The 110,000-nt window shown below is 59.7% G+C and carries 107 protein-coding genes and 2 pseudogenes (1 of these 109 running past the window's edge); 60 read left to right on the top strand and 49 right to left on the bottom strand.

Going from position 1 to position 110,000, the window contains the following annotated elements; all coding sequences use genetic code 11:
* Positions 1–612: the 5' portion of an acyl-CoA dehydrogenase gene (locus ACA058_RS00545; RefSeq protein WP_497637370.1), read on the bottom strand. It extends 570 nt beyond the left edge of the window; 612 of the gene's 1,182 nt are visible here — the first part of the coding sequence; it begins with the start codon at positions 610–612; its stop codon lies beyond the left edge, outside the window.
* A gap of 157 nt (positions 613–769) precedes the next feature.
* Between ACA058_RS00545 and ACA058_RS00540 the strand changes: the two genes are divergently transcribed.
* From ACA058_RS00540 to ACA058_RS00495, 10 genes are all read left to right on the top strand, one after another.
* Positions 770–1,669 (top strand): LysR family transcriptional regulator, encoded by a 900-nt coding sequence (locus ACA058_RS00540; protein ID WP_497637369.1) that lies wholly within the window; start codon positions 770–772, stop codon positions 1,667–1,669.
* Between the two features lie 435 nt (positions 1,670–2,104).
* Positions 2,105–3,226 carry a Re/Si-specific NAD(P)(+) transhydrogenase subunit alpha gene (locus ACA058_RS00535; RefSeq protein WP_497637368.1) on the top strand — a complete coding sequence of 374 codons (1,122 nt, stop codon included), beginning with the start codon at positions 2,105–2,107 and terminating at the stop codon, positions 3,224–3,226.
* Positions 3,227–3,236: 10 nt separating this feature from the next.
* Positions 3,237–3,593 (top strand): NAD(P) transhydrogenase subunit alpha part 2, encoded by a 357-nt coding sequence (locus ACA058_RS00530; protein WP_008064823.1) that lies wholly within the window; start codon positions 3,237–3,239, stop codon positions 3,591–3,593.
* Positions 3,590–5,023 (top strand): NAD(P)(+) transhydrogenase (Re/Si-specific) subunit beta, encoded by a 1,434-nt coding sequence (locus ACA058_RS00525; protein WP_497637367.1) that lies wholly within the window; start codon positions 3,590–3,592, stop codon positions 5,021–5,023. Before ACA058_RS00530 ends, ACA058_RS00525 begins: the two co-directional genes overlap by 4 nt.
* A gap of 215 nt (positions 5,024–5,238) precedes the next feature.
* A complete protein-coding gene (scpC, locus tag ACA058_RS00520; RefSeq protein WP_497637366.1) occupies positions 5,239–6,732 on the top strand; it encodes a succinyl-CoA:acetate CoA-transferase ScpC in 1,494 nt (497 codons plus the stop codon).
* Positions 6,733–7,051: 319 nt separating this feature from the next.
* Positions 7,052–7,267: a DUF1127 domain-containing protein gene (locus ACA058_RS00515; protein WP_007902752.1), complete on the top strand. Its 216-nt coding sequence runs from the start codon at positions 7,052–7,054 to the stop codon at positions 7,265–7,267.
* Between the two features lie 337 nt (positions 7,268–7,604).
* Positions 7,605–7,922 (top strand): DUF2388 domain-containing protein, encoded by a 318-nt coding sequence (locus ACA058_RS00510; RefSeq protein WP_497637365.1) that lies wholly within the window; start codon positions 7,605–7,607, stop codon positions 7,920–7,922.
* 108 nt (positions 7,923–8,030) lie between these two features.
* Complete coding sequence (locus ACA058_RS00505; RefSeq protein WP_497637364.1) at positions 8,031–8,348, top strand: DUF2388 domain-containing protein; 318 nt, start codon at positions 8,031–8,033, stop codon at positions 8,346–8,348.
* A gap of 28 nt (positions 8,349–8,376) precedes the next feature.
* Positions 8,377–8,697 carry a DUF2388 domain-containing protein gene (locus ACA058_RS00500; RefSeq protein WP_020798084.1) on the top strand — a complete coding sequence of 107 codons (321 nt, stop codon included), beginning with the start codon at positions 8,377–8,379 and terminating at the stop codon, positions 8,695–8,697.
* Complete coding sequence (locus tag ACA058_RS00495) at positions 8,694–10,655, top strand: DUF7844 domain-containing protein (RefSeq protein ID WP_497637363.1); 1,962 nt, start codon at positions 8,694–8,696, stop codon at positions 10,653–10,655. The genes ACA058_RS00500 and ACA058_RS00495 overlap by 4 nt, the downstream gene beginning before the upstream one ends.
* 133 nt (positions 10,656–10,788) lie before the next feature.
* Here ACA058_RS00495 and trpA read toward each other — a convergent pair whose 3' ends face one another.
* Together trpA and trpB are read right to left on the bottom strand one after the other, a co-directional pair.
* Positions 10,789–11,601: a tryptophan synthase subunit alpha gene (gene trpA / locus ACA058_RS00490; RefSeq protein WP_497637362.1), complete on the bottom strand. Its 813-nt coding sequence runs from the start codon at positions 11,599–11,601 to the stop codon at positions 10,789–10,791.
* A complete protein-coding gene (gene trpB / locus ACA058_RS00485) occupies positions 11,601–12,836 on the bottom strand; it encodes a tryptophan synthase subunit beta (protein WP_497637361.1) in 1,236 nt (411 codons plus the stop codon). The genes trpA and trpB overlap by 1 nt, the downstream gene beginning before the upstream one ends.
* Positions 12,837–12,960: 124 nt before the next feature.
* Here trpB and ACA058_RS00480 point away from each other — a divergent pair, with 124 nt between their 5' ends.
* Positions 12,961–13,878, top strand: coding sequence for a LysR family transcriptional regulator (locus ACA058_RS00480; RefSeq protein ID WP_497637360.1), 918 nt, complete (start codon positions 12,961–12,963; stop codon positions 13,876–13,878).
* Here the strand turns inward: ACA058_RS00480 and ACA058_RS00475 are convergent.
* Positions 13,851–14,177 carry an ElaB/YgaM/YqjD family protein gene (locus ACA058_RS00475; RefSeq protein WP_497637359.1) on the bottom strand — a complete coding sequence of 109 codons (327 nt, stop codon included), beginning with the start codon at positions 14,175–14,177 and terminating at the stop codon, positions 13,851–13,853. The two genes, ACA058_RS00480 and ACA058_RS00475, sit on opposite strands and share 28 nt — an antisense overlap.
* 155 nt (positions 14,178–14,332) lie before the next feature.
* On the opposite strand from ACA058_RS00475, the gene ACA058_RS00470 reads away from it, so the two are divergent.
* Together ACA058_RS00470 and ACA058_RS00465 are read left to right on the top strand one after the other, a co-directional pair.
* A complete protein-coding gene (locus ACA058_RS00470) occupies positions 14,333–14,548 on the top strand; it encodes a dodecin (RefSeq protein WP_497637358.1) in 216 nt (71 codons plus the stop codon).
* A 122-nt stretch (positions 14,549–14,670) separates the two neighbouring features.
* Positions 14,671–14,895, top strand: coding sequence for a DUF1161 domain-containing protein (locus ACA058_RS00465; RefSeq protein ID WP_459730113.1), 225 nt, complete (start codon positions 14,671–14,673; stop codon positions 14,893–14,895).
* Positions 14,896–14,970: 75 nt separating this feature from the next.
* Here ACA058_RS00465 and ACA058_RS00460 read toward each other — a convergent pair whose 3' ends face one another.
* The gene (locus ACA058_RS00460) at positions 14,971–15,972 is read right to left on the bottom strand and encodes an LLM class flavin-dependent oxidoreductase (RefSeq protein WP_497637357.1); all 1,002 of its coding nucleotides are present in this window, start codon (positions 15,970–15,972) and stop codon (positions 14,971–14,973) included.
* Positions 15,973–16,212: 240 nt separating this feature from the next.
* Between ACA058_RS00460 and ACA058_RS00455 the strand changes: the two genes are divergently transcribed.
* Both ACA058_RS00455 and ACA058_RS00450 read left to right on the top strand, forming a co-directional pair.
* Complete coding sequence (locus ACA058_RS00455) at positions 16,213–16,644, top strand: OsmC family protein (RefSeq protein WP_497637356.1); 432 nt, start codon at positions 16,213–16,215, stop codon at positions 16,642–16,644.
* A 188-nt stretch (positions 16,645–16,832) separates the two neighbouring features.
* The gene (locus ACA058_RS00450; protein ID WP_150704204.1) at positions 16,833–17,066 is read left to right on the top strand and encodes a DUF1161 domain-containing protein; all 234 of its coding nucleotides are present in this window, start codon (positions 16,833–16,835) and stop codon (positions 17,064–17,066) included.
* Between the two features lie 6 nt (positions 17,067–17,072).
* Here ACA058_RS00450 and ACA058_RS00445 read toward each other — a convergent pair whose 3' ends face one another.
* Entirely contained in the window at positions 17,073–17,492 is a 420-nt protein-coding gene (locus ACA058_RS00445; protein WP_497637355.1) for a PA0061/PA0062 family lipoprotein, read from the bottom strand.
* Positions 17,493–17,532: 40 nt separating this feature from the next.
* On the bottom strand, positions 17,533–17,955 hold the full coding sequence (locus ACA058_RS00440) for a PA0061/PA0062 family lipoprotein (protein ID WP_497637354.1): 423 nt from the start codon (positions 17,953–17,955) through the stop codon (positions 17,533–17,535).
* Between the two features lie 59 nt (positions 17,956–18,014).
* Here ACA058_RS00440 and ACA058_RS00435 point away from each other — a divergent pair, with 59 nt between their 5' ends.
* A complete protein-coding gene (locus ACA058_RS00435; protein WP_497637353.1) occupies positions 18,015–19,091 on the top strand; it encodes an aminopeptidase in 1,077 nt (358 codons plus the stop codon).
* Between the two features lie 45 nt (positions 19,092–19,136).
* Here the strand turns inward: ACA058_RS00435 and ACA058_RS00430 are convergent, their stop codons facing one another.
* Both ACA058_RS00430 and ACA058_RS00425 read right to left on the bottom strand, forming a co-directional pair.
* On the bottom strand, positions 19,137–19,787 hold the full coding sequence (locus ACA058_RS00430) for an HAD family hydrolase (RefSeq protein ID WP_497637352.1): 651 nt from the start codon (positions 19,785–19,787) through the stop codon (positions 19,137–19,139).
* A gap of 28 nt (positions 19,788–19,815) precedes the next feature.
* Positions 19,816–20,361 (bottom strand): gamma carbonic anhydrase family protein, encoded by a 546-nt coding sequence (locus ACA058_RS00425; RefSeq protein ID WP_497637351.1) that lies wholly within the window; start codon positions 20,359–20,361, stop codon positions 19,816–19,818.
* 89 nt (positions 20,362–20,450) lie between these two features.
* On the opposite strand from ACA058_RS00425, the gene prlC reads away from it, so the two are divergent.
* Entirely contained in the window at positions 20,451–22,502 is a 2,052-nt protein-coding gene (gene prlC, locus ACA058_RS00420; protein ID WP_497637350.1) for an oligopeptidase A, read from the top strand.
* Positions 22,499–22,786, top strand: coding sequence for a YheV family putative zinc ribbon protein (locus tag ACA058_RS00415; RefSeq protein WP_497637349.1), 288 nt, complete (start codon positions 22,499–22,501; stop codon positions 22,784–22,786). Before prlC ends, ACA058_RS00415 begins: the two co-directional genes overlap by 4 nt.
* Before the next feature lie 61 nt (positions 22,787–22,847).
* Here the strand turns inward: ACA058_RS00415 and ACA058_RS00410 are convergent, their stop codons facing one another.
* On the bottom strand, positions 22,848–23,153 hold the full coding sequence (locus ACA058_RS00410) for a hypothetical protein (protein WP_497637348.1): 306 nt from the start codon (positions 23,151–23,153) through the stop codon (positions 22,848–22,850).
* 195 nt (positions 23,154–23,348) lie between these two features.
* On the opposite strand from ACA058_RS00410, the gene ACA058_RS00405 reads away from it, so the two are divergent.
* The 3 genes from ACA058_RS00405 (at position 23,349) to ACA058_RS00395 (ending at position 27,000) form a co-directional block, all read left to right on the top strand.
* Positions 23,349–24,407 (top strand): PA0069 family radical SAM protein, encoded by a 1,059-nt coding sequence (locus tag ACA058_RS00405; RefSeq protein WP_497637347.1) that lies wholly within the window; start codon positions 23,349–23,351, stop codon positions 24,405–24,407.
* Positions 24,408–24,648: 241 nt separating this feature from the next.
* Complete coding sequence (locus tag ACA058_RS00400) at positions 24,649–25,380, top strand: carbonic anhydrase (RefSeq protein ID WP_046818688.1); 732 nt, start codon at positions 24,649–24,651, stop codon at positions 25,378–25,380.
* 90 nt (positions 25,381–25,470) lie between these two features.
* On the top strand, positions 25,471–27,000 hold the full coding sequence (locus ACA058_RS00395; RefSeq protein ID WP_497637346.1) for a SulP family inorganic anion transporter: 1,530 nt from the start codon (positions 25,471–25,473) through the stop codon (positions 26,998–27,000).
* A 125-nt stretch (positions 27,001–27,125) separates the two neighbouring features.
* Here the strand turns inward: ACA058_RS00395 and ACA058_RS00390 are convergent, their stop codons facing one another.
* On the bottom strand, positions 27,126–27,776 hold the full coding sequence (locus ACA058_RS00390) for a hypothetical protein (RefSeq protein WP_497637345.1): 651 nt from the start codon (positions 27,774–27,776) through the stop codon (positions 27,126–27,128).
* Positions 27,777–28,145: 369 nt separating this feature from the next.
* On the opposite strand from ACA058_RS00390, the gene coxB reads away from it, so the two are divergent.
* From coxB to ACA058_RS00370, 4 genes are all read left to right on the top strand, one after another.
* Positions 28,146–29,273 (top strand): cytochrome c oxidase subunit II, encoded by a 1,128-nt coding sequence (coxB, locus tag ACA058_RS00385; protein WP_497637344.1) that lies wholly within the window; start codon positions 28,146–28,148, stop codon positions 29,271–29,273.
* Positions 29,274–29,355: 82 nt separating this feature from the next.
* The gene (gene ctaD, locus ACA058_RS00380; RefSeq protein WP_497637343.1) at positions 29,356–30,954 is read left to right on the top strand and encodes a cytochrome c oxidase subunit I; all 1,599 of its coding nucleotides are present in this window, start codon (positions 29,356–29,358) and stop codon (positions 30,952–30,954) included.
* 189 nt (positions 30,955–31,143) lie between these two features.
* Positions 31,144–31,695 (top strand): cytochrome c oxidase assembly protein, encoded by a 552-nt coding sequence (locus ACA058_RS00375; protein ID WP_033038877.1) that lies wholly within the window; start codon positions 31,144–31,146, stop codon positions 31,693–31,695.
* Positions 31,696–31,720: 25 nt separating this feature from the next.
* On the top strand, positions 31,721–32,608 hold the full coding sequence (locus ACA058_RS00370) for a cytochrome c oxidase subunit 3 (protein WP_497637342.1): 888 nt from the start codon (positions 31,721–31,723) through the stop codon (positions 32,606–32,608).
* 96 nt (positions 32,609–32,704) lie between these two features.
* On the opposite strand, the gene ACA058_RS00365 is transcribed toward ACA058_RS00370, so the two are convergent.
* A complete protein-coding gene (locus tag ACA058_RS00365; RefSeq protein ID WP_266016262.1) occupies positions 32,705–32,908 on the bottom strand; it encodes a twin transmembrane helix small protein in 204 nt (67 codons plus the stop codon).
* 71 nt (positions 32,909–32,979) lie between these two features.
* Here ACA058_RS00365 and ACA058_RS00360 point away from each other — a divergent pair, with 71 nt between their 5' ends.
* From ACA058_RS00360 to ACA058_RS00340, 5 genes are read left to right on the top strand one after another with little or no spacing between them, the layout of a single operon-like run.
* Positions 32,980–33,720, top strand: a complete 741-nt coding sequence (locus ACA058_RS00360; RefSeq protein WP_497637341.1) for an SURF1 family protein — start codon at positions 32,980–32,982, stop codon at positions 33,718–33,720.
* Positions 33,686–34,279, top strand: a complete 594-nt coding sequence (locus ACA058_RS00355) for a PA_0111/PP_0108 family redox-active disulfide protein (RefSeq protein WP_497637340.1) — start codon at positions 33,686–33,688, stop codon at positions 34,277–34,279. Before ACA058_RS00360 ends, ACA058_RS00355 begins: the two co-directional genes overlap by 35 nt.
* A 10-nt stretch (positions 34,280–34,289) precedes the next feature.
* Positions 34,290–35,363 (top strand): COX15/CtaA family protein, encoded by a 1,074-nt coding sequence (locus ACA058_RS00350; RefSeq protein ID WP_008064734.1) that lies wholly within the window; start codon positions 34,290–34,292, stop codon positions 35,361–35,363.
* Positions 35,351–36,250 carry a heme o synthase gene (gene cyoE, locus ACA058_RS00345; protein WP_497637339.1) on the top strand — a complete coding sequence of 300 codons (900 nt, stop codon included), beginning with the start codon at positions 35,351–35,353 and terminating at the stop codon, positions 36,248–36,250. The genes ACA058_RS00350 and cyoE overlap by 13 nt, the downstream gene beginning before the upstream one ends.
* Positions 36,247–36,882, top strand: a complete 636-nt coding sequence (locus ACA058_RS00340) for an SCO family protein (RefSeq protein WP_497637338.1) — start codon at positions 36,247–36,249, stop codon at positions 36,880–36,882. Before cyoE ends, ACA058_RS00340 begins: the two co-directional genes overlap by 4 nt.
* Before the next feature lie 144 nt (positions 36,883–37,026).
* On the opposite strand, the gene ACA058_RS00335 is transcribed toward ACA058_RS00340, so the two are convergent.
* From ACA058_RS00335 to ACA058_RS00325, 3 genes are all read right to left on the bottom strand, one after another.
* Positions 37,027–37,800 carry a MetQ/NlpA family ABC transporter substrate-binding protein gene (locus ACA058_RS00335; RefSeq protein WP_497637337.1) on the bottom strand — a complete coding sequence of 258 codons (774 nt, stop codon included), beginning with the start codon at positions 37,798–37,800 and terminating at the stop codon, positions 37,027–37,029.
* Between the two features lie 72 nt (positions 37,801–37,872).
* Complete coding sequence (locus tag ACA058_RS00330) at positions 37,873–38,547, bottom strand: methionine ABC transporter permease (protein WP_008002212.1); 675 nt, start codon at positions 38,545–38,547, stop codon at positions 37,873–37,875.
* Entirely contained in the window at positions 38,547–39,554 is a 1,008-nt protein-coding gene (locus ACA058_RS00325) for a methionine ABC transporter ATP-binding protein (RefSeq protein WP_497637336.1), read from the bottom strand. The genes ACA058_RS00330 and ACA058_RS00325 overlap by 1 nt, the downstream gene beginning before the upstream one ends.
* 189 nt (positions 39,555–39,743) lie before the next feature.
* Between ACA058_RS00325 and katE the strand changes: the two genes are divergently transcribed.
* A complete protein-coding gene (gene katE, locus ACA058_RS00320; protein WP_497640031.1) occupies positions 39,744–41,903 on the top strand; it encodes a catalase HPII in 2,160 nt (719 codons plus the stop codon).
* A gap of 76 nt (positions 41,904–41,979) precedes the next feature.
* On the opposite strand, the gene ACA058_RS00315 is transcribed toward katE, so the two are convergent.
* Genes ACA058_RS00315 through zur form a run of 4 tightly spaced genes read right to left on the bottom strand, consistent with a single transcriptional unit; the run spans position 41,980 to position 44,785 of the window.
* Positions 41,980–42,699, bottom strand: coding sequence for a PA5502 family lipoprotein (locus tag ACA058_RS00315; protein WP_497637335.1), 720 nt, complete (start codon positions 42,697–42,699; stop codon positions 41,980–41,982).
* Positions 42,700–42,736: 37 nt separating this feature from the next.
* Entirely contained in the window at positions 42,737–43,525 is a 789-nt protein-coding gene (znuB, locus tag ACA058_RS00310; RefSeq protein ID WP_497637334.1) for a zinc ABC transporter permease subunit ZnuB, read from the bottom strand.
* Positions 43,518–44,303, bottom strand: coding sequence for a zinc ABC transporter ATP-binding protein ZnuC (gene znuC, locus ACA058_RS00305; RefSeq protein WP_497637333.1), 786 nt, complete (start codon positions 44,301–44,303; stop codon positions 43,518–43,520). Before znuC ends, znuB begins: the two co-directional genes overlap by 8 nt.
* The gene (zur, locus tag ACA058_RS00300) at positions 44,303–44,785 is read right to left on the bottom strand and encodes a zinc uptake transcriptional repressor Zur (RefSeq protein WP_046818670.1); all 483 of its coding nucleotides are present in this window, start codon (positions 44,783–44,785) and stop codon (positions 44,303–44,305) included. The genes znuC and zur overlap by 1 nt, the downstream gene beginning before the upstream one ends.
* A gap of 66 nt (positions 44,786–44,851) precedes the next feature.
* On the opposite strand from zur, the gene ACA058_RS00295 reads away from it, so the two are divergent.
* A complete protein-coding gene (locus ACA058_RS00295) occupies positions 44,852–45,772 on the top strand; it encodes a zinc ABC transporter substrate-binding protein (protein WP_497637332.1) in 921 nt (306 codons plus the stop codon).
* Positions 45,773–45,881: 109 nt separating this feature from the next.
* Here the strand turns inward: ACA058_RS00295 and ACA058_RS00290 are convergent, their stop codons facing one another.
* Both ACA058_RS00290 and ACA058_RS00285 read right to left on the bottom strand, forming a co-directional pair.
* Positions 45,882–46,832: a homoserine kinase gene (locus ACA058_RS00290; RefSeq protein WP_497637331.1), complete on the bottom strand. Its 951-nt coding sequence runs from the start codon at positions 46,830–46,832 to the stop codon at positions 45,882–45,884.
* 59 nt (positions 46,833–46,891) lie between these two features.
* The gene (locus ACA058_RS00285) at positions 46,892–47,182 is read right to left on the bottom strand and encodes a DUF2782 domain-containing protein (protein WP_046818667.1); all 291 of its coding nucleotides are present in this window, start codon (positions 47,180–47,182) and stop codon (positions 46,892–46,894) included.
* 74 nt (positions 47,183–47,256) lie between these two features.
* Here ACA058_RS00285 and polA point away from each other — a divergent pair, with 74 nt between their 5' ends.
* Positions 47,257–50,064: a DNA polymerase I gene (polA, locus tag ACA058_RS00280; protein ID WP_497637330.1), complete on the top strand. Its 2,808-nt coding sequence runs from the start codon at positions 47,257–47,259 to the stop codon at positions 50,062–50,064.
* Positions 50,065–50,400: 336 nt separating this feature from the next.
* On the opposite strand, the gene yihA is transcribed toward polA, so the two are convergent.
* Positions 50,401–51,045, bottom strand: a complete 645-nt coding sequence (gene yihA / locus ACA058_RS00275; protein WP_046818665.1) for a ribosome biogenesis GTP-binding protein YihA/YsxC — start codon at positions 51,043–51,045, stop codon at positions 50,401–50,403.
* 191 nt (positions 51,046–51,236) lie between these two features.
* Between yihA and ACA058_RS00270 the strand changes: the two genes are divergently transcribed.
* The 7 genes from ACA058_RS00270 to ACA058_RS00240 all read left to right on the top strand — a co-directional run bounded on the left by ACA058_RS00270 (position 51,237) and on the right by ACA058_RS00240 (position 58,498).
* Positions 51,237–51,527: a c-type cytochrome gene (locus ACA058_RS00270; protein ID WP_034149449.1), complete on the top strand. Its 291-nt coding sequence runs from the start codon at positions 51,237–51,239 to the stop codon at positions 51,525–51,527.
* Positions 51,528–51,570: 43 nt separating this feature from the next.
* Complete coding sequence (locus tag ACA058_RS00265) at positions 51,571–52,200, top strand: c-type cytochrome (RefSeq protein WP_497637329.1); 630 nt, start codon at positions 51,571–51,573, stop codon at positions 52,198–52,200.
* A gap of 200 nt (positions 52,201–52,400) precedes the next feature.
* On the top strand, positions 52,401–53,042 hold the full coding sequence (locus tag ACA058_RS00260) for a thiol:disulfide interchange protein DsbA/DsbL (protein WP_497637328.1): 642 nt from the start codon (positions 52,401–52,403) through the stop codon (positions 53,040–53,042).
* A 12-nt stretch (positions 53,043–53,054) separates the two neighbouring features.
* Positions 53,055–53,933, top strand: coding sequence for an endonuclease/exonuclease/phosphatase family protein (locus ACA058_RS00255; protein WP_497637327.1), 879 nt, complete (start codon positions 53,055–53,057; stop codon positions 53,931–53,933).
* Positions 53,930–55,927, top strand: coding sequence for a GGDEF domain-containing protein (locus ACA058_RS00250; RefSeq protein WP_497637326.1), 1,998 nt, complete (start codon positions 53,930–53,932; stop codon positions 55,925–55,927). Before ACA058_RS00255 ends, ACA058_RS00250 begins: the two co-directional genes overlap by 4 nt.
* 102 nt (positions 55,928–56,029) lie before the next feature.
* On the top strand, positions 56,030–56,809 hold the full coding sequence (locus ACA058_RS00245; protein WP_497637325.1) for an N-acetylmuramoyl-L-alanine amidase: 780 nt from the start codon (positions 56,030–56,032) through the stop codon (positions 56,807–56,809).
* Positions 56,810–56,884: 75 nt separating this feature from the next.
* Positions 56,885–58,498 carry an EAL domain-containing protein gene (locus tag ACA058_RS00240; protein ID WP_497637324.1) on the top strand — a complete coding sequence of 538 codons (1,614 nt, stop codon included), beginning with the start codon at positions 56,885–56,887 and terminating at the stop codon, positions 58,496–58,498.
* Between the two features lie 6 nt (positions 58,499–58,504).
* Here ACA058_RS00240 and ACA058_RS00235 read toward each other — a convergent pair whose 3' ends face one another.
* Both ACA058_RS00235 and algB read right to left on the bottom strand, forming a co-directional pair.
* Positions 58,505–60,289: a KinB sensor domain-containing domain gene (locus tag ACA058_RS00235; protein ID WP_497637323.1), complete on the bottom strand. Its 1,785-nt coding sequence runs from the start codon at positions 60,287–60,289 to the stop codon at positions 58,505–58,507.
* A 10-nt stretch (positions 60,290–60,299) separates the two neighbouring features.
* Positions 60,300–61,646, bottom strand: coding sequence for a sigma-54-dependent response regulator transcription factor AlgB (gene algB / locus ACA058_RS00230; protein WP_497637322.1), 1,347 nt, complete (start codon positions 61,644–61,646; stop codon positions 60,300–60,302).
* Positions 61,647–62,078: 432 nt separating this feature from the next.
* Here algB and ACA058_RS00225 point away from each other — a divergent pair, with 432 nt between their 5' ends.
* The 5 genes from ACA058_RS00225 to ACA058_RS00205 all read left to right on the top strand — a co-directional run bounded on the left by ACA058_RS00225 (position 62,079) and on the right by ACA058_RS00205 (position 66,492).
* On the top strand, positions 62,079–62,366 hold the full coding sequence (locus ACA058_RS00225) for a hypothetical protein (protein WP_497637321.1): 288 nt from the start codon (positions 62,079–62,081) through the stop codon (positions 62,364–62,366).
* Between the two features lie 71 nt (positions 62,367–62,437).
* Positions 62,438–62,602, top strand: coding sequence for a DUF1328 domain-containing protein (locus ACA058_RS00220; RefSeq protein WP_020798027.1), 165 nt, complete (start codon positions 62,438–62,440; stop codon positions 62,600–62,602).
* A gap of 2 nt (positions 62,603–62,604) precedes the next feature.
* Complete coding sequence (locus tag ACA058_RS00215) at positions 62,605–63,069, top strand: inhibitor of vertebrate lysozyme family protein (RefSeq protein ID WP_497637320.1); 465 nt, start codon at positions 62,605–62,607, stop codon at positions 63,067–63,069.
* A 658-nt stretch (positions 63,070–63,727) separates the two neighbouring features.
* Entirely contained in the window at positions 63,728–65,059 is a 1,332-nt protein-coding gene (gene gltP, locus ACA058_RS00210) for a glutamate/aspartate:proton symporter GltP (RefSeq protein WP_497637319.1), read from the top strand.
* Positions 65,060–65,262: 203 nt separating this feature from the next.
* Entirely contained in the window at positions 65,263–66,492 is a 1,230-nt protein-coding gene (locus ACA058_RS00205) for a nucleoside recognition domain-containing protein (RefSeq protein WP_497637318.1), read from the top strand.
* 128 nt (positions 66,493–66,620) lie between these two features.
* Here ACA058_RS00205 and ACA058_RS00200 read toward each other — a convergent pair whose 3' ends face one another.
* The 9 genes from ACA058_RS00200 to ACA058_RS00160 all read right to left on the bottom strand — a co-directional run bounded on the left by ACA058_RS00200 (position 66,621) and on the right by ACA058_RS00160 (position 76,879).
* Positions 66,621–67,247 (bottom strand): ABC-type transport auxiliary lipoprotein family protein, encoded by a 627-nt coding sequence (locus ACA058_RS00200; protein WP_497637317.1) that lies wholly within the window; start codon positions 67,245–67,247, stop codon positions 66,621–66,623.
* On the bottom strand, positions 67,244–68,182 hold the full coding sequence (locus tag ACA058_RS00195) for an MlaD family protein (RefSeq protein ID WP_497637316.1): 939 nt from the start codon (positions 68,180–68,182) through the stop codon (positions 67,244–67,246). The genes ACA058_RS00200 and ACA058_RS00195 overlap by 4 nt, the downstream gene beginning before the upstream one ends.
* 1 nt (position 68,183) lies before the next feature.
* Positions 68,184–68,987, bottom strand: a complete 804-nt coding sequence (locus ACA058_RS00190) for an ABC transporter ATP-binding protein (RefSeq protein WP_497637315.1) — start codon at positions 68,985–68,987, stop codon at positions 68,184–68,186.
* Positions 68,984–70,132, bottom strand: a complete 1,149-nt coding sequence (locus tag ACA058_RS00185) for an ABC transporter permease (RefSeq protein WP_497637314.1) — start codon at positions 70,130–70,132, stop codon at positions 68,984–68,986. The genes ACA058_RS00190 and ACA058_RS00185 overlap by 4 nt, the downstream gene beginning before the upstream one ends.
* Before the next feature lie 54 nt (positions 70,133–70,186).
* Positions 70,187–71,215 (bottom strand): DUF5924 family protein, encoded by a 1,029-nt coding sequence (locus ACA058_RS00180; RefSeq protein ID WP_497637313.1) that lies wholly within the window; start codon positions 71,213–71,215, stop codon positions 70,187–70,189.
* Positions 71,216–71,279: 64 nt separating this feature from the next.
* The gene (locus tag ACA058_RS00175) at positions 71,280–72,656 is read right to left on the bottom strand and encodes a M16 family metallopeptidase (protein ID WP_497637312.1); all 1,377 of its coding nucleotides are present in this window, start codon (positions 72,654–72,656) and stop codon (positions 71,280–71,282) included.
* A 192-nt stretch (positions 72,657–72,848) separates the two neighbouring features.
* Complete coding sequence (locus tag ACA058_RS00170; RefSeq protein WP_497637311.1) at positions 72,849–74,507, bottom strand: Na/Pi cotransporter family protein; 1,659 nt, start codon at positions 74,505–74,507, stop codon at positions 72,849–72,851.
* A gap of 211 nt (positions 74,508–74,718) precedes the next feature.
* Positions 74,719–75,486 carry a TerC family protein gene (locus ACA058_RS00165; protein WP_497637310.1) on the bottom strand — a complete coding sequence of 256 codons (768 nt, stop codon included), beginning with the start codon at positions 75,484–75,486 and terminating at the stop codon, positions 74,719–74,721.
* Positions 75,487–75,571: 85 nt separating this feature from the next.
* Positions 75,572–76,879 carry a CitMHS family transporter gene (locus ACA058_RS00160; RefSeq protein ID WP_497637309.1) on the bottom strand — a complete coding sequence of 436 codons (1,308 nt, stop codon included), beginning with the start codon at positions 76,877–76,879 and terminating at the stop codon, positions 75,572–75,574.
* Positions 76,880–77,298: 419 nt separating this feature from the next.
* Between ACA058_RS00160 and ACA058_RS00155 the strand changes: the two genes are divergently transcribed.
* Entirely contained in the window at positions 77,299–77,700 is a 402-nt protein-coding gene (locus ACA058_RS00155; RefSeq protein WP_497637308.1) for a GFA family protein, read from the top strand.
* Here ACA058_RS00155 and ACA058_RS00150 read toward each other — a convergent pair whose 3' ends face one another.
* On the bottom strand, positions 77,701–78,027 hold the full coding sequence (locus ACA058_RS00150; RefSeq protein ID WP_497637307.1) for a DOPA 4,5-dioxygenase family protein: 327 nt from the start codon (positions 78,025–78,027) through the stop codon (positions 77,701–77,703).
* A gap of 84 nt (positions 78,028–78,111) precedes the next feature.
* On the opposite strand from ACA058_RS00150, the gene ACA058_RS00145 reads away from it, so the two are divergent.
* The gene (locus ACA058_RS00145) at positions 78,112–78,774 is read left to right on the top strand and encodes an NAD(P)-dependent oxidoreductase (protein WP_497637306.1); all 663 of its coding nucleotides are present in this window, start codon (positions 78,112–78,114) and stop codon (positions 78,772–78,774) included.
* Here the strand turns inward: ACA058_RS00145 and ACA058_RS00140 are convergent.
* On the bottom strand, positions 78,771–79,733 hold the full coding sequence (locus ACA058_RS00140) for a choline sulfate utilization transcriptional regulator (protein WP_497637305.1): 963 nt from the start codon (positions 79,731–79,733) through the stop codon (positions 78,771–78,773). The two genes, ACA058_RS00145 and ACA058_RS00140, sit on opposite strands and share 4 nt — an antisense overlap.
* A 114-nt stretch (positions 79,734–79,847) precedes the next feature.
* Here ACA058_RS00140 and betC point away from each other — a divergent pair, with 114 nt between their 5' ends.
* From betC to ACA058_RS00125, 3 genes are all read left to right on the top strand, one after another.
* Entirely contained in the window at positions 79,848–81,362 is a 1,515-nt protein-coding gene (betC, locus tag ACA058_RS00135; protein ID WP_497637304.1) for a choline-sulfatase, read from the top strand.
* Between the two features lie 16 nt (positions 81,363–81,378).
* Positions 81,379–82,299, top strand: a complete 921-nt coding sequence (locus ACA058_RS00130; protein WP_497637303.1) for a choline ABC transporter substrate-binding protein — start codon at positions 81,379–81,381, stop codon at positions 82,297–82,299.
* A gap of 182 nt (positions 82,300–82,481) precedes the next feature.
* The gene (locus ACA058_RS00125) at positions 82,482–84,050 is read left to right on the top strand and encodes a SulP family inorganic anion transporter (protein WP_497637302.1); all 1,569 of its coding nucleotides are present in this window, start codon (positions 82,482–82,484) and stop codon (positions 84,048–84,050) included.
* A gap of 7 nt (positions 84,051–84,057) precedes the next feature.
* Here the strand turns inward: ACA058_RS00125 and aroE are convergent, their stop codons facing one another.
* Positions 84,058–84,879: a shikimate dehydrogenase gene (gene aroE, locus ACA058_RS00120; RefSeq protein WP_497637301.1), complete on the bottom strand. Its 822-nt coding sequence runs from the start codon at positions 84,877–84,879 to the stop codon at positions 84,058–84,060.
* A gap of 13 nt (positions 84,880–84,892) precedes the next feature.
* Positions 84,893–85,807 carry an oxygen-dependent coproporphyrinogen oxidase gene (gene hemF, locus ACA058_RS00115; RefSeq protein WP_497637300.1) on the bottom strand — a complete coding sequence of 305 codons (915 nt, stop codon included), beginning with the start codon at positions 85,805–85,807 and terminating at the stop codon, positions 84,893–84,895.
* Between the two features lie 163 nt (positions 85,808–85,970).
* Between hemF and ACA058_RS00110 the strand changes: the two genes are divergently transcribed.
* Entirely contained in the window at positions 85,971–86,948 is a 978-nt protein-coding gene (locus ACA058_RS00110) for an NADPH:quinone reductase (protein WP_497637299.1), read from the top strand.
* Between the two features lie 98 nt (positions 86,949–87,046).
* Here ACA058_RS00110 and tsaC read toward each other — a convergent pair whose 3' ends face one another.
* The 3 genes from tsaC to ACA058_RS00095 form a co-directional block, all read right to left on the bottom strand.
* Positions 87,047–87,604: an L-threonylcarbamoyladenylate synthase type 1 TsaC gene (gene tsaC, locus ACA058_RS00105; RefSeq protein WP_497637298.1), complete on the bottom strand. Its 558-nt coding sequence runs from the start codon at positions 87,602–87,604 to the stop codon at positions 87,047–87,049.
* Between the two features lie 54 nt (positions 87,605–87,658).
* Positions 87,659–88,765: a DNA-processing protein DprA gene (gene dprA / locus ACA058_RS00100; RefSeq protein ID WP_497637297.1), complete on the bottom strand. Its 1,107-nt coding sequence runs from the start codon at positions 88,763–88,765 to the stop codon at positions 87,659–87,661.
* An 80-nt stretch (positions 88,766–88,845) separates the two neighbouring features.
* On the bottom strand, positions 88,846–89,871 hold the full coding sequence (locus tag ACA058_RS00095) for a LysM peptidoglycan-binding domain-containing protein (RefSeq protein ID WP_497637296.1): 1,026 nt from the start codon (positions 89,869–89,871) through the stop codon (positions 88,846–88,848).
* Positions 89,872–90,043: 172 nt separating this feature from the next.
* On the opposite strand from ACA058_RS00095, the gene def reads away from it, so the two are divergent.
* The 5 genes from def (at position 90,044) to ACA058_RS00070 (ending at position 94,724) form a co-directional block, all read left to right on the top strand.
* Positions 90,044–90,550, top strand: a complete 507-nt coding sequence (gene def, locus ACA058_RS00090; protein WP_008064647.1) for a peptide deformylase — start codon at positions 90,044–90,046, stop codon at positions 90,548–90,550.
* A 69-nt stretch (positions 90,551–90,619) separates the two neighbouring features.
* The gene (fmt, locus tag ACA058_RS00085; RefSeq protein ID WP_497637295.1) at positions 90,620–91,579 is read left to right on the top strand and encodes a methionyl-tRNA formyltransferase; all 960 of its coding nucleotides are present in this window, start codon (positions 90,620–90,622) and stop codon (positions 91,577–91,579) included.
* Positions 91,576–92,886 (top strand): 16S rRNA (cytosine(967)-C(5))-methyltransferase RsmB, encoded by a 1,311-nt coding sequence (gene rsmB, locus ACA058_RS00080; protein ID WP_497637294.1) that lies wholly within the window; start codon positions 91,576–91,578, stop codon positions 92,884–92,886. The genes fmt and rsmB overlap by 4 nt, the downstream gene beginning before the upstream one ends.
* A gap of 22 nt (positions 92,887–92,908) precedes the next feature.
* Entirely contained in the window at positions 92,909–94,282 is a 1,374-nt protein-coding gene (gene trkA / locus ACA058_RS00075; RefSeq protein WP_497637293.1) for a Trk system potassium transporter TrkA, read from the top strand.
* A 127-nt stretch (positions 94,283–94,409) separates the two neighbouring features.
* On the top strand, positions 94,410–94,724 hold the full coding sequence (locus ACA058_RS00070) for a tetratricopeptide repeat protein (protein WP_497637292.1): 315 nt from the start codon (positions 94,410–94,412) through the stop codon (positions 94,722–94,724).
* Between the two features lie 25 nt (positions 94,725–94,749).
* Here the strand turns inward: ACA058_RS00070 and ACA058_RS00065 are convergent, their stop codons facing one another.
* Positions 94,750–95,637 (bottom strand): lysophospholipid acyltransferase, encoded by an 888-nt coding sequence (locus ACA058_RS00065; protein ID WP_497637290.1) that lies wholly within the window; start codon positions 95,635–95,637, stop codon positions 94,750–94,752.
* A 41-nt stretch (positions 95,638–95,678) separates the two neighbouring features.
* A complete protein-coding gene (tag, locus tag ACA058_RS00060) occupies positions 95,679–96,236 on the bottom strand; it encodes a DNA-3-methyladenine glycosylase I (RefSeq protein ID WP_497637289.1) in 558 nt (185 codons plus the stop codon).
* A gap of 81 nt (positions 96,237–96,317) precedes the next feature.
* Here tag and glyQ point away from each other — a divergent pair, with 81 nt between their 5' ends.
* The 4 genes from glyQ to ACA058_RS00040 all read left to right on the top strand — a co-directional run bounded on the left by glyQ (position 96,318) and on the right by ACA058_RS00040 (position 100,708).
* Positions 96,318–97,271: a glycine--tRNA ligase subunit alpha gene (glyQ, locus tag ACA058_RS00055; RefSeq protein WP_032857150.1), complete on the top strand. Its 954-nt coding sequence runs from the start codon at positions 96,318–96,320 to the stop codon at positions 97,269–97,271.
* Positions 97,268–99,322 carry a glycine--tRNA ligase subunit beta gene (gene glyS, locus ACA058_RS00050; RefSeq protein ID WP_497637288.1) on the top strand — a complete coding sequence of 685 codons (2,055 nt, stop codon included), beginning with the start codon at positions 97,268–97,270 and terminating at the stop codon, positions 99,320–99,322. Before glyQ ends, glyS begins: the two co-directional genes overlap by 4 nt.
* A 6-nt stretch (positions 99,323–99,328) precedes the next feature.
* A complete protein-coding gene (gene gmhB, locus ACA058_RS00045) occupies positions 99,329–99,862 on the top strand; it encodes a D-glycero-beta-D-manno-heptose 1,7-bisphosphate 7-phosphatase (RefSeq protein ID WP_497637287.1) in 534 nt (177 codons plus the stop codon).
* 66 nt (positions 99,863–99,928) lie between these two features.
* A complete protein-coding gene (locus ACA058_RS00040; RefSeq protein WP_497637286.1) occupies positions 99,929–100,708 on the top strand; it encodes a lysophospholipid acyltransferase family protein in 780 nt (259 codons plus the stop codon).
* Between the two features lie 354 nt (positions 100,709–101,062).
* Here the strand turns inward: ACA058_RS00040 and ltrA are convergent.
* The 7 genes and pseudogenes from ltrA to dnaA all read right to left on the bottom strand — a co-directional run.
* A pseudogene (ltrA, locus tag ACA058_RS00035) lies at positions 101,063–102,214 on the bottom strand (group II intron reverse transcriptase/maturase); the annotation flags it as partial.
* Between the two features lie 27 nt (positions 102,215–102,241).
* Positions 102,242–103,461, bottom strand: a protein-coding gene (locus tag ACA058_RS00030; RefSeq protein WP_497637285.1) for an IS3 family transposase whose coding sequence is annotated in 2 segments (ribosomal slippage) — positions 102,242–103,116 and positions 103,116–103,461 — 1,221 coding nt in all. Because the reading frame shifts where the segments join, the coding sequence is not laid out codon by codon here.
* Positions 103,462–103,531: 70 nt separating this feature from the next.
* A pseudogene (locus ACA058_RS00025) lies at positions 103,532–103,750 on the bottom strand (group II intron reverse transcriptase/maturase); the annotation flags it as partial.
* Between the two features lie 40 nt (positions 103,751–103,790).
* The gene (gyrB, locus tag ACA058_RS00020; RefSeq protein ID WP_497637284.1) at positions 103,791–106,208 is read right to left on the bottom strand and encodes a DNA topoisomerase (ATP-hydrolyzing) subunit B; all 2,418 of its coding nucleotides are present in this window, start codon (positions 106,206–106,208) and stop codon (positions 103,791–103,793) included.
* 5 nt (positions 106,209–106,213) lie between these two features.
* Positions 106,214–107,317, bottom strand: coding sequence for a DNA replication/repair protein RecF (recF, locus tag ACA058_RS00015; protein ID WP_497637283.1), 1,104 nt, complete (start codon positions 107,315–107,317; stop codon positions 106,214–106,216).
* A gap of 20 nt (positions 107,318–107,337) precedes the next feature.
* The gene (gene dnaN, locus ACA058_RS00010) at positions 107,338–108,441 is read right to left on the bottom strand and encodes a DNA polymerase III subunit beta (RefSeq protein WP_408599369.1); all 1,104 of its coding nucleotides are present in this window, start codon (positions 108,439–108,441) and stop codon (positions 107,338–107,340) included.
* 38 nt (positions 108,442–108,479) lie between these two features.
* Entirely contained in the window at positions 108,480–110,000 is a 1,521-nt protein-coding gene (gene dnaA, locus ACA058_RS00005; protein ID WP_497637282.1) for a chromosomal replication initiator protein DnaA, read from the bottom strand.

Genomic DNA, 110,000 nt, shown 5'->3' with positions numbered 1-110,000 from the left:
GCTCAGGCCTTTCCAGCCCTTTTCCAGAACGAAGCCACGGATGTCGCCGGCATCGTCCTTGCCCCAGACCACGAACACATCGGCGATCGGGCTGTTGGTGATCCACATTTTGCTGCCGGTCAGGCTGTAGCCGCCTTCCACTTTTCGTGCACGAGTGATCATCGCACCCGGATCGGAGCCATGGTTAGGCTCGGTGAGGCCGAAGCAACCGATCCACTCGCCCGACGCCAGTTTTGGCAGGTATTTCTGTTTCTGGGCTTCAGTACCGAATTCATTGATCGGCACCATCACCAGCGAGGATTGCACGCTCATCATCGAACGGTAGCCGGAATCGACACGCTCGACTTCACGCGCAATCAAGCCGTAGCTGACGTAGTTCAGGCCGCTGCCGCCGTACTGTTCGGGGATGGTTGCGCCCAACAGGCCCACTTCGCCCATTTCGCGGAAGATCGCCGGATCGGTCTTTTCATGGCGGAAAGCTTCGAGCACACGCGGCGCCAGACTTTGCTGAGCGAACTGCGCAGCGGTGTCGCGGATCATGCGCTCTTCTTCGGTGAGCTGTTGATCCAGCAGCAGGGGATCGATCCAGTTGAAGCTAGCTTTACCGGCCATGAGTGTGTCCTCTCGAAACAGGTCAAATAACGTGCAGTGATCCTAGGCCGGGTTAGACGTCGAGGCAAACGAGGATTTCGCATACTGTTGTGCTAATTTCTCACTCCGAAACGTCGCAAAACCCATTCAAGGCGATGTATTAGTGAGGTTGACGTACATGCGTAGGAAAATACCCAGCACAACGGCCCTGATCAGCTTCGAAGCGGCCGCCCGCCATGAAAGTTTCACCAAGGCAGCTCAGGAGCTTTCGCTGACCCAAGGGGCAATTTGCCGACAGATCGCCAGCCTCGAGGAGTTCCTCAGCGTGGAACTGTTCCGACGCTCCCGACGCGGGGTCAAGTTGACAGAGGCGGGACTTTCCTACAGTCGCCGGGTTGCCACTCAACTCGATGCGGTTGAACGCGACACCTTATCCGTGATGGGCCAGCAGGGAGCCAACGTGATAGAACTGGCCGTGGTTCCGACGTTCGGCACACAGTGGCTGCTGCCCAGACTCAAGGACTTTCAGCAGAAACATCCGGAAGTGACGGTCAACCTGACCAACCGCACGCGCCCGTTCCTGTTTGCCGACACCGATTTCGACGCAGCGATCTACTTCGGTGATGCGGATTGGTCGGGTACTGAATCCCACAGGTTGATGGGTGAAAATCCGATGCCCGTGTGCAGCCCCAACCTATTGGGTAACAAGAATGCCCTGACACCCGCTGAAATCGCCGACCTGCCCCTCCTGCAACAGACCACCCGCCCCTACGCCTGGCGCCAATGGTTCGACTCTCAACACCTGAACGTCCCACGGGACATGACAGGGCCGCGTTACGAGCTATTCTCCATGCTGGCCCAGGCGGCGATGCACGATATGGGGATTGCGCTGATCCCGCCGTTCCTGATTCAACGCGAATTGGCCGAGGCACGCCTGGTGATCGCCAACCCGCAGGCACTCTCCAGTATCAAGGCCTATTACCTGATGATTCCGGAGAGAAAGGTCGAATCGGCGTCTTTAAGGGCTTTTCGAGATTGGCTGGTGAATCAGGCGCACAGCTACAGCCTAGAGGGATAAAGGCCCTTAACAATTAGCTGACTTCGTAGTCAGCAAATTGAAAACCCTACAGATATAAGTATTTGTCGCATTTTCACAGACTGTACCCAGAAGCAGTACAAACGTGCCATAAGCGCCTGAAGACGTGGCTTTGAGCCTCCTCTCCAGCGAAATGACGCTTCATTCACCGTAACGATTTGTAATTTCGAAAAAACTGCAAAAAAGCCCTGCAAGCCACGGTCTGTAAGGGATAGAGCCAGATCATTGCGACATTCGGTCACGGGGTGACTTGTAGTTAATTTTCCGTCACCCGTCATAATCCCTTGAAGGGCACAAAGTTCGCCTGCAAAATGCCGCGCCCCGCCTTGATTTAGTGGGGTCGTGCTGATCGGCCGCCCCAGCCGCACCATCCGTAGTGCATGGGTTTACTCAATAAGATCACGCAGGAGATTTGACGTGCACATTGGTGTTCCTCTCGAAACCCAGACCGGTGAAACACGGGTTGCTGCAACCCCCGAAACCATCAAGAAGCTGATCGGCCAGGGTCACAAGGTCACTGTACAAAGCGGCGCCGGCGTCAATGCCAGCGTTGTTGACAGTGCCTATGAAGCCGCAGGCGCAGCCATTGGCAGCGCCAGTGATGCGTTTGGTGCAGAGCTGATTTTGAAGGTCGTCGCCCCCAGCGACAGCGAGCTTGCGCTGATAAAGAGCGGCACCGTTGTGGTGGGGATGCTCAATCCGTTCAACAACGAAACCATCGCCAAGATGGCCGAGTGCGGCATTACCGCCTTTGCCCTGGAGGCCGCCCCTCGCACCTCCCGCGCACAGAGCCTGGATGTACTGTCCTCGCAAGCCAACATCGCCGGCTATAAAGCCGTGTTGCTGGCCGCTCATCACTATCCGCGCTTCATGCCGATGCTGATGACCGCTGCGGGCACCGTGAAAGCGGCGCGGGTGCTGATTCTCGGCGCTGGCGTTGCCGGGCTGCAGGCCATCGCTACGGCCAAGCGCCTAGGTGCGGTGATCGAAGCGTCCGACGTGCGCCCTGCGGTGAAAGAGCAGATCGAATCCCTCGGCGCCAAGTTCGTCGACGTGCCTTACGAGACCGATGAAGAGCGTGAATGCGCCGTCGGTGTCGGCGGCTACGCACGCCCAATGCCGGCCAGCTGGATGCAACGTCAGGCCGTGGCCGTACACGAACGCGCCAAGCAGGCTGACATCGTCATCACCACTGCACTGATTCCGGGTCGCAAGGCGCCAACGCTGCTCAGCGCGGAAACCGTGGCACAGATGAAACCTGGCTCGGTGGTCATCGACCTGGCAGCGGCACAGGGCGGTAACTGCCCGCTGACCGTGGCCGATCAGGTGGTCGTCGAAAATGGCGTGACCATCGTTGGCCCGACCAACCTGGCGGCCGCGGTTGGCGCCGATGCCTCGGCACTGTATGCACGCAACCTGCTGGACTTCATGAAACTGTTGTTCGATAAAGATGGACAACTGGTGATCAACCTTGAAGACGATATCGTCGCCGCGTGCCTGATGTGCCGCGACGGCCAGATCGTGCGCAAGAACGGCTGAGGATAAAACAATGGAAGACATGCTGATCTCTCACGGTATCTACAACCTGATCATCTTCGTGCTGGCCATCTATGTCGGCTACCACGTGGTCTGGAACGTGACACCTGCACTGCACACACCACTGATGGCCGTGACCAACGCGATCTCGGCTATCGTCATCGTCGGCGCCATGCTCGCTGCCGCCCTCACCGTGACCCCACTGGGCAAGACCATGGGCACCCTGGCCGTGGCCCTGGCCGCGGTCAACGTGTTTGGTGGCTTCCTGGTCACCCGGCGCATGCTGGAAATGTTCAAGAAGAAAGCGGCCCCAGCAAAAGCTCCGGCAGCCAAGGCTGAAGCAATCAAGGCTGAGGTGCAGCAAGCATGAGCATGAATCTGGTTACTTCCCTGTATTTGATCGCCTCGGTCTGCTTCATCCAGGCGCTCAAGGGACTCTCGCATCCAACCACGTCGCGTCGCGGCAACCTGTTCGGCATGCTCGGCATGGGCCTGGCGATCCTCACCACAGTCGGCCTGATCTACAAGCTCGGTTCCGAGTTGGCCAATGACGGTATCGTCTACGTGATCGTCGGCCTGCTGATCGGCGGCACTGCCGGTTCGATCATGGCCAAACGCGTTGAAATGACCAAGATGCCAGAGCTGGTCGCCTTCATGCACAGCATGATCGGCCTGGCAGCGGTGTTCATCGCCGTGGCCGCCGTGGTCGAGCCACAGTCGCTGGGTATCGTTCAGCAACTCGGTGATCCTATCCCGGCCGGTAACCGCCTGGAACTGTTCCTGGGTGCTGCCATCGGTGCGATCACCTTCTCCGGCTCGGTCATTGCTTTCGGCAAACTGGCTGGCAAGTACAAGTTCCGCCTGTTCCAGGGCGCGCCGGTACAGTTCGGCGGCCAGCACAAGCTGAACCTGCTGCTGGGCCTGGCCACACTGGCCCTGGGCGTGACCTTCATGCTCACCGGCGACTACACCGCTTTCGGCGTGATGCTGGCGCTGGCCTTCGTGCTTGGCGTGCTGATCATCATCCCGATTGGCGGTGCCGACATGCCAGTAGTCGTCTCCATGCTCAACAGCTACTCCGGCTGGGCGGCGGCGGGTATCGGCTTCTCGCTGAACAACTCGATGTTGATCATTGCAGGCTCGCTTGTGGGTTCGTCCGGTGCGATCCTCTCGTACATCATGTGCAAGGCGATGAACCGCTCCTTCTTCAACGTACTGCTTGGCGGCTTCGGCAATACCGCCGACGCTGGTCCCGCAGGCGCCAAGGAAGCTCGTCCGGTGAAATCCGGTTCGGCTGACGACGCGACCTTCCTGCTGACCAACGCCGACACCGTGATCATCGTTCCTGGCTACGGCCTGGCGGTAGCGCGAGCCCAGCATGCACTGAAAGAACTGACCGAGAAGCTGACCCATCGCGGCGTGACCGTGAAGTACGCAATCCACCCGGTCGCCGGTCGTATGCCTGGCCACATGAACGTACTGCTGGCCGAGGCCGAAGTGCCTTATGACCAGGTGTTCGAGATGGACGACATCAACTCCGAGTTCGGCCAGGCCGACGTGGTGCTGGTGCTGGGCGCCAACGACGTGGTCAACCCGGCCGCGAAGAACGATCCGAAATCGCCGATTGCCGGCATGCCGATCCTCGAAGCGTTCAAAGCCAAGACCATCATCGTCAACAAGCGCTCGATGGCCAGCGGCTACGCAGGCCTGGACAACGAACTGTTCTACCTGGACAAAACCATGATGGTGTTCGGCGACGCGAAAAAAGTCATCGAAGACATGGTTAAAGCTGTCGATTAACATCGCTTCGCAATAGCAAAACGCCCCGACTCGTCGGGGCGTTTTTGTTTGCGCCAATCGTCGAACAAACTGCCGCGTTGTTACCGATACGGTAACGGTGTTTTGTCTGAAAGTGCCGGAATAGACACCTCGTTTGCGACCTTTGTAGCGGGACACAGCGCCGTGAAATTCACTAGACTGCACGTCCTGCTACCCGTTGCCCGAGATAACAATCCATGTACCGTGACCGTATTCGCCTGCCTTCGTTGTTGGATAAAGTGATGAGCGCCGCCGACGCTGCCGCTCTGATTGAGGACGGCATGACCGTCGGCATGAGCGGCTTCACCCGCGCCGGCGAAGCCAAGGCCGTACCCCATGCACTGGCCGAACGGGCCAAGGTCACCCCGCTGAAGATCAGCCTGATGACCGGCGCCAGCCTGGGCAACGACCTCGACAAACAGCTCACCGAGGCAGGCGTACTGTCACGACGCATGCCATTCCAGGTGGACAGCACCTTGCGCAAGGCGATCAACGCTGGCGAAGTGATGTTCATCGACCAACACCTCTCGGAAACCGTCGAGCAACTGCGCAACCAGCAACTGAAGCTGCCGGACATCGCAGTGATCGAAGCCGTGGCCATTACCGAGCAGGGCTATATCGTGCCGACCACTTCCGTAGGCAACTCGGCCAGCTTTGCGATTTTCGCCAAGCACGTGATCGTCGAGATCAACCTGGCGCACAACCCCAACCTCGAAGGCCTGCACGACATCTATATCCCGACCTATCGTCCGACCCGTACGCCGATTCCCTTGGTCAAGGTCGATGATCGCATTGGCAGCACCGCCATACCGATTGCGCCGGAAAAGATCGTCGCGATCGTGGTCACCAAGCAGTCCGACTCACCGTCCACGGTGCTGCCACCGGATGTGGATACCCAGGCCATCGCCGATCACCTGATCGACTTCTTCAAGCAAGAAGTCGGCGCGGGACGCATGACCAACAAGCTCGGCCCGCTGCAGGCGGGTATCGGCACCATTGCCAACTCGGTGATGTGCGGCCTGATCGATTCGCCATTCGAAGACCTGACAATGTACTCCGAGGTACTTCAGGACTCGACGTTCGACCTGATCGACGCCGGCAAGCTGAGCTTTGCCTCCGGCAGTTCGATCACCTTGTCGAGCCGGCGCAACGCTGACGTGTTCGGCAACCTGGAGCGCTACAAGGACAAACTGGTCCTGCGCCCGCAGGAAATCTCCAATCACCCGGAAGTGGTCCGTCGCCTCGGCATCATTGGCATCAACACCGCCCTTGAATTCGATATCTATGGCAACGTCAACTCCACCCATGTCTGCGGCACGCGGATGATGAACGGCATTGGCGGCTCGGGCGACTTCGCGCGCAACGCGCACCTGGCAATCTTCGTGACCAAGTCGATCGCCAAGGGCGGGGCGATTTCCAGCGTGGTACCGATGGTCAGCCACGTTGACCACACGGAACATGATGTCGACATCCTCGTCACCGAAGTCGGCCTGGCGGACTTGCGCGGCCTGGCACCGCGGGAGCGGGCGCGCGTCATCATCGACAACTGCGTACACCCGGATTATCGCCCGGCCCTGAACGACTATTTCACGGCAGCCTGCGCCATCGGCGGGCACACGCCGCATATCCTGCGTGATGCCCTGAGCTGGCACATGAACCTGGAAGAAACCGGGAGAATGATCGCGGTTTGATTGATACAGATGGCAGCTGATGCAAACACAGTTTCGTCAGCTTGCTGTTGCCAAGCAGATTCCTGCCAAAAACTGTACTGCTGTACCGGTCATTTCCTACCGATTACTCCTACACTTTCCACCCATACGAGCAATATTGCACCACTATGGAGCACATAGGTACAGTTGCCTCATTTTTGACCAGTACACCGCCTATAAACAGTTAACTGAGCTCTCACAATACAGATGAACTGTATCTACAGAGGCTAGGCAAACAAGAGGATCATGGGCACCAGTTAAGCCACTACCTAATCCCGCCATAAGCGGAAGGATGAAAACCATGGAACGTACACTCAGTTCCGAACTGTTCTTCGAAGACACCGCTGCAAAAACCCAGGCTTCCATGCCTCTGCGCGTTATCGCCAACCTGATGCTGTGGCAGCGCCGCATCTCCAGCCGCCACCAACTGGCTCGCCTGGATTCGCGTCTGCTGGCTGACGCCGGGATTAGCGAAGCACAACGCTACGAAGAGCTGAGCAAGCCGTTCTGGCGCTAAGCTAGCGTCGCTGGCTCTGACCTGAAGGGTCCACCGCCAGCAACCCGAATTGAACAAACAAAGCCCGTCGTGGGAAACCACGACGGGCTTTGTCGTTTCAGGCGCTGTCAGCCAGCAAACAGATACAGTTTTAATATGCTGTTATTCTACCGTTACAGTTTTAAAATGGACTTCATCCGGTCAAACTGATTTTTTGCAACCTTTTCTCTTATAGGCTGTTCGAAACGGCCTGCTCAGGCCTAATATCAAGCCAGAACGTGGCGCCCCCGAGTGTCTGGCGTCTGACTATCAGACACTGCGCCACCTCTTAATCGTTCTATCCAAAAGGAGTTACACCATGTCCCGTCTTCGTCTGCTCAGCGCTGCAGCCCTGCTTGCCGTGGCTGCCAATGCCCACGCCACCAGCTTCATCGTGACCACCGATGCCGTCGTCGGTGCACTCAAATCCTCGTCCGACGCGACCTCTGACGTCACGTCTTCGTTCAAAGACGACAAGGTCGTGCTCGCGGCCCGTGACGACGCTGCCAGCTTCGTTGCCAGCGAAGGCAGCATCCGTGGTGTAAAACTGGAAAGCGCGCTCGATCACATTCGCCATCAGGCTCCGCAACTGAACGCAACAGACGCACAGTTGGCCCAGGCCATCCTGACCATCTAAGCGTTTGCCGCGATGGGGGGACACGCGTGGCGTGTCCCAATGTTTCAGCACTGGCTCTAGCCCGGGCCTTGCGCTAGCCTTGGGACTCACGTTCAACTGTCGAGTCTCATGCGTTTTCTTTCAAACCTGCTGATTGCTCCAGTATTTCTGGCAGCCTGCTACTCGGGGGCGGCCCATGCCTTCGACGCGTTTAACCTGTCTACCCAGGGCATTGTGGCCAGCAGTTATGCCACAGGCATGGTGACGTCTGCCCCCTTCGACCATAAACTGCTCCTCGCCGCCCGGGATGATGCCGCGGCATTCATCGCCAGTGATGGCCAAATGAGAGGCGCACAACTGGAATCGGCCATGGCTTACCTGCGCCAGGCCCAGCCAAAACTTCATGCCAGCGACCTTGAACTGGCACAGGCAATTCTCGTCCAATAGTTATCCCAAGTTTCTCCGGAGTCGTTCCATGCGTAACCCGCTGATTGTTGCCACCCTTGGCCTGCTGTTGTTGGCTGATGTGGCCCAGGCCCAAACCCTGGTTGCCACCAGCAACATCCTCATTCGTGCCACCCAGCGCACGCTGGATTTCACTTCCGACACCACGACGTCGATCCGCGACTCGAAAATCGTCCGCGAAGCCCAGGACGATGCCGCCAGTTTCGTCGCCAGCAATGGCGATATTCGTGGTGCGCACCTGGAATCCGCTCTCAATTTGTTGCGCACTCGCGTTCCGGAAGCCCGCGATGCCAGTGATCAGGATCTCGCTGAAGCCATCCTCGCACTGTGAGGTCTCCAGCTGCCTGGCTGTTGGCCGGGGCCATGCTGCTGTTCGGCAGCACGGCCCACGCCGACCTGGAACTCCATCTCAAGACCGAAGGCCTGACCCCCGCGCAACAGCAGGCCAGCCAGGCGTTGCTTGATGAAGCGATGCAGGCATTGCCGCCGCAGTTCATCGAGCAACTCGACCGGCGCATCGACGTCGGCTGGACCGATAACATGCGCAGCGATGCCTATGGCCAGGCGTCGCTGGTTTCCGAGCTCGATCTGAATCGCAAGCTGTTGGCCAGCCTCACGGATGGCAGCGCCGCGACCAAGAAAACCTATCGCCCCCATGGCACTGTGCGCCGGGAAATGCTCGCCACGGTGCTGCATGAGCTGACCCACATTTATGACCGCTCGCGCCTCTGGCCGAATACGGAGCGCACGCTGGTTCAACGCTGTACCCAACGCAACGGCAGTTCAGGGCTGATCGGCATTCCCGATCAATGCCGCGGCCAGTCCGATCGACGCTTTACCCTGAGCGACGACCCGCGCCTGCTCGACCTCGCCGGCTGGCAGCAGTACGTTGGCCGTCGTGGCGAGCGCGAACAGTACAACCGCCAGATCGCCCGTAGCCCGGATATCTACGAGACCAGCAGCCCCAAGGAATTCGTCGCGGTCAACATGGAGTATTTCCTCCTCGACCCGAGCTACGCCTGTCGTCGCCCTGCGCTGTACCGCTACTACAAGGAGCGTTTCGGCTGGGCACCCGCCGCCAAAGGCGATTGCGGCAAGACCTTCGCATTCCTCAACGCCGGCAATGACTTCGCCAAGACGCCTCTGGGCCAGGTTGACCCGGAGCGGGTCTACGCCGTCGACTATCTACTGGCAGAGGCCAACCAGAACTGGGTCAGCCGTTGGGGCCACAGCATGTTGCGCCTGGTGATCTGCGCACCGGGCCGGCCCCGCGGGCCGGATTGCCGCCTGGACCTGGACCAGCACCTGGTACTGTCCTACCGCGCGTTCGTTGGCGACGTGCAGCTATCGAGTTGGGATGGATTAGTGGGCAAATACCCGTCACGCCTGTTCGTGTTGCCACTGGCCCAGGTGATCGACGAATACACCAAGACCGAGTTACGCAGCCTCGCCTCCGTGCCGCTGAACCTGTCTCGTGACGAGATTGAAAACGTGGTGGAACGTGCCGCCGAGATGCATTGGAGTTACGACGGCAACTACTTCTTCCTGTCAAACAACTGCGCTGTGGAAGAGCTGAAGTTATTGCGTGGCGGCACCAACAACTCAAAATTGGTTGCTCTCGACAACATCATGCCCAATGGTTTGCTGGAAGTGCTGAAGGGTCGCGGGCTGGCGGATACCAGCGTGCTGAACGATCCACGTGAGGCACTTCGTCTGGGTTATCGCTTTGACTCTTTCCGCGATCGCTATCAAGCGATGTTCGAGGTATTGAGAAAGCACCTGCCGATCAAACAGGAAAAGGTCGAAGACTGGTTGTCCCTGACCGCAGCCGAACGCCGCCAATGGTTCGATCAGGCAGATTTGCGTACCAGCGCGGCATTGCTCCTGCTGGAGCAGGCAAGCTATCGCCAGCAATTGCTCCTGGCCCAGGACGAGGTCAAACAACGTTACCTGGGTGCCCGCGAGCTGAAAAACGGCGGAATGGACAAAGCTAACGCGACACTGAGGCAAATTCTCGATAGCAGCGGCTTCCTCAGTCGTCCGGCGGAATTGCTCGGCAGCGGCGGGTATGGCTTGCCGCAACCTGCTGAATGGCAACGTCTGGAATCGGAAAGCAGCCTGCGGCAGAAGCAGCTTCAGGCATTGACCGGGGACCTGGACAAGGAAGTCAGAGCGCTGCTCGATCCAGACCGTGCAGCCGAAATGGCGGCCAACGAAGCCAACGTTAAACAGATTGGCGAGCACCTGCGCAAGTTGCACAAGGCTTCGGGTGGTTTGCAGTTGCCGTAAAAAAGGCTTCGCGACGCCACCACCGCGAAGCCTTTCGCTACACGCTGATCAGAGCACCCCTTCGAGAATTTCGTAAACCGGTGCCCACCGCGATCAACAAGGCTCTAATTCCTCTGTATCAGGAACTTTACCTTCAGCTGACGCGAGCCTTACGCACGCCATCGGCCAACGCCGAGCACAGGCTCAGTACGCCATCCACAGCCTGTTCCGGCGTCGTGGCATTGGCAATGTGATCGATCAGTGCCGAACCCACGACCACGCCATCAGCCAGACGCGCGATGTTCGCCGCTTGCTCCGGCGTGCGGATGCCGAAACCGATGCTGATCGGCAGGTCGGTATGGCGACGCAGACGCGCCACCGCTTCTTCGACGTGCTCAAGGGTTGCCGCGCCAGCACCGGTCACACCGGCCACCGATACGTAGTACACAAACCCGGAGCTGCCGTTGAGGACTGTTGGCAGACGCACATCATCAGTGGTCGGTGTGGTCAGGCGGATGAAATCAATGCCCGCAGCCTGAGCCGGGTCGCACAGTTCACTGTTATGCTCCGGCGGCATGTCGACCACGATCAGGCCATCGACACCGGCTTCTTTCGCCTCGGCAATGAACCGTGGCACGCCGTATTTATGGATCGGATTGAAGTACCCCATCAGCACCAGCGGCGTTGCGTTGTTGTCCTTGCGGAACTCGCGAACCATGTCCAGGGTTTTCGCCAGGTTCTGCTTGGCTGCCAGGGCACGAATGTTGGCGAGCTGGATCGCCGGGCCATCAGCCATCGGATCGGTGAAAGGCATGCCCAGCTCGATCACGTCGGCACCCGCCGCCGGCAAGCCCTTGAGGATCGCCAGGGAGGTGTCGTAATCCGGGTCGCCCGCCGTGACGAAGGTCACCAGGGCAGCGCGATTCTGTTCCTTGAGTTCGGCAAAACGCGTTTGCAGGCGGCTCATCAGTGTTTCTCCTGCTTCGACTGCTCTTGTTGAGAGTGTTCCATATGGTGCATCACGGTCTGCATGTCTTTGTCCCCGCGACCCGACAGGTTGACCACCATCAGGTGATCTTTAGGCAGGGTCGGCGCGCGTTTGAACACTTCAGCCAGGGCATGGGCGCTTTCCAAGGCAGGAATGATCCCTTCCAGGCGGCAGCACTGGTGGAATGCCGCGAGTGCTTCGTCGTCGGTCACCGAGGTGTACTGGACACGACCGATGTCATGCAACCAGGCATGTTCCGGGCCGATGCCCGGGTAGTCGAGGCCAGCGGAGATCGAGTGGGCGTCGATGATCTGGCCATCGTCGTCCTGCAACAGGAAGGTCCGGTTGCCGTGCAGGACACCCGGTACGCCGCCGTTGAGGCTGGCGGCGTGCTTGCCGGTTTCGATGCCGTAGCCGGCCGCTTCCACGCCGATGATCTCAACGCTCTTGTCATCCAGGAACGGGTGGAACAGGCCCATGGCGTTGGAACCACCGCCAATGCACGCCACCAGGCTGTCCGGCAGGCGGCCTTCCTGGGCTTGCAGCTGGTCACGGGTTTCCTTGCCGATAACGGCCTGGAAGTCGCGAACCATCGCCGGGTAAGGGTGCGGCCCGGCCACGGTGCCGATCAAGTAGAAGGTGCTGTCGACGTTGGTCACCCAATCGCGCAGGGCTTCGTTCATCGCATCCTTCAGGGTGCCTGTACCGGCCACGACCGGGATCACTTCGGCGCCCAGCAGCTTCATGCGGAACACGTTGGCCTGCTGGCGTTCGATGTCAGTAGTGCCCATGTAGATCACGCAGTCCAGGCCGAAACGTGCGGCCACGGTGGCCGTCGCCACACCGTGCATGCCGGCGCCGGTTTCGGCGATGATGCGTTTCTTGCCCATGCGCCGCGCCAGCAGGATCTGGCCGATGCAGTTGTTGATCTTGTGCGCGCCGGTGTGGTTGAGCTCTTCACGCTTGAGATAAATCTTTGCGCCGCCGCAGAATTCGGTCAGACGCTCGGCGAAATAAAGCGGGCTTGGACGACCGACGTAGTCGCGCTGGAAGTAGGCCAGTTCTTCCTTGAATGCAGGATCTTCCTTGGCCACTTCGTATTCACGGGCCAGATCGAGGATCAGCGGCATCAGGGTTTCGGCAACATAACGGCCGCCGAACGCGCCAAACAGGCCGTTGGCGTCAGGGCCGTTGCGCAGATTAGTCTGGGTCATTTGGCGCTCCAGTTGAATGCGTAGGATTGATGCATAAAGAGATAGTGGGCTCACTCTACCCCTGACGCCCTGAGCTGAAAACCGATAAGATCGCTGCAACCTGTCAGGAAAACTCACAGATCATATGAGCCACGACCTTCCACCCTTGAACGCCCTGCGCGCCTTCGAAGCCACGGCCCGCCTGAACAGCGTCAGTCAGGCCGCCGAACAGCTGCACGTCACTCATGGTGCGGTCAGCCGGCAGCTGAAAGTGCTTGAAGAACACCTCGGTGTGAGTCTGTTCATCAAGGACGGGCGCGGCCTGAAACTCACAGATGCAGGCATACGTTTGCGAGACGCCAGCGCTGAAGCATTCGAGCGCTTGCGCAACGTGTGCGCCGAGCTCACGCAAAGCACCGCCGATGCGCCGTTCGTCCTTGGCTGCTCGGGAAGCCTGCTGGCGCGCTGGTTCATACCGCGTCTGGGGCGGCTGAACGCTGACATGCCCGACCTGCGCCTGCATCTGTCGGCCGGCGAAGGCGATCTCGATCCCCGTCGCCCGGGCCTGGATGCCCTGTTGGTGTTTGCCGAACCGCCCTGGCCCGCTGATATGCAGGTCTTCGAACTGGCCAGCGAATGGATCGGCCCGGTCATGAGCCCACGGTTCGCCGGTTATGAGCGCTTGAAAACGGCGCCGGCCAAAGCGCTGCTCACTGAATCCTTGCTGCACACCACTTCGCGCCCGCAAGCCTGGCCCAGTTGGGCGCAGCAAAGCGGCCTCGACGCCAAAGCGTTGAAGTATGGACAGGGTTTCGAACATTTGTATTACTTGTTGGAAGCGGCCGTGGCCGGGCTGGGTGTGGCGATTGCCCCCGAGCCGCTGGTGGCCGAGGACTTGAAGGCAGGTCGCCTGGTCGCCCCCTGGGGATTTTGCGAAACACCCGCTCACCTGGCCTTGTGGCTACCCAAGCGCGCCGCGGATGGGCGCGCCAGGCAACTGGCGCAATGGCTCAAGAATGAGCTGCGCCAGACAGATCATTCCCCGCGTCTAAACAGCAGGTAGGCCGCCAACAGGCCCAACGCACCGACGGCAACACCGGCAGTCGTCCAAGGGTGCTCCTGCGCGTAATCCCGAGTGGCAATTCCGGTTTCACGGGTTTTGACCTTGACCTCTTCATAGGCATCCGTGAGCAGATGGCGCGAATGCCTCAAAGCGTTCTCGGCATTGCCTTTAAGCACCTTGAGGGTTTTACGCGACTCGTCCGAGGCGTCGTCCTTCAGGCTTTCCAAGGATTTGAGCAGACTCTCGATCTCCGCTTCCATGCTTTGCAATGAGGCTTTGCGTAACGAGCTGTTGGCCATGGTGGCTCTCCTGCATTGTTGATGAGTGGCGTGTGTGGTTGGGACTTCAGGAACTCGAGAAAGTGCAGTAAATGTGAGCTTCCATGTCGCACCGACCGAAGGCGTAAGACAGAAAATCACTGCTAGGCTGTATTTCACACCCTAAGGAGAACGCCATGACTGACCATCACACCTATAAGAAAGTCGAACTCGTCGGCTCGTCCCCCAGCAGCATTGAAGACGCGATCAACAACGCGCTGGCCGAGGCCAGCAAAAGTCTCAAGTACATGGAATGGTTTGAAGTGACCGAAACCCGCGGCCATATCAAGGACGGCAAGGCTGCGCACTTCCAGGTGACGCTCAAGGTCGGGTTCCGGATTGCCAGCAGCTGACGTTGGTCTAGTCTTCTGAACTTGCGCGCTGGCCGAGTGCCATAGGGAATGGCAATGCGCTCGCTGCGTCTTCCGGCCAATGGCTGGATGCCTTTTTTTTATCCGACCAGAGAATGCGACCGATGAAGAAGTTTATTTTGGCGGTAGGTTTGTTGAGCCTGGCGGGTACTGCCTTTGCTGACGGCGGCAAGTCCTGCGAAGAGTTGAAAGCCGAGATCGCAGCAAAGCTCGATGCCAAGGGTGTTTCCGGCTATTCGCTGGAAATCGTCGACAAAGGCAATGCGTCTGGCGGAAAAATCGTCGGCACCTGCGAAAAGGGCAGCAAGGAAATAGTCTACAAACGGTAGCCCCAACAAACGGTAGCCCCAACCGATTGCTAGCTAAAAACCGACGCCAGCGTCGGCTTTTAGCGGTTAGCGTGCTCAGCCCTTCATGACCTGAGCCAGCAGCTCATAGGAATGCAGACGATCCGCGTGTTCGTACAGGTCGCAGGTGAAAATCAGTTCGTCGGCCTGGGTCTGCTCGATCAGCACTTCCAGCCTGGCGCGGATTTTTTGCGGGCTGCCGATCATCGCCAACCCCAGGAAATCGCTGACGGCTTCTTTCTCATGTGGCAGCCACAGCCCGTCCATAGTCTTCACCGGCGGGCGCTGCACCAGGCTCTGACCACGCATCAGCGCGAGAATGCGCTGGAATACCGAGGTCGCCAGGTAGTCGGCCTGCTCATCCGTGTCGGCGGCCACCAGCGGCACGCCGAGCATCACGTAAGGCTTGTCCAGCACTGCAGAAGGCTTGAAATGATTGCGGTAGACGCGAATTGCCTCATGCATCAAGCGCGGAGCGAAATGTGAAGCGAAGGCGTAGGGCAGACCGCGCTCCCCTGCCAGCTGCGCACTGAACAGGCTTGAGCCCAGCAGCCAGATCGGAACATTCGTACCGGTCCCCGGCATCGCGATGATGCGCTGGTCCGGCGTACGCGGGCCGAGATAACGCACCAGTTCGGCCACATCTTCCGGAAAGTCGTCGGCGCTGCCGGAGCGCTCGCGGCGCAGCGCACGAGCCGTCATCTGATCGGAACCGGGCGCACGGCCAAGCCCCAGGTCGATGCGCCCCGGATACAGGCTTTCAAGCGTGCCGAATTGTTCGGCGATCACCAGCGGCGCATGGTTGGGCAACATGACCCCGCCGGAGCCGACACGAATGGTCGAAGTACCACCGGCCAGATAGCCGAGCAGCACGGAGGTCGCAGAACTCGCAATGCCGTCCATGTTGTGGTGTTCGGCAACCCAGAACCGGTTATAACCAAATTTCTCGACATGCTGCGCCAGGTCCAGCGAGTTGCGCAACGACTGGGCAGCGCTGCCGTTCTCCCGCACGGGCACCAGATCGAGGGTCGAGAATTTGATATCGGACAGTCGTTTCATGAACCTGCTTCTCCAATTGAGGGCGCAGGTTTTTTGTTACAAACGAAAACCTGCCGAATCCATAAGCGTGTTTCATGCAATGAGGGCATATACCCGAGTTTCAATAGCACGGCGAAATTTACTGACAAAAAAGCCGAGCGATCAGATGCGCTGAACTTTGCTCCCCGGTCTATCCTCAGAACCCTAGCGACCGAAACCACGACGGCGCGACGCTTCGCGCCGGATCTTGAGGAGACAGGCATGGCTATCACAAAGAAAGCATCGGCCCACTGGGAAGGTGATCTGAAAACCGGCATCGGCTCGATTTCCACCGAAACCGGGGTGCTCAGGGATGCGCCCTACGGCTTCAAGGCCCGCTTTGAAGGCGGCAAGGGCACCAATCCGGAAGAGTTGATCGGTGCGGCCCACGCGGGCTGTTTCTCCATGGCGTTTTCGATGATTCTCGGTGAGGCTGGCCTCAAGGCAGACAGCATCGATACCAACGCCGAAGTGACCCTGGATCAGGTAGAAGGTGGTTTTGCGATCACGGCCGTGAAATTGATTCTCAAGGCAAAAATCCCCGGCGCGAGCCAGGCGCAGTTCGATGAGTTGAGCAACAAGGCCAAAGAGGGCTGTCCGGTATCCAAGGTGCTGAATGCGAAAATCAGCCTGGACGCTACTTTAGTCAGCTAAATTCGCATTGAAACGAAAAGATCGCAGCCTGCGGCAGCTCCTACAGATTGACGCTGATCCTGTAGGAGCTGCCGCAGGCTGCGATCTTTTTTGCGTAATGCCAGATTTGCCGGGTAAAACTGTGGTCGAATAAATGACAGCAGCAAAAACGCATGACCTGTGCGCGCTGCCTCAAGGGAGCTTCAACCATGAAACGTTTTGCCTTGGCGGTTATCTGTTGCGCCCTGGCCACTTCGGCCCTGGCGGCACCAAAACCTTGTGAAGAACTCAAGGCCGAAATCGAAGCCAAGATCCAGGCCCGAGGGGTGACGTCCTACACTTTGGAAATCGTTACCAATGACGAAGTGCACGATCAGAACATGGTCGTTGGCTCGTGCGAAGGCGGCACCAAGAAAATCATCTACCAGAAGAATGACCGTTGACCGGAGCTACGGCACACAGTTGATCTGGCCCTCTTCGGCGACGATCTCGCGCTTGGCGTTATACAGGCGCGCTTCAGGGGTGAATGCCATGGAGCGGGCTTCTAAAAGATAACGCTGACCGGCTTCGAAATGATCGTATTTGACGATCATGTAGCACAGCCGCTCCGTGGAACCACCGAACAAGTCCGAGCCCCCGCCTGGCACTTCAAAATCGAAGCGCACGGTCAGTTCGTGGCTACCGGGGGTGACCTGGAAAAAACGCCCGTCGCGCAAGCGTTGGTTATCCAATCGCTCGGCCATCAGCAATTTATCGTTAGGGAACGGCGTAGAGAAGTCGACCCACGCCATGTGCGGATTGGCCGCCGGCATCGGCGTCGAGCAGCCGGCCACTGCACTTGCGACCAGTAACAGCATCAACCTGCGCATGATGAATGTCCCAATGTCGGGATGTTCAGAATAGCGCCGATCAGATCCGTTGGCAGCCCGCCGGTGTGCCCTGGCCAATCACTTTTCGCTGTTGATCATAAAGCTTGGCCCATGGCCGGAAGCCGATATTCCCCGCTTGCAGTTGATAGCGCTCGCCCGCGTTGAAGTCGTTGAATTTGACATTCATCTGGCAATCACGCCACAGCGGTTCGGCATCGGGACCGATATTGGTGGGCTGGACCGGGAACTGGTAGCGAACGGTCAGCTCATGGCTGCCGGGTTGAACCTCGAAATAGCGGTTGTCGGTGGCCGCCTTGTTGTCCACCTCGACCGCCAGCAGGGCCGTGTCTTCCTGATGCGATTCCAGATCGATCCATGCTTGCGTCGGATCATGGTGAGGTAATCCGAATCCAGCACAACCGGCCAGCATCAGCAGGCCTCCCGTCAGCATCAACTTGCGCATAGCGGAGCTCCAGTCAAGCGGGATAGTCTTGCGAGCAGACTCTCCAGGGATTTTTTATTTTGATCAGGCCGCGTCGAAGCCTTGGGTTACTTGATCGCGTTTTACGCATTTTGTTTCCGGGTGTGTTGTTTTTGTTGCTCAACGGTTGTTCCAGCGTCAGCTACTACAGTCAGTTGGCCAGTGGTCAGTTACAATTGCTGCGGGCACGGGAGCCCGTTGCCCGCGTGATTGCCGATCCACAGCGCGATCAGAAACTGCGTATGCACCTGGCCCAATCACAAAGGGCCCGGACCTTCGCCAGCCAGCAACTGCACCTGCCGGACAATCAGAGTTACCGCTTGTATGCCGACATTGGCCGTCCCTATGTAGTCTGGAACGTTTTTGTCACGCCGGAATTTTCCCTGAAGCCACAAAACCATTGCTTCCCCATCGCCGGTTGCGTGGCCTATCGCGGTTATTACAGCCAGAGCGCGGCTCGCGGTGAGGCGGCGCTGCAGCGCCTGCAAGGCATGGACGTGTCCATCGGTGGAGTAGAAGCCTATTCGACCCTGGGCTGGTTCAACGATCCGATCATGAACTCAATGATGGGCTGGGGCGATGAACGCCTGGCCACGCTGATCTTTCATGAACTCGCGCATCAGCGCATTTATGTGAAAGATGACACTGAGTTCAACGAATCATTCGCCACCTTCGTCGAGCAGGAAGGTACCCGCCAATGGCGGGCATTTCGCAACCTGCCGCCGGACAGCGCGGTGCTGTCGCAACAACGGGATCAGTTCATTCAGCTGATCTTGAATACCCGCACCCGGCTTGAAGAACTGTACAGCCTGCCGCTGCCGCCTGAACAAATGCGCCAGCGTAAAGCTGAGGCATTCGAACAGATGCGCGCCGAATACCAACAGATGCGTGATAGACAATGGGCCGGGGACAAACGTTACGACGTGTGGATCAATGCGCCGATGAATAATGCGCGGCTGCTGCCGTTCGGTCTTTACGACCAGTGGGTGCCGGCATTTGCGGCGTTGTTCAAGCAAGAGGGTGGGGATTGGTTGAAGTTTTATGCGCAGGTCGAGAAGTTGGGGGCGTTGCCTGTTGGTGTGCGCAAGGCGGCGCTGAAGGATTTGGCTGGATCATAAATCTTCAGTGGCAATGAGATCCTCTTCGCGGGCAAGGCGATTTGACTAGCCCAGCAAAAACGCCTGATGCATTTCGTCCAGCGTTTCAAAATGATAAGTCGGTGCTTCGGCACTCAACTCCTCCCGACTGCCAAACCCATAACCCACCGCCGCCGCATCCAGCCCGTTGCGGCGCGCACCGATCAGGTCGTGCTTGCGGTCGCCGATCATCAGGGTACGGGCCGGGTCGAGGCCTTCTTCGGCCACCAGGTGAGCGATCAGTTCGACTTTATTGGTCCGGGTGCCGTCCAGTTCGCTGCCGTAGATCACCTTGAAGTGTTTGGCGAAGTCGAAATGCCGAGCGATTTCTTGGGCGAAAACCCAGGGTTTGGAGGTCGCGATGTACAACTGTCGCCCTTGTCCGCCGAGCGTTTCCAACAACGGCGTGACACCGTCGAACACGCGGTTTTCGTACAACCCGGTGACCTTGAAGCGCTCACGGTAGAAGTTCACCGCCTCCCAGGCCTTGGCCTCGTCGAAGTCATAGAACTGCATGAAGGCCTGCAACAAGGGCGGGCCGATGAAGTGTTCGAGCTTGGTCAGGTCGGGTTCATCGATGCCCAGCTTGCCCAGGGCAAACTGAATCGAACGGGTAATGCCTTCGCGCGGGTCGGTCAGGGTGCCATCAAGGTCGAACAGAACGGTTTGGTAATGCATGAAGATTCCTGGGCAATAACGAGACGTTTCAGATCCGGTCGTAGCCTTCGGCCAGATGCAGATCCTTGAGCTTCACGTAGTTCGCCGCGCTGTAGGTGAAAAAGGCTTGTTCCTTGTCGGTCAGGGGCCGGATCTGCTTCACCGGGCTGCCCACATACAGAAAACCGCTTTCCAGGCGTTTACCCGGAGGTACCAAGCTTCCGGCACCGATAATGACGTCGTCGGCGACCACCGCGCCGTCCATGACGATGCTGCCCATGCCGATCAGAACCCGGCTGCCCACCGTGCAGCCATGCAGCATGACTTTATGGGCGATGGTCACGTCGTCGCCAATCAGCAACGGGAAACCGTCGGGGTTGAACGGCCCGGCATGGGTGATGTGCAGCACGCAGCCATCCTGCACGCTGGTACGTGCACCGATGCGGATGCGGTGCATGTCGCCGCGGATCACCGTCAATGGCCATACCGAGCTGTCTTCGCCGATCTCGACATCGCCGATCACCACCGCCGAGCCGTCGACAAAAGCGCCCTTGCCGAGCAATGGCGTGTGATTCTGGTACTTGCGAAGGTTCACGATAGGATTTCTCTCTGTTGCTGATAGCTGCGGTGAGCGTCGATTGTAATTAAGATGGCTGCATGTTTCTTCCAGCCAAGGTGCCAACCGTGAGCGTGAACAACCCTCTTTTGCAGTCCTACGACCTGCCGCCGTTCTCCGCGATCCGTGCCGAGCACGTGCAACCGGCCATTGAACAGATCCTGGCTGACAACCGCGCCGCCATTATCGAGATCCTCAAGACCCAGGGCAAACAACCGACCTGGGCCGGCCTGGTGCTGGCAATGGACGAGCTCAACGACCGCCTGGGTGCGGCGTGGAGTCCGGTCAGCCACTTGAATGCCGTGTGCAACAGTGCCGAACTGCGTGAAGCCTACGAGGCTTGCCTGCCGGCCTTGAGCGCCTACTCCACGGAATTGGGCCAGAACCGTGAACTGTTCCAGGCCTATGAAGCCTTGGCCAACAGCCCGGAAGCCGACGGTTTCGACGTAGCGCAGAAAACTATCCTGGAACACGCCCTGCGCGATTTCCGTCTGTCGGGTATCGACCTGCCGGAAGCCGAGCAGAAGCGTTACGCCCAAGTGCAGAGCAAACTGTCGGAGCTGGGCAGCCGCTTCTCCAACCAACTGCTGGATGCTACCCAGGCCTGGACCAAGCACATCACCGACGAAGCCGCCCTCGCCGGCTTGACCGATTCGGCCAAGGCGCAAATGGCCGCCGCTGCGCAAGCCAAGGACCTCGATGGCTGGCTGATCACCCTGGAATTCCCGAGCTACTACGCGGTGATGACCTACGCCCACGACCGCGCTCTGCGCGAAGAAGTCTACGCCGCCTACTGCACCCGTGCGTCCGACCAAGGTCCGAATGCCGGCCAGAACGATAACGGCCCGGTCATGCAGGAAATCCTCGACCTGCGTCAGGAACTGGCAAAACTCCTGGGCTTCGCCAGCTTCTCGGAGCTGAGCCTGGCCACCAAAATGGCCGAATCCAGCGATCAGGTGCTGAGTTTCCTGCGCGACCTGGCCAAGCGCAGCAAACCGTTCGCCGCCCAGGACCTGCAACAGCTCAAGGCTTATGCCGCCGAACAAGGCTGCCTGGACCTGCAAAGCTGGGACAGCGGTTTCTACGGCGAAAAACTTCGCGAGCAGCGTTACAGCGTTGCCCAGGAAGCCCTGCGCGCCTACTTCCCGATCGATAAAGTACTGGGCGGCCTGTTCGCCATCGTGCAACGCTTGTACGGCATCGAGATCGCCGAGCAGCAAGGCTTCGACACCTGGCACCCGGATGTGCGCCTGTTCGAGATCAAGGAAAACGGTCAGCACGTAGGCCGCTTCTTCTTCGACCTTTACGCCCGCGCCAACAAACGCGGTGGTGCCTGGATGGACGGTGCTCGTGATCGTCGTCGCACCGCCGAGGGCTTGCTGCAGAGCCCGGTGGCCAACCTGGTGTGCAACTTCACCCCGGCCGACAGCGGCAAGCCTGCGCTGCTGACCCACGATGAAGTCACCACCCTGTTCCACGAGTTCGGTCATGGACTGCATCACCTGCTGACCCGCGTCGAACACGCCGGGGTGTCCGGCATCAACGGTGTGGCCTGGGACGCGGTCGAGCTGCCAAGCCAATTCATGGAAAACTGGTGCTGGGAGCCCGAGGGGCTGGCGCTGATCTCCGGTCACTATGAAACCGGCGAACCACTGCCGCAGGACCTGCTGCAGAAAATGCTCGCGGCGAAAAACTTCCAGTCCGGCCTGATGATGGTCCGCCAACTGGAGTTCTCGCTGTTCGACTTCGAACTGCACGCCACCCACGGCGACGGCCGCAGCGTGCTGCAAGTGCTTGAAGGCGTACGCGACGAGGTGTCGGTGATGCGTCCTCCGGCCTACAACCGTTTCCCGAACAGCTTCGCGCACATTTTCGCCGGTGGTTACGCGGCGGGTTACTACAGCTACAAATGGGCTGAAGTGCTCTCGGCCGATGCTTTCTCCAAGTTCGAGGAAGAAGGCGTGCTCAATGCCGATACCGGCCGAGCGTTCCGTGAAGCGATCCTGGCGCGCGGCGGTTCTCAAGAGCCTATGGTGCTGTTCGTCGACTTCCGTGGTCGTGAGCCGTCGATTGACGCACTCTTGCGCCACAGCGGCCTGAGTGAGGGCGCGGCAGCATGAGTAAGAGTCCCGTGATTACCAAACGACGCTTTATCGCCGGCGCGGTTTGCCCGGCCTGCAGCGAGCCGGACAAGTTGATGATGTGGAGCGAAGACGACGTACCGCATCGCGAATGCGTGGCCTGCGGTTATTCCGATACGCTGAATGAACAAGGCCTGTCCGTTCCCAAGGAACTGGGCACACGAGTCAATACTTCCGCACTCAAGCCTGCGGACACCAAGGTTCAGGCCGTGCAGTTTTTTCCGAATCCGAAGCTGAAGAAAAAGCCTGACGAACAACATTGAGTAAAAAACGACATCTCTCACGACGCAACGCCGTGAGAGATGTCGCTCAGGCGAGTTTCAGTCAAGGGTTGGAAATGCTGACATAGGCTTTGGCCAGCGCCAGTAGTTTCACCATGTCCTCGGCGTCAATATCGCCGTCACCATCGACATCTTTATTGAAGTTACGGATCTTGAATGATTGTCCCCCATCATTTGAGGATGCGATGAGGGTGGTGGAGTCCAGAAAAGCGGTGGTCGTCGCGAAATTTTTAGCATCCCAAGTCTCTTCTTTCAATGCGAACTGCATTGATACAAGCACTTCATTTGGATTGACGGCACTCGGACCAAGTTTTTGTAAAAAAATACCGCGGCGATTAAACATCGACATAATTAAATCCTTTTAATTAATACTCAGATCAATGCATGGAGTGACCGCAACAATACCGGTACTTGGCGCGATTCAACCAGACGCGATATGTATCGTTCAATGACTGCGAGACCAATCCGAAGAGCTGCCCAACGGCACTGGTCACTCGAATCTTCCACGTACACTGTATAGACATACAGCATACGAGCTATCCCCATGAACACGCCATTGCCTCCTCGCGGTCGCGGCACCGCAACCAACCCACACAACCGCTTCGCACCCCATCGCTCGGTGGCCGAGGACGACGGCTGGCACCAGGAAGCGCCGATGACTCAAGGCACCGAGGTGTCCATCGAGACCGCGAAAACCATCATCACCCGCAATAATTCACCGGACCTGCCCTTCGATCGATCGATCAATCCTTATCGCGGCTGCGAGCACGGTTGCATCTACTGTTATGCACGGCCCAGCCACGCCTATTGGGACATGTCGCCAGGTCTGGATTTCGAGACGAAGCTGATCGCCAAGACCAACGCTGCGGACATATTGGAGGAACAGCTCTCCAGGCGTGGCTACCAATGTGCGCCCATCAACCTGGGGTCCAACACCGATCCTTATCAGCCCATCGAGCGCGAGTACAAGATCACTCGCCAAACCCTCGAAGTGCTGCTGCGCTACCGTCATCCGGTGACAATCGTGACCAAAGGCTCGTTGATTCTGCGCGATCTGGACCTACTGGCCGAACTGGCCCGACAAAGGCTGGTGGCGGTGATGATCAGCCTGACCACTCTGGACGACGAGCTCAAACGCATTCTTGAACCCCGCGCTGCGGCCCCCAAGGCCCGACTGCGGGCGATCAGGGTGTTGCGCGAAGCGGGGGTTCCGGTGGGCGTGCTGTGTTCACCCATGATTCCGATGATCAACGACAGCGAAATCGAAAGTCTGCTCACAGAGGCCCATGCCGCCGGGGCACAGAGCGCCGCTTACATGATGTTGCGTTTGCCCCTGGAAGTCGCGCCCCTGTTCGAAGAATGGCTGGCTGCCCACTATCCGCAACGTGCGGCCCATGTCCTGAGCCTGATTCGCCAGAGCCGTGGCGGCGAGCTATACGACAGTCGCTTTGGCGCACGCATGCGCGGTGAAGGTCCCTTTGCCGATTTGTTGGCACAACGTTTTGCCAAAGCCATCAAGCGCCTGGGGCTCAACCATCGGGAAGGCTTTAACCTGGACTGCGAAACCTTTTGTCCGCCGGGTCGCCAAATGTCGTTGATTTGAGGACAATTAGCCTATGGTTGAGTACTGTGGAACGCGCTCAGCTCTTGGGCCAGTCACGTTTTTTGTGACCTGGAACACAGGTTCTAGAGCGTTTTTTTCAGTTTGAGTTAAGATTCGACGGCTACCTTGTTCATCGAGTGACTGACGGGCCGAGCTTGACGACCTGGATGTTTTTAAACAGCCACTGGCTTCACACCGGACAAAACGGGAATATCCCTGACTCCGCCAAAGAGGATGAATCATGAGTGACAAGGATAAACAGCCGTTGGCTGCGTCGGCTTCTGCCCAACCCGAGGCGGAAACCGCCGATGCAGCGCTGCAGCATATCGTTGACGGCTTTTTGCATTTTCATCATGAGATCTTTCCGCAACAGGAAGAACTCTTCAAAAAACTCGCCACGGCCCAGCGGCCGCGAGCCATGTTCATCGCGTGCGCCGATTCGCGCATTGTTCCCGAACTGATCACGCACAGCGCCCCCGGCGACCTGTTCGTGACCCGCAACGTCGGTAACGTTGTGCCACCTTACGGGCAAATGAACGGTGGTGTTTCCACGGCCATTGAGTACGCCGTGCTGGCACTTGGCGTACATCACATCATTATTTGCGGGCACTCCGATTGCGGCGCCATGCGCGCGGTACTCAACCCGCAAAGCCTGGAAAAGATGCCCACGGTCAAAGCCTGGCTGCGGCATGCCGAAGTGGCCAAGACCATGGTTCAGGAAAACTGCAACTGCGCTGACGAAAACGAAAGCATGCACATCCTCACCGAGGAAAATGTGATCGCGCAGTTGCAGCATTTGCGCACTCACCCCTCGGTGGCCTCGCGCATGGCCAATGGTCAGTTGTTTATCCACGGTTGGGTCTACAACATCGAAACCAGCGAAATAAAAGCCTACGACGCCGACAAGGGTTGTTTCCTGCCGCTTAATGGCAGCCTGCCTATTCCGGTTGCGACGCCCAAAGCGCGCTTCTAAATCCTCCTAAATACCTGTGTGGTTTAGTCGAGGCTGCCGATCAGGCAGCCTGGCTTCGCCATGCCTGAAGAAAACTTCGGGAGAATCATCATGCGTGCTGCGCAACTTAAAGCTGTGCTGCCACGGGAGCTGTTGGCTTCGGTGGTTGTGTTTCTGGTCGCCCTGCCCCTGTGCATGGGCATTGCCATTGCTTCGGGACTGCCACCCGCCAAAGGCCTGATCACCGGGATCATCGGTGGACTGGTGGTCGGTTGGCTGGCCGGCTCGCCGTTGCAAGTCAGCGGCCCGGCGGCAGGCCTGGCGGTGTTGGTGTTCGAACTGGTACGCCAGCATGGTGTGTCCATGCTCGGGCCGATCCTGCTGTTGGCGGGCTTTCTACAACTGGTCGCCGGTCGGTTAAAACTGGGCTGCTGGTTTCGCGTGACAGCGCCCGCCGTTGTCTACGGCATGCTCGCCGGGATCGGGGTGTTGATCGTCCTGTCACAGCTGCACGTGATGCTCGACGCCACGCCCAAGCCCTCGGGGCTGGATAACCTGGCAGCCTTCCCGGCCGTCGTAGCTCAGGCGTTGCCATCCTTTGGCTGGCAGGCCGGTTTGCTCGGGTTGGGAACGATCGCCGTGATGTGGCTGTGGGAAAAGCTGCGCCCCCATTCCCTGCGCTTCGTTCCCGGTGCGCTGCTCGGAGTCGGGATTGCCACCGTCGTCAGCCTGGTCTTGGCGCTGCAAGTCAAGCGGGTGGAAGTGCCGGCCAACCTGGCCGAAGCCATCGACTGGCTGAAACCTGCGGACTTACTGAACCTGGCTGACCCCACGCTGCTGATCGCGGCGTTCGCAGTAGCGTTCATCGCCAGCGCCGAAACCCTGCTATCCGCCGCGGCAGTTGACCGCATGCACAGTGGCCAACGTTCGGACTTCGACCGCGAACTGTCTGCCCAAGGCGTCGGCAACATGCTTTGCGGATTGCTCGGCGCGCTGCCGATGACCGGGGTGATCGTACGCAGCTCGGCCAACGTCCAGGCCGGTGCCACCACGCGCTATTCGACGATTTTCCACGGATTGTGGCTGTTGGCGTTCGTGTTGTTGCTGTCGAGCGTACTGCAAAGCATTCCGGTGGCGAGCCTGGCCGGTGTGCTGGTTTACACGGGTTTCAAACTGGTCGATCTCAAAGCTTTTCGCGGTTTGGGTCGATACGGTCGGATGCCGATGTTCACGTACGCTGCGACAGCGCTGGCGATCATTTTCACTGACCTGCTGACAGGCGTGCTGGTCGGCTTCGGTTTGACCCTGGTGAAACTGGCGCTGAAAGCTTCACGGCTGAAAATAAGCCTGATCGACCTTCCACAGGACGGCGAGATGGAGCTGCGCCTTATGGGGGCGGCGACCTTTCTCAAGGTGCCGGCGTTGACCCGGGTACTGGGCAGCATTGCGCCGGGTGCGACGGTGCATGTGCCGCTCAACAACCTGACCTACATCGATCACTCGTGCCTGGAGTTGCTGGAGGAATGGGGACGAGCCAATGCGGCCAAGGGTTCGAAATTGTTGATTGAGCCGCGGGGATTGAAGCGTCGGCTTGAAGGGCGGGTACGGACTACGGTTGGCGTCGGATCGCCAGCGGTATAACAACAATGTCCTGTGGGAGCGAGCCTGCTCGCGATGGACTCAAGAGCGCCGCGTTTAGTCAGTAAACACGCGTTATCGTTAACGACCATCGCGAGCAAGCTCGCTCCTACAAGGGTAATGCGAACCTACGCCACCGGCTGTTCCAGGTCCAGGCCCACGCCCAGGCGGCGGGACATGCACGGCCAGCGCTTCCACGCAGCGCCGGTGTCCGGGCTGCTGAGTTTGTCGCGGTAGGCTTCTACCGATTCCAGCGCAAAGCTGGCTTCGTTAAGCATCTCGTCGATGGCGTGATGCACCGCCTCATCCAGTTGGTTAGCGAACTCCTCACCGATCAATTGATGAGCAATCAGGTTGGCGACAGTCATGTCCAAGGGGATCAGTGGCTGGCCAAGATGCTTGATGTACAGGTCATTGACCTCTTCGACGAACCGGTGCGCCAGATAGGCTTCGTCCAGCAGGCTGTCGAGCCCGACGTGCCCGGCCATGATCGCCGGCGGCTGGAGGAAGTACTGTTCGGCGATTTTCAGCACCGGCTTGACCTGCGATTCGATACCCGCTTCCCTGGCGACTTCATTGGCTGCATCCAGCAGGTCAGGCACTTCGTCGATGTAGGCGGCGACAAAACGCGCCAGGACGCCGTTGGCATCAGCCTCCGGTAACTGGATCGCGCGGTGTAGATGAGGCAGTTGGGTTTCCAGCTGACGCGTCAGCAGGCCGGTCTCGGCTTCGTGTTGTCGGGCTTTTTGGATCTGCTCGCGCAATGCGGCGGTGTTCATGAAAACTCCAGGAAACAAGGCAATGAAATAGGGATGACATAACTTAGCTGGCATACGAAAAATGCTAAGACGCATTTGTCATAATTGTTTCATCCTTGAGACGTCTCCGTTATATCGGTTTGCCACCACTCGTCTGCATCCTTCTCCATTCGTGCCCTGCAAAGCAAGTTAATGCTGTTTCAGATGATTTACGCCAGCACATTGCGAGGTGAGAGTCGCTGTCTATACTCGGGTTGGAATGGAGTTAGCTGATGACGCCCGACTGCAATGCAGCAAGGCCCGGCGATTCAAGTTCGTAGTCTGATGCAGCCGCTCCCTTGCCGCAGGTGAAAGCCGGCGGGATAAAAAGAACGATAAGGGGAACCCGCAATGATGCGACATCCACATGTCTGGATGGGCCTCCTGTTGTGGTCGATTTTCAGCCCGGCGCAAGCGGCCTGGACTGTGAATATGGCGCCGGGAGCGACTGAAATCAGTCACGCTGTGTTTGACCTGCACATGACCATTTTCTGGATTTGTGTAGTGATCGGCATCATCGTCTTTGGCGCCATGTTCTGGTCGATGATTCTGCACCGCCGCTCTACCGGGCAGGTGGCGGCAAAATTTCATGAAAGCACCACCGTCGAAATCCTCTGGACCATCGTGCCCTTCATCATTCTGGTGGCCATGGCGGTTCCGGCGACTGCCACGCTGATCAAGATGTACGACGCCAGTGAGCCGGATATCGATATCCAGGTCACCGGCTATCAGTGGAAATGGCACTACAAGTACCTGGGCCAGGACGTCGAGTTCTTCAGCAACCTGGCCACTCCCGCCGATCAGATCCACAACAAGGAAGCCAAGACCGAGCACTACTTGCTCGAGGTCGACAAGCCCCTGGTGCTTCCGATCGGCGCCAAGGTGCGCTTCCTGGTGACCTCCGCCGACGTGATCCACTCCTGGTGGGTGCCGGCCTTCGCGGTCAAGCGCGATGCGATCCCGGGGTTCGTCAACGAAGCCTGGACCCGTATCGAAAAACCTGGCGTCTACCGCGGCCAATGCGCCGAGCTGTGCGGCAAGGATCACGGGTTCATGCCGATCGTGGTCGAGGTCAAGGACAAGCCCGATTACGAAAAATGGCTGGGTGAACGCAAGGCTGAAGCTGCACAACTCAAGGAGCTGACCAGCAAGGAATGGACCCTCGACGAGCTGAAAGAGCGCGGCGACAAGGTCTATCACACCGCCTGCGTGGCTTGTCACCAGGCCGAAGGCCAAGGCTTGCCGCCGATGTTCCCGGCACTCAAGGGCTCGAAAATCGCCACCGGACCGATCAAGGATCACCTGGGCATTGTCTTCCATGGCAAGCCTGGCACCAGCATGGCGGCGTTCGGCAAGCAACTGTCGGAAGTCGATATCGCAGCGGTCGTGACCTATGAACGTAACGCCTGGGGCAACAACAAGGGCGACATGGTCACCCCCAAAGAAGTGCTGGAGCTGAAACAGGCGGAAAGCAAATGACCCGGTCTATTGCGCACCCAAGGAACCAGTCGGGGCATCACGCCCCGGCCTGCCCAGCCCATCTGTATGCAGGAGACAGGACATGACTGTTGTAGTCGATGACCATGTTCATACCGGCACCACCCACGAGCACGCACACGGCCCCGCCAAAGGCCTGATGCGCTGGGTGCTGACGACCAACCACAAGGACATCGGTACGCTGTACCTGTGGTTTGCGTTTTCCATGTTCCTGCTCGGCGGCTCGTTCGCGATGGTGATTCGCGCCGAACTGTTCCAGCCAGGGCTGCAGATCGTCCAGCCGGAATTCTTCAACCAGATGACCACCATGCACGGCCTGGTGATGGTCTTCGGTGCGGTGATGCCGGCCTTTGTCGGCCTTGCCAACTGGATGGTCCCGCTGATGATCGGCGCACCCGACATGGCGCTGCCGCGGATGAACAACTTCAGCTTCTGGCTGTTGCCGGCTGCTTTCATCCTGCTGGTTTCGACCCTGTTCACCCCTGGAGGCGGACCCAACTTCGGCTGGACGTTCTACGCGCCACTGTCGACGACCTACGCGCCGGAAAGCGTGACGTTCTTCATCTTCGCCATCCACTTGATGGGGATCAGTTCGATCATGGGTGCGATCAACGTGATCGCCACCATCCTCAATCTGCGCGCCCCCGGCATGACGCTGATGAAAATGCCGCTGTTCGTCTGGACCTGGCTGATCACCGCGTTCCTGCTGATCGCGGTGATGCCGGTACTGGCCGGTTGCGTGACGATGATGCTGATGGACATCCACTTCGGCACCAGCTTCTTCAGCGCCGCTGGCGGCGGTGACCCGGTGCTGTTCCAGCACGTGTTCTGGTTCTTCGGCCACCCCGAGGTGTACATCATGATCCTGCCGGCCTTCGGTGCCGTCAGCTCGATCATTCCGGCCTTCTCGCGCAAACCACTGTTCGGCTACACCTCGATGGTCTACGCCACGGCGAGTATCGCGTTCCTGTCGTTCATCGTCTGGGCGCACCACATGTTCGTGGTCGGCATTCCGCTGGTGGGCGAGCTGTTCTTCATGTACGCCACGTTGCTGATTGCGGTGCCAACAGGCGTGAAGGTGTTCAACTGGGCCAGCACCATGTGGCAAGGCTCGCTGACCTTCGAGACGCCGATGCTGTTTGCCGTGGCGTTCGTGATCCTGTTCTCCATTGGCGGTTTCTCCGGGCTGATGCTGGCTATCGCCCCGGCGGACTTCCAGTACCAGGACACCTACTTCGTGGTCGCGCACTTCCACTACGTGCTGGTGCCGGGGGCGATCTTCGGGATCTTCGCCTCGGCTTATTACTGGATGCCGAAATGGACCGGCCACATGTACGACGAAACCCTCGGCAAGCTGCATTTCTGGCTGTCGTTCATCGGCATGAACATGGCCTTCTTCCCAATGCACTTCGTCGGGCTGGCGGGGATGCCGCGACGGATTCCGGACTACAACCTGCAATTCGCCGACTTCAACATGGTGTCGTCGATCGGCGCATTCATGTTCGGTGCAACGCAGATCTTCTTCCTGTTCATCGTGATCAAGACCATTCGCGGTGGCCCGCCAGCACCGGCCAAACCGTGGGACGGGGCCGAAGGCCTGGAATGGAGCGTCCCTTCACCAGCGCCGTATCACACCTTCACCACGCCTCCGGAAGTGAAATGAATACCTGGCCCTTTGGAATTGGCGAACCCTTTGTGGCGAGGGGATTCATCCCCGTTGGGTCGCGAAGCGACCCCAAAACCTGTGACTTCGGTGTATCAGGCATACCGTGTGATTTGGTTTTACGACTGCTTCGCAGCCGAACGGGGATAAATCCCCTCGCCATAGGGTTATCGGCTGAGGTTGGAAGCCATGGCTGACTCGATTTCGATGAAGAAACTGGTCACCCGCCTGTTACTGGTGGTGGTAGCGATGTTTGTCTTCGGCTTTGCCCTGGTGCCAATCTACGACGTGATGTGCAAGGCATTCGGCATCAACGGCAAGACCGCCGGGCAGTACGAGGGCGAACAAACGGTCGATACCTCGCGGCAGGTTCGCGTGCAGTTCCTGTCGACCAACTCCGCCGACATGTCCTGGGATTTCTATCCCAAGCACGATGAATTAACGGCCAACCCCGGGGCGGTGAACGAGATGATCTTCATCGCGCACAACCCTACCGATCGCCCGATGAGCGCTCAGGCGGTACCGAGCATCGCGCCCAGCGCAGCGGCGGCGTACTTCCACAAGACCGAATGCTTCTGCTTTACCCAGCAAGTGCTGCAGCCCGGTCAACGGATCGAGATGCCGGTACGTTTCATCGTTGACCGTGACATGCCCAAGGATGTGAAGCACCTGACGCTGTCCTACACGCTGTTCGATATCACCGCCCGACATCCACCGGTCGCAGTAAATACTGGCGGTTGAGCGTGCCCGATAAGGAGAACAATAAATGGCAACTCATGAACATTATTACGTTCCGGCCCAGAGCAAATGGCCGATCATCGCCACGGTCGGAATGTTCGTCACCGTGTTAGGCCTGGCCACCTGGTTCAACGATCTGAAAGCGGCGCGGCCGGAGTCCCACGGTCCGCTGATCTTTTTCGTCGGCGGCCTGTTGCTGGCCTACATGCTGTTCGGCTGGTTCGGTACGGTGATCAAGGAAAGTCGCAGCGGCTTGTACAGCGCGCAGATGGATCGCTCGTTCCGCTGGGGCATGAGCTGGTTCATTTTCTCGGAGGTGATGTTTTTCATCGCCTTCTTCGGCGCGCTGTTTTATGTGCGCCATGTGTCCGGTCCCGCCCTCGGTGGCGAAGGCACCAAAGGCCTCGCCCACATGCTGTGGCCTGCCTTCGAGTGGACCTGGCCACTGCTGAACAACCCGGATTCCAAACTCTTTCCGCCGCCCAAGGATGTCATCAGCCCCTGGGGCCTGCCGCTGCTCAACACCGTGTTGCTGGTGAGCTCCAGCGTCACCGTGACCATCGCCCACCATGCCTTGAAAAAGGGCCATCGCGGTGCGCTGAAAATCTGGCTGGCGCTCACCGTGCTGCTGGGCTGTGCGTTCCTCGGCTTTCAGGCCGAAGAATACATCCATGCCTACCACGAACTGGGCCTGACCCTCGGTTCGGGCATCTACGGCGCCACGTTCTTCATGCTCACCGGTTTCCACGGCGCCCACGTGACGATCGGCACCATCATCCTGTTCGTGATGCTGATGCGGGTCATGCGTGGACACTTCGACAACGAGCACCAGTTCGCCTTCGAGGCCGCAAGTTGGTACTGGCACTTCGTGGATGTGGTGTGGATCGGGCTGTTCGTTTTCGTCTACGTGCTGTAGGAGCGAGCATGCTCGCGATGGGCGTTAACGATAACGCGGGCTATCTGAATTAACGCGTTGTCATGAAGTTTTTCGCGAGCAGGCTCGCTCCTACAGTTACCACGGGGCATGCGACACCAACTGGCCGCTGAAAAAACCCCAGGCGATCAAGCCGACGGTGATCGCGGCCAGCGCTACACGAACACTCAAGGCAATGACGAGGCGGTTCGAGTTGCTGTCGTCCTTGACCAGAAAAAACAGGCCGCTGAACAGGCTGACAACCGTGGCAATCAGCATCAGGACGATGGCTGCTTTGAGCATGGTGGGACTCCGGGGGGACAAGCGATGCACTTGAGTATAGCTATCGCGATGACCGACTTTCTGGCGACGCCATGAAGCGCTTTCGGCCGGGCATCATTCCGACATTGGTGGTTGCGCTGCTGCTGCCGCTGCTGGTGTCGCTCGGGTTTTGGCAATTGAGCCGGGGTGCGGAGAAAAGCGTGTTGCTGCAAAGCTACACCGAGCGCCGGGCCGCGGAACCGATGGCCAGCACCGAGCTGCAACACACCGCAGATCCAGCCTTCCGCCGGGTTCGCCTGCACGGCCAGTTCGACGCCGGCCACAGCCTGTTGCTGGATAACCGCCAGCGCGACGGCAAGGTCGGAGTCGAATTGTTGCAACCGTTTCGGGATCAGGCCACCGGGCTTTGGCTGCTGGTCAATCGCGGCTGGCTGCCATGGCCGGACCGGCGCACCCCGCCGCAATTCGACACACCCGCCCAGGCCCTGAGTCTCCACGCCTGGGTCTACGTTTCCCCCGGCGCCACCTTCCAGTTGCACGCTGACCCGAGCACCACCGTCTGGCCACAACTGGTGACCGCGGTTGAGCCGGCCAAGCTCTGGACGGCCCTCGAGCGTGATGGCTTTGCCTACGAAATACGCGCCGAGAAGGGTCCCGCCACTTATCAAGCCGATTGGCCGGTAGTCGCCATGGGGCCGGAAAAACACATCGCTTATGCCGTGCAGTGGTTCGCCATGTCGATCGCCCTGTTCGGTCTTTATCTCTACCTCGGCTGGCACAACGCAAAGGAGAAACACAATGGGAGCGGCCATGAATCCACCCAGCATGTCTGAGGCCAAAACGCCGGCGAGTCGGCGCAAGGGTCGCCTGCAACTGCTGCTGATTGTGCTCGGGGTGATCGGTCCGATGATCCTCGCCACCGGCATGTACAAACTGCAGTTCTGGGTGCCGGAGGGGCGCAGTTACCACGGCGAACTGATCGGCAACGGCCAGTCCCGCGCGGACCTTGGGGTACAGGCCGATGAACAACGCTGGCAGTTGCTGGTGACCGCACCCAAGGAGTGTTCGGTGGACTGTCAGCAACTGGTGTACCTGGCGCGGCAGGTCCAGATCGGCCTGGGCCGCGATGCCGGGCGCGCAAGCCATGCCATTGCCGCCGCACAGCCGCTGAGCACTGATTACGACGCCAAGCTGACGCGGGAGTATCCTCAACTGCAGCGCTATCGGCTGGACGTGAGCACCTTCAATAAAACCACCGGTGACAAGGCGATGCCACAACTGTGGATCATCGACCCCCACGGCAATCTGGTACTGCGCTACGACCCGTCAGTCAAAGGCAAGGATCTGCTCAATGACCTGCGCCACCTGTTGAAACTGTCGAATATCGGATAAGGGCATCGTCATGGCCAAGCCTGGATTTCGCCTCGCGCTGTTTGCCACCTTGCTGGCACTGATTGTGGTGTTGCTCGGTGCTTATACCCGCCTAACCCACGCAGGCTTGGGCTGTCCGGACTGGCCCGGCTGCTACGGCTTTATCAGCGTGCCGAAAAGCGAAGCGCAACTGGCCCATGCCGAATTGCATTTTCCGGACACGCCTGTAGAAGCCCATAAAGGCTGGAACGAGATGATCCACCGCTACTTCGCCGGCACGCTGGGGCTGCTGATCTCGGTGTTGGCCGGTCGGGCCTGGGTCCATCGCCGGCATCCAGGGCAACCGGTGAAGCTGCCGCTGTTTCTGCTGGCGGTGGTGTTCGCCCAAGCGGCGTTCGGCATGTGGACGGTAACACTCAAGCTCTGGCCGCAAGTGGTCACCGGGCACCTGCTTGGCGGCTTTGCGACCCTGAGTCTGCTGTTTTTGCTGACCTTGCGCCTGTCCGGCGTGCTACCCGCACTGACGGTGCCGCGACGCCTGCAGTACTGGGCGACGGCCGGGCTGTTGCTGGTCATCGGACAAATCGCCCTGGGTGGCTGGGTCAGCTCCAACTACGCCGCCGTGGCCTGCATCGACTTTCCGACCTGCCATGGTCAATGGCTGCCGCCGGCGGACTTCGCCAATGGTTTTCACCTGACCCAACACATCGGTCCGAACTATCTCGGTGGGCAACTGGACAGCGACGCCCGCACCGCGATTCACCTGACACACCGGATCGGCGCGTTGTTGGTGACCCTGGTGTTGCTCGGCCTCGCCTGGCAACTGAAAGTCGTCGGCATGACGCGACTCGCCGGGTTGGTGCTGATCGCCCTCGCGGCGCAAATTACCCTGGGCATCAGCAACGTGCTGTTGCACCTGCCGTTGCCGATTGCCGTCGCCCACAACGCCGGGGGCGCAGCGCTGTTACTGACGATGGTGCTGGTCAATTACCACGCCCGGACCAGCCTGGTTCGGGTCAAGCAGCCGACACGCTGGCGCTTCAGCCCACGTAAACACTCAGCCGGGCCCATAACAATAAAAGGAGAGATGCCATGGCGATTCTGATCGGCGAGCGTCACAGCCAGGCAATCTGGCGTGACTACCTGGAGCTGACCAAACCAAAAGTGGTGGTGCTGATGCTCATCACTTCGCTGGTGGGGATGTTCCTCGCGACGCGCGCCGGAGTGCCATGGACGGTGCTGGTGTTCGGCAACCTGGGCATTGCCTTGTGTGCGGGCGGTGCGGCAGCGGTCAACCATGTGGTGGACCGGCGGATCGATGCGGTCATGGCACGCACCCACAAGCGGCCGCTGGCCGAAGGCCGGGTGTCCCCGGCCGCCGCACTGACCTTTGCCTTGATGCTGGCGCTGCTCGGCCAGGCCTTGCTGCTGACATTCACCAATCCACTGACGGCGTGGCTGACCCTCGCCTCCTTGCTCGGCTACGCAGTGGTCTACACCGGTTTCCTCAAGCGCGCGACGCCGCAGAATATCGTCATCGGAGGCCTCGCCGGGGCCGCGCCGCCGCTGCTCGGCTGGACCGCCGCCACCGGCCACGTCAGCGCCGAACCGCTGCTGCTGGTGCTGATCATCTTCGCCTGGACCCCGCCGCACTTCTGGGCGCTGGCCATTCACCGCAAAGAAGAATACGCCAAAGCCGACATCCCGATGCTGCCGGTGACCCACGGCGAGCACTACACCAAAATCCACATCCTGCTTTACACCTGTGCGCTACTGGCCGTAAGCCTGATGCCCTACGTGATCCACATGAGCGGCTTGCTCTACCTGATCTGCGCCATCGGTCTTGGCGCCAGATTCCTGCAATGGGCCGTGGTGCTGTACCGTGGCACTCGGCCGCACGCGGCGATCAACACCTTCAAGTACTCTATTTACTACTTGTTCCTGCTGTTCATCGCCCTGCTCGTTGACCACTACTTATTGTTGAACCTATGACCCGAACCCAGAAAACCGTCTTCATACTTGTCGCCCTGATCGCGCTGATCCTGGGCCTGACCATCAATAAAGTGCTCTCCGGCAAAGGCCAGGGCGACCCGACGGCGCTGATCGACGCGGGGATCATCCTGCTGCCGCAAAGCCGTAATTTGCCGGATGTGACGATGACCGACCAGGACGGCAAGCCGGTGGCGGTCAACGAACTCAAAGGCAAGTGGTCGCTGCTGTTCTTCGGCTACACCTTCTGCCCGGACATCTGCCCGACCACCCTCGCCCAACTGCGCCAGATCAAGAGTGAACTGCCGCCGGAGGCTGTGGACAAGTTGCAGATCGTGCTGGTCAGTGTCGATCCGAACCGCGATACGCCCAAGCAGCTCAAGCAGTACCTGGGTTACTTCGATCCGCAGTTTGTCGGCCTGACGGCAACGTCGATAGAAGAACTGCAGAAAGTCGCCAATGCCGTGAGCATTCCGTTCATTCCGGCCGATACCAGCAAACCGAACTACACGGTCGACCACAGCGGCAACCTGGCGGTCATCGGCCCGGACGGGACGCAGCGTGGGTTTATTCGTGCGCCGTTGAACAACCAGAAACTGGTGGCGCAGTTGCCGGTGATGCTTAACCGCAAATAACCACCACGCCGCTCTCTGTAGGAGCACAGCTTGCTGGCGATGGCGTCCGTAAGATCGCCATCGCCGGCAAGCCGTGCTCCTACAGGGGTTTCAAGCACAAAAAAGGGGACGCTCATGGCGCCCCTTTTTCGTTGCGTCAGTAGATCAGAACGCCGGCACTACCGCGCCTTTGTACTTCTCTAGAATGAAGGCTTTCACTTCCGGGCTATGCAGGGCAGCAACCAGCTTCTGCATCGCGGCGCTGTCCTTGTCGTCCGGACGAGCGACCAGGATGTTCACATACGGCGAGTCGCTGCCTTCGATGACCAGCGCGTCCTTGGACGGATCGAGCTTGGCTTCCAGCGCGTAGTTGGTGTTGATCAGCGCCAGATCGACCTGGGTCAGCACGCGCGGGATGGTCGCGGCTTCCAGCTCACGGAATTTCAGGTTCTTCGGGTTCTCGGTGATGTCCTTGACCGTCGCCAGGATGTTGTTCGAATCCTGCAACTTGATCACACCGGCCTTGGCCAGCAGCAGCAGCGCACGGCCGCCGTTGGTGGCGTCGTTGGGGATCACCACGGTGGCGGTGCTTGGCAGCTCTTCCAGGGTCTTGTACTTGCTGGAGTAAGCGCCCAGTGGCTCCAGGTGCACGCCTGCAACCGAGACCAGGTTGGTGCCCTTGGCCTTGTTGAATTCAGCCAGGTACGGCTGGTGCTGGAAGAAGTTGGCGTCCAGGCGCTTTTCCGCAACCTGCACGTTCGGCTGGATGTAGTCGGTGAAGACTTTGACCTTCAGATCCACGCCTTCTTTGGCCAGGGTCGGTTTAACGAACTCGAGGATTTCCGCGTGCGGAACCGGGGTCGCGGCGACAGTCAGGGTGTCGGCGGCGTGGGCGGAAAAGGCTGCAACAGCAGCGAATGCGACGAGTAGTTTTTTCATTCAGCTAACTCCTTGTGGCCTCCCGCTTGCGGTGCCCGTTTGGCACCTGCCAGCGAATGGCCGGCTCATTTCTTACTTACGGGAAAAGTGGACGACCAATTTGTCGCCGACGGTTTGCAATACCTGAACCAGCACCAGCAGCAGCACCACGGTGACCACCATTACATCGGTCTGGAAACGTTGGTAACCGAAACGGATCGCCAGATCGCCCAGGCCTCCAGCACCGACCACACCGGCCATCGCCGTGTATGACACCAGAGTAATGGCTGTCACCGTAATCGCCGCGAAGATGCCCGGACGGGCTTCGGGCAGCAAGGCATTGGTGATGATCTGCCGCGTGGTCGCGCCCATGGCCTGGGTCGCTTCGATGATGCCGCGATCCACTTCGCGCAGGGCGGTTTCCACCAGTCGTGCGAAGAACGGCGTGGCACCGACTACCAGCGGCGGGATCGCGCCGGCGACGCCGAGGGAAGTGCCAGTGATCAACACGGTGAACGGAATCATCACGATCAACAGAATGATGAACGGCAGCGAACGCAGAATGTTCACCACCAGGGACAACATTGCATAGACGCCTTTGGCTTCCAGCAACTGACGCGGGCTGCAGAGGAACAGCAGCACGCCCAGCGGCAGACCCAGCAACACGGTGAACAACAGCGAACCACCGAGCATCAGCAAGGTGTCGCCGGTGGCCAGCCAGATTTCAAACCAGTCGATGTTGGCGAAGAAACTTGTCAGGGCTTCCATTAGCGCAGCACCTCCATGTGGACGTCGGCCGCGGTGAAGCGGGCGAAGGCCGCTTCCATGTCACCGCCGGTCACGGCCAGGGTCAGTTGCCCGTAAGGGATGTCCTTGATGCGGTCGATACGACCGGCCAGGATGCTGTAGTCCACACCGGTTTCACGAGCGACGGTACCCAGCAGCGGCGCGTAGGTCGCTTCGCCCTGGAAGGTCAGACGCACAATGCGGCCTGGCACGTGAGCGAAGTCGTCACGCTGTTCGCTTTCATCGATCTGCTCGTCTTCTTGCACAAAGCGCTTGGTAGTCGGGTGTTTTGGATGCAGGAACACCTCGGCCACCGTGCCTTGCTCGACGATCACGCCAGCGTCCATCACCCCGACCTGGTCGCAGACCCGGCGGATCACGTCCATCTCATGGGTGATCAGCACGATGGTCAGCTTCAGCTCACGATTGATCTCGGCCAGCAATTGCAGGACCGACGCCGTGGTTTGCGGGTCGAGGGCGCTGGTGGCTTCATCGCACAGCAGGATTTTCGGCTTGGTCGCCAGGGCGCGGGCAATGCCGACGCGCTGCTTTTGCCCGCCGGACAATTGCGCCGGGTACTTGTTGGCGTGGTCGGACAAACCCACCCGAGCCAGCAATTCGGCGACGCGCTGGTCGATCTCGGCGCGGGACATTTCACCCGCCAGTGTCAGCGGCAACGCAACGTTGTCGGCAACGGTCTTGGACGCCAGCAAGTTGAAGTGCTGGAAAATCATTCCGACCTGCTGACGGAAACGGCGCAGGCCGTTGGCGTCGAGCGCCGTGACTTCTTCGCCATCAACGATGATCTTGCCGCCGCTGGAATTTTCCAGGCGATTGATCAGACGCAGCAGGGTACTTTTTCCCGCACCGGAATGGCCGATCAGACCAAAGACCTGACCATTCTCTATTGTCAGACTGGTCGGATGCAGGGCGGGGATATCCTTACCGGCGACGCGGTAGGTTTTATGGACGTTTTGAAACTCGATCACGTAGCGAACCTTGTGGGGCGCGTTAGAAAAGGATCAGCGGTTAGCCGGGCGCGCATTTTAGCCTGTCCGTATAGCAGTTCTTAGCATTTATTTCGCATTCGACCAGTCATTTGGCAATAACGCGATCAAAGGTCAGATAAAGGGAACGGCGCAAAACACCATCAGTCATTAATTAGGCCACTCGAAAAAATTCCCGAGGAGTCATGCCTGATGAGCACCAAGAAGCCTGCCGCCCCAAAGAGCGCACTGGCCGGGACCGATACCCTGGACCGCAGCAATACCAACACCAAGCTCGATAGCCTGGAAAAATTCCGCTCCGACGCCACAGGTCAGGCCTTGCGTACCAATCAAGGCGTGAAGGTGGCAGACAACCAGAACACCTTGAAAGCCGGCGCCCGTGGGCCGTCGCTGCTGGAAGATTTCATCATGCGTGAAAAAATCACGCACTTTGACCATGAGCGCATCCCCGAACGCATCGTGCATGCCCGCGGTACCGGTGCCCATGGTTTCTTCCAGTCTTACGAGAACCACTCCGTACTGACCAAGGCCGGTTTCCTGCAAGATCCCGCGCAGAAAACGCCGGTATTCGTGCGTTTTTCCACAGTGCAGGGGCCCCGAGGTTCGGGCGATACCGTGCGGGACGTACGAGGTTTCGCCGTGAAGTTTTTCACCGATGAAGGCAACTTCGATCTGGTGGGCAACAACATGCCGGTGTTTTTCATCCAGGACGCCATCAAGTTTCCCGACTTTGTCCACGCGGTAAAACCCGAGCCTCACAACGAAATCCCTACTGGCGGCTCGGCCCACGATACGTTTTGGGACTTTGTCTCACTGCAACCCGAATCAGCCCACATGGTGATCTGGGCCATGTCCGACCGGGCCATCCCGAAAAGCCTGCGCAGCATGCAAGGCTTCGGCGTGCACACCTTCCGATTGATCAACGCCGAAGGAAAATCGCGCTTCGTCAAATTCCACTGGCGCCCGGCCGCCGGGACCTGCTCGCTGGTGTGGGATGAAGCGCAGAAACTGGCGGGTAAAGACACCGATTATCACCGCCGCGATCTCTGGGAAGCCATCGAGATGGGGGACTACCCGCAATGGGAACTCGGCGTACAGGTTATTGAGGAGGAAAACGAACACGCCTTCGATTTCGACATCCTTGACCCCACCAAGCTGATTCCTGAAGAGCTCGTTCCTATTACGCCGCTCGGGAAAATGACGCTCAATCGCAACCCGGACAACTTCTTTGCCGAAACCGAGCAGGTTGCTTTCTGCCCGGGGCATATCGTGCCCGGGATCGACTTCTCCAATGATCCGCTGCTGCAAGGTCGGCTGTTTTCCTACACCGATACGCAGATCAGCCGACTCGGTGGGCCGAACTTTCACGAAATCCCGATCAATCGTCCGGTAGCACCGTTCCACAACGGCCAGCGTGATGCGTTGCATCGCACCACCATCGACAAGGGGCGCACGTCCTACGAACCGAACACCATCGACGGCGGCTGGCCCAAAGAAACGCCGCCCGCAGCACAGGACGGCGGCTTCGAGAGTTATCCGGAGCGCATCGACGCCAACAAGATTCGTCAGCGCAGCGAGTCATTCAGCGACCACTTCTCCCAGGCCCGGCTGTTTTTCCACAGCATGAGCAAGCACGAGCAGGAGCACATCATTTCGGCGTACAGCTTTGAGCTGGGCAAGGTCGAACGGGAGTTCATCCGCGCGCGTGAGGTGAACGAGATCCTGGCTAACATCGATCTGGAGCTGGCCAAGCGCGTGGCGCATAACCTTGGCCTGCCAGCACCAAAAGCCGGAACGGTCGACGTACCGAAGATCTCTTTGGATCGTTCGCCAGCCCTGAGCCAGGCCAACTTGCTGCCGGGCGATATCAAAACCCGAAAAGTGGCGATTCTCGCGGCCAACGGCGTCGACGGCGATGCAATCGATGCGATGAAAAAAGCGCTGGAAGCCGAAGGTGCGCACGCCAAATTGCTCGGTCCCACCTCGGCGCCAGTCACCACCGCTGACGGCAAAATGCTGCCGGTGGATGCTTCGATGGAGGGCATGCCGTCCATTGCGTTCGACGCGGTATTTGTGCCGGGAGGAGCGGCCTCGATCAAGGCGTTGAGCGCCGACGGCGTGGCGTTGCATTACCTGCTCGAAGCCTACAAACACTTGAAAGCGATCGCGCTGCACGGCGAGGCAAAGCAGTTTCTGGATGTGTTGAAACTGGAGGTTGATGCGGGGTTGATCGTGGGTGCGGATGGCAAGTTGGCCAAGCCGTTTTTTGCGGCGATCGCGCAGCATCGGGTTTGGGAGAGGGAGCCGAAGGCCAAGGCGGTTCCGGCCTGAATTTTGTATTGATTGAGAGGACGCCATCGCGGGCAAGCCTTGCTCCTACAAGGAGCAAGGCTTGCCCGCGATGCTTTTAAGGCTGCTTACGTGGACTCAAAACCATCTGCGCCGGAACGCTGCGAATGATCTGCCGCTCCAGATTCAAATCAAACTGCGGATCAAGCTTCTTCACCCGCTTGGTCAGCAAGTTTGCCAGCCAAGGGTAATCATCGGTACGCGGCGCCTGAATGGTCACATCACACTGAAAATTCACCACATCGGCGGCGATAGCATCCAGTTGACGACGCAGTTTGCCCATATCGTTGATATTCAACGCAACCGTGGTGCTCTCGGCCGTCAGGTCGATGACCTTGGCTTTAGGCTGGGCTTCGGCAGCCTTGAGCGCCGCTTCGGCTTTGTCCAGCTCAGCCTTGCGGGCCTGGGCGATGGCGCCATTGACCCCGCCGGTCAGTGCCGGAGCCTTGGGCATCAGCGCACGGGCACGGCTCAGGGCGGTGGCGGCGGCGTTCACGTCACCTTTTTGCAGCACAATCTGGCTACGCAGCAGATAGGCTTCGGCCAGTTGACGCTGGTATTGCTCAAGGGATTGATCGTTGGGTGACTCGGCCTGCAACGCCGCCAATTGACCCTCGGCCGTGGCCAACTCGCTGCTGGCCAGGCTTTGTTCCAGCTGTGCAATGGCCGTGGCCCGCGCATCCGTAGCCTCGGTGGCTGCCGGTGGCGTGCTTTGGCAAGCGCCCAGCAGCAAAGAAAATGCGACAAGGAGCAGATAACGGGAGGCGAACGACTTCATTCCTGCGACTCTCTATTTGCGCAAAAAACGAGCAAGTCTACACCCCTCGACGGGGCAGAACAAAACTCAGCAGAAACAGCGCGGCGGCCGTCACTACAATCGACGGGCCCGCCGGGGTGTCCTTGAACCAGGACAGCGCCAGCCCGCCACACACGGCGAATATGCCCAGCAGGCTGGCGCCCAGTGCCATCTGCTCCGGTGAGCGGGCGTGACGTTGTGCCGCAGCGGCCGGAATGATCAACAACGACGTGATCAGCAACACACCGACGATTTTCATCGCAACGGCAATCACCACGGCGATCAACAGCATCAGCGCCAGGCGCAATCCCGCCACCGGCAGCCCTTCGACCCTCGCCAACTCTTCGTGCACAGTAATTGCCAGCAATGGCCGCCACAACGTCAGCAACAACGCCAGCACCGCGGCACTACCACCGAGGATCCACGCCAGATCGGTCGGACTGATCGCCAGCAAGTCACCGAACAGATAGGCCATCAGGTCGATCCGCACTTCGTGCATGAAGCTTAGTACCACCAGACCTAAAGAGAGGGTGCTGGGTGCAAGAATTCCCAAAAGCGTGTCGGAGGCCAGCGGCTGACGCTGTTGCAAGGTCACCAGCAACACCGCCAACAGCAAGCAGCCGACCGTGACTGCAACAGTCGGGCTGACATCGAGCAGAAAGCCTAACGCCACGCCCAGCAATGCCGCGTGGGACAGGGTGTCGCCGAAATAGGCCATGCGCCGCCAGACCACGAAGGAACCCAAGGGGCCCGCCACAACCGCCAGAGCCAGACCTGCAAGCAGGGCGTAGAGCAGAAAATCAGCCATGCTTGCAGCTATCTCCGTGTACATGGGTATGGCCCGATGGGGGCGCCTTGACCACCGAGCCGTGCAAATCGTGGGCGTGGTCGTGGTGGTGGTGATAAATCGCCAGGCTTTGTGCGTTTTTTCCGAACAGTTCGACGAATGCCGGATCGCCGCTGACCTGCTCGGGGTGACCGGAGCAGCAAACATGTCGATTCAGGCAAACCACCTGATCGGTGGTGCTCATCACCAGATGCAGATCGTGGGAAACCATCAACACACCGCAGCCGTGACGGTCTCGCAGGCGGGTGATCAGGCTATAGAGTTCGGCCTGACCCGCCACGTCGACACCTTGTACCGGTTCGTCGAGCACGAGCAATTCAGGCTCGCGCAACAAGGCCCGGGCAAGCAGTACGCGTTGCATTTCGCCGCCGGAAACACTTTGCACGGGGCTATCGATCACCTGCTCGGCGCCGACTTCCTTGAGCGCGGCCAAGGCCATCGCACGGTCCACACCCGGTACCAGGCGCAAGAAGCGCAGCACCGAGAGCGGCAGGGTAGGATCGACATGCAGCTTTTGCGGCATGTAACCGACCCGCAGTTTCGGCTTGCGCCAGACACTGCCGCTGTCGGGTTTCAACAGGCCGAGTACGGCACGCACCAAGGTGGTCTTGCCGGCGCCATTGGGACCGATCAGGGTCACGATCTGCCCTGGCTCGACGCTCAGTTCGATGTTATCCAGCACAGCTTGCCCGGCAAACGTGACGGCAACCTGCTCGAGGCGGATCAGCGCGTTGCTCATCAAGCCCCCTGGCAACCCGAACAGAGACCGATCACTTCAACGGTCTGGCCTTCGACGACAAACCCGACGTCCTTGGCGCTGGCGATGATCGCGTCGCTGATGGATTTCTGTTCGAGTTCGATGGCGGCGTGGCATTCACGGCAGATCAGGAACTGTCCCTGATGGGCGTGCGCCGGGTGATTGCAGCCGATGAAGGCATTGAGCGAGGAGATACGGTGTACGAGGCCGTTTTCCAGCAGGAAGTCCAGCGCGCGGTAAACCGTGGGTGGTGCGGCCCGGCGACCGTCCTGCTCACTGAGGACCGCGAGAATGTCGTAGGCCCCCAGCGGTTTATGGCTTTGCCACACCAGTTCCAGCACCCGCCGACGCAACGCGGTCAGGCGCAAGCCCTGGCGTGCGCACAAGGCATCGGCCTCAGACAGAGCGCTGTGAACGCAATGAGAGTGGTCGTGAGGACGGCTGGCAATCGGTGTTTTAGGCATGAGCGGCGACGAGTTTTGTGAGAGACGTTATTATGTTACCCGTTCTCGCCTCTTCGAGTGGTCATCGTGTCCCGACTTTTTTCCATCTTTGTCGCAATTTTCGCTAGTTTTCTGCTGATCGGTTCGGCGCAAGCCGAGGTCAAGGTACTCACCAGCATCAAGCCACTACAGCTGATCGCCGCTGCTGTGCAGGACGGCGTGGCGATCCCGGAAGTCTTGCTGCCACCCGGCGCCTCACCGCATAACTATGCCTTGCGCCCATCCGACGTACGGAAAGTGCAATCGGTGGATCTGCTGTACTGGATCGGGCCGGACATGGAAGGTTTCATGCCGCGGGTGCTCAATGGACGTACCTTGCCGAGCGTTGCGGTGCAGGACCTTCCTGGCCTGAAACTGCGATATTTCACCGAAGACAACCACTCCCACACCGAAGAAGCCGACGAACATGACCACGACCATCGTCCGGGGAGCCTTGATGCGCATTTGTGGCTATCGCCGGCCAACGCCAGGGTTATCGCGGTGAAAATGGCTGCGGATCTGAGTGCAGCCGACTCGGCCAACGCGGCGCGCTACCAGAGCAACCTGAAGGCATTTGACGAGCGTCTCGATGCGCTGGATGCACGGCTGAAGAAACGTCTGGCCGGTGTCGAAGGCAAACCTTACTTCGTGTTCCACGAAGCGTTCGACTACTTTGAAGACGCCTACGGCCTGAAGCACGCCGGCGTGTTCAGTGTCGCAGCCGAAGTGCAGCCCGGCGCCCAGCATGTTGCGGCAATGCGCGCGCGGTTGCAGGAAGTCGGCAAGACCTGCGTCTTCAGCGAACCTCCGCTGCGCCCACGCCTGGCGGAAACCCTGGTAGCCGGTTTGCCGGTGAAACTGGCGGAACTGGATGCACTGGGCGGGTATACGCCGGCAACTGCTCAGGGGTATGAGCAGATGCTGGAGAAGTTGGGGAATGATCTGGCTGGGTGTCTGGAGTCGTTGTAACCAACACAGATCTCTGTAGGAGCGAGCATGCTCGCGAAGAAATCCGCAGCACCGCGGGGTGTCAGGCACCCCGCGTCATCGTTAACGACCATCGCGAGCAGGCTCGCTCCTACAGGGCGAACGGTAAAGGTGTATTGACCTTCTGCCGCTGCGCCAACCGCAGCTCAAACTCCATCGGATCGTGGATCAACACGTCCTGCCCGGCGAAGGATTCCGCCGCGATCAAGCGTGACAACCAGAAACGCACGCACGCTACTCGCAGCATGGTCGGCCACAGTTCGGCCTCGGCCGCAGTGAATGGGCGCAATGCGGCGTAGGCACCCAGCAACGCCCGCGCCCGTGGCCCGTCGATCAAGCCGTCATCGTCGGAACACCAGTCGTTCAAGGCAATTGCCACGTCGTAGAGCATCGGCCCCGAGCAGGCGTTGTAGAAATCGATCAGCCCGGTCAGGTGCGTGCCTTCGAACATCGCGTTATCGCGGAACAGGTCGGCGTGGATGTTGGCGCGTGGCAACGCCAGAATTTTCTCTTTCTGCTCGGTGATTTCTTCCAGTGCCCGTTGCAACAGATCCTTCTGCGGCGGTTGCAGGTGCGAGAGAAACTGCGTGCCTTCTTCCAGCATCCAGTCCAGGCCACGATCGGTCTTGCGCTTGATCATGTTGGCCCGGGTCGCCAGGTGCAGGTGAGCCAGCAACTCACCCACCTGGGCGCAATGCTGCGCGTTAGCCTGCTTGATGTGCTTGCCGGCCAGGCGCGGTTGCAACAGCGCAGGCTTGCCGGCCAGTTCGCGCAGGGCCACGCCGTCGGTGGTACGCAGGGCGTAAGGCACCGGCAGGTCGGCCTGGTGTAGCACGTCGAGCAATTCGATGAAGAACGGCATCTCCTGGACCGGGCCACGTTCGACCAGGGTCAGGACGAATTCGCCCTGCTCCAGGCTGATAAAGAAATTGGTGTTTTCGCTACCGGCGGCAATCCCCTGGAAATCAAGCAGGCGGCCGAGGCCATAAGGGGCGAGAAAAGCTTCCAGCTCGGGCCGAGCCAGGGGGGTAAACACAGACATGGTTAAAACTGCCAGTACGAGGCGCCGCTCTTGAGCCAACGCCGATTGAAATTAAGAAACTACTTCCACTCAAAGATCTTCCACGACGGTATCAGCATATCCGGCTGATCCGAGCGGATGAAGTTTGCATCGGTCCCGTCCGCGCGCACCAGAAAATACGGCGGTGCGCCCTTCGGCGTAACCTTGATCGCGTACAGGAAACCGTTTTGGCGGTATTCCTGAATGACCTTGTCGCCTTCCGTGCGGATCGTAACCTCTGGCTCCGGAGTCGGCGCATCATCCGCTGCCATGACGGCCAACGGTGTGATAGCAAACAAGCCAGCCAGCAACAGGCGATTTAGTGTGCGCATGATAACCTTGTCCCTTTGTCGTCAACGGTCCCGCTATTCTAGCGCCGGACCCGCCGAAAAGGTTGATCCTGCTCATGAGCCAAGCCCCCCTCGTCCTGGTGGACGGTTCTTCTTACCTGTACCGCGCCTTTCACGCGCTGCCACCGCTGACCACGTCCAAAGGCCTGCCCACTGGCGCCGTCAAGGGCGTGTTGAACATGCTCAAGAGTCTGCGCAAGCAGTACCCGGACAGTCCCTTCGCCGTGGTGTTCGACGCCAAGGGTGGGACATTTCGCGATGACATGTACGCCGAATACAAAGCCAACCGGCCAAGCATGCCCGACGACATGCGCGTGCAGATCGAGCCCCTGCATCAAAGCGTGATCGCCCTGGGCTTCCCGCTCTTGTGCGTCGAAGGCGTCGAGGCCGATGACGTGATCGGCACGCTGGCCCGCAGCAGCGCGGCGGCCGATCGCCCGGTGGTCATCTCCACCGGCGACAAGGACATGGCGCAACTGGTCGACGGCCACATTACCTTGGTCAATACCATGACCGGTAGCAGCATGGACGTAGAGGGCGTGAAGGAGAAATTCGGCGTCGCTCCCGAGCAGATCATCGATTATCTGGCACTCATGGGCGATTCTTCCGACAACATTCCAGGCGTTCCTGGCATAGGTCCAAAGACCGCTTCCGGCCTGCTGGTGGGTGTGAATGGCGGCCTGACCGAGCTCTACGCCCAGCTCGACATCGTCCCGACCCTGCCGATCCGCGGTGCCAAGACCCTGCCGGCCAAACTTGAAGAGCACAAGGAGATGGCGTTCCTCTCCTATCAACTGGCGACCATCAAGGTCGACGTGCCGCTGGACATTGGCCTCGACGACTTGCAAATGGGCCCTGAGGATCACGACAAGCTCGCCGAGCTGTATAGCCTGCTCGAATTCAAGAGCTGGATGAATGACCTGCAGCGTGACGCCAAACGCCTTGAGTTGAGCAGCGCCGCCGCCGAGCCTGAGCCGGCAGTCGATCTGTTCAGCGCAGTCGAGGCCGAGACCGCCGAGGCGAGCGCTGAAACACGCTATGAAACCATCCTTGATCAAGCGCGATTTGACGTCTGGCTGGAAAAACTCAGCAGCGCCAAACTGTTCGCCTTCGACACCGAGACCACCGGCATCGACGCGCAGCAGGCGCAATTGGTGGGCCTGTCTTTTGCGGTGCAAGCCAACGAAGCTGCCTACATTCCGCTGACTCACTCCTACATCGGGGTGCCGCAGCAGCTGGATCGCGACACCGTCTTGCGCGCCCTCAAGCCAATTCTGGAGGATCCGAACAAGCTCAAGGTCGGTCAGCACGCCAAATTCGACCTGAACATCCTGGCCAACTGCGCCATCGGCGGCGACCAGGGGAACGGCATCACGGTGCGCGGCATTGCCTTCGACACCATGCTCGAATCCTATGTGCTTAACTCCACGGCCACCCGCCATGACATGGACAGCCTGGCGCTGAAGTACCTGGATCACACCACCGTGAGCTTCCAGGACATCGCCGGCAAAGGCGTGAAGCAGCTGACGTTCGATCAAATCGCGCTGGAGCAGGCCGGGCCTTACGCCGCCGAGGACGCGGACATCACTTTGCGCCTGCACCAGGCCTTGTTCGAGAAGCTGGCCGCCATCCCGACCCTGGCCAGCGTGCTGACCGACATCGAAATGCCCCTGGTACCGGTGCTCGCCCGTATCGAACGCCAGGGCGCGTTCGTGGATGCCGCCCTGCTGGGCGTGCAGAGCATCGAACTGGGCGACAAGATGGTGGCGCTGGAGCGTGAAGCCTTTGAGATTGCCGGTGAGGAATTCAACCTGGGCTCACCCAAGCAGCTCGGCGTCATCCTCTACGAGAAGCTCGGTCTGCCGGTGCTGAAGAAGACCGCCAAGGGCCAACCGTCCACCGCCGAAGAAGTGTTGGCCAAGCTGGCCGAGGACGACTATCGGCTACCCAAGGTGCTGATGGAATACCGCTCCATGAGCAAGCTCAAAAGCACCTACACCGACCGTCTGCCGGAACAGATCAACCCGCGCACCGGACGCATTCACACCTCGTATCACCAGGCCGTGGCCTCCACCGGGCGTCTCTCATCCAGCGACCCGAACCTGCAGAACATCCCGGTGCGCACCGCGGAAGGGCGGCGTATCCGTCAGGCCTTCGTTGCCCCGACCGGTTACAAGCTGCTGGCTGCCGACTATTCGCAGATTGAACTGCGGATCATGGCGCACCTGTCTCGCGATGAAGGCCTGATGAATGCCTTCCGCAATAACCTGGACGTGCACACCGCCACCGCTGCCGAAGTTTTCAAGGTCGAGCTGAACCAGGTCACCTCCGACCAGCGGCGCAGCGCCAAGGCGATCAACTTCGGCCTGATCTACGGCATGGGTGCGCAGAAACTCGGCAAGGACATCGGCGTCGATACCAAGACGGCCAAGGCCTATATCGATACCTACTTCGCCCGTTACCCCGGCGTTCGTGAATACATGGATCGCACCCGCGCCCAAGCCGCGGATCAGGGCTACGTGGAAACGTTCTTCGGGCGGCGGCTGTATCTGCCGGAGATCAATTCCAACAAGCCACAGGAGCGTGCCGCCGCCGAACGCACGGCAATCAACGCGCCGATGCAAGGCACGGCGGCGGACATCATCAAGAAAGCCATGGTGGCCGTGGATGACTGGCTGACCTCGTCAGGCCTGGACGCCAAGGTCATCCTGCAGGTCCACGATGAATTGGTACTGGAGGTGCGCGAGGACCTGGTCGAACACGTCAGCGATGAGATTCGCCTGCACATGAGCGGTGCGGCGAAACTGGACGTGCCACTCCTGGTCGAAGTCGGGGTAGGCAATAACTGGGATGAGGCTCACTGAGTCGCCAGACTCTGCTGCGGCATGATGCCGCGGCAGACCGCTCGGGGGCTGCTTAGTCCGAAAGGTTCTTGGGGTTATTCCAACGCATCTGAAAATAAACTGAACTAATCTGGCCACGGCCACTCAGATTTACTGAATGGCTGGTGAAGCCCTTCGATGCTCCTATGTTGTGTTAAGTGTTGGCAGATATCTGGACCCCGCCCTAGCGGTCTAGAACTTGAACCCCGGAACTTCCCCCTCCCCATAGAAGTCCGGGGTTTTTTTTGCCTGTCGAAAACCGCCTGCTGCGCTCATGCCGTGTGGGCCTGACCGCACCTCAGACAGTTTTTTACACACTTATCCGGTGACTTCTTCGGCGCCCTTGTCCGCCAGTTCCATCCAGCCTGCCAATACAGTGTAGGCGTCTTCCAGGCCCATGCGTTTCGGCGCAGAAAACAACTGGATCGTCACGGCATCGCCCCAACCCTTGCGGATTTCCGACTGCACCTTGAGCAGCGTGTTCTTGGCCGCGCCGTAGGTCAGCTTGTCCGCCTTGGTCAGCAAAATGTGCATCGGCATGCCGGCTGCGACGGCCCAATCGAGCATCAGCAGGTCGAAGTCGGTCATCGGGTGACGGATGTCCATCATCAGGATCAGACCTTTCAAACTCTCTCGACCACCCAGGTAGGCTTCCAAGTGACGCTGCCAGTGTTGCTTGAGCGGGATCGGCACTTTTGCATAACCGTAGCCCGGCAGGTCGACCAGACGGCGTTCATCGTCTAGCTTGAAGAAGTTCAAGAGTTGCGTGCGCCCCGGCGTTTTCGAGGTGCGCGCCAGGCTGGCATGCGTCAGGGTGTTGAGAGCACTGGACTTGCCGGCGTTGGAACGCCCGGCGAAGGCGACTTCAAAGCCCTCGTCATCCGGACATTGGTCGACTTTAGCGGCGCTGAGCATGAAGGTGGACTGTTGGCACAGACCGAGGATGGGATTCTTGAGTTGCATGGGATTTCCGATGTGGGCGGCGCCAGGAATGGGTGCGGCAAGCAGTGTTGCTTCCGTTTCAGTGACGCCAGTATATAATGCCGCAGATTTTGTGTGCGCTTTGTCCCGACGCAGGATGAAGTTCACGAGAGCGACAGACCTTGATTGCGCATTAGAACGCAGATCGCTCTCAACCCTGAAAAGGTCGTTTTATGACGAAATGGCTGCTAGCTGCCGGAGTCTTGATGCCGCTTTACAGCGCTCAGGCTACACAGGATCCGGAAGCTGTGTACAACCGTGTTTGTGGTGCCTGTCATTCCGGCCAACTACCCATGGCGCCCCGCAAGGGCGATCAGGAAGCTTGGACGCCGAGGTTGGCGAAAGGTATGGAGACGCTGGTGCAACACGTGACCCAGGGTTTCAAGGCGATGCCGCCGCGTGGTTTGTGCATGGACTGCAGTGCCGAGGATTACCAAGCCATCATCCACTGGATGAGCGAGTAAACCCGGTCCATAACTTAACCCTTAGCCGTAGTTGGATTAGCTGATGAACAAATTGATCGTGAGTCTGCTGTTGACCGTGGGGATCTCCGGCATTGCCCATGCTGCAGGTGAGCCAGTCAAACCTGGTGACGCCGCCGCAGGCCAGGCAAAAGCCGCCGTATGTGGTGCCTGTCATGGCCCGGATGGCAACAGCATGGCACCTAACTTTCCAAAACTGGCAGGCCAGGGTGAACGCTACCTGACCAAGCAGTTGCACGACATCAAGTCGGGCAAGCGCACCGTTCTGGAAATGACCGGCCTGCTGACCAACCTGAGCGATCAGGATCTGGCGGACATCGCCGCCTACTTCGCCAGCCAGAAGGGCAGTGTCGGCGCCGCCGACCCGAAAGTCGTGGCCCGCGGTGAAGCACTGTTCCGCGGCGGCGATCTGGCCAAGGGCTTGCCATCGTGCACCGGCTGCCACTCGCCAAACGGCACAGGCAACGCAGCAGCCGGCTTCCCGCACCTGGGTGGCCAACACGCTCAATATGTCGCCAAGCAACTGACCGACTTCCGCAAGGAAGAAGGTGGTCGCAATAACGACGGCGATACCAAACCGATGCAGAGCATTGCCAAAAAGCTGAGCGACGAAGACATCGCCGCAGTGTCCAGCTACATTCAGGGTCTGCACTAAGACCGATACATCGGGCGTTGCGCAAGGCATACAACTCTTGCAACGTTAACGCTCGATTAATCCGTCACAGCAAGTATAAAAAGGGTGGCTTTGGCCGCCCTTTTTTGTGGCCGCTGCCGTTACACTACAGAACTCAGGCCCGCCATGACCTGTCTGAAATCAGGTCCCGCGAGGCGATAAAATTTGTCCAGGAGTAAAGCATGCGTAATCTGATCATCAGCGCCGTTTTTGCCGCTGCCAGCCTGTTCGGCATGACTGCCCAAGCCGCTGAAGCCCCCGCCGCACCTTATGTAGAGCTGAGCAATCCGGTGCCGGTCGCCGTGCCTGGCAAGATCGAAGTGGTCGAGCTGTTCTGGTACGGTTGCCCGCACTGCTACGCCTTTGAGCCCGTGATCAACCCATGGGTTGAAAAGCTGCCTTCCGACGTGAACTTCGTGCGTATTCCGGCCATGTTCGGCGGCCCATGGGATGCACATGGCCAGATGTTCCTGACCCTCGAAGCCATGGGCGTCGAGCACAAGGTCCACGCTGCAGTGTTCGAAGCCATTCAGAAAGAACACAAAAAGCTGGTCGACAAGAATGACATGGCGGACTTCCTGGCCACCCAAGGCGTCGACAAGGACAAGTTCCTGGCTACGTTTGACTCCTTCGCTATCAAGGGTCAGATCAACAAGGCGCGCGAACTGGCGAAAAAATATGAAATCTCCGGGGTTCCGACCATGGTCGTCAACGGCAAGTATCGTTTTGACGTAGGTTCGGCCGGCGGCGCCGAAAAAGCCCTGCAACTGGCCGATAAACTGGTCGACCAAGAGCGAGCGGCTAACAAGGCTGCCGCCAACTAAGAGGCGCCCGCCATGCGCCGGTGGGGAACCGAACGCATCGTTGGCCTGCATGATCCGCGGGTCAACGAGCATCATCTGGAATCGACGGGCCTGCCCGCAGACAGCCGTCTGCGCTTGCTCAGCTTCAATATCCAGGTCGGTATCAGCACCGAGCGGTATCGGCATTACCTGACCCGGGGCTGGCAACATCTGTTGCCGCACACCGGGCGTGCCGACAATCTGCAAAAGATCGGCAATCTGCTGGGCGACTTCGACCTGGTCGCCCTGCAGGAAGCCGATGGCGGCAGCCTGCGTTCAGGCTACGTCAACCAAGTCGAACACCTGGCCCAGCTCGGCGCCTTTCCCTACTGGTATCAACAACTCAATCGCAATCTCGGTCGCCTGGGCCAGCACAGCAACGGTGTGCTCAGTCGCCTGCGCCCCTGGGCGATCGAGGACCATCCGCTGCCAGGGCCGAAGGGTCGCGGAGCGATTCTGGTGCGTTTCGGCGAAGGCCCGGAAGCGCTGGTGGTGGTCATGATGCACCTGGCACTGGGCGCTCGTGCCCGCAGCCTGCAGCTGGCTTACATCCGCGAGCTGATTGGTGGCTACAAACACCAGGTATTGATGGGTGACATGAACACCCATGCCAGTGACCTGCTGCAAAACTCCCCGTTGCGCGACCTCGGCCTGCTGGCCCCGCAACTGGATGCGACATTCCCCAGCTGGCGCCCGCAGCGCTGCCTGGACCATATTCTGCTGAGCCCGAGCCTGACCCTTGAAAAGGTCGAGGTGCTGGCGCAACCCATTTCCGATCACCTGCCGGTCGCGGTAGAGATTCGTCTGCCGGGTTCGCTCACGGCCGATGCTTTCCCCGCGTTGAGTCCTTCCCCCCGCGGATCCCATCAATGAGCGACGAAGCACAGCGCTGGAAAGAGAAATACCTCCAAAGCATCGAACAACAGGAAAAGCTCGAACGTCGCTGGGATGCCCGGCTCGACCTGTTGCGCCGGGGTCTGGTGCGCAGCACGCTGGCAGCAGAAGGCACCGACCGCGTCGTTGACCAATGCATGAAGGAAATGCGCGAAGTCGTGCGCACCGACGACATGGACGCCGGACTCGCCACCCTGCTGCCACGCCTGGAAAAAGCCGTACTCGACTCCGAACAGCGTCGGGAAACCCGGGTCAACCAGACCTGCGCCGCACTCACCGCCCTGGTCACGCAGCTGCAAACATTGCCGCTGCCCCGGGAAGTGAGCCGCCCCCTCAAGCACTTCGCCAAACAACTGGATAGTCGCGTCAGCCAGGCGCGCGAGATCCCGTTGCTGCTCGGCGAGCTGAGCGGACTGCAAGGCAAGGCTCTGAGCCAGCTGGAGAGCCCGGCGGAACCTGAGCGCCCGGGACTGTTGCAGCGGCTGTTCGGTCATCGTGACGCCGAAGAGACGACCGCCTTCGCCCTCGCAGAGCAAACACATGTCGCACAGACGGGCGAAACCGTTTTGGCGCCCATGGTCGCGACCCCGTTAGTCATTGCTGACACCGCGCCGCAGCTTATCCGCGGTACACCGGACGCAACCCAGCCTGCTACTGTTGCGCCAGCCCTTGAGGTGCAGCAAGCGCCCGCCGGGCCCGCCGAAGTGTTAGCGGGAGCCGATACGCAGCAATCCGAGACACTGTCCACACCTGCCGTCACACCCACCACCCAAGCTGAACCGGCGGTCAATCCCGACGAATTGAGCCAAGGGGTGCTGCTCGACACCCTGCCGCTTCCCTCGCCCATGGCCCAGGTCCTGGCTGCCATCGATCCGCAGCAGCCCGAGCAAGACATGCTCTACGCCCTGCCCGACTCGCCCGAACCGTCCTACAGCTCGGTGGCCAAACACATCGAAGACACCTTGTTGGGCTTGCTCGACGATCTGACGGTACCCGAGCGTCATCGTCCACAAGCCGAATCAATGCGTGAACGTCTGAAAAATGGCTTGAATTGGTACGAGTTGCTGCCGATTCTCGACGACCTAGCCACTTTGATGCTGGCAATCTCCGACGGTGGCCAACACGAATTCGAAGCCTATCTGCAGCGGCTCAACGAACGCCTGGAATCGTTCCAGAGCAACCTGCAGGCCGCCAGCGCCGGCCATGCCGACAGCCGATCCGCCGCACATGCGATGGACACGCAGATTCGCGAACAGGTCGACGGCTTGCAGAGCAGCGTGCAGGAAGCGGCCGACCTGAATGATCTCAAGCACGTGCTGGAGAACCATTTGGATGGCTTGCTCGGCACCATGGACCAGCACCGCCAGCAGCGCGACGAGCGCGAGCAGGAGGTGGCGGCCCGCCTGCAAAGCCTGGCCGAGCGGGTTGCCCACATGGAACAGGAAGCCCAGGGCTTTCGCGAGCACCTCGAAGAGCAACGCCAGAAAGCCTTGATCGACCCGCTGACCGGCCTGCCCAACCGCGCGGCCTGGAGCGAGCGCCTGGAGTATGAGATCGGCCAATGGCAGCAGCACGGCAACACGCTGATGCTGGCCATGCTCGATCTCGATCACTTCAAGCGCATCAATGATAATTACGGGCACCTGGCGGGCGACAAAGTCTTGAAAATCATTGCCAGTGTGCTGCGCAAGCGCCTGCGCGCAACGGATTTCATTGCGCGATTTGGCGGCGAGGAGTTTGTCCTGCTGATGCCGTCCACAGTCCCGGCGAATGGCATGAAACTCCTGGAGACCCTGCGCGCCTCTATCGAAGCCTGCCCTTTTCACTTCAGGGGTGAACCGGTGACCATCACCCTCTCCATAGGCCTGGCGGCATTCAGGCCCGGCGAGCACGGCGATGTGGTGCTGAAAAGAGCTGATCAGGCGCTGTACCGGGCAAAAAATGCCGGGCGCAACCGGGTGGAGTTGGGCTGAGGGCATGTCGCTCCATTTTGTTCAAATCGTTGCGATGGCCCAACACGCACAAGACAGTACGTTACACTGTTGCATTACTGTCACTAGCGTGTTGGCTTCCCCATGAAATATCTTGCTCTCATCGTGTCGCTGATCCTGTTGGCCGGCTGCGCCAGCGGCCCCCGTTACGACACCAGCCATGCTTCGCCCAATCACGACAGTCGTATTCAGTTCGTCGTGCTCCACTACACCTCGGCATCGCTGGAGCGCTCGCTGCAACTGCTGACCCACGGCGACGTCAGCAGCCACTACCTGGTCGGCGATGACAAGAACGCGACCATCTACAAGCTGATGGATGAAAACCTGCGGTCCTGGCACGCCGGGGAAAGCCAATGGCAAGGTCGAACCTGGATGAACTCCAGCTCGATCGGCATCGAAATCGTCAATCCAGGCTTCAAGGACACCCCGACCGGGCGCCTGTGGTATCCCTACAGCGAAGCGCAGGTCCAGTCCCTGATCGTCCTGCTCAAGGACATCAGCCAGCGCTACTCAATCAGCCCTCGCAACATTGTCGGCCATAGCGACATCGCCCCCTTGCGCAAGCTTGATCCGGGGCCTCTGTTTCCCTGGAAGCGGCTGGCAGAGCAAGGGATCGGCATATGGCCGAACGAGCAAGCCGTAGTCCGCCAACAAACCCGGTTCGAAACACAGCTGCCGAGCATCAGCTGGTTCCAGGCACAACTGGCACGCGCCGGTTATGACACGCCGCAAACCGGCGAACTGGACGTCGCTACCCGCCATGTGCTGGCGGCCTTCCAGATGCATTTCCGACCGTCGCGCTATGACGGTACGCCGGACGCACAAACGGCAGCGCTGCTTCAGGTTTTAATTCAGACAAAATAATGACGATCGCCCGACGGTCAGCGCGTTTCTCAAATAGCAGCTATAACTCATTGGTAATCCGTTGGATATTCCATTATGACTGTTGCTCGAGAGACACTCCGCAGTTGGTTCTATCGCCCTTGGTTTCTGGCGATGCTGGCTGCTGTCTTGAGCGCTACATTGATGATGGCCGGCAGCTACTTCGTCGCCATTCACCAGGTTGAGCAAAACGAAAGCTGGGAAATGAACGCCCAGGGCGAACGCTTTCTCGCTCGGCTGGAGCAATTGTTCGGGCAGTTGCGCGAGAGCCTTGATGACCTGGAAGCCCAGCCGCTGCGTAGCTGCGATGACGACATGATCGCGACCCTGCAGCAAGTCAGCTTCAATTATCGCTTCGTCTACGAGGCGGCCTACATGGACGCCTCGCGAATCTGCTCCAACCGTCCGCGCCAGGAAGGTTTGTCACTGATACGCCCACCGGACATCAATGGCCCCACCTACAGCTATTGGTTGAACACCACTACCGAGCCCGATGAAAACCGTGCCGCGCTGATGCTTGGACGCGGCAACTTCCGGGTCGCGACGTCTCGCGGCCATTTGACCGACATGGTCGACCTTTCGCCAGGAAGCAGCCTGTTGGTGGTACTTGACCATGGCACCCGGGCGATTCCGGTACTGGGGATCTCGCAAGCCTGGCCCCCGACCGGCCATTGGCCGCCGAAAACCCGCGATGCGCTGCAAGTCACCCAGACAAAGCTGATTTACCGCATGCCCACCGACAACCCGGAATACCAGTTGGTGCTGATCAGCCCGCGCAGTGGCACCCATATACCGCCCATGTGGTGGTGGTTGCTGCCCGCCTGCCTGCTATTGGCACTGTGCGTGGGCTTCCTGGTGTTTTTGCTGGTGCGTCAGCGTCAGTCACTGGACGCTGAACTGACTGGCGCCATCCGCCGAGGTGAGTTGCAGGTGCTGTATCAACCGATCTTTGACCTCGACAGCCGCAACTGCGTCGGGGCCGAGGCCTTGCTGCGCTGGCGAAGGCCGGATGGCACCCTGACCAGTCCCGACCTGTTCATCCCGATGGCAGAGAACACCGGGCAGATCCGCCAGATGACCGACTTTGTCTTGCAACGCCTGCTTGAGCAGTTGGGGCAACTGCTGCGGGCTAATCCGCAGCTGTACATCTCGGTCAACCTGGCGGCCTGCGATGTCATGATCCCGCGGATCGGCCAAGTGATGGCCCGCCTGTTGACCCTGCACCGGGTCGCGGCCAAGCAGATTGCCTTCGAAGTCACCGAACGCGGACTGATCGATGTGGTGGTGGCCCGGGAAAACCTGCAAGCCTTGCGGGATGTCGGGCATCAGGTACTGATCGATGACTTTGGCACCGGCTATTGCAGCCTCGCCTACCTGCAAACCCTGCCGGTGGATTGCCTCAAGATCGACAAGGCTTTTATCGATGCGCTGGGTCATGACGCGGCGAGCAGCGGTGTCGCCCCGCATATCATTCACATGGCCCAGTCACTGCACTTGAAGGTGATTGCCGAGGGTATCGAGCATGAAGCCCAGGCCAAGCTCCTGAGCAGTGAGGGAGTGAAGTTCGGCCAGGGCTGGCTGTTCGCTCATGCACTGAGTGCGGTGCAGTTCATTGAGTTGATAACCCGAGGTCGCCGACTGGCCGGTCGACGCCTGGATGACGAAGCGTAAAAGCGCTTACACCGTCAACGTCATATAGAACTGAGTCCCCTGCCCCGGTCGCGAGTAAACGCCCATCCGCCCACCATGCAGCTGCACGATTTCCTTGCACAACGCCAGACCGAGCCCCGCCCCGCCTTTCTTGCGGCCGACCTGGACAAAGGGCTCGAAAATCCGGCCCTGTTGCCCATAGGCGATGCCTTCACCGTTATCTTCGACGCTGATGATGACCCGTTCCCCATGGCGCCTGGCCTGCAGGCGTATCAGTCCGCCGGTGGCGGTATGGCGCAGCGCATTATCGATCAGATTGTCGAGCACCCGGTCCAATTGCGGCTGATCGGCTTGCAGCCGTGGCAAGGGTCCCTGGACTTCTACCAACAGCTCGACGCCCTTCTCTTGCGCACCGTTGGTGAAGCGAATCTGCGCTTGCTCCAGCAAATCCTCGATGGAGCACGGCGCCAGGGTGAGTTTCTGCAAGCCGTTCTGGTAGCGAGAGAAATTCAGCAAGTCGTTGATCAGCTGCATCAGCCGCTGCATTTCTTCGTTTACCGTGTCCAGCAAGTCCGCTTCCCGGGATTCTTGCGGGAAATGCGCACGCTCGCGAAACAGGCCAAATGCCATGTGCATGCCGGTAACAGGCGTGCGCAGTTCATGGGAGGCGCGCAAGACGAACTCGCTACGCACCCGTTCGAAGGCACGTTGTTCAGTCACATCGTGCAGCACCATCACCGCACCGAGGATATGCCCTTGGGTATGAATGACCGGCGTCAGGCTATAAGTCAGCAATCGCGTCTCGCCATCGACCTCGATATTCAGGTCATCCGGCATACGCTCCAGCGTACCGCCACGCAGTACCAGCTGCAGTTGTTCATCGAGTTCGGGATGTTCCAGCGCCTCACCCAAGCCTCGCCCGAGTCGATCGGTGTCCCAGCCCAGCTGACGCTGCGCCACAGGGTTGAGGTGCTCCAGATGCCCCTGGCGATCGATCATCAGCAAGCCATCGTCGATGCTGTCGAGCACCGCCTGCAAACGCTGCTGTCCCGCCAACAGCTCATCGACGTTGGTGGCCTGATGTTCGCGTAGCGCCTCGGCCATGATGCCGAAGCGCCGGGTCAGCTGATTCAGCTCCACGGCCGAGGACACCGGTAGCGTGACGTTGAAATTACCCTGGCCAATATGATCCGCTGCCTGCGCCAGGGCCTCGATGGGCTCGCCGAAACGCCGGGCGATGGCATGCGCGGTGACGAAGCCGATGATCAGCACTGCCAGCCCGACCAGGCCAAGCAGCCCGGCGATCAGCAGCGCACGCTCTCGCGCCTTGCGTTCGACGGCGCTGATGTCATCCAGCGCCCGCTTGTGGTCGGCAATCAACCCATTGCGCACTAGATTGAATTTTTCGGTCAACTCATCGTTGCCGCTAAGCACGCGCGTCGGGTCAGCGGACACCTCATACGCACGAATAAAGCTCAAATAGTCGGCCTTGGCCTTTTTGAAGCCGTGGGTTTCACCCGACGGCTCTTGGGCAATGCCTTCCTCCAGCAGTTCAAGGTAACGCTGCCTGGACGCTTCGAAGGCGGCCGGATCGGATTTATCGCTGAGCATGATGATCAACTGATCGCCCAACGTCTGTCGCAACTTGAGCCCCAGATCCAGGGTGACGAAGTTGTTGCGCACCAGCGCTTCCTGGCTCCCAGCCATCTGCAACACACTGACAAGACCGAGCAGCAGCCCAAGCAGTGCGACGGTGATCAGCGCTGAAATGCTGAGGAAAAGACGGGTCTGCAACTTCATCGCCAGCTTCATCGCCGCTGACTCACAGGTTGTACTGCTTGCGCTTGCGGTACAACGTCGACGCGTCGATCCCCAACGTCTTGGCGGCTTGATCCAGTGTACCCGCGGTGGCAAGGACGGCACCGATATGGGCTTTTTCCAGCTCATCCAGACTTAACGGGGCACCAATACGCGGGGCGTTATTGATCGGCGCTTCGGCCATGCCCAGGTGGCTGATCTCTACCCGCTCTTGCGGGCAAATAATGCTCGCACGCTCCACCACGTTACGCAGCTCGCGAATGTTCCCCGGCCAGCGATAACCCAGGAGCGCTTCGCGGGCCTCGTCGCTGAATCCTCGAGCCGGACGTGCGTATTCCTTGACGAAACGGGCCAGAAACCGTTCGGCGAGGTTGAGAATGTCTTCCCGGCGTTCGCGCAGTGGCGGCAGGTGCAACGTAATGACGTTGAGGCGATACAGCAGGTCCTCGCGGAAACGGCCGTCGCGGACCATGTCTTCGAGGTTCTGGTTGGTCGCCGCAAGAATGCGCACATCGGCCCGACGGGTGACCGGGTCACCCACCCGCTCGTACTCCTTGTCTTGAATGAAGCGAAGTAACTTTGGTTGCAAAATCAAGGGAAAATCGCCGATTTCGTCAAGAAACAACGTCCCGCCATCGGCTTGGTTGACGCGCCCAAGGGTGCTTTCACTGGCGCCGGTAAATGCACCCCGGCTGTGGCCGAACAACTCGCTTTCCATGAGTTCAGCAGTCAGCGACGGGCAGTTGATAGTGATACAGGACTTTTTCGAGCGTTTGCTCCAGCCGTGAATCGCTTGGGACAACTCGCCTTTACCGGTTCCGGATTCGCCGAGGATCAGAATGTTGGCGTCGGTACTGGCCACCTGGCGGGCGGTCTCGAGCACGACTTTCATTGCCGGACTGTGGGAGTCCAGGCCGTCCTTGGGTTTACGTATCTCACCCTCCAGGGCCTCCAGACGTGCGGACAATTGCCGCACTTCCAGCTGCTTGGCCGTGGCCAGGCGCAACTGATCGGGGCTGCACGGCTTGACCAGATAGTCGGCGGCACCCGCCTGAATCGCATCCACGGCAGTGTCTACGGCCGAATGCGCGGTGACGATCACCACGCGCATCCATGGGGCCTGGATGCGCATCTGCGCCAGAACGTCCAGACCGTTGTCCTCTCCCAGACGCAAATCCAGGAAGCACAGGTCGAAGACTTGACGTTGCAGCAAGGCTTCCGCTTGCGCAGCGCTGTTAGCAGTCGCCACGCTGTAGCCTTCATCTTCAAGGCAATAGCGGAAGGTTCGCAGGATGGCAGACTCATCATCCACCAGAAGAATGCGGCCTTGATGCTCAGTGGCGGATTCCATTTTCCTACGCTCCTTAACGAATGATCTTGGTTAGTCCCGGAAAAATCGGGCAAGTTGCATGGTTTATTCTGATCCATTCCTGCCATTGCAGGGTAGCTATCTCCTGTCCCCTCGCTGTAGCGCCCGGGCTTGCGCGTCTTCCAAGTAACTCCTCTTGCCACAGATGCCTTGCGTCCATTTCTGACAGCTGCGCCCTCCTCTCAATTCAAAAATATTGCGATGTCTTTCCAGTGAGTCGTGCATTACGCACGACTGCACGAGAGCTCATCGTGCAGGATGCGTCGAGCCGCGCAAGCGCTTTGAACATAACTATCTGTTTTACATATAATTTTTGTAGGAAAAAAGCTGGCATGCAGGCTGCAATAACCTGATTAACGCAGGGCAGCAACAACGCCCTCAACCCGATTTCCCCAGCGTGGGAGGAGCTTCAGGATGAATCGCCAACGTGCCGCCCAATTGCATCTCTCACCCCTGCATGTTCAGCAAGGCCTGTTTGCGGGACTTGCACTGTTGATCACCTTGATCGCTGGTCAACAGTTTCTTCTGTGGGAACAGAGCCAGCAGCCAGAAGCCCCGCGCGTATCGTTTGAGCGTCCGCCCCAAACCCACTTCAGCGCGGCAGGCAGCGGTTTGGTAGATAACACTCCGATGCGAATGATGGACGTCGACCAGGCGCAGCCAGCCGATGAAATGCGCCATCAGGAACGCTGGGTGTTCTAAGCACATCGACTTGGTGCGCTCGACGCGCCGGGAAAGCAACACCTCTAAATAGAAACGTAAGGAGAATCACCATGTTGAGCTGGGCAATCACATTCTTGATCATTGCCATTGTCGCCGCAGTCCTGGGCTTCGGTGGTATCGCGGGCACCGCCACGGGTATCGCCAAGATTCTCTTTGTCGTGTTCCTGGTGATGTTCATCGCTTCCTTCTTCTTTAGCCGTCGCGGCCGAGGTTGAACTTGAGCGTTTCGCTGAAGACTTTGGCAGCCGCCCTGCTACTGGGCGGTAGTGCCATGGCAATCGCCGCCAATGATGGGCAGGCACGGGTGAACGAACTCTTGAACGCTGACCCGCAGTATCGTGAGACATGGCAAGGCGTAGTGAAGAAGGAAGAACGCCTGCCGGAATGGGTGATGAACCTGTCCGGCGATGCTGAACAGATGAATGCCGTTGAAGAGGATGGCGACAAGTATCTGGTGGGACCGCTGTGCGCATCGCAGGCCAGCTGCATTAATGAACGCTTGATCGTCGCCGTCAGTTTCGACAAGAAAGAGGCCTACGCCATGCTGGTCGAAGTACCGGCAGGGTTGCCGGCAGACAAGTCACCGACACGGCACGCCAACTACCGTTTCCTCGGAAAACCGGGCCAGGGTATGCAGGACTTGTTAATGGAGCAGCTGAAAAAAGATCCAAAGTGGTACTGAGTTCCAGACGCGAAAGATGGCTACCGCTTCTTTCCCCTGCGCCACCCGAGGAAGGCAGGCGCATGACCAAGGGGTCGGGACGTTCTGCCTGTTTCATGGGCGGAGTGACCTACGGGTACAGGGAGTGCCTGCGCAAGGGCCGGGTCAGGGTAAAGCTGCCACGCAAGTTCGCCAGCCAACCGCGGCTCGACGGGCTTGCGTAGAGCTTGAAGGCTCAAAGTGCCTGCGGGAAATATTCTCCCGGGGCTTAATAAGCGACCGTACATCGAGAAAAATCGCCTTTCTTTAGCGCTCAAATCTCTGCGGACATCTTGCGATTTTCTGTCATTTTGACGCCCCTCCCCACTGTTCAAAAAACACACAATCTGCTCTGTGATGGCCGGTTCACGGCACTTATGCCTGCCAATATGTCGTATTCGAACCGGTTGGGACGCGCGTTTCACTCAAAAAACCTCATGCCGATTCGGCATAGGGTAGGCGTTTACGGCATTAGACGTCGCTTCCATGCATCGGAATAGTTGCGCCTTTTTTCGCCTGCCAGAGAGCCATTAACAAGCGCTCCGGGGCTCCTTATACGGGGACAGGTGCACTGACATTTTCGCCGCAAGCGAAGCCGTTCATGCATCTGTCCGAATCAAACTGAAGTAAGGGTAAAGATATGAAGAAGGCAAAGCTTAGCCTCGCCTGGCAGATCCTCATCGGTCTGGTATTGGGGATTGCAATCGGTGCGCTGCTCAACCATTTCAGTGCCGAAAAAGCCTGGTGGATCAGCAACGTCCTGCAACCGGCGGGCGATATCTTTATCCGTCTGATCAAGATGATCGTGATCCCGATCGTCATCTCTTCCCTGATCGTCGGCATCGCTGGCGTCGGTGACGCCAAGAAACTTGGGCGCATCGGCCTGAAGACCATCATTTACTTCGAGATCGTCACCACCATCGCCATCGTGATCGGTCTGCTGCTGGCCAACCTGTTCCATCCAGGTGCCGGCATCGACATGAGCACCCTGGGCACTGTGGACATTTCCAAGTACCAGGCCACGGCGGCCGAAGTTCAGCATGAACACGCGTTCATCGAAACCATCCTCAACCTGATCCCGTCGAACATCTTCGCGGCCATGGCCCGCGGCGAAATGCTGCCGATCATCTTCTTCTCCGTGCTGTTCGGTCTCGGTTTGTCGAGCTTGCAGGCGGACCTGCGCGAGCCGCTGGTGAAGATGTTCCAGGGCGTTTCGGAAAGCATGTTCAAGGTCACCCACATGATCATGAACTACGCACCGATCGGCGTGTTCGCGCTGATCGCAGTGACCGTGGCCAACTTCGGCTTCGCTTCCCTGCTGCCACTGGCAAAACTGGTGATCCTGGTTTACTTCGCCATCGCCTTCTTTGCCTTCGTGGTGCTGGGCCTGATCGCTCGCCTGTTCGGCTTCTCAGTGATCAAGCTGATGCGCATCTTCAAGGATGAGCTGGTACTGGCCTACTCCACCGCCAGCTCCGAAACCGTGCTGCCGCGTGTGATCGAGAAGATGGAAGCCTATGGCGCGCCCAAAGCCGTTTGCAGCTTCGTGGTGCCAACCGGTTACTCGTTCAACCTGGACGGTTCGACTCTGTACCAGAGCATCGCGGCCATCTTCATTGCCCAGCTGTACGGCATCGATCTGTCGATCAGCCAGCAATTGCTGCTGGTACTGACCCTGATGGTCACCTCCAAAGGCATTGCCGGCGTTCCGGGCGTGTCCTTCGTGGTGCTGCTGGCCACCCTGGGCAGTGTCGGTATCCCGCTCGAAGGCCTGGCATTCATCGCCGGTGTCGACCGTATCATGGACATGGCGCGTACCGCTCTGAACGTGATCGGCAACGCCCTGGCCGTACTGGTCATCGCTCGTTGGGAAGGCATGTACGACGACGCCAAGGGCCAGCGCTACTGGAACTCCCTGCCGCACTGGCGCAGCAAGGAAAAGTTGCCGGCGGGTGAAACCTCGCGCAGTTGATACGAACCCCCTGTGGGAGCGAGCTTGCTCGCGATAGCGATGGATAGGTCGACATCAATGTTGACTGCTAGTCCGTCATCGCGAGCAAGCTCGCTCCCACAGTGATCCCCGCAAGCAGTACCAAACAAACCCCGGAGAAATCCGGGGTTTGTCGTTTCTGGCCACCCCGCTATCATTCGCGCATCTTTTGGGGGATTTGACTGATGCTTAATGGCCTGTGGCTTGGCTTCTTCATCGTGGCTGCCGTGTCGGCGCTGGCGCAATGGCTGATCGGCGGCAACGCCGGGATCTTCGCGGCGATGGTGGAAAGCATCTTCGCCATGGCCAAGTTGTCCGTCGAGGTCATGGTCCTGCTGTTCGGCACGCTCACCCTGTGGTTGGGCTTTCTGCGGATCGCCGAGAAAGCCGGGATCGTTGAATGGCTGGCCCGGGCCCTCGGCCCGCTGTTTTTACGCCTGATGCCGGAAGTCCCGCCCGGCCACCCCGCCATCGGCCTCATTACCCTGAACTTCGCCGCCAACGGCCTGGGCCTGGACAATGCCGCCACGCCCATCGGCCTCAAGGCCATGAAGGCCCTGCAGGAACTCAACCCCAGCGATACGATCGCCAGTAACGCGCAGATCCTGTTCCTGGTGCTCAACGCCTCCTCCCTGACCCTGCTGCCAGTGACGATCTTCATGTACCGCGCCCAGCAAGGCGCGCCCGACCCGACGCTGGTATTCCTGCCGATTCTGCTCGCCACCAGTTGCTCGACCATCGTCGGCTTCCTGGCCGTAGCCTTCATGCAACGCCTGCGCGTCTGGGACCCGGTGGTGCTGGCATATATTATTCCCGGCGCCCTCGCCCTCGGTGGTTTCATGGCGCTGCTGGGAACGATGTCAGCCACTGCACTGGCGGGCTTGTCGTCGATTCTCGGCAATTTGACGCTATTTGGCTTGATCATGCTGTTTTTGCTGATTGGCGCGATGCGCAAGGTAAAAGTCTACGAAGCGTTCGTCGAAGGCGCCAAAGAAGGCTTCGACGTGGCGAAGAACCTGTTGCCGTACCTGGTGGCGATGCTCTGCGCCGTGGGCGTGTTGCGGGCGTCCGGCGCCCTGGATTTCGGCCTGGACGGGATTCGTCATCTGGTGGAATGGGCCGGCTGGGACACGCGCTTTGTCGATGCGCTGCCGACTGCGATGGTCAAACCGTTCTCCGGCAGCGCCGCCCGGGCGATGCTGATCGAAACCATGAAAACCTCCGGCGTGGACAGCTTCCCGGCACTGGTGGCGGCGACGATTCAGGGCAGTACCGAAACCACGTTCTATGTGCTGGCGGTGTACTTCGGTGCGGTGGGTATCCAGCGAGCGCGGCATGCGGTGGGGTGTGCGTTACTGGCCGAGTTGGCCGGCGTACTGGGCGCGATCGGGGTTTGCTACTGGTTCTTCGGTTAACCGAGACCCCTTGTAGGAGCGAGCCTGCTCGCGAAAAACCCAAGGACGCCGCTGGCCATCTGGTTTTACGCGTTATCGTTCACGACCATCGCGAGCAGGCTCGCTCCTACAATAGTTCTGTGCTGGCTTCAGGGTCTTGGTGTTGGCGCCAGCTTCTGCCCTTGCTCAACCGCCCACACCACCACCTGCGCCGTCAGCTGATCGCTGGCCTGGCCAAATCCGGCCACCACTGCCGGCACCTTCACATCGCTCAACGGCTGGCGCACCTCAAAGCGTCTGCTGGCGAGGATTCGCTGGTCATAACCACGCACCAATAATGCATCCAGGCGCACGACTACGCTGGCGCTGGTGCCCTGATATTCAGTCTGAAACGCCTGCAAACTGCCGCCCAGCTCCAGATCCGCCTGGAAGTTGCTGTCGTCGGTGCTGAGCAGCGTCACCCGACCATCACGCTGGAAACCATCGAGCAGGCGATTGCGCAGCAGCACCGACGCCGGGTCGCTCCAGCGTGAGCCCTTGTAGTTGCTGATCACGTCGCCCTGGGGGATGACGGCGATGTTCGGGCTGTTCAACGCTTCGCTGGCCTGGGGTTTGTTCAGACGCAACGACCAGCGCTGCGGCGTGACGTGAGTGGCCGATGCGCTGCTTTGCGCCGATGGCAATCGATAGAGATCGTAGGGTTCGGACTTGGGCAGAATCGAGCACGAGCTGATCAGGGTGAAGCTGGCGAGGAGGGCGAGGCGGGTCAGCTTCATGGGGTGAATTCCTTGCTCTTGTCACTGCCCAGCAGGTAGCCGCTGGGGTTGGATTCCAGACGTTGAGAAATAGCGCGCAACGAGGTGAGTGTTTCACGCAGTTCACGCACCGCCGGGGCCAGGCCATTGAGGCCCTGCATGCCGCTATTGAGCGAGTCCTGATTGGTGCTCAGCAGTTTGTTGATCGTCGCGGTGCTCTGTTCCAGCGACTTCATGGCCTGTTCGGCGCTGCCGAACATCTGCTTGCCCTGATCATTGAGCAAGCCGTTGGCGTTGCGCATCAACGCCGACGTCTGTTCCATCATGGTGCTGGCCTGCTTGCCGACCGAGGACAGTTGCTGCATGGCCTGACGAATGTCGCCGCGCTGGTCGGCGATGCTGCCGGTTGTGACTTCCAGATGTTCCAGGGTCTTGCTGATGCGCTCGATGTTTTCCGTGGAAAACATCAGGTTGGCGTTGTGCATCAGCATGTTCACCCCAGCCATCAGGTCGTTGCTGTCATTGAGCAAACGGGCGATGGGCGAGGGCGAAGCGACGATGGTCGGCAGTTTGCCGTCCTTGCCTTTGAGCGTCGGGCTCTGTGGCGTACCGCCGCTGAGCTGGATGATCGATGTCCCGGTGACCCCGGTCAGCGCCAGTTTGGCCTGGGTGTCTTCCTTGATCGGGGTATCGCCGCCCAGACGGATCCGCGCCAGCACCCGGCGCGGGTCTTTCGGGTCCAGGCGCAGCGACACCACGTCACCGACCTTGATCCCGCTGTACTGCACCGAACTGCCCTTGGACAGGCCGCTGACCGCCTCGTTGAATACGACCTCGTAATCCTTGAACTCGGTGTCGACACTGGACTTGGCCAGCCAAAGGCCGAAGAGCAGGGCGCCTGTCACCACAATCACGGTGAACAGGCCGATCATTACATGATGGGCTCGGGTTTCCATGTCAGACCTCGTTGAGCTGTTGAGCGGCCGTCAGCGCCGCGCGGCCGCGAGGGCCATGGAAGTATTCGTGAATCCACGCGTCGTCGGTTTCCGAGACGACATCAATGGCATCCGCCACCAGCACTTTCTTCTGCGCCAGCACCGCCACCCGGTCGGTGATGGTGTAGAGCGTGTCGAGATCGTGGGTCACCAGGAACACGCTCAGGCCCAGGGCATCACGCAGGGTCAGGATCAGTTGATCGAAGGCGGCGGCACCAATCGGATCGAGACCGGCGGTGGGCTCGTCGAGGAACAGGATGTCCGGGTCCAGCGCCAAGGCCCGCGCCAGCGCCGCACGCTTGATCATGCCGCCGGACAGGGACGCGGGGTACTTGTCCGCCGCCGACAACGGCAAGCCGGCCAGGGCCAGTTTCACCGCCGCCAGGTGCTCGGCATCGTCGCGGCTCAAACCCGCGTGTTCGATCAGGGGCAGGGCGACGTTCTCGGTCACGGTCAACGAAGAGAACAGGGCGCCTTTCTGGAACAGCACACCGAAGCGCCGTTCGACCAGTGACCGCTCGTGCTCGGGTAGAGTCGGCAGGTTTTTACCGAAGACTTTCACCACGCCCTCGCTGGGCTGGCGCAAGCCGACAATGCTGCGCAGCAGCACCGATTTACCGCTGCCGGAACCACCGACGACGGCAAGGATCTCGCCCTTGTACAGATCCAGATCGAGGTTCTCGTGCACGCTCTGGCTACCGAAACGATTGCACAGCCCACGGACTTCGATCACCGCCTCGGCGGGCGCTCGGGGTAAACGACTCACCAGCTCATCTCCATGAAAAACAGCGCGGCCACGGCGTCGAGCACGATCACCACGAAAATCGACTGCACCACGCTTGATGTGGTGTGGGCGCCGACAGACTCGGCGCTGCCGCTGACCTTGAAGCCTTCCAGGCAACCGATCGCAGCAATGAGAAACGCGAAGATCGGTGCTTTGACGATCCCCACCAGAAAGTGCTGAACGCCGATGTCCGATTGCAGCAGCGACAGGAACATCGCCGGCGAAATATCCAGCGCGACCGCGCAGACGACGCCGCCGCCGATGATCCCCGAGACCATCGCCAGAAAGGTCAACATCGGCAATGCGACCAGCAAGGCCAGGACCCGCGGCACCACAAGCAACTCCATCGGGTCGAGGCCCAGGGTGCGGATGGCGTCGATTTCCTCGTTGGCCTTCATCGAACCGATCTGCGCGGTGAACGCACTGGCGGTGCGCCCGGCCATCAGGATCGCGGTCAGCAGCACGCCGAATTCGCGCAGGAAGGCAAACGCCACCAGGTCTACCGTGAACACGCTGGCGCCGAACGTGGTCAGCACCGTCGCCCCGAGAAAGGCCACCACGGCGCCCACCAGAAAGGTCAGCAGGGCAACGATGGGCGCGGCGTCGAGGCCGGTTTGTTCGATGTGCGCCACCATCGGCGTGATGCGCCAGCGGCTGGGACGTAACAGACCACGAACGATGGTTTCCAGAATCAGGCCGACGAACCCCAGCAGTTGCAGGGTGTCCTGCCAGACCGTGTCCACCGCGCGACCAATGCGGGTCAGCAATTGAATGCCGACGCTGATTTCCGGTTCCTTGAGCGGCACGCAGAAATCCGTCATCGACTGATAGACGGTTTGCAACAACGCGCGGTCGGCGGAGGAGAGGGTGCAGTCGGGATGTTCGGCGGATCGGCCCAGGCGCTCGGAACCCAGCAGTTCCACCAACAACGAGGCGCCGGCCGTATCAAGGGCGCCGAGGCCGTTGAGATCGATGCGGGTGCTGTCGTCGTATTGGCCTTCGAGCTTTTCGCTCAGGCGCTTGAGGTCGGCGTAATGGGCGAGCGTCCAGTCCCCCGTCACCCGTATCTGAGGCGGGGAGTGCGAGGTGTCCAATTGGGCATTGCCGGCCACTGTGCTGCTGGTCATAAGCTCCGTGCTTTTTCGGCTGTTACGCAGAGCTACGTAATAGCACGAACTGCCTTACTTTTCTTTGACCGGTGTGCTGTCAGTCACCTTGAAGCGCAACACACCGATCAATTGGCCGTCTTCGGTCAGCACCCGAACCTGCCATTTGCCTGCCGGGTTGCCGGGGAAGTTCTGCTTGTGGGTCCAGGCCCGATAGCCTTCCTTGCGCCCACCGTGGATATCGAGAGGGATGCGATCGACCTCTTTGCCGTTGAATTGCCAGACGTGATAAATCCGTTCGTCCAGACCCCGTGGCGCGTTGATCGCCGTGTAGGCATAGAGTCCGCCGCCGCGAATCTGCTGGGCGCTGACTTCTTCGAGGCTGGCGCCGGGGGTGCGATCCTGCATCTGCGTGCTGATGGCCACGTCGGTCATCCACAGGGTCGCTGGCGGCACCCACGAACGCAGCACCCAACCGACACCGCCGATCCCCACGGTAATACTCAGGATCGCCAGGGCGTTGCGCACGGTGCGGATCGGAAAGATCGACGCCAGGCTCGGGAACGACAACAGCACGGCGATGCCCAGTGCCCATTTGAAACTTTGCGCGGTGGTCAGGTGCATGATGACCGGCAATGCGGTGAGCAGGGCGGCGAACAGGGTCAGGGTGTGCAGCGCCAGGAACGCCCAGCGCCGGGGCGCCAGCCATTTGTAGTAGAGCGGGTCGATGATGGAAATCAGCGCCGCGATTCCCAACAGCCCGGTGAAGAACAATTGGCTGCTGTTCCATGTCGTGGTGATGAAAAAGAAGGGCAGGACGAAGAACAGGCTTTCCTGGTGAATCATCTGCGTCGCATAGCGCAGCAGTGGCTGGGGGATTTCCCGCTTGAAGATTCTGGTGAACAGCTTGGTCAGGCTGTTTTCCAGCATCAGCCAGACCCAGCTGATCAGCATGATGGTGGTGATCCAGCTCGCCAGGCCCTGCTGGCGATCCACCAGGATGAAGCTGCCGATCCCGGAGATAAAACCACCGAGCGCAATGACCCCGGGGTAGCGCTTCATCAGTTCGAGGATGCGCTGGACGAAAAGGGTCAGGGTCGGCATTCGGCGGTTCACAGTAGTCGTAGGAAAAATCCCTGACAGGTTACCGCCTCATCAGCGAAAGTGGTTACTTTCTGCGATGAAAACGCCATGCCGCCAGGGTCAACACCAACAATCCCAACACCCCGGCAATCGCCCACATCAATTGGTCATAACTCACCAAAGGCTTCTCGATCCGCACATACCCCGGTTGCAGGAGCAATTCGCGCATGGCCTTGTTCGCTTGCGCCAATGTGACCGCTTGCAACTCCTTGACCGGCTTGGCGAAACGGCCGTCTTCGTAGTCTCCCAAGGCACTCCAGTAGTAATCGGCCAGCGCACTGTTGCCTTGCACGGCCCACGACTGGCGGGCGATGGCGGCCTGTTTGAGGCGATTGAAGGTCTCGGCATTGAGACCGTCCTTGAGCAAACCGGCCTTCAATTCATCCAGCACCTTTTGCGCTTCGGCTACGTCGTCGCGCTCCAGGTCGGCATTCAGGCTCATGAAGCCAACGCCGCCAAACACCTCGCGCTCGGCCCAGGGGCCATAGGACAAGCCGTGCGCCAGGCGCAGCTGGCGATAGAGTGCCCAGTCCAGGTAGTCCTTGAGCAGGTCGAAGGTTTCGTCGTGCTGATCGTCCAGTACCGGCTCCGGTACCAGCCAGTGCAGCTTGGCCCCGCCACCGACGAAGCCGCGAATCAGGCTGCGCTCATGGGCAGCGCTGGCCTGGATTTGTGGCAGGGGCGGGTGCTCTGTCGGGTTGATGGCGGTAAGCGCGCCATAAGTCCGATCCAGATAGGCCGGCAGTAAACGGTCGAGGTCGCCGACGACGATCAGCGTCATGTTGTTGGGCGCGTACCAGTCCTTGCGCAAGTTCTCCAGTTGTTCGCGGGTCAGGTGACCCACTTCCGCACGCTCGGGGCATTTGAGGCCCAGTTCCACGGCCAGTTGTTTGCTGGCGGTATGGCCCAGGTCCTGACGATCCAGCCAGCGTTGCAGGTGCGTGTAGTGGCCGCCATCTTCACGCTCGACCACTTGCTTGGCGGCGTGGATGGCGTCGTCGTCGAAATGGGTCTGCGTCAGCAACGCCAGCAGCAGGTCAAGCACCTTGCGCTGGTTTTTCGCCGGGGCTTCGATCACGAAGGTGGTGTCGGCGTTGCTGGTGAAAGCGTTCCACTCGCCACCCAGCGCCTGCATGCGCTCCTCCAGGCCGCCTTCACCGCTGGCGTCGATGCCGCTGAACAGCAAGTGTTCCAGCAGGTGCGGCAGTTCTTTATCGGCGCAACCGAAATCATCGATGCCGACGCCGACCACCAAGCGAATCGCCACGTGGCCGCGTTCGGTGCCAGGCTTGAGCAACAACTGCAAACCGTTGCGCAGGGTGTAGCCCTCGACCTGGAAGCGATCCAGGGCAAACGAAGGGAGTGAGCCAAGCAACAGACAGGCGAACAACAGACAACGCATAACGAGCTTCCCGGCAATCAATCGGAGATCCGTTTCGTCCTTCCGTCCGCTATCGCGAGCAAGCTCGCTCCCACATTGGATGGGTGAGCACCGCAAATCCAATGTGGGAGCGACGGTGCGGCGATCCGACTTGCTCGCGAAGACGGCCTTGAGGCTGAATCAATGTTACTGACTGACCACCGTGCCAGACGTTCAAGGCGAATGAGTGATGTCAGCCAAATCGTCGACCGCCAGCGCCCCGGTGTCAGACGTTTCCAATACCACGTAGGCACTGCTGCAAAACAGCGAACTCAGACGCTTCATGTCGGCAATCAACTCAAGGTGCAGCGAACTGGTCTCGATACTTTGCACGATCTTGCGTTGCAAACGGCTGACATGCGCGTGAGCCAGGCGGCGTTCCTGTGCGCGAAAGCGACGTTTCTCACGCAGCAACTGGCGGGCACTTTCCTTGTCGGCACTGAGAAATACCGACAAACCCAGGCGCAGGTTTGAAATCAACTGGCTGTGCAGCCCGGCCAACTCTTCCAGCCCCACTTCGGAAAACGACCGGCGCTGGGAGGTTTTCTGCTGCTGGACTTTGCGCAGCATGCGTTCGATCAAGTCGCTGGCGAGTTTGAGGTTGATCGCCAGTTCGATGATTTCCGCCCAGCGCCGGCTGTCCTGGTCACTGAGGTCTTCCCGGGGCATTTGCGCCAGATACAGCTTGATTGCGCTGTAGAGCGCCTCGACGTCATCGGTCAGACGACGCATTTCCTGGGTCACTGCAGTTTGCTTGCCGTGCAGCACGTCGAGCATGGACTCCAGCATGTTGTCGATCAGATCGCCCATGCGCAGGGTTTCCCGGGCCGCGTTGGCCAACGCCAGGCTTGGCGTGACCAATGCTGTCAGGTCAAGGTGCCGGGGTTTGGCCATGCCGTTGGTTTGCGGGCGCTCGGGCAGTATCCACGCACAGAATCTGGCCATCGGCCCGACACTGGGCAACAGGATCAGGCAACGCGCGGTGTTGTAGAGCAGGTGGAAGCCGATGACCATTTCCTGTGGGCTGAAGTCGAGGCTGTCGATCCAGTGCACCAAGGGGTCGAGCACCGGAATGATCAACAACAGGCCGATCAGCTTGTACAACAGACTGCCTAACGCCACTTGGCGGCCGGCGGCGTTCTGCATGCTGGTGCTGAGAAACGCGAGAATGCCGCTGCCGATGTTGGCGCCGATCACCAGGCCGATGGCCACTGGCAGGCTGATCACGCTGGCGCCGGCCAGGGTCGCGGTCAGCAGGACCGCCGCCAGGCTGGAGTAGGAAATCATCGCGAACAGTGCGCCGACCAGGGCGTCGAGCAAAATGTCGCCGGTCAGCGAGGCGAAAATCACTTTCACCCCTTGGGCGTGGGTGATCGGCGCCGCCGCCTCGACGATCAGTTGCAGCGCCAGAATGATCAACCCCAGGCCGATGCTGACGCGGCCCATTTGCCCGAGCCGCGTCTGTTTGCGCGACAGGAAGAAAATCACCCCGAGAAAAATCAGCAGCGGCGAGAGCCATGACAGATCGAAAGTCAGCACCCGTGCCATCAATGCCGTACCGACATCGGCCCCGAGCATCGTTGCCAGAGCGGGGGTCAGCGCCATCAGGCCCTGACCGACAAACGAGGTGACGAGCATCGCCGTGGCGTTACTGCTCTGGACCATCGCCGTCACTACGATCCCGGCAATGAACGCGAGCCCGCGCTTGGACATGTTCTGGCCGATGACGTGGCGCAGGTTGGAGCCGTAGACCCGCAAGATGCCGGTTCGGACGATATGCGTGCCCCAGATCAGCAAGGCTACGGCTGAGAGCAAATTGAGCAGGGTGAGCATGCAGGCCCCCTGTGGTGGTAGCGCCCCAGAGGGGCAAGTTAGCGGTGCCGCGACGTTCTACGTTCTGTACTTAAGCTGTAGTTGGCTAACGGTCTTGGCGCCAGCATCGCATAGCTAAAGTAGCGATTGAAACAAAACTGTCATGAAAACAGCTTGATGAAGATATGAAAAAGGGGCCCGAAGGCCCCTTTGTCATCACATGGCATTCGGGTTACTGACCCGGAACGTCCTTGCGCAGTTTCACCGGGTCTTGCTGCTTCTTCTTTTTCATCATCGCAGTGCGCATCTTGATGTTGATCGCTTCCACCGCCAGCGAGAACGCCATGGCGAAGTAGACGTAGCCTTTTGGCAGGTGCACTTCAAAGGATTCGGCAATCAGCACGGTACCGACCAGCAACAGGAACGACAGCGCCAGCATCTTCAGCGACGGGTGCTTGTCGATGAACGCGCTGATGGTGCCCGCGGCTAGCATCATCACCAGCACCGCCACGACAATCGCTGCAACCATGACCGGTACGTGGGAGACCATGCCGACGGCAGTGATCACCGAGTCCAGCGAGAACACGATGTCGATGATCGCGATCTGAATGATGGTGTAGAGGAAGTTGCCGCCCTTGCCGCCCGGCTCTTCGTTGGTTTCGTCTTGACCTTCCAGCGCGTGGTACATCTCTTGCGAGCTCTTCCACAGCAGGAACAGGCCACCGAAGAACAGGATCAGGTCACGCCCGGAGATACCCTGGCCGAACACTTCGAACAGGTCGGCGGTGAGGCGCATGACCCAGGTGATCGACAGCAGCAACAGAATCCGCGTGACCATGGCCAGCGCCAGGCCGAAAATCCGGGTGCGCTGCTGCATGTGCTTGGGCATGCGGCTGACCAGGATCGAAATCATGATGATGTTATCGATACCCAGGACGATTTCCAGGGCGGTCAGGGTAAAGAAGGCAACCCAGATTTCAGGGTTGGTCAGCCATTCCATGTGTATTCCTTTGAGCGAGTGTTAAACCACGAAGGGCCCAGGCTTCAAACAACAAAGCCAGGACCCGTCATGGTGAGTCTTGGGCTTATAGAGTGCTGAACAGCGGAAAAATCCCCATCAGCAATGCAGCGACCAGTATGCACATGCAAACCAGCACTGCCCACTTCAGGGTGAAGCGCTGGTGATCACCAAAGTCGATGCCAGCCAGGGCCACCAACAGGTAAGTCGATGGTACCAGCGGGCTCAACAAGTGGACGGGCTGACCGACGATCGAGGCACGTGCCATTTCAACCGCGGTTATACCGTAATGGCTGGCGGCTTCGGCAAGTACCGGTAACACGCCGTAATAAAATGCATCATTCGACATGAAGAAGGTGAACGGCATGCTCACCAATGCCGTGATCACCGCCAGGTACGGGCCGAGGAAATCCGGAATCACCGACAGCAGGCTTTTCGACATGGCATCGACCATTCCGGTGCCCGACAGGATACCGGTGAAGATGCCCGCGGCAAAGATTAGTCCGACCACCGCCAGCACGCTACCGGCGTGGGCCGCGACGCGATCCTTCTGCTGTTGCAGGCACGGGTAGTTGACGATCATCGCGATACTGAACGCCACCATGAACAGCACCGGCAGCGGCAACAGACCGGCGATCAGGGTGCACATCAGGCCCAGGGTCAGGGCGCCGTTGAACCAGATCAGCTTCGGACGACGGGCATCCGGGAATTGCGAGACGGTGATCTCGCTGTGGTCGATCTCATCGCCCACCAGGTGCAATTCACCCAGACGCGCACGTTCACGTTTGCCGTAGAAGTAGGCAATGGCGAGGATGGCCAGGACACCGGCCGCCATCGCTGGAATCATCGGCACGAAGATGGCCGATGGGTCGACGTGCAGCGCACTGGCGGCACGGGCGGTCGGGCCACCCCACGGGGTCATGTTCATCACGCCACCGGCTAGGATGATCAAGCCGGCCATGATCCGCGGGCTCATGCCGATGCGGCTATAGAGCGGCAGCATGGCGGCCACGCAGATCATGTAAGTGGTCGCGCCGTCACCATCGAGGGAAACGACGAGCGCCAGGACGGCGGTACCCACCGACACTTTCAACGGGTCGCCCTTGACCATTTTGAGGATCTTGCGCACGGCCGGGTCGAACAGGCCGGAGTCGATCATCAGGGCGAAGTACAGAATCGCGAACATCAGCATCACGCCGGTCGGCGCGAGCTTGGTAATGCCTTCGAGCATCATCGGGCCGATTTTCGGGGCGAAACCGCCGAACAGGGCGAAAACGATCGGGATGATGATCAGGGCGATCAGCGCGGACAGGCGCTTGGTCATGATCAGGAACATGAACGTGATGACCATGGCGAAGCCAAGGAAAGTCAGCATGGGAATACTCCAGGCGTAGCGCGGCTAGGGAATGGGCGGATCGAACGGGATCAGCGCAGAACGGGAAGCACGAGGCGTACGGGCGGAGTTGCAGCGAAGCGGCGGATAGAAGAGGGCATCAGGGTCACCATTGTTGTTGTTAAATGGGCCGGGCGAGCAATCGAACACTCGTTTTAGCCAACCGGTCTGTTGCCGGCAGTGAGGGCGATCCTAATCGGGGAAGCTTTCAGCCAGCTTTCGCCGATGAAAGCATTGACCGGATGTGCAACCGGTCGTCGGACTGGGGCAGGGAGGGAAATCGAGTCGTGTCCTTCGCGAGCAGGCTCGCTCCCACAATGATTTTGTGTACGGCACAGATTCCCTGTGGGAGCGAGCCTGCTCGCGAAGACGTCAGTGAAAACGCATCAGGAGTAAACAGCATGGTCAACATTCATACCGGTGGCTGCCACTGCGGGCAATTGCGCTATCAATTCAGCGGGACTTTGCACGATATCGCCCATTGCCATTGCTCGATTTGCCGACGAGTCAGCGGCGGGATAGTGACTACGTGGATCACCGTCCCGGCTTCAGCTTTTCAATGGCTGGCCGGGACGCCGGCGCGGTACGACTCTTCGCCAACCTGCGCGCGCTATTTCTGCGGTAACTGTGGGGCGCAACTGGCATTGGTGACCCACCTGAGCCCGGACAGCATCGACGTGACCATCGCCACCCTCGACCACCCGGAACAGGCCCCGGCCGAACGCCACATCTGGACCGCCAGCCGCCTGCCGTGGCTGCACCTGGATGAGCGCTTGCCGGGCGAAGCCGAAGAAACGCTCTGATCAGAAAACAGACAGGTCCAGCGGCCGAATCGCGTCCATCCAGATCGCGTGCTCGCTATGATCCAACAGATCGTCGCCGGTGTCCGGGTGCAGAAACACCACCAGCCCCTTACGGTTGAGCGCTAGCCACGGCAGCACATCGCCGATCAGCTCGGGGCCGAACGCCAGTTGGCAGCTCCAGTCCGGGTGCGGGCCGACGGGGCGTTCGTGTACCCGGCCCATTTTCAGCGGGAACAATTGCGCCGCTTGCTCACACAGGGCCCGCGCCTGGTCGATGGTGCTGGCATCGAAATAGACATGGGCGTGGTAGCCCTTGATCCGTTGCATCTGAATCCCTCTAAAACCAAGTCGAACCCTCACCGTTTCCTGCAGGTCACACGCCATATACCCCGGAATCAACGGAGCCCAGCGATGAAAAATGCCGAAACCCCAGTGGTGAAAGTGGTGCTTTATGGTGCCATGAGTAGCCTTGGCAGTGCGCTGATGGCTGAAATGCTGCGGCGCCAACATGAAGTGATCGCCATTCTCGATGACTTGACGGCGCTGGCGCCGCGCCCGGGTTTGCGTGCCAAGACCGGCGACCTGTTCGATGCTGAGCGTGTGAAGCAAAGCGTGGCCGGCAGTTCGGTTGTCATCTGTTTGCTAGACGCACCAGGGTTGCCATTCAACAGTGAACACGTGGAAAAAACCATCGTGCCCGGCCCGGTCGAGCAGGTGCTGGCGGTGGATGCATTGATCGATGGCATGCAGGCGGCGGGCATCGCCCGGTTGTTTTTAGTGGGGGATTTCGAGATTCTGGACGATCCAGAGATCGAGGACGGGCTGCAACGCCACGCCGCCGAAGAAATCCGCGAAGCGCTACAAAGCAGTGCCTTGCACTGGACGATGGTGAACGCCCCGCGCGGGGTGCCGGGGCTGACCATCGAGCATTTCAGTCAGATCAGCGGCAACCTTGAGCCGGGACTGGCCGAACCACTCGCACGCCTGGCCCGCACGGCGGTGGGGATCGCTGATGAGCTGCATCTAAACCTGCATGTCGGCGAGCACGTCAATTTCATCGCGACCGACAGCTAAACCGCAATGGAAGGCAGTGCCGTCCCGTTCAACGATTGCGCACTGCTGGCCTGCTCAGCCATCAACCAGTCGACGAACTGCTGAATCAACGCGCCACGCCGTTTGCGTTGCGGCAAGACCACGTAATAACCGAGCCTGGACATCGCCGATTCGGCAATCGGTCGGCACAACAAGCCTTGGGCCAGCAAGTTATCCACAAGGTGTCGCCAGCCAATGGCCACGCCCTGACCGCCAATGGCGGCCTGAATCAGCAAGGTGTAATTGTCGAAACGCAATTGGCCGGGTGCCGGGGGCGAGGTGATGCCCAACTCGCGGAAGACCCCGCTCCAGTCAAACCAGTGACTGCTGTTCTCGCCACGCAGGTGCAGGAGCGGAAACTCCAGCAACGACTGAGCGGGCAAGGGCAAGGGCAAGGGCGGGGCGCGATCATTCAACAATTGCGGGCTGCACACTGGGAACACTTCCTCGCTGAACAGCCAATGGCTCTCGCCCTGCTTGAAGCGGCCATCGCCGAACAGCACCGCCACGTCGATATCGCTGCGCAGCATATTGTGGCTGCGCTCACTGGTCACCAAGCTTACGTCGACCTGTGGATTGGCCGCGTGAAAGCGGTGCAACCGAGGCATCAGCCAATAGGCGGCGAAGGCGAAGTCTGTCGCGACCTGCAGCACTTCATGCTGTTGTTGGGCGCTGATCGCACTCAATCCTGCATCGATATTCTGCAAACCAAGCTGAACCTGCTCGAAAAGGATGGTCCCCGCCTCGGTCAGTTCGATGCCGCGATAGATTCGGTCGAACAATCGAGTCCCCAACTGCTCTTCCAGACGCTTGATCTGTTGGCTGATCGCCGGCTGCGTGGTGCCCGACTCGACCGCCGCCGCCGTGAAACTGCGCTGACGGGCCGCCGACTCGAAAGCGCGGAGCAAATCCAGAGAAAGGTCACCAAGCGCGTCATACATAAGCTGTGCTTATCCTAGTCATTGCCGCCCATGGGCTTTACCGCAAAGTGTGTGGGTTACATCCTCGATCCCAGCACTCTCGCATAAACATCCACTATGGAATGCCGCGATCACATGAAGCGCAAGAACATTCTTTTCATCATGGCCGATCAAATGGCCGCGCCAATGTTGCCGATCTATGGCCCTTCGCCCATCAAACTGCCTAATCTGAGCCGCCTCGCCGCTGAGGGCGTGGTGTTCGACAGCGCTTACTGCAACAGCCCGCTCTGCGCGCCTTCGCGTTTTACACTGGTCAGCGGTCAGCTGCCGAGCAAGATCGGCGCCTATGACAACGCGGCCGATTTTCCTGCCGATGTGCCGACTTATGCCCACTACCTGCGGCGCCTCGGCTACCGCACCGCGCTGTCAGGCAAGATGCATTTCTGTGGTCCGGACCAATTGCACGGATATGAAGAACGCCTGACCAGCGATATCTACCCGGCCGACTACGGCTGGGCAGTGAACTGGGATGAACCGGACGCGCGTCCGACTTGGTACCACAACATGACGTCGGTGCTGCAGGCAGGCCCCTGCGTGCGCACCAATCAACTGGATTTCGACGAAGAGGTGGTGTTCAAGGCCCAGCAGTACCTCTTCGACCACATTCGCGAGGATGGCGACCAGCCGTTTTGCCTCACTGTTTCAATGACTCACCCCCACGACCCGTACACGATTCCCAAGGCTTTCTGGGACCTGTACGACGACGCTGACATCCCGTTGCCGGTAACACCGGATCAAAGCGAACTCGATCCGCACGCCCAGCGATTGCTCAAGGTCTATGACCTGTGGGACAAATCCCTGCCTGTGGATAAAATCCGCGACGCCCGCCGCGCCTACTTCGGTGCGTGCAGCTATATCGACAGCAACGTCGGCAAACTCCTGCAAACCCTCGAAGATACCGGGCTGATCGATGACACCATCGTCGTGTTCTCCGGTGATCACGGCGACATGCTCGGCGAACGTGGCCTCTGGTACAAAATGCACTGGTACGAAATGGCGGCTCGTGTGCCGCTGTTGATAAGTGCTCCAGGGCAATTCGGCGCCGGCCGGGTCAGTGCATCGGTGTCCACCGCCGACCTGTTGCCGACCTTGGTAGAACTGGCTGGCGGCTCTCTCGAACCGGGCTTGCCGCTCGATGGGCGTTCGCTGGTTCCGCACCTGCAAGGGCAGGGCGGTCACGACGAAGTGTTCGGCGAATACATGGCCGAAGGCACCATCAGCCCGCTGATGATGATTCGCCGTGGCGCTTACAAATTCATCTACAGCGAAGACGACCCTTGCCTACTCTTCGATGTACACAATGACCCGCGGGAACGGGAAGAACTCAGCCAGTCGCCGCAACATCGCCAGTTGTTCAACGATTTTGTCGACGAAGCACGGGCCAAATGGGACATTCCGGCGATACACCAACAGGTGCTCGCGAGCCAGCGGCGCCGGCGTTTCGTCGCCGATGCCCTGACCATCGGCAAGCTGAAGAGCTGGGATCACCAGCCCCTGGTGGACGCCAGTCAGCAGTACATGCGCAATCACATCGATCTCGACGATCTGGAGCGCAAAGCACGTTATCCACAACCCTGCCAAAACCAATAATGTTAAGGGGAAGTCCATGCAAAGGTTATCCACAGTACTGACGGTCGGGCTCCTGGCCCTGGGCAGTGCATCGGTATATGCCGATCAGAGTTGCGAGACGGTGAAAATGGCCGACCCGGGCTGGAGCGACATCGCCGCGACGAACGCCATCACCGGTTTTCTGCTGGACGGCATGGGCTACAAGGCCAAGGTCGACACCCTCGCGGTGCCGATCACCTTCGGCGGGCTCAAGGACGGCCAGGTGGATGTCTTCCTCGGCAACTGGATGCCGGCGCAGCAGGGCTTCTACGACAAGTTCGTCGCCAGCGGTGACGTCACCCAACTGGCGAAGAACCTCGACGGCACCGAGTTCACCCTCGCGGTCCCGGACTACGTCTGGGACGCGGGTGTGCATGATTTTTCCGACCTTAACAAGTTCGCCGACAAGTTCGACCACAAGATCTATGGCATCGGGTCTGGCGCACCGGCAAACATTTCGCTGCAAGAGATCATCAAGAAAAATGATTTCGGCATGGGTCAGTGGAAACTGGTCGAATCCAGCGAGCAGGCCATGTTGGCGGAAGTATCTCGCGCGGTGAAGAAACAGAAGTTCGTGACCTTCCTCGGCTGGACGCCGCACCCGATGAATGTGCAACTGAAAATGCATTATCTGAAGGGCGGCGAGAAATATTTCGGTGACACCGGCAGCGTCCACACCCTGACCCGCAAGGGTTATGCACAGGCCTGCCCGAACGTCGGCAAGCTGCTCACCAACCTGAGCTTCACTCAGGAGATGGAGAACAGCATCATGGCCGAGGTGGCGAACAAGAAAGTCAGCAATGCCGATGCGGCCAAGGCGTGGATCAAGGCCAACCCGGCGGTGCTGGACAAGTGGCTCGATGGTGTGAAGACCGTGGATGGCAAGGATGCGTTGCCAGCGGTTAAGGCCAAGTTATAACCAACCTAACCTGTGGCGAGGGGATTTAGCGAAACGTCGCACCGCCCCGTTCGGCTGCGCAGCAGTCGTTCATCATTACATGCTTTTGGGGCCGCTTCGCGGCCCAACGGGGATAAATCCCCTCGCCACAGTGATTGCGTCGTCCTGTTACCCTTGCGCAAATTTTTCACCCGAGAGGACCCATGGCCCTTCCCAGCCGCCATTCACTCTTCCCATTCCTCACATGGTTGCCCCGGCAAACCCGCGCCAGCGTCGGTCGTGACCTGATCGTCGGCCTCAGTGGCGCGATTCTCGCGTTGCCGCAATCCATCGCCTACGCACTGATTGCCGGTCTTCCACCGGAATACGGCTTGTATGCGGCGATTATCCCGGTGCTGATCGCTTGTCTGTGGGGCTCGTCGTGGCATTTGATCTGCGGTCCTACGGCGGCCATCTCCATCGTTTTGTATGCCAGCGTCAGTCCTCTGGCCGTTCCGGCGACGCAGGACTACGTCACCGTAATCCTGTTGCTGACCTTCCTGGCCGGGATTTTCCAGTGGCTGCTGGGTTTGTTGCGCTTTGGTGCACTGGTCAATTTCGTCTCTCATTCGGTGGTGCTTGGCTTCACCCTCGGCGCGGCCGTGGTGATTGTCGTTGGCCAGTTGCCCAACCTGCTGGGGCTGGACCTGCCCAGCCAGGCCACCGCACTGGACAGTTTGATAACGTTGCTCAGACACCTGGGTGAAGTGGATAAACCTTCGCTCATACTCGGATTGGCGACCGTCGTGGTCGGCGTGATCCTCAAACTGTGCTTGCCGCGCTGGCCGACGCTGTTGATTACCCTGGTCCTGGCTGCAGTGCTGGTCTGGCTCTGGCCCTCGATGTTCGGTCACGTAAATCTGGTCAGCGCCTTCACCGGCAAGTTGCCGCCTTTTAGCCCACTGCTGCTGGATCTCGACCTGATCCTGCGCCTACTGCCCAGTGCCGTGGCCGTCGGGATGCTCGGGCTGGTCACCAGCCTGTCGATTGCCCGCTCGCTGTCGGCGCGCTCGCAACAATTGCTCGACGCCAATCAGGAAGTCCGCGCCCAAGGCTTGTCCAACATCGTCGGTGCGTTTTTTTCCGGATCGCTCTCGGCCGGCTCCTTCACCCGCTCAGGCCTGAGCTACGAAGCGGGGGCCTGTTCGCCATTGGCGGGAGTCTTTTCGGCCTTGTGGGTGGCATTGTTCGCCATCTTCGGTGCCGGTCTGATCGCACACATTCCTATCCCGGCCATGGCCGGCAGCATTTTGCTGATCGCCTGGGGCCTGGTGGATCATCGTGGCATTCGTGCGTTGCTGCGGGTCAGCCGCGCCGAGTTCGTGGTCATGGGCCTGACCTGTATCGCCACGCTGCTGCTGGAACTGCAGACGGCGATCTATGCCGGGGTACTGGCGTCGCTGTTCTTTTACCTCAAACGCACCTCGCAACCACGCGTGCAGCATTTACGCGACGGCGATGAAGATATCCTGCGGGTCGGCGGCTCGATCTTTTTCGGCGCCAGCCATTACCTGCAAGTTCGCCTGCAACGAATGCACGGAGCACGTGTGGTGATCGAGGCGCAGCAGATCAACTTCATCGACTATTCAGGGGTGGAGATGCTGCATCAGGAAGCGCGACGGTTACTGCGCCAGGACCGCAGCCTGACCCTGCGCCGGGCTCGGCCGCAGGTGGTGGATGAATTGAGGAAGCTGGAAGGGGCAGAGAAATGCCCGATCCGGTTTGAGGATTGAAACCCGGTTATGCGGCCAATTGCCGGCGCAACTCCGCCAACACCGGCGCCGTATCCGGGCGCACCCCGCGCCACAGGAAGAAGGCTTCCGCCGCCTGCTCGGCCAACATCCCCAGTCCATCCATCGATACCGCCGCGCCGTGTTCGCTGGCCCAACGACAAAACGAGGTCGGCTCCTTGCCGTACATCATGTCGTAGCAAAGGGTCTTGCCCGGTTCGATCAGGCTGCTGGCAATCGGCGGAACATCGCCGGACAGGCTCGCGGACGTCGCATTGATGATCAGGTCTACGGACTCTTGCAGCCAGTCATAACCACTGGCCGATACCGGACCGAGATCGCAAAACAGTTCCGCCAGCAACTCGGCCTTGTCCACCGTACGGTTGGCAATGATCACCGATGCCGGCTGCTCGGCCAACAATGGCTCCAGCGCGCCGCGCACTGCACCGCCGGCACCGAGCAGCAGGATGCGTTTGTCCTTTAGGCTGAACCCGGCATTGACCGTCAGGTCCCGTACCAGACCTGCACCGTCGGTGTTATCACCCAGCAAGCTGCCATCGGCCAGTTTGCTAAGGGTGTTCACCGCGCCGGCCCGTTGCGCCCGCGCCGTCAGACTGTCGGCCAGGCGATAAGCTTCTTCCTTGAACGGTACCGTCACATTCGCGCCACGGCCTTCGAGGAAAAACGCCCGGGCACAGCCGGAAAAATCATCGGGCGGCGCCAGCGAAGTGCTGTAGTCGAGTCTCTGCCCGGTCTGCTCGGCGAACAGGCGATGAATCAACGGCGATTTGCTGTGGCCAATCGGGTTACCGAATACGACGTAACGGTCCATCTGGATTCCTCGTTCAGGCCTTGGCCAACCAATCGCGGTCTTGCAGGAAATATTCAGTCAGGCGCGCTTCTTCGCTGCCAGACTCGGCTTTCCAATCGTAACCCCAGCGTACTTGCGGCGGCAGCGACATGAGGATTGACTCGGTACGTCCGCCCGATTGCAGGCCGAACAAGGTGCCACGGTCGTAGACCAGGTTGAACTCGACGTAACGCCCACGACGGAACTCCTGGAACTCCCGCTGTTTGGCGGTATAAGCGTCGTTTTTGCGGCGCTGCACAATCGGCAGATACGCCTCGAGGTACGCGTCACCGATGGCACGCATGAAAGCGAAGCTGGTGTCGAAGTCCCACTCGTTCAGGTCATCGAAAAACAAGCCGCCGATGCCCCGGGGTTCGTGGCGATGCTTGATGTGGAAGTAGCTGTCGCACCAGGCCTTGTAACGCGGGTAGACGTCCGCACCGAACGGCGCACAGGCCTGCTCGGCGACGCGGTGCCAGTGCACGCAATCTTCTTCATTGCCGTAGTACGGCGTCAGGTCGAAGCCGCCGCCAAACCACCAGACCGGTTCTTCACCTTCTTTTTCGGCGATGAAAAACCGCACGTTGGCGTGGGAAGTCGGTACATGCGGGTTGTGCGGGTGGATCACCAGCGACACGCCCAGGGCCTCGAAGCCACGCCCGGCCAGTTCCGGCCGATGGGCACTGGCCGACGGTGGCAAACCGCTGCCGAAGACGTGGGAAAAGTTGACGCCGCCCTTTTCGATGACCGCGCCATTTTCGATTACTCGTGTGCGTCCGCCACCGCCGGCAGGCCGGGTCCAGGCATCTTCGATGAAGCGCGTGCCACCGTCTTCGACCTCCAGGGCAGTGCAAATACGGTCTTGCAGGTCGAGCAGGTAGGCTTTTACGGCCTCGGTGCGGGTAGTCATGGCATCACCTTGGATCGGGCAAAGCTACGCGGAGCTCCATCGGAGCTCAGCCTGCGCAAATGGGCGCGTAGCATACCACCGCCGATGCGCTCGTCGCAGTTGACGCAGATCACGCTTCGGAGTTCGATAGAGCGCTTGGTAAAACGATCTCAGGAGAGTGCAGATGGCAAAGCGTATCCAGTTCCGTGCCCATGGTGGCCCCGAAGTGCTTGAGTATGTGGATTACCAACCCGCCGAGCCCGGCCCGCAGCAGGTCCGCGTGACCAACAAGGCCATCGGCCTGAACTTCATCGACACCTATTACCGCAGCGGCCTCTATCCGCCACCGTCCCTGCCATCGGGTGTCGGCGCGGAAGGCGCGGGCGTGGTCGAGGCGGTCGGCAGCGAAGTGACCCGGTTCAAGGTCGGAGATCGCGTGGCTTACGGCAGCGGCCCGTTGGGTGCCTACAGCGAGGTTCACGTATTGCCCGAGGCCAACCTGGTACACCTTCCGGACGCTATCAGTTTCGAGCAGGCAGCCGGTGTGATGCTCAAGGGCCTGACCGTGCAGTACCTGCTGCGTCAGACCTATGAACTCAAGGGTGGCGAAACCATCCTGTTCCACGCCGCTGCCGGTGGTGTCGGTTCCCTGGCCTGCCAATGGGCCAAGGCCTTGGGCGTGAAGTTGATCGGCACCGTGAGTTCCGCGCACAAAGCCGCACTGGCCAAGGCCAATGGTGCCTGGGCGACCATCGACTACAGCCATGAAAACGTCGCACAACGCGTACTGGAATTGACTGACGGCAAAAAGGTCCCGGTGGTGTACGACGGCGTCGGCAAGGACACCTGGCTGACCTCTCTCGACAGCGCGGCGCCTCGTGGGCTGGTCGTGAGCTTCGGTAATGCATCCGGGGCGGTGGACGGGGTGAACCTGGGGATTCTGGCGGGGAAAGGCTCGCTGTACGTCACTCGGCCGACGCTGGCGACCTACGCCAACAATGCCGAGAACCTGCAGCGCATGGCCGATGAGTTGTTTGAAATGATAATCAGCGGCAAGCTGACCGTGGACATCAGCCAGCGTTATCCACTGGCTGACGCAGCGAAGGCGCAGACCGAGTTGTCGGCACGACGTACGACGGGGTCGGTCATTTTGTTGCCTTGACTGACGCCATCGCTAGCAGGCTAGCTCCCACATTGGATCTGTGGCGTTCACAAAAACAGTGTGGGAGCTAGCCTGCTAGCGATGGGCGCGCCTCGGTCTTAATCGGGGCGCACAACATGCCCGGTCGCCAGATCCCGGATAACACTCGGGTTCTTGCGCCCACCCAGGTTCCCACCCAGCACCAGATCAACCTGACCACGGAAATACTGCTCGACGCGAATCCGCGTGCGCGCCGCCGGCCGGCCCTGGGGGTTGGCGGACGTCGACACCAGCGGCCCGACCAGCGCGCACAAATCCCTCACCTGAGGATGATCGCTGACCCGCAACGCCACCGTTTCATGCACACCGGTAATCCACTCCGGCAACATGTTCTGATGCGGCACCAGCCAGGTGTTCGGCCCCGGCCAGGTACTGGCCATGCGGTCCATCCACAGCTCGGGGAAGTCTTCGAAGAGGAAGTCGAACTGGCGGATATTGTCGGCCACCAGGATCAGGCCCTTGTCCACAGACCGCCCCTTGATCAGCAGCAAACGATCCACTGCCTCTTCATCCCACGGGTTGCAACCCAGACCCCAGACAGCTTCGGTTGGGTAGGCAATCACCGCCCCTGCGCGAATTGCTCGTGCGGCTTGCTGCACACGCCAACTGTTGACCATGAAAAACTCTCCAGAATAAGGCTCTGCGCAGTTTACCGATCTTCCTTGTAAAACCTAGCTTACCCGCGCAAACCAGCGCCCGTTTTCGCAGACAGCGCGGCCGTCCATTTCCAGCTCCGTCAACGTCGCCAGGACCTTGGGCAAGGTCCAACCACTGGCATCGGCCAGCGCTTCACTGGTGTGGGGGGCGACATGAAGCAGCGTCAGCAGCGGATGGATCGTTGCGACCGCCGGTGTTTCTGCTGAAAACGGTAGCTGCTGCCAGCCACGCAAGGCTTCGAGGATATGCTCGATGGTTTCCACCAGCACGGCGCCGTCGCGGATCAGTTGATGGCAACCGCGAGCGCCGGGATGATGAATCGACCCTGGAATCGCATACACCTCGCGCCCCTGTTCTGCCGCCAGCCTGGCCGTGATCAATGAACCGCTGGCAACGCTGGCTTCAACCACCAGCACGCCCAGGGACAATCCGCTGATGATCCGGTTGCGTCGGGGAAAGTTGCTGGCGCTGGGACCGGCGTCCAGCGGAAACTCCGAAAGCACCGCGCTGCCCGATGCGATCATGGCGTCTGCCAGTCGTCGATTGCGCTGTGGATAAAAGTTTTCAAGCCCCGTGCCAAGTACCCCCACCGTTCGGCCGCCGACATCCAGTGCCGCCTGGTGCGCGGCAGCATCGATCCCCAGGGCCAGACCGCTGGTGATGACGAACCCGGCACCAGCCAGGCTGCGGGAAAATGCGGCGGCGGTGTCCATTCCTGGCCGTGAAGCCCGACGGCTGCCGACCATCGCCAATTGCGGTTTTTCCAGGATCTGCGGATCGCCCGCCACGAACAACAGCGGTGGCGCATCGCTGATTTGCGCCAGCAGCGCCGGGTAGTCGGGCTGGTCCCACATCAGTAAATGCTGGTCCTGTCGCTCTATCCAGGCCAATGCATGGCTGGCGCCGTCACGAACTTCAGGGGCGCGCCTGGCCTCGCAACACACCTGCGGCAAGCCCAACGCTCGCCACGCACTGGCAGGTGCGCTGATGGCTTTGGACGCCGAACCGAAGGCTTCCAGCAATTTCCTGAAACGCGCCGGGCCAAGTTCCGGTAGACGGTGCAGACGTAAACGCGCCTCCAGTTCCGCAGGGGAAATCGGTGTAACAGCTGGTATCGACATGGATCATCCTTGATCGTTATGAGCACCCGTCGAAACGGGAATAAGCTGTGGATAACTCTGTTGGTAACTTGTGAAGTGAGCTAAGGATTTTGCACCTTGTCCAACACTGCCAAAGAACGTGATGCATTCAGCACCAGCCCATAGCTGAGCTTGTCGTAGGTGCGAAACACCATCAGCAGGCCGGAGCGCTCATCCGGAATTTTCAGTGGCTGGCCGGTAATCCGGTCGCGCACGGTTTCGCCGGTTTTCATCACCGCCAGGACATTCCCTTCGGCCAGGCCGTCGCGTTGCCCCTTGTTCAAGGTGACTACGTCCAGTGCACCGATTTGCGTGACCCCGCGTGGCACGTCAATGATCAGGCCGTTGACCTGGGTGTCGGGAGCGCTGGGCATGAAGGTCGAATTGATCGAGCGTTCTTCGCCGCTGAACAGACGGTCGCCGAGGCGCACCTCCTGGGTCGTGCGTTGCAGCGCCAGCGTCGCTACGTCACCTTCGGTGGCGACGATCTCACCACCGCCAATGTCATCGGCGTTGATGCCCAGGAACTCCTGGGTCTGCGGATCGGTGTAGACCTTGCCTTGGCGGAAGATGCCGTACACCGGTTGAGCCGGGTCGAAGTGGCCGCGGGCGAAGATACGGTCGCCTGTGCCGCTGAGCACGCGCTCGGCATCACCGGCAACGATATAAGGCGCCTTGTCGAAATCCTCGACCTTGTCGACGATGCGGTTGCTCAGCAAAAAGCTGTTGATCGATTTCAGCGGGATGCTCGGGATGGCGTCGGCCACCGGACTGCTGCGCACCCGTGGCGACAGCTTGATGGTGCCCCGCGAGGCGCCGCGATTGAGGGTCAGTCGCGGCTGGCCGTTGACGTAGACCAGCGATAGCGTGTCACCGGGATAGATGAGATTCGGATTTTCAATCTGTGGATTGGCCTGCCAGAGTTGCGGCCAGCGCCACGGCTCACGGAGATATTTTCCTGATATGTCCCAGAGTGTGTCCCCCGTTGCCACGGTGTACTGCTGTGGAAAACCCTCCCTGAGTTGCACTTGCCCATGCGCAAAACCTGCCGAGGCCAGAAGGAGCAGGGCGAGTAGTGATTTCCTCATGCGATGAATCCCCTTATTATGTGCATTCGCGTGAAACGCCAGAGCCCTCAATGGCTCGCTCCCGGCTTGCTTATGAAAAGAAGGGAGCTACGTTTTACAACGGTAGCCTGCATCTTCGGAGCGGCCAGGCCATCGACCCGACTTTACTTCACACGTGCAGTAATCAAAGCTTATGGCCATTTTAAACATCCTCGAATTCCCTGACCCACGCCTGCGTACGATCGCCAAGACAGTGACCGTAGTGGACGACGAAGTGCGTCAGCTGGTCGATGATATGTTTGAAACAATGTATGAAGCGCCAGGCATCGGCCTCGCCGCGACCCAGGTCAACGTGCATAAACGTATCGTCGTGATGGACCTCTCCGAAGACCGCACCGAACCACGGGTGTTCATCAACCCCGAGTTCGAGCCCCTGACCGACGAGATGGAGCAATACCAGGAAGGCTGCCTCTCGGTGCCGGGTTTCTACGAAAACGTCGATCGCCCGCAGAAGGTCAAGGTCAAGGCCCTGGACCGCGATGGCCAGCCCTACGAACTGATCGCCGAAGGCCTGCTCGCCGTTTGCATCCAGCACGAATGCGACCACCTCAACGGCAAATTGTTCGTCGACTACCTGTCCACGCTCAAACGCGACCGTATCAAGAAGAAACTGGAAAAACTTCACCGCCAGAACGCTTGATGCCCCTCTTCAAAGGCTTGCTGCGGCAAGCCTTTTTCTTTTCAAGATGCTTTGTAATCGAGAGCTTTCATGACTGAGCCACTGCGCATTGTCTTTGCCGGCACCCCGGAATTCGCCGCCGAACACCTCAAGGCCCTGCTCGACAGCCCTTACGAGATCGTGGCGGTCTACACCCAGCCGGATCGTCCGGCGGGGCGTGGGCAAAAGCTGATGCCGAGCCCGGTCAAGCAACTCGCCCTTGAAAACAATATTGCGGTGTTGCAACCCCCGACCTTGCGCAATGCAGACGCCCAGGCCGAATTGGCCGCACTGAAGCCGGACTTGATGGTGGTGGTTGCCTACGGCCTGATCCTGCCGCAAGTGGTACTGGATATTCCGCGCCTGGGCTGCATCAACAGCCACGCTTCCCTGCTGCCTCGCTGGCGCGGTGCGGCGCCGATCCAGCGCGCCGTCGAAGCCGGTGACAGCGAAAGCGGCGTAACGGTGATGCGCATGGAAGCCGGCCTCGATACGGGGCCGATGCTGTTGAAAGTCATCACGCCGATCAGCGCCGAGGACACCGGAGGCAGCCTGCACGACCGTCTGGCCGAAATGGGTCCGCCCGCCGTGATCCAGGCGATTGCCGGCCTCGCCGCCGGTACGCTGGAAGGTGAAGTGCAGGACGACAGCCTGGCCACCTACGCACACAAATTGAACAAGGACGAGGCGCGCATCGACTGGACGCGTCCAGCGGTTGAGCTGGAGCGTCTGGTTCGCGCTTTCAACCCTTGGCCGATCACCCACAGCACACTGAACGGCGAAGCGTTGAAAGTGCTGGCGGCGAACCTTGCCGAAGGGCAGGGCGCAGCGGGTGAAATTCTCGGCGCCAGCAAGGACGGGCTGATCGTTGCCTGCGGTGAGCAGGCCCTGCGACTGACCCGCCTGCAATTGCCCGGTGGCAAGGCGCTGAACTTCAGCGACCTGTTCAACAGCCGTCGTGAGAAATTCGCCATCGGCACCGTCCTCGGTCAAGCGGTGGACGCTCAATGAACCCGCGTCTGGCCGCCGCCAAGGCACTCGCCGCTGTCCTGAACGGAAAAGCCTCGCTCAACAGTTCACTGCCGACGCAACTGGACAAGGTCGAAGACCGTGATCGCGGCTTCACCCAGGATCTGGCGTTCGGCACCGCTCGCTGGCAGCCGCGCTTGTCCGCGCTGGCGGCCAAGCTTCTACAGAAACCGTTCAAGGCTGCCGACGCCGATGTCGAAGCCCTGTTGCTGGTCGGTCTCTACCAACTGCTCTACACCCGCGTTCCGCCCCACGCCGCGATCGGCGAAACCGTTGGTTGCGCCGACAAGCTGAAAAAGCCTTGGGCCAAGGCCTTGCTCAATGCCGTACTGCGCCGCGCGCAGCGGGAAAGCGAAACCCTGCTGACCGAGCTGGAACACGACCCGGTGGTGCGCACCGCTCACCCGCGCTGGCTGCAGAAGTCGCTCAAAGCCTTCTGGCCCGAGCAGTGGGAAGCCATTTGCACGGCAAACAACGCGCATCCGCCGATGATCCTGCGGGTCAACCGCCGTCATCACAGCCGTGACGCCTACCTTGGCCTGCTCAGTGAAGCGGGTATCGCTGCCAGTGCATGCGTTTATAGCCGCGACGGCATCATCCTCGATGCAGCCGCCGACGTGCGCAGCCTGCCAGGCTTCGCCGAAGGCTGGATCAGCGTGCAAGACGAAGCGGCACAACTGGCCGCCGATTTGCTGGACCTGGCGCCAGGCCAACGCGTGCTCGATGCATGCTGCGCACCTGGCGGCAAGACCTGCCACATCCTCGAAGCCGAACCCAAACTTGCCGGCGTGGTAGCGGTGGACCTTGAAGCCAAGCGCCTGGTGCGGGTACGCGAGAACCTCGAACGCCTGAAATTGAGTGCCGAACTGATCGCCGCCGACGGCCGCGACACCGCCACCTGGTGGGACGGCAAGCCCTTCCAGCGCATCCTCCTCGATGCACCGTGCTCGGCCACCGGCGTGATTCGCCGTCACCCGGACATCAAACTGACTCGCCAGGCCGATGACATTGGCGCATTGGCGATGCTGCAAGGCGAATTGCTGGACGCCCTGTGGATGACGCTGGAAGTCGGCGGCATCCTGCTCTACGCCACCTGTTCCACGCTGCCGACCGAAAACACCGAAGTGATCGAGGCCTTCCTCGCTCGCACACCGGGCGCCCGCGAACTGGACCTGGCCACGACGGCCGGGATCAAGCAGCCCCATGGACGGCAATTGCTGGCCCAGGAAGGCGGCCACGACGGGTTCTACTACGCCAAGCTGATCAAGATCGCCGCCGCACGCGGTTAAACGGATTCAACGGAGTGACTGGATGAAAATCATCATCCTCGGAGCGGGGCAGGTCGGCGGTTCGCTGGCGGAGCACCTGGCAAGCGAAGCGAATGACATTACCGTGGTCGACACCGACGGCGAACGCCTGCGTGACCTCGGTGACCGGCTGGACATCCGCACGGTACAAGGTCGCGGTTCGCTGCCAAGCATCCTGCGCCAGGCCGGCGCCGACGATGCCGACATGCTGGTCGCCGTGACCAGCAGCGATGAAACCAACATGGTGGCCTGCCAAGTCGCCCATACCCTGTTTCATACACCGACCAAGATCGCCCGCGTCCGTGAAGCGGCGTACCTGACCCGCAACGAACTGTTCGACAACGAAGCGATCCCGGTGGATGTGCTGATCAGCCCCGAGCAAGTGGTCACCAACTACATCAAGCGCCTGATCCAGCATCCGGGCGCCTTGCAGGTGATCGACTTCGCCGAGGGCAAGGCGCAATTGGTCGCGGTGCGGGCCTATTACGGCGGGCCGCTGGTGGGTCAGCAACTGCGCCAGCTGCGTGAACACATGCCGAATGTCGAAACCCGCGTTGCGGCGATTTTCCGTCGCGACCGGCCGATCCTGCCTCAGGGCGATACGGTGATCGAAGCGGATGACGAAGTGTTCTTCATTGCCGCCCGAGCGAATATTCGTGCCGTCATGAGTGAAATGCGCCGTCTCGACGAGACCTACAAGCGCATCGTCATCGCCGGTGGCGGGCAGATCGGGGAACGTCTGGCCGAAGCCATCGAAAGCCGTTATCAGGTGAAGATCATCGAAATGAATCCGGCACGTTGCCGGCATCTCTCGGACACCCTCGACAGCACCGTGGTGTTGCAAGGCAGTGCCTCCGACCGTGACCTGTTGCTGGAAGAGAACATCGCCGACGCAGATATCTTCCTGGCCCTGACCAACGATGACGAGGCCAACATCATGTCATCGCTGCTGGCCAAGCGTCTGGGGGCGAAGAAGGTGATGACAATCATCAACAATCCGGCCTACGTCGACCTGATCCAGGGCGGCGACATCGACATCGCCATCAGCCCGCAACTGGCAACCATCGGCACCTTGCTGGCTCACGTGCGTCGCGGCGATATCGTCAGCGTGCACTCACTGCGCCGCGGTGCGGCTGAAGCCATCGAGGCCATTGCCCATGGCGATGCGAAATCCAGCAAGGTGATCGGCAAGGCCATCGAGAACATCGGCTTGCCACCTGGCACTACGATTGGCGCCATTATTCGCGATGAAGAGGTCATTATCGCGCACGATAACACCGTGATCGCAGCGGGTGACCATGTGATCCTGTTCCTTGTGGATAAAAAGCATATTCGCGATGTGGAAAAGCTGTTCCATGTCGGACTCAGCTTCTTTTGACGATCGTTCCCACGCTCTGCGTGGGAATGCAGCCCGGGACGCTCCGCGTCCTAAAGCGGACGCAGAGCGTCCATTGAGGCGTTCCCACGCAGAGCGTGGGAACGATCATTGACGTGGGGAAACTCCAATGATCGAATCCCTGGAAAAAATGCTCGCCAAGGGTGTGGATAACTCATTGCTGCGCTTCGGCCTGGGCAAGGGTTACCTGGATCTTGGGGAAAACGCCAAGGCAGTTGAGCATTTCCAGCGCTGCGTCGAGATCGATCCGAAGTACTCGGCCGCCTGGAAGCTGTTAGGCAAGGCTCATCTGGCGCTGGCAGATTTTGCCGCTGCCCGACAAGCTTGGGAGAAAGGCCTGGTAGCCGCCCAAAACCACGGCGATAAACAGGCCGAGAAAGAAATGACAGTGTTTCTGAAGAAACTCGACCGTCAAGCGCACTGATTAGAGATAGCGCAAGCCAACCGACTCAATACCAGCGTTCTTCACCCGGTGGACGCTTCTTGAAGCGCTTCATGCTCCACATGTACTGACTCGGATACGCCCGCACATAACGCTCGACGACCTGGCTCATGGCCGCGCAGGAAGTGGCGGTATCGGTGCTGTACATGGCCTCGGGCGCGGCTTCCAGGATCACCTTGTAGCCCGAACCGTCCGGCAACCGCAGGGCATGCAGGAACACGCCGACCGCTTTGCCACCGGCGAGCATGTTCGGCACAAACTTGCTGGTCAACGCCTGGGTGGCGAAAAACGGCACGAAGATCCCGGCGGATTCGGCCGGTTCCGGGTCAGCGGGAATACCCACTGCACCACCTTTGCGCACTTCCTTGATCACGCTGAGGATGCCTTCCTTGGTGGAGGCGGCCACCTTGTTGCCTAGCTGCACCCGTTGCTTTTGCAGCAATTCATCCACCGCTTTCAATTTCGGCGGGCGATAGAAAATGATCGGTTTGCACTGGCTGCAATAGAAGTGGTTGAGCACTTCCCAGTTGCCCAGGTGACTGGTGATGCCTACGACGCCTTTGCCCGAGGCGAGGGCATCCTTCAATACGTCGAGGCCTTCCACTTCGCGGACCAGGTCAATGGAGCGCTGGGCCGGCCAGATCCAGGCACAGGCGCTTTCGGTCAGGGACTTGCCGATGTCCCTGAGGCTCTGGCCCACCAGGCGCTCACGCTCGGCGGGGTCCATGTCGGGAAAGCACTTGGACAGATTGATCCGCACCACGTCGCGGGAGCGGTTCGGGGTTTTCCACATGACCCAGCCTATCGCCGAGCCCATGGCCTGTACTGCCCGCCACGGGAGCAGGGCAAACAGCCGCAGAGCGCCTACCAGCAAGGCGCCTTTCAACTTATCCACAGGTCACTCCTGATCTTGTGCTGTGCGCGAAGGCGGCCATTCTAACCGCCGTTCGCCAGCAGCGCGTAGCGATCGCAATCCCGGGTGTGGTCCATGACCATGCCCGAAGCCTGCATCAATGCGTAGCAAATGGTCGGGCCAACGAAGGTGAACCCGGCCTTTTTCAAGGCTTTGCTCATCTCCACCGCCTCGGGCGTGATGGCCGGCACTTCGCTGCGATCCTTGAAATGATTGATCTTCGGCACACCGCCGACAAAGGACCAGAGAAACGCCACCGGGTCCTCCAGCGCCATCCAGGCCTGGGCATTGCGTCGGGCCGCATTGAGCTTGAGGCGATTACGGATGATCCCCGGGTCGAGCATCAATTCATCGATTTCTGCGTCGCTCATCTGCGCCACGCGCTGGACGTCGAAGCCGTACATCACCTGGCGATAATGCTCGCGTTTGCGTAGCACGGTGATCCAGGAAAGGCCGGCCTGGAACCCTTCGAGCAAAAGCAACTCGAACAATCCCTGCGCATCGCGTAGCGGCGTGCCCCACTCCTGATCGTGATAAGCCATGTATAGCGCATCTTCGGAACACCAAAAGCAGCGTGGCATAAGGCTCCAGGGGGCGTGCGCAGCAACGAATCGGGTATACTCCCGCTCTTTAAATCGCAGCCCAAGAAACAGGTGAATTTCGTGAGCCAGCCTACGCCAGCCGTGCGTACCTTCCAAGACTTGATCCTCGCCCTCCAGCAATACTGGGCCGAGCAAGGTTGTGTGGTACTTCAGCCCTACGATATGGAAGTAGGCGCCGGGACTTTCCACACTGCTACATTCCTGCGCGCCATTGGCCCGGAAACCTGGAACGCCGCTTATGTGCAGCCAAGTCGTCGCCCGACTGATGGCCGCTACGGCGAAAACCCGAACCGTCTGCAGCACTACTACCAGTTCCAGGTGGTGCTGAAGCCGAACCCGGACAACTTCCAGGAGCTGTACCTGGGCTCCCTCAAGCACGTGGGCCTGGACCCATTGGTGCATGACATCCGCTTCGTCGAAGACAACTGGGAATCGCCGACCCTCGGCGCCTGGGGTCTGGGCTGGGAAGTCTGGCTCAACGGCATGGAAGTGACCCAGTTCACCTACTTCCAGCAAGCGGGCGGCATCGAATGCTACCCGGTGACCGGCGAGATCACCTACGGCCTCGAGCGTCTGGCCATGTACCTGCAAGGCGTGGACTCGGTCTACGACCTGGTCTGGGCTGACGGTCCGTTCGGCAAAGTGACCTACGGCGACGTGTTCCACCAGAACGAAGTGGAGCAGTCGACCTACAACTTCGAACACGCCAACGTCGAGAAGCTGTTCGAACTGTTCGATTTCTACGAAAGCGAAGCCAAGCGCCTGATCGAACTCGACCAGCCGCTGCCGTTGCCGAGCTACGAAATGGTGTTGAAGGCGTCCCACACCTTCAACCTGCTGGATGCGCGCCGGGCGATTTCCGTGACCGCGCGTCAGCAATACATCCTGCGTGTACGCACCCTGGCGCGTGCCGTTGCGCAAGCCTACCTGCTGGCTCGCGCCAAGCTGGGCTTCCCGATGGCCACCCCGGACCTGCGTGACGAAGTACTGGCCAAGCTGGAGGCTGCACAATGAGTGCTCTGGATTTTCTGGTTGAATTGGGCACTGAAGAACTGCCACCCAAGGCCCTGAACACCCTGGCCGAGGCGTTCCTTGCCGGTATCGACAAGGGCCTGCAAGCTGCCGGCCTGAACTACGAGACCAAAACCGTGTATGCCGCGCCGCGCCGTCTGGCGGTGCTGATCACGTCGCTGGCCACCCAGCAGCCGGATCGCAGCATCAACCTCGATGGCCCGCCACGTCAGGCCGCGTTCGATGCCGAAGGCAACCCGACCCAAGCGGCACTGGGCTTTGCCAAGAAGTGCGGGGTCGACCTGAGCGAAATCGATCAGAGCGGACCGAAACTGCGCTACAGCCAGAGCATCGCCGGCAAGCCGACCGCAAGCCTGCTGCCGACCATCGTCGAAGATTCGCTAAACGACCTGCCAATTCCGAAACGCATGCGTTGGGGTGCGCGCAAGGAAGAGTTCGTGCGTCCGACCCAATGGCTGGTGATGCTGCTCGGTGACCAGGTCATCGACTGCACCATCCTCGCCCAGAAGTCCGGCCGTGAATCCCGTGGTCACCGCTTCCACCATCCGGAAAACGTGCGCATCGGTTCGCCGGCAAGCTACCTGGCCGACCTGCGTGCCGCTTACGTGCTGGCCGACGCCAACGAGCGTCGCGACATCATCAGCAAGCGCACCGAAGAGCTGGCCACCCGTCAGGAAGGCACGGCGATCGTTCCGCCAGCCCTGCTCGATGAAGTGACTGCGCTGGTCGAATGGCCGGTGCCGCTGGTGTGCTCGTTCGAGGAGCGTTTCCTCGACGTGCCGCAAGAAGCGCTGATCACCACCATGCAGGATAACCAGAAGTACTTCTGCCTGCTGGACGCCGACGGCAAGTTGCTGCCACGTTTCATTACCGTGGCCAACATCGAAAGCAAAGATCCGCAGCAGATCATCGCCGGTAACGAAAAAGTGGTTCGCCCACGCCTGACCGACGCCGAGTTCTTCTTCAAGCAAGACAAGAAGCAGAAGCTCGAAGACTTCAACCAGCGCCTGCAGAACGTGGTGTTCCAGGAAAAACTCGGCAGCGTCTACGACAAGGCCGAACGCGTTTCCAAGCTCGCCGCCTACATCGCTGCGCGCATTGGCGGCAACGCTTCGTGGGCCGCTCGCGCAGGCTTGCTGTCGAAATGCGACCTGGCGACCGAAATGGTCGGCGAGTTCCCGGAGATGCAAGGTGTCGCCGGTTACTACTACGCCCTCAATGACGGCGAGCCGGAAGACGTCGCCCTGGCCCTGAACGAGCAGTACATGCCGCGCGGTGCCGGTGCCGAACTGCCAGCCACCCTGACCGGTGCGGCCGTGGCCATCGCCGACAAGCTCGACACCCTCGTGGGGATCTTCGGGATCGGCATGCTGCCGACCGGTAGCAAAGACCCGTACGCACTGCGCCGTGCCGCATTGGGTGTGCTGCGTATCCTGATCGAAAAACAACTGGATCTGGACCTCAACGACGCCGTGGCCTTCGCCGTGAATGCGTTCGGTACCAAGGTCAAGGCTGCCGGCCTCAACGACGCAGTGCTGGAATTCATCTTCGACCGTCTGCGTGCCCGTTATGAGGATGAAGGCGTCGACGTGGCGACCTACCTGTCGGTTCGCGCCTTAAACCCGGGCTCGGCCCTGGACTTCGACCAGCGCGTGCAAGCAGTACAGGCCTTCCGCAAGTTGCCGGAAGCCGCGGCCCTGGCGGCGGTGAACAAGCGCGTATCGAACTTGCTGAGCAAAGTCGAAGGCTCGGTGCCGACCGTGGTAGAAGCCAAGTACTTCGACAACGCCAACGAGTTCTCCCTGTACTCGGCGATCCAGCAGGCTGACCAGGCTGTTCAGCCTATGGCCGCGGCGCGTCAGTACAGCGAATCGCTGGCACGCCTGGCCGCATTGCGCGAGCCGGTGGATGCGTTCTTCGAAGCGGTGATGGTCAACGCGGAAGACGCCAATGTGCGCGCCAACCGTTATGCACTGCTGGCGCGTCTGCGTGGCTTGTTCCTCGGCGTCGCCGATATTTCGTTGCTGGGGTAAGACTGTTTGAAACTGCTGATTCTCGATCGGGACGGGGTGATCAATTACGACTCCGACGCTTACATCAAGTCGGTGGAGGAGTGGATTCCACTCCCCGGTTCGATCGAAGCCATCGCGCAGTTGAGCAAGGCCGGCTGGACGGTGGCGGTCGCCACCAACCAGTCGGGCATCGCTCGCGGCTATTACGATCTCGCCACCCTGGACGCCATGCACGAGCGCTTGCACTCGCTGGTGGCCGAGCAGGGTGGGGAAGTCGGGCTGATCGTCTACTGCCCGCACGGGCCGGACGAAGGCTGCGATTGCCGCAAGCCAAAACCCGGGATGTTGAAAAGCATCGCCGCACATTACAACGTATCGCTGACAAATCTATGGTTCGTCGGCGATAGTCTCGGTGACTTGGAAGCCGCCAAAGCCGTCGATTCTCAGCCAGTTTTAGTTAAGACCGGGAAAGGCGAAAAGACTTTGGGCAAGATCCTACCGGCAGGCACTTTGATTTTCGACGATCTGGCGGCGATTGCCGCAGAACTTATCCACAATTAGAGCGCTTTCGACAGATCGGGAGTGCGCTTGAATAGTCGGGCATTGCCCGTAACGGTAAACGTCGCCATGTCGATACTGCAGGCCATCAGAACATTTCTCTTTTACCTGCTGCTGGGCACCAGCTCTCTGCTGTGGTGCAGCCTGAGTTTTTTTATCGCGCCATTTCTGCCGTTCAAGGCGCGCTATCGCTTTATCAACGTTTACTGGTGCCGCTGCGCCTTGTGGCTGAGCAAGGTGTTCCTGGGCATTCGCTACGAAGTAAAGGGTGCCGAGAACGTGCCGGCACAGCCCTGCGTGATTCAGTCGAACCACCAGAGCACCTGGGAGACATTCTTTCTCTCAGCCTATTTCGAGCCATTGAGCCAAGTGCTCAAGCGCGAATTGCTCTACGTGCCTTTCTTCGGCTGGGCCATGGCCATGCTGCGTCCGATCGCCATCGACCGGGACAACCCGAAAGCGGCACTCAAGCATGTCGCCAAGAAAGGCCATGAGTTGCTCAAGGATAACGTCTGGGTGCTGATTTTCCCCGAAGGCACGCGCGTTCCCTACGGCACCATCGGCAAATTCTCGCGAGGCGGTACGGCGCTGGCGGTGAATGCCGAGCTTCCAGTGCTGCCGATTGCACACAACGCTGGCAAGTTCTGGCCGAAAAGCGGTTGGAAGAAGAACCAGGGTGTCATCACCGTGATCATCGGCGCACCAATGTATGCCGAAGGTAGCGGACCACGCGCCATCGCCGATCTGAACGATCGGGTTCAGGCCTGGAACGAGCAGATGCAACGGGAAATGGGCTCTCTGCCACCGGCTTCACAAGCGCCGGTTTCCAACGATCAGGTGGTTGTCTGAGGTTCTGTGGATAACCTGTGTATCGTTTGTGAGAAAAGCGCTCTTTTTTTGTTCTAACTTAATGATTTATATAGATATTTCTTAAACAGTAAAAAACCCGAAAAACGTGCATAAGTTTTTTTCTGGCGCAAAAAAACCGGCTGATATAGCCGGTTTTTTTATCCCTGTAATGCTGGCATTTCACTTTTCCAGAAGATCACAAGATCGCAGCCTGCGGCAGCTCCTTGGGATTGTGTTCCCCCTGTAGGAGCTGCCGCAGGCTGCGATCTTTTATTTTTTTGGAATAGAGTAGGAGGCGGTTTCACAACCGCCGTCCTCTCACGCCACCGTACGTACGGTTCCGTATACGGCGGCTCAAGTTATGCGGCTAAGCCGGTTTATCGTATCCAGTATCGAGACCAGCCCTAGCTGATCCCACAGCTTCTTCGGTAACGCCTGATTCATATGTGACGCCCCCGAGTTCCACCATGGTCCGCGACCATTGAAGGCTGATTTGCAGGCGCGCGCTTCGCTAAGCCCCAAGCGCATCAAGTTGCGCGCCCTCGTAGAGGGCTGCTTCCATTGGCGCCAGATGACGCAGCGAAGTTTATGCCGCACCCACCCGTCCAGCTCCTCAAGGGGGCGCTTGCTCTGACTGAGCTTGAAGTAGCCCGCCCAACCGCGCAGTACGGGGTTAATCCGCTCGATGACGTTCGCCATCTTGTGGCCCCGTGCGCCGCGCAGCAGGTTTCTGAGTCGGTCGCGTAAGCGACCCAGACTCATCGTCGCTACTCTTAACCTCGGTTGTTGATGCCAGCTCATCCCGTAGCCCAAGTAATCACACATCCACGACCCGGCTACTCGGCTCTTTTCCCGATTCAGCGTCAGTTTCAGACGCTGATTCAGGAAACGCTCAACACCAGCCATCACTCGCGCGCCAGCACGAGGACTGCGCACATAAATGTTCGCATCGTCGGCATAGCGCACGAAGCGATGGCCCCGCCGTGTCAGCTCTTGGTCGAGTTCGTTGAGCAGGATGTTCGACAGCAACGGCGAGAGCGGGCCGCCTTGCGGCGTCCCTTCCTGCCGTCGGCTGGCGATCCCGCCCGACATCACGCCGGCCTCTAGATAACGACGGATCAGCCTGAGCACCCGCTTGTCTTCAACCTGACGCTGCACATGGGCCATCAATACATCGTGGTTGACCCGATCGAAGAACTTCTCCAGATCGAGTTCCACACACCAGCGGTGGCCCGCCGCCACATGGGCACGGGCTGTTTCGATGGATTGGTGGGCGCTTCTGCCCGGACGGAAGCCGTAGCTATAGTCCGAGAACAGCGGGTCAAAGATCGGCGTGAGCTGTTGCAGCAGTGCCTGTTGGATCAGGCGATCCACGACGCTGGGGATACCCAGCTGTCTTGTCCCGCCTTTGGGTTTGGGGATTTCGACGGCGCGTACACCTTGCGGGTGATACTCACCGGCCAGCAACCTGGCCTTGAGGGTTGGCCAATACTGTTTGGACTTGCCCCTACAAAACCGGACACCAACTCCCTGTTAAATTGATGCTGCCGCCAATCGCCTGAACTCCCTCGGTGAGCGATAGTTCAAGGCGCTGTGCGGATGCTGCTCGTTGTAGTGTTCGAAGGCAATGGCCAGGTTACGCAGCGCCGTTTCTCGATCCGGCTTGGGCATGTGCGCCACGTAGTCACGCTTGATCGTCTTCACGAAGCTCTCGGCCATACCGTTGCTCTGCGGGCTGCGCACTGGCGTGGTCACCGGTTGCAAGCCGATCTGCCGTGCAAACAGGCGCGTCTGTTCGGCGGTGTAGGCCGAGCCGTTGTCGCTTAGCCATTGCACCGGCGTGGCGGGCAGTTGATCACCGAAGCGCTTCTCCACGCTTTCCAGCATTAAGTCGCGGATATCATCGCCGCTGTACCCGGTCGGGCTCGCGACCCAGCCGATGGCCTCGCGGTCACAGCAGTCCAAGGCAAAGGTCACGCTCAGTTTGGCGCCGTCCTCGCAGCGGAACTCAAAGCCGTCCGAGCACCAACGTGTATCGCTGGTTTGCACCGCAATACGGCCTTCGTGCCGCCGCGGCACGCCGGGCTGTTTGAGTCGACGCTCCAGCAGCAAGTTGTAATCACGCATGACCCGGTAAACCCGCTTCACGTTGATCGCCGGCAGCGACTGGGTTTCACGTTCCCGACGCAGTAATCCCCAGACACGACGGTAGCCATAGCTGGGCAACTCCCTGACCTGCTGTTGGATTTCAACCACCAACTCAGCGTCGTCCACAGGTCTGCTTCGCCGTGCCTTGGGCGATACCGATTGTTTGATTCGAACCGTTAATTGCGAGCGCGCCACACCGAGACATTCGCTGACCAGCTTCACTGGTCGTCCCCCGGCAACAAGGGTGAGTGCGCAATCCATTTTCGCGACCGGGCGATCTCCACGGCCTCTTTGAGGATTTCTGCTTCCATCGTTTTCTTGCCCAGCATCCGTTGCAGTTCACGGATCTGCTTGAGCGCATCGCTCAGCTCGGAGGCAGGCACCACGGCTTCGCCAGCACTGACCGCCGACAGGCTGCCGTCCTGGTAAAGCTTGCGCCACTGGAACAGCTGGTTGGCATTGATGCCGTTGCGCCGAGCCACCACCGAAACGCTTTGCCCTGGCTCAAGACTCTCGCGAACCATGGCCAGTTTTTGCTCTGGGCTCCAGCGGCGCCGCCGCTCCTGGCCCAAAAGCTCCCCACTCTTATCATTGCTGTTAGTCATAAACATAACCGTTTGCCTATCCCTTATCGTAAGGGGGAAACGGTGTCCTGTCTTTCATGGGGCTCGTTCACTGTTCCACGTAGCCCGCCAATTCGTCGACCGTCATGCCATCGGCACCCGGCGCCCCCTCGTTGCTGACCACGCGGTGATACGCACGCTTGAGGTTGGCCGATGCAAGCACCCGCGCCATCAGCGTGTCCGGCTCCGCGTTCGTCCACATCACAGACGTCGCCGATGCCTGCGCACTGCCAGCCGTCGCCCGCGGATTCTGTCCGGAACTAGGGGTCACAGTTCTCCCTCGGAGAAATTTCTGCTTTTCGACACCGGAATCAGAAATCCAGGTTAGAAACCGCCAGGGCGTTGCTTTCGATGAAGTCACGGCGAGGCTCGACCGCATCACCCATCAGGGTGTTGAAGATCTGGTCCGCGCCAATGGCGTCTTCGATGGTCACTTTCAGCATCCGGCGAACGCTTGGGTCCATGGTGGTTTCCCACAGCTGGTCCGGGTTCATTTCACCCAGACCTTTGTATCGCTGGATGGTGTGACGCTTGGTGCTTTCAGCCATCAACCATTCCAGGGCTTCCTTGAACTCGGTGACGGCTTTCTTGCGCTCGCCGCGCTGGATGTATGCGCCTTCGTCCAGCAGAGTGCTCAGTTGAGCGCCCAGGGAAACGACCGTCTTGTAGTCGTTGCTGCCGAAGAAGTCGCGGTTGAAGGTGACGTAGTTCGACAGACCGTGGGAGATCAACTCGACCTCTGGCAGCCAGACGTTACGCTCACGATCTTCACGCAGGCTGGCCTTGTAGACCAGGCCGGACTTCTCGACGGTGCGCAGGCGCACTTCATACTGGGCTAGCCAATCCTGCATCGCAGCGTGATCGGACAATTGCTCCAGGCTGACCGCTGGCAGGTAGATGAAGTGCTCTGTCAGTTCCTGTGGATACAGGCGTGAAAGGCGCTTGAGGGTCTTCATCACCAGACGGAAGTCATTCACCAGACGCTCAAGGGCTTCGCCGGAGATACCCGGTGCCTCTTCGTTCAGGTGCAGGCTCGCATCTTCCAGGGCCGACTGCGTCATGTACTCTTCCATGGCGTCGTCGTCTTTGATGTATTGCTCTTGTTTGCCCTTCTTGACCTTGTACAGCGGTGGCTGAGCGATGTAGATGTAGCCACGCTCGATCAGCTCCGGCAGCTGACGGAAGAAGAAGGTCAGCAACAGGGTGCGAATGTGCGAACCGTCGACGTCAGCATCGGTCATGATGATGATGTTGTGATAACGCAACTTGGCGATGTTGTACTCTTCGCGACCAATGCCGCAGCCCAGCGCGGTGATCAAGGTGCCCACTTCCTGGGAAGAGATCATCTTGTCGAAACGCGCTTTCTCGACGTTCAGGATCTTACCCTTGAGCGGGAGGATCGCCTGGGTCTTGCGGTTACGCCCCTGCTTGGCGGAGCCGCCAGCAGAGTCACCTTCCACGAGGTACAGTTCGGAGAGGGCAGGGTCTTTTTCCTGGCAGTCAGCCAGTTTGCCCGGCAGGCCAGCGATGTCCAGCGCGCCTTTGCGGCGGGTCATCTCACGGGCCTTGCGCGCTGCTTCACGAGCACGTGCGGCGTCGATCATCTTGCCGACAACCAGCTTGGCTTCGTTCGGATTTTCCAGCAGGAAATCGGAAAAGTACTTGCCCATTTCCTGTTCGACCGCGGTCTTCACTTCGGAAGAGACCAGCTTGTCTTTGGTCTGGGAGCTGAACTTCGGATCCGGTACTTTTACCGAAATGATCGCGGTCAGGCCTTCACGGGCATCGTCACCGGTGGTCGCAACCTTGTGCTTCTTCGCCAGACCTTCGGCTTCGATATAGGTGTTGAGGTTACGCGTCAGGGCGGAACGGAAGCCCACCAGGTGGGTACCGCCGTCGCGCTGCGGGATGTTGTTTGTGAAGCACAACAGGTTCTCGTTGAAGCTGTCGTTCCACTGCAGGGCGATTTCCACGCCGATGCCGTCTTCACGCTGGATGTTGAAATGGAACACCTGGTTGACCGGGGTCTTGTTGGTGTTCAGGTATTCAACGAACGCGCGCAAGCCACCTTCGTACTTGAACAGTTCTTCCTTGCCGCTGCGCTCATCCTTGAGGACGATGCCAACGCCGGAGTTGAGGAAGGACAGTTCACGAATCCGCTTGGCCAGGATGTCCCAGCTGAAGTGGATGTTCTTGAAGGTTTCAGCCGAAGGCTTGAAGTGAATCTGCGTGCCAGTAGACTCGCTGTCACCGACGATTTTCATCGGCTCTTGTGGAACACCGTGAACGTAAGTCTGTTCCCAGATCTTGCCGCTACGGCGCACCGTGAGGACAAGCTCTTCAGACAGGGCGTTAACTACCGACACACCTACACCGTGCAGGCCGCCGGATACCTTGTAGGAGTTGTCATCGAACTTACCGCCGGCGTGCAGCACAGTCATGATGACCTCGGCTGCCGAAACGCCTTCTTCTTTGTGCACATCTACCGGGATGCCACGGCCGTTGTCTTTAACGGTGATGGATTCATCCGGGTGAATGATGATACTGATGTCGTCGCAGTGGCCGGCGAGCGCTTCGTCGATCGAGTTATCGACCACCTCGAACACCATGTGGTGCAGACCGCTGCCATCGTCGGTGTCACCAATGTACATACCGGGACGTTTGCGTACGGCATCCAGGCCTTTCAGCACTTTAATGCTCGTTGAGTCGTACGTATTTTCTTCGCTCAATGCCTTCACTCCCGATGGTCGTGGGTCTGGGTGATACGGCCCTGTTCCACGTGGAACAGGGCGACTGGCGTTTCCGTCTGCCAGCCTTCCCTCAATAATTCGTGGTCTACACAGGTGATAAACACCTGGCAGCGTAAGTCTTCCAGCAAGCGGCAAAGCGCACGGCGGTGCTGCTCGTCCAGTTCGGACGGCAAGTCATCCACCAGATAAATACACTGACCGCGTCGGGCCTGGCTGACCAGGTGACCTTGGGCGATCCGCAAGGCGCAGACCACCAACTTTTGCTGTCCTCGGGACAGGATGTCCGCGGCATTGTGAGCGCCCAATCTGAGGCGCAAATCAGCACGTTGCGGTCCTGCCTGGGTATGCCCCATCTGCTGATCCCGCTGAAGGGATCCGGCGAGCACAGCGCTCAGTTCACGGTCTTTGTCCCAGCCCCGGTAATAGCTGAGCGTTAGGCCCTCGAGTTCAACCAGCTCGCTCAAGGTCTGTTCAAACACCGGTTTCAAGGCTTTGATATAGGCGCGGCGGTATTCATCTATTTCAGCGCTGGCCTGGCACAGTTCCCTGTCCCAAACCGCTTGCGAAACGGCGTCAAGTGTACCATGCCGCAGCCAAGAGTTTCTCTGGCGCAGGGCCTTCTGCAGGCGCTGCCAAGTGGACATGAATCGAGGTTCCACGTGGAACACGCCCCAGTCGAGGAACTGTCGGCGAATCTTCGGCGCGCCTTCCAGCAAGCGGAAGCTGTCCGGGTTGATCAACTGGAGCGGCAGGATCTCGGCCAGTTGCGCCGCACTACGCGCGTTTTGTCCGTCGATCCGGATCTGGAACTCCCCCTGGCGGTCCCGCGAAATGCCCAGGGCGCTATGTCCGCCTTCAGCCAACTCGACTTGGCCAAATACCGTGCACGCCAATTGTTCGTATTGAATGACAGGCAACAACCGGGTGCTACGAAACGAACGAGCAAGCCCTAGCAGGTGAATGGCTTCCAGGACACTGGTTTTGCCGCTGCCGTTGGCGCCGTAAAGAATATTGATTCGGGGGGAGGGGGAGAAGGTCACCGGGTGCAGATTGCGCACCGCGGTGACCGAGACGCGACTTAGGGCCATCTAGCTTCTGCTGAACATGATTACAGACGCATCGGCATGACGACGTAGGCCGAGTCATCGTTGTCGGACTCTTGCACCAGCGCACTGCTGTTGGAGTCGGACAGGATCAGACGGACCTGCTCGGTGGTCATCACACCCAGTACGTCGAGCAAGTAGCTGACGTTGAAGCCGATTTCCAGGGAGCCGCCGTTGTACTCAACACCAACTTCTTCCTCCGCTTCCTCCTGCTCCGGATTGTTCGCCTGGATCTTCAGCTGACCCGGGGCCAGTTGGAGGCGGATGCCGCGGTACTTCTCGTTGGAAAGAATCGCCGTGCGGCTGAAAGCCTCGCGCAGCGCCTGACGATCACCGAGCACCAATTTGTCACCGCCTTTTGGCAGAACGCGCTCGTAGTCCGGGAATTTGCCATCAACCAGTTTCGAGGTGAAGGTGAACTCACCGGTGGTAGCGCGAATATGGTGCTGACCCAGGACAATGCTGACGATACCGTCTGGCTCGGTCAGCAAACGTGCCATTTCAAGAATACCCTTGCGCGGCACGATGACCTGGTGGCGATCCGGCTGGCCGATATCAGCCTGCATCGAGCACATCGCCAGGCGGTGACCGTCGGTGGCCACGGCGCGAATGACGCCTGCCGAGACTTCCAGCAGCATGCCGTTGAGGTAGTAACGTACGTCCTGCTGGGCCATGGCGAAGCTGGTGCGCTCGATCAGGCGACGCAGTTTGCTTTGTTCAAGGCTGCACGTCAGCGAGCCCGGGCCTTCTTCCACGGTAGGAAAATCGTTGGCCGGCAAAGTCGAGAGGGTGAAGCGGCTTCGGCCAGCCTTCACCACCAGCTTCTGTTCATCGACCTTGATATCGATCAGCGCATCGTTAGGCAGGCTTTTGCAGATATCCATCAGTTTGCGTGCAGGCACGGTGATGGAACCTGTTTCAGCAGGCTCTTCGAGTTGCACGCGACCGACCAGCTCGACTTCAAGGTCGGTACCGGTCAGCGACAGTTGCTGGCCTTCGACAACCAGCAGCACGTTGGAGAGCACCGGCAAGGTCTGTCGGCGCTCGACAACGCCTGCGACCAGTTGCAGGGGTTTCAACAGGGCTTCGCGTTGAATGGTGAAATGCATGGTCTAGTCCCTTGCCTTAAAAGCTGCGCTGGTGTTCATCAAGTGGTCAGTGTACGCAGCAGGTTCTTGTAGTCCTCGCGGATGTCCGCGTCGGATTCCTTAAGTTCGTTGATCTTGCGGCAGGCGTGCAAAACTGTCGTGTGGTCACGCCCACCAAACACATCACCGATTTCCGGCAGGCTGTGGTTGGTCAGTTCCTTGGACAACGCCATGGCGACCTGACGTGGACGGGCGACCGAACGCGAACGACGTTTGGACAACAAATCCGAGATCTTGATCTTGTAGTACTCGGCGACAGTGCGCTGAATGTTATCCACAGAGACCAGTTTGTCTTGCAGTGCCAACAGATCCTTCAGGGACTCGCGGATCAGCTCGATGGTGATATCGCGACCCATGAAGTGCGAATGGGCGATCACGCGTTTGAGCGCACCTTCCAGTTCACGGACGTTGGAGCGAATGCGTTGGGCAATGAAGAACGCTGCATCGTGTGGCAGTTCGACTTTGGCCTGGTCGGCCTTCTTCATCAGGATCGCGACACGGGTTTCCAGTTCCGGCGGCTCCACAGCCACCGTGAGCCCCCAGCCGAAGCGAGACTTCAGGCGTTCTTCAAGGCCTTCGATTTCTTTGGGGTAGCGGTCACTGGTCAGAATGACCTGCTGGCCACCTTCAAGCAGGGCATTGAAGGTGTGGAAAAACTCTTCCTGGGAACGTTCCTTGCGGGCGAAGAACTGAATGTCATCGATCAGCAACGCGTCCACCGAACGGTAGAAGCGCTTGAATTCGTTGATCGCGTTCAACTGCAGGGCCTTGACCATGTCGGCCACGAAGCGCTCGGAATGCAGGTACACGACCTTGGCGTTCGGATTCTTCTTTAATAGATGGTTACCCACAGCATGCATCAAGTGGGTTTTACCCAGACCTACACCACCATAAAGGAAGAGCGGGTTGTAACCGTGCTTGGGATTATCCGCCACTTGCCAGGCCGCGGCCCGGGCCAGTTGGTTGGACTTACCCTCTACGAAGTTTTCGAAGGTAAAGGTGCGGTTCAGGTAGCTGGTGTGCTTGAGCGCGCCTTCAACCTGAACGGTGCGTTGCTCGGCACGAACCGGAGCCTGTTGCGAACTGGCACCTGCCATGGGGTCGAAGCTGTCACGCGAAGGCTCAAGCTCGGTGACCTCAGCGGTTTTTTGCGTCGCACGCTTGGTCGGTGACGCAGGCGGAGCAACAGGCGCGGAAGCAGCCGCAGCAGCCTGAACCTGGGACGCCGCAGCGGCGGCCAGCGGCGCATTTGGCGCGGCGCGCGGAGCAGAGCTGCGTTTGCTGCCTATTAATAAGGAAAGCGCAGGTGCCATACCGTTGCCGTGCTCGTCGAGCAATTCCAGGACGCGACTCAGGTATTTCTCGTTGACCCAGTCCAGGACGAAACGATTGGGTGCATAGACACGCAACTCGTCGCCTTCGGCTTCGACCTGTAGTGGACGGATCCAAGTGTTGAATTGTTGGGCAGGCAGCTCATCGCGCAAAAGCTCCACGCACTGCTGCCAAAGTTCCACTGACAC

This window comes from Pseudomonas sp. LBUM1649, from assembly GCF_059716155.1.
Note: the sequence above shows the minus strand (reverse complement) of the source record. Positions and strands in the feature narration are given on the sequence as shown.

Bases quoted from the DNA above. Each gene is read 5' to 3' on its own strand.
- ACA058_RS00400 (WP_046818688.1), top strand. From the start codon at position 24,649: ATGAGTGACAAGGATAAACAGCCGTTGGCTGCGTCGGCTTCTGCCCAA.
- ACA058_RS00145 (WP_497637306.1), top strand. From the start codon at position 78,112: ATGAAAAATGCCGAAACCCCAGTGGTGAAAGTGGTGCTTTATGGTGCC.
- ACA058_RS00255 (WP_497637327.1), top strand. From the start codon at position 53,055: ATGCGCCGGTGGGGAACCGAACGCATCGTTGGCCTGCATGATCCGCGG.
- ACA058_RS00410 (WP_497637348.1), bottom strand. From the start codon at position 23,153: ATGTCGATGTTTAATCGCCGCGGTATTTTTTTACAAAAACTTGGTCCG.
- ACA058_RS00440 (WP_497637354.1), bottom strand. From the start codon at position 17,955: ATGCGCAAGTTGATGCTGACGGGAGGCCTGCTGATGCTGGCCGGTTGT.
- ACA058_RS00460 (WP_497637357.1), bottom strand. From the start codon at position 15,972: ATGAAACGACTGTCCGATATCAAATTCTCGACCCTCGATCTGGTGCCC.
- ACA058_RS00500 (WP_020798084.1), top strand. From the start codon at position 8,377: ATGCGTAACCCGCTGATTGTTGCCACCCTTGGCCTGCTGTTGTTGGCT.
- betC (WP_497637304.1), top strand. From the start codon at position 79,848: ATGAAGCGCAAGAACATTCTTTTCATCATGGCCGATCAAATGGCCGCG.
- ACA058_RS00465 (WP_459730113.1), top strand. From the start codon at position 14,671: ATGAAGAAGTTTATTTTGGCGGTAGGTTTGTTGAGCCTGGCGGGTACT.
- fmt (WP_497637295.1), top strand. From the start codon at position 90,620: ATGACTGAGCCACTGCGCATTGTCTTTGCCGGCACCCCGGAATTCGCC.
- ACA058_RS00530 (WP_008064823.1), top strand. From the start codon at position 3,237: ATGGAAGACATGCTGATCTCTCACGGTATCTACAACCTGATCATCTTC.
- dnaN (WP_408599369.1), bottom strand. From the start codon at position 108,441: ATGCATTTCACCATTCAACGCGAAGCCCTGTTGAAACCCCTGCAACTG.
- ACA058_RS00180 (WP_497637313.1), bottom strand. From the start codon at position 71,215: ATGCCGACCCTGACCCTTTTCGTCCAGCGCATCCTCGAACTGATGAAG.
- ACA058_RS00175 (WP_497637312.1), bottom strand. From the start codon at position 72,656: ATGCGTTGTCTGTTGTTCGCCTGTCTGTTGCTTGGCTCACTCCCTTCG.
- ACA058_RS00070 (WP_497637292.1), top strand. From the start codon at position 94,410: ATGATCGAATCCCTGGAAAAAATGCTCGCCAAGGGTGTGGATAACTCA.
- ACA058_RS00235 (WP_497637323.1), bottom strand. From the start codon at position 60,289: ATGAAGCTGGCGATGAAGTTGCAGACCCGTCTTTTCCTCAGCATTTCA.
- algB (WP_497637322.1), bottom strand. From the start codon at position 61,646: ATGGAATCCGCCACTGAGCATCAAGGCCGCATTCTTCTGGTGGATGAT.
- ACA058_RS00130 (WP_497637303.1), top strand. From the start codon at position 81,379: ATGCAAAGGTTATCCACAGTACTGACGGTCGGGCTCCTGGCCCTGGGC.
- ACA058_RS00505 (WP_497637364.1), top strand. From the start codon at position 8,031: ATGCGTTTTCTTTCAAACCTGCTGATTGCTCCAGTATTTCTGGCAGCC.
- ACA058_RS00185 (WP_497637314.1), bottom strand. From the start codon at position 70,132: ATGACCAGCAGCACAGTGGCCGGCAATGCCCAATTGGACACCTCGCAC.
- ACA058_RS00245 (WP_497637325.1), top strand. From the start codon at position 56,030: ATGAAATATCTTGCTCTCATCGTGTCGCTGATCCTGTTGGCCGGCTGC.
- trpB (WP_497637361.1), bottom strand. From the start codon at position 12,836: ATGACCCAGACTAATCTGCGCAACGGCCCTGACGCCAACGGCCTGTTT.
- tag (WP_497637289.1), bottom strand. From the start codon at position 96,236: ATGCCACGCTGCTTTTGGTGTTCCGAAGATGCGCTATACATGGCTTAT.
- ACA058_RS00240 (WP_497637324.1), top strand. From the start codon at position 56,885: ATGACTGTTGCTCGAGAGACACTCCGCAGTTGGTTCTATCGCCCTTGG.
- ACA058_RS00155 (WP_497637308.1), top strand. From the start codon at position 77,299: ATGGTCAACATTCATACCGGTGGCTGCCACTGCGGGCAATTGCGCTAT.
- znuB (WP_497637334.1), bottom strand. From the start codon at position 43,525: ATGGCTGATTTTCTGCTCTACGCCCTGCTTGCAGGTCTGGCTCTGGCG.
- ACA058_RS00265 (WP_497637329.1), top strand. From the start codon at position 51,571: ATGAACAAATTGATCGTGAGTCTGCTGTTGACCGTGGGGATCTCCGGC.
- ACA058_RS00510 (WP_497637365.1), top strand. From the start codon at position 7,605: ATGTCCCGTCTTCGTCTGCTCAGCGCTGCAGCCCTGCTTGCCGTGGCT.
- trkA (WP_497637293.1), top strand. From the start codon at position 92,909: ATGAAAATCATCATCCTCGGAGCGGGGCAGGTCGGCGGTTCGCTGGCG.
- ACA058_RS00355 (WP_497637340.1), top strand. From the start codon at position 33,686: ATGGGAGCGGCCATGAATCCACCCAGCATGTCTGAGGCCAAAACGCCG.
- ACA058_RS00285 (WP_046818667.1), bottom strand. From the start codon at position 47,182: ATGCGCACACTAAATCGCCTGTTGCTGGCTGGCTTGTTTGCTATCACA.
- def (WP_008064647.1), top strand. From the start codon at position 90,044: ATGGCCATTTTAAACATCCTCGAATTCCCTGACCCACGCCTGCGTACG.
- ACA058_RS00430 (WP_497637352.1), bottom strand. From the start codon at position 19,787: ATGCATTACCAAACCGTTCTGTTCGACCTTGATGGCACCCTGACCGAC.
- ACA058_RS00470 (WP_497637358.1), top strand. From the start codon at position 14,333: ATGACTGACCATCACACCTATAAGAAAGTCGAACTCGTCGGCTCGTCC.
- ACA058_RS00205 (WP_497637318.1), top strand. From the start codon at position 65,263: ATGCTTAATGGCCTGTGGCTTGGCTTCTTCATCGTGGCTGCCGTGTCG.
- yihA (WP_046818665.1), bottom strand. From the start codon at position 51,045: ATGCAACTCAAGAATCCCATCCTCGGTCTGTGCCAACAGTCCACCTTC.
- ACA058_RS00390 (WP_497637345.1), bottom strand. From the start codon at position 27,776: ATGAACACCGCCGCATTGCGCGAGCAGATCCAAAAAGCCCGACAACAC.
- znuC (WP_497637333.1), bottom strand. From the start codon at position 44,303: ATGAGCAACGCGCTGATCCGCCTCGAGCAGGTTGCCGTCACGTTTGCC.
- dprA (WP_497637297.1), bottom strand. From the start codon at position 88,765: ATGTCGATACCAGCTGTTACACCGATTTCCCCTGCGGAACTGGAGGCG.
- gltP (WP_497637319.1), top strand. From the start codon at position 63,728: ATGAAGAAGGCAAAGCTTAGCCTCGCCTGGCAGATCCTCATCGGTCTG.
- recF (WP_497637283.1), bottom strand. From the start codon at position 107,317: ATGGCCCTAAGTCGCGTCTCGGTCACCGCGGTGCGCAATCTGCACCCG.
- ACA058_RS00405 (WP_497637347.1), top strand. From the start codon at position 23,349: ATGAACACGCCATTGCCTCCTCGCGGTCGCGGCACCGCAACCAACCCA.
- ACA058_RS00260 (WP_497637328.1), top strand. From the start codon at position 52,401: ATGCGTAATCTGATCATCAGCGCCGTTTTTGCCGCTGCCAGCCTGTTC.
- ACA058_RS00350 (WP_008064734.1), top strand. From the start codon at position 34,290: ATGGCCAAGCCTGGATTTCGCCTCGCGCTGTTTGCCACCTTGCTGGCA.
- ACA058_RS00540 (WP_497637369.1), top strand. From the start codon at position 770: ATGCGTAGGAAAATACCCAGCACAACGGCCCTGATCAGCTTCGAAGCG.
- ACA058_RS00330 (WP_008002212.1), bottom strand. From the start codon at position 38,547: ATGGAAGCCCTGACAAGTTTCTTCGCCAACATCGACTGGTTTGAAATC.
- polA (WP_497637330.1), top strand. From the start codon at position 47,257: ATGAGCCAAGCCCCCCTCGTCCTGGTGGACGGTTCTTCTTACCTGTAC.
- ACA058_RS00220 (WP_020798027.1), top strand. From the start codon at position 62,438: ATGTTGAGCTGGGCAATCACATTCTTGATCATTGCCATTGTCGCCGCA.
- ACA058_RS00450 (WP_150704204.1), top strand. From the start codon at position 16,833: ATGAAACGTTTTGCCTTGGCGGTTATCTGTTGCGCCCTGGCCACTTCG.
- ctaD (WP_497637343.1), top strand. From the start codon at position 29,356: ATGACTGTTGTAGTCGATGACCATGTTCATACCGGCACCACCCACGAG.
- ACA058_RS00110 (WP_497637299.1), top strand. From the start codon at position 85,971: ATGGCAAAGCGTATCCAGTTCCGTGCCCATGGTGGCCCCGAAGTGCTT.
- ACA058_RS00140 (WP_497637305.1), bottom strand. From the start codon at position 79,733: ATGTATGACGCGCTTGGTGACCTTTCTCTGGATTTGCTCCGCGCTTTC.
- coxB (WP_497637344.1), top strand. From the start codon at position 28,146: ATGATGCGACATCCACATGTCTGGATGGGCCTCCTGTTGTGGTCGATT.
- zur (WP_046818670.1), bottom strand. From the start codon at position 44,785: ATGCCTAAAACACCGATTGCCAGCCGTCCTCACGACCACTCTCATTGC.
- ACA058_RS00165 (WP_497637310.1), bottom strand. From the start codon at position 75,486: ATGGAATGGCTGACCAACCCTGAAATCTGGGTTGCCTTCTTTACCCTG.
- ACA058_RS00375 (WP_033038877.1), top strand. From the start codon at position 31,144: ATGGCTGACTCGATTTCGATGAAGAAACTGGTCACCCGCCTGTTACTG.
- ACA058_RS00160 (WP_497637309.1), bottom strand. From the start codon at position 76,879: ATGCTGACTTTCCTTGGCTTCGCCATGGTCATCACGTTCATGTTCCTG.
- aroE (WP_497637301.1), bottom strand. From the start codon at position 84,879: ATGGACCGTTACGTCGTATTCGGTAACCCGATTGGCCACAGCAAATCG.
- ACA058_RS00395 (WP_497637346.1), top strand. From the start codon at position 25,471: ATGCGTGCTGCGCAACTTAAAGCTGTGCTGCCACGGGAGCTGTTGGCT.
- ACA058_RS00415 (WP_497637349.1), top strand. From the start codon at position 22,499: ATGAGTAAGAGTCCCGTGATTACCAAACGACGCTTTATCGCCGGCGCG.
- ACA058_RS00315 (WP_497637335.1), bottom strand. From the start codon at position 42,699: ATGAAGTCGTTCGCCTCCCGTTATCTGCTCCTTGTCGCATTTTCTTTG.
- ACA058_RS00195 (WP_497637316.1), bottom strand. From the start codon at position 68,182: ATGGAAACCCGAGCCCATCATGTAATGATCGGCCTGTTCACCGTGATT.
- ACA058_RS00475 (WP_497637359.1), bottom strand. From the start codon at position 14,177: ATGGCCAACAGCTCGTTACGCAAAGCCTCATTGCAAAGCATGGAAGCG.
- ACA058_RS00360 (WP_497637341.1), top strand. From the start codon at position 32,980: ATGAAGCGCTTTCGGCCGGGCATCATTCCGACATTGGTGGTTGCGCTG.
- ACA058_RS00095 (WP_497637296.1), bottom strand. From the start codon at position 89,871: ATGAGGAAATCACTACTCGCCCTGCTCCTTCTGGCCTCGGCAGGTTTT.
- ACA058_RS00335 (WP_497637337.1), bottom strand. From the start codon at position 37,800: ATGAAAAAACTACTCGTCGCATTCGCTGCTGTTGCAGCCTTTTCCGCC.
- tsaC (WP_497637298.1), bottom strand. From the start codon at position 87,604: ATGGTCAACAGTTGGCGTGTGCAGCAAGCCGCACGAGCAATTCGCGCA.
- cyoE (WP_497637339.1), top strand. From the start codon at position 35,351: ATGGCGATTCTGATCGGCGAGCGTCACAGCCAGGCAATCTGGCGTGAC.
- trpA (WP_497637362.1), bottom strand. From the start codon at position 11,601: ATGAGCCGCCTGCAAACGCGTTTTGCCGAACTCAAGGAACAGAATCGC.
- ACA058_RS00445 (WP_497637355.1), bottom strand. From the start codon at position 17,492: ATGCGCAGGTTGATGCTGTTACTGGTCGCAAGTGCAGTGGCCGGCTGC.
- ACA058_RS00525 (WP_497637367.1), top strand. From the start codon at position 3,590: ATGAGCATGAATCTGGTTACTTCCCTGTATTTGATCGCCTCGGTCTGC.
- ACA058_RS00250 (WP_497637326.1), top strand. From the start codon at position 53,930: ATGAGCGACGAAGCACAGCGCTGGAAAGAGAAATACCTCCAAAGCATC.
- ACA058_RS00365 (WP_266016262.1), bottom strand. From the start codon at position 32,908: ATGCTCAAAGCAGCCATCGTCCTGATGCTGATTGCCACGGTTGTCAGC.
- ACA058_RS00515 (WP_007902752.1), top strand. From the start codon at position 7,052: ATGGAACGTACACTCAGTTCCGAACTGTTCTTCGAAGACACCGCTGCA.
- glyS (WP_497637288.1), top strand. From the start codon at position 97,268: ATGAGTGCTCTGGATTTTCTGGTTGAATTGGGCACTGAAGAACTGCCA.
- ACA058_RS00125 (WP_497637302.1), top strand. From the start codon at position 82,482: ATGGCCCTTCCCAGCCGCCATTCACTCTTCCCATTCCTCACATGGTTG.
- ACA058_RS00370 (WP_497637342.1), top strand. From the start codon at position 31,721: ATGGCAACTCATGAACATTATTACGTTCCGGCCCAGAGCAAATGGCCG.
- ACA058_RS00170 (WP_497637311.1), bottom strand. From the start codon at position 74,507: ATGCTCACCCTGCTCAATTTGCTCTCAGCCGTAGCCTTGCTGATCTGG.
- ACA058_RS00040 (WP_497637286.1), top strand. From the start codon at position 99,929: ATGTCGATACTGCAGGCCATCAGAACATTTCTCTTTTACCTGCTGCTG.
- rsmB (WP_497637294.1), top strand. From the start codon at position 91,576: ATGAACCCGCGTCTGGCCGCCGCCAAGGCACTCGCCGCTGTCCTGAAC.
- ACA058_RS00200 (WP_497637317.1), bottom strand. From the start codon at position 67,247: ATGAAGCTGACCCGCCTCGCCCTCCTCGCCAGCTTCACCCTGATCAGC.
- ACA058_RS00290 (WP_497637331.1), bottom strand. From the start codon at position 46,832: ATGTCTGTGTTTACCCCCCTGGCTCGGCCCGAGCTGGAAGCTTTTCTC.
- ACA058_RS00455 (WP_497637356.1), top strand. From the start codon at position 16,213: ATGGCTATCACAAAGAAAGCATCGGCCCACTGGGAAGGTGATCTGAAA.
- ACA058_RS00270 (WP_034149449.1), top strand. From the start codon at position 51,237: ATGACGAAATGGCTGCTAGCTGCCGGAGTCTTGATGCCGCTTTACAGC.
- hemF (WP_497637300.1), bottom strand. From the start codon at position 85,807: ATGACTACCCGCACCGAGGCCGTAAAAGCCTACCTGCTCGACCTGCAA.
- ACA058_RS00340 (WP_497637338.1), top strand. From the start codon at position 36,247: ATGACCCGAACCCAGAAAACCGTCTTCATACTTGTCGCCCTGATCGCG.
- ACA058_RS00150 (WP_497637307.1), bottom strand. From the start codon at position 78,027: ATGCAACGGATCAAGGGCTACCACGCCCATGTCTATTTCGATGCCAGC.
- ACA058_RS00480 (WP_497637360.1), top strand. From the start codon at position 12,961: ATGAGCCACGACCTTCCACCCTTGAACGCCCTGCGCGCCTTCGAAGCC.
- ACA058_RS00225 (WP_497637321.1), top strand. From the start codon at position 62,079: ATGAATCGCCAACGTGCCGCCCAATTGCATCTCTCACCCCTGCATGTT.
- scpC (WP_497637366.1), top strand. From the start codon at position 5,239: ATGTACCGTGACCGTATTCGCCTGCCTTCGTTGTTGGATAAAGTGATG.